The organism is Bradyrhizobium sp., from assembly GCF_016219575.1.
Taxonomy (GTDB): Bacteria; Pseudomonadota; Alphaproteobacteria; order Rhizobiales; family Xanthobacteraceae; genus Bradyrhizobium.
Map to the genome: position 1 here is coordinate 1 of NZ_JACRMG010000012.1, position 114449 is coordinate 114449.

Here is a 114449-nt window from a genome sequence, read left to right on the forward strand (position 1 = left end):
TGGCCCCCGCCCCCTTCGGCAATAGCACTTCCATAAAGCTCGGTTGTCCGGTCTGCTTCACTGCCATCGCGATCTCCCAAGGCCACGTCTCAGAGAATCACAATCGCCGAATTACGCAACAGGCCCCTTGTGGGAGAGGGCAGCGACGCAGGCACGTCAAACGCATTTGGGTGAGGGGTCGTCTCCACAAACACTCTGCCCGTGGATAGCGACCTCTCATCCGGCTCGCATCTTCGATGCGAGCCACCTTCTCCCACAAGGGGAGAAGGTAACGAGAGCTCAAGCCAGCACGCGCCAGCGGAAGAAGGGTGAATCCGGCGGCGGCGAAAGCTGCGGTGTCCAGCCGGTGAGTTTTTCCAGCGCGTAGGTGTCCATCACCACGCCGCGCCAGCTGCGCTCGACGCGCTCGAGCGGCGTGCGTAGTGCGGTGGTCTCGTTCCACACCGGCGATCCGTTGTCGGGCTCGCGCGCAACATAGAGGCCGGTGTGGCCCTTGATCCAGTCCATGCCGGGATCGGCAAACCCCTGGAAACGACTGCGCTCGTTGATCTGGATCACCGGCACCTGACCGTTGAAATGCCAGCGCAGCATCGCATAGGTGCGATAGTCGGTGGTCGCGATCCAGCTCGCGCCGGTCTTCTTCAACTGATCCCGCGCACGTGCGACGACCTGCTCGTAGCCGGCCTCGCCGCCGACCGGATCGGTGCGGCCGATCAGGTTCCAGGGTGCCGCCACATAATAGAGGAACACCCCGACCACGAAGGGGATGCCGGCAATGATGGCGGTGCGGATCCAGCCAAAGGTGGACTTCACCATCCACTCCGGAAATCCTTCGCGCGACAGCATCGTGGCGTTGATCGCGGTGGCGGCAAAGCCGGCGGGCCACAGGAACATCGGCCAGGTGTCGCCGACGCGCAGCGTCAGCGATTTCCAGAAGAAATAGCCGAACGGCACGATCACGGCGGTGGAGAGCAGGATGGCGACCGGCTCGCGGTTGCGAAAGCCGCGCCATGCCGTCAGCGCCACGCCCGAGATCACCACGGGCAGCAGCACGAAGCCGACAAGGCCTAGCTGCAGGCCGAAGTACTCGCCGACGGTGCGCAACGACAGCGGATGGGTGGCGACCGCGCGCACGAACTGGAAGCGGAAGGAAGCCCAGTCGTGCTGGTAGTTCCAGACCAGGACCGGCGAGAAGAGGGCGAGCGCAATCAGCGCCGCCGTCCAGGGCCAAGGGCTGCGCAGCCAGCGCCAACGCCAGTCCGGCACCAGCATGAAGGCTGCCACCGCCGGCAGCAGCATGATGGCGGTGAACTTGGAGAGCAGCGCCAGCCCAGCGAACAGCCCGGCCGCGAGCCACCAGCGCGAGTCGCCGCTTTCGTTGAGCCGCACCAGCGACCACAGCATGGCGACCGCAAACGGGATCAGCGCGGTGTCCGGCGCGACCTTGGCCATCAACAGCCCGTAATACAGCGCGGCCTCCGGCATCAGCAGCGCGAACACGACGGCGCGGAAATCGCCGACGACGCGGCGGACGATGTCGGCGAGCAAAAGCTGGGTCACCAGCATCGCCACGATGCCGGCGAAGCGGACGCCAAGCGCGGTATCGCCGAAAATGGCGGTGCCGAAGCGGATGAACCAGGCGATCATGGGCGGATGATCGAGGAAAGAGAGCGCGCTCTCCTTCGACCAGGTCCAGTAATAGGCCTCGTCCGTGCGCAGATCGAGCACGCCGGCGTAGACGATCCGCATTGCCGTCATCGCCGCGATCAGCGCAACGACGGCAAGCCATGGCCACTGCGCGGCACGCTGCGCAAGGGTGCTCAAACGATCGGGCGGGGTTGTCGTCACGGCGCTTTCTCCTCGACTCCCCGGGGGGTGTCAAGGCGCCGGAGTTGTGAAGCAGGGCTTCAATTGCCGCGCAATAGACCCTAAGATTTGCCGCATGGACGGCACGGCGGCATCTTCATCGGAGCAGATCAGGACGTTGGCACGCGGCATCGGGCTGCGGCAGGTCCGCCTCGCCAGCGGCGTCATCCTGTTTGCCTATCTGGTCAGCCATTTCCTCAACCATGCGCTCGGCAATGTCTCGCTGGAAGCGATGGCGGACGGGGTGGGCTGGCACATCGCGTTCTGGCAATTCCTTCCGGTATCGGTTCTCTTCTACGCCGCCTGCATCGTGCACGCCTCGCTCGGCATCTGGGCGCTGTACGAGCGCCGGCAATTCCGCTGGAAGACGATGGAGCTGCTGCAGCTCGCGCTCGGCCTGACTATTCCGGTGCTGGTCATCACCCACGTGCTCGGCGTGAGGCTCGCCTACACGCTGTACGGCACCGAGATCCTCTACCCGCAGGTCCTGTTTGCCTATTTCGTCTCCTGGCCGGCATGGCGCATCTGGAGCATGGTTGCCGCGATCCTGGCTGCGTGGAGCCATGGCTGCATCGGCCTGCATATGTGGCTGCGGATGAAGCCGTTCTACACGCGCGCCGCGCCGTTGCTGTTTGCCGCAGCCGTGCTGCTGCCCGCGCTCGCCATGCTCGGCGTCTACCAGGGCGGGCGCGGCGTCGCCGACAATGACAGCGTCGAATGGCGGGCCGAAAACCTGTCGCGGGACAAGGTCGGCACCAAGCAGCAGCACGACACGATCGACCTCGCGGTCGAATATTCGCTGATCATCTATCTCGGCCTGATCGGGCTCGCGCTGCTGGCGCGGGGCGCGCGCGCCCTTCACGAGCGGCGCGGCGGCATGATCAGCCTCTCCTATGGTAACGGCCGCTCGGTGCGGGTGCCGAAGGGACTGACCGTGCTCGAAGCGAGCCTGCGCAACAGCGTGCCGCATGCTTCCGTCTGCGGCGGGAGGGCGCGCTGCTCGACCTGCCGCATCCGCATCATCGGCGATTGCAGCGCCCTGCCCGAGCCGTCGCAGCGCGAGGCGTTCGTGCTGCACCGGGTCGGCACCGACGATCCCTCGATCCGTCTGGCCTGCCAGCTGCGCCCGAACGCCGATCTCTCCTTCTTCCAGCTGTTCCTGCCGCACACGGTCTCCGCCGACGGGCACGACGGCAATCCGACGCGGATCGGCCAGGAGCGCTATCTCATCAGCATGTTCGTGGACATGCGGGGTTCGACCAAGATGGCGGAGAAACGCCTGCCGTTCGACACCGTGTTCATCGTCAACCGTTTCCTCGGCGCGGTGTCGCAAGCGGTGCTGGAAAGCGGCGGCCGGCCGAACCAGTTCGTCGGCGACGGCATGCTGGCGCTGTTCGGCCTGTCGGTCAGCCGGCGCGAGGCCTGCCGCCAGGCGCTGCGGGCCGCGGCTATGATCGCCGCCAATGTCGACGAGCTGAACAAGTTCCTCAGCCACGATTTGCGCGAGCCGATCCGTTTCGGCATCGGCATCCATGGTGGCGAGGTGATCGTCGGCGACATCGGCTATCGCGATCACATGGTGTTCACCGCGCTCGGCGATCCCGTCAACGTAGCCGCCCGGCTGCAGGACATGACCAAGGCGCTTTCCTGCGAGGTCGTCCTGTCCGACGAGGTGCGCGCCACTGCCGGCCTTGCAGCGGACGCCTTGCCGCAGCAGGAAATGACGATCCGCGGCCGCAACGAACCGATGATCGTGCGCTCGGTCACGGACGCGCGGACATTGTCGGCGCTGGTCGCCGATGTCGAGGTCGTCGCGGCCTGAATTAACCATGCGCGCCGCAGCATCTGAAGATTTCTTCAGCAAGCTGGGCAAAACGTAATGCGCGTTCCTCGAACCGCGTTCTCCGAGCCTGCGACCGATCAGCAAGGGGTGAATTGAAACCCGCGCTATCGCGCAAGCCAAAGGAGCAAGACATGTTTCGCAAAGTGACCCTCGCCCTCGTTGCCGCCGCCTCGCTGGGCGTGATGGCGCTCTCCCCGACCGCGGCTTCCGCCTCGCCGCTGATCTGGAATCCGAATCCGCACTTCCATCACCATCACTGGCATCCCGGCTTCGGCATCGGCTTCATCGACGCCGGCTATGCCGGCTGCTACCGGCAGCGCCTAGTGCTGACGCCGTTCGGCTACCGCCTGCGCACCGTCAACGTCTGCGTCTACTGATCGAAACGCAGCTTTTCGGTCCGAGAGCCCCCGGCCGCCCGCGCCGCCGGGGGACTGCTGCGGATTCGACAAAAGTTTGAACTTAAATTGCCGCAAATTCCGCGAAAAGTCCGGTTTGTGCGGCATAAGCGGGCAATTTTGGCGGAAAGCGCGACACCATTTGCGCTACCAAGCCGGCCACAACCCGCGTATTCTGTGCCTTGCGGACCGGCCGGTGAGTGCGGGGACTGGGGGTTCGCTTTATTTTGTCGATTCCGCGGAGACGACGTGAATGCCTAAAGGTACGGTCAAGTGGTTCAATCCAACCAAGGGGTATGGATTTATCCAGCCAGCAACGGGCGGCAAGGACATTTTTGTTCACATTTCGGCGGTTCAAAAAGCCGGATTGACGAGCCTCAACGAAGGTCAGACGGTGGAGTACGAAGAGGTGGCCAATCGCGGCAAAACCTCGGCTGAGAACCTCAAGGTCTAGCGTCTCCACGCGCCACGGCAAGCCTTTTGGCTTGCCGTCTTCGAGCCCTATTTCGAACCGAGCAAATGCGACCGGATGATTCCATCCGGCCGCCTAATCCTCCTTAACCCATTTGGCGACGGTCATGACGTCAGGCGGCTGCAGATAGCCGCGCGTCCAGGGATCGACGACCCATTCCACCTTGGTGGCGCGATCGACCAGCACTGCGGTGTTGTGCGGCGTCTGCAGCACCAGCGCGTTGCCGCGATACTTGGGATCGCCGACGGTGTGGAACTTCAACAGCCCCCATTCCCGAAGCACCAGCAACAGGCTCGTCGTGTTGCGGGTGGTGTCCCAGCAATCGTAATTGTGCGCATCGTCGCGGAAACGGAAATCCGCCTTCGCCACGCGCCTGTTGGTGCCGAGGATCGGGCCCATGCGGCGGTCGAACCAGACCACCGCCCTCTGCGCCGCCGCGCGCTCGGCGGCGGCGCTGGCGTGGCCGGCATTGAGAATCCCGGTCAGCGCCCCGCGGTCGCCTGCGGTGAACTGAAGGATATGGCGGCGGCGGCAGACGAAGCCGTAGCAGACGGTCATCGAGGTCGCCGAGGGCGGATAGATCGAGACGCTGGAATAGAGGTCGGCGACGGCCCGGCTCATCTGGATCGGTCCGGCGAGGCCAGGCGCAGCGGATGCGGCAGTGATGATCGCCAGCGCAGCCATCCGCATTGCCGGCTGCAGTCGGCACACGCGCTTCGATCGCATGGTGTCTCTCACGGCCCCGCACTGCCCCGTTGAGAACCCGCCGCAGAATTAGCGCAGCCGGCCGTTGCTGCCAACGCGGAACCCGCTCGCGCGGCAGATTTTCCAGCCCTGGAATCTTCCCGGCTGAAAACGCGCCGGCGTCACCGCCCGGGCTGCATCGCGCCCGGACCCGTCTGTCCCGGCTGCATCATCGACATCATGCCCATGTGAGGCGCCAGCAATTCATCGGCCGACTTCTTCTGGTCGTCGGACAGGGCGCCGATCAGATTGCCCAGCGCCGCCTTGATCGCTCTGGTTCCCTCGAGCCGTGCAGCCAGCCATTTCTCCTGCAGGGCAAAGCGGTCGACCAGGCTCGGCTGCGCCGCGCCGGCCATCCCGGACACGATCGAGGAGCGCACTTCGCCGAGGCTCCTGGCGTTGGCGCGCAGCGCATCGGCAAATGCATTCCACGCGGCATTTTGCGCGTCGGTGATCTTGAGCTCGGCCCGCAGGAACGCGATCCGGCCCTCGACATGATCGATGGTGGCCATGCCCATGCCGCCACCCGCTTGCTGCATCATTCCCATCTTCTGCATCATGTCCATCATGGGCATCTTGCCGCCCATGCTTTTCATCATGCCTCCGCCACCCTTCATGCCCTGCATACCGGATGAGCCGCCCATGCCGGACTGGCCCCCGGGCTGCGCCGGTTGCTGCGCGGCCGGCGCTTCCTTCTGGCCGTGGCTATGATCATGATCGGCCGTTTGCGCGAACGACGGGGAACTCGCCGTCGCGAGAAGCAACGCTGCCAATGCCAGACGCTTCATGGGAGTCTCCTCCATCAGGGACTCCACCACATTGCCGGTTTCACCCTGGAGGGGCTTGAGACAAATCAACCGGAAATCGGGACAGGGGGTCGCAAGGCATGCCCGGCCTGGTTCCCTCCGGCATCAGCATCGACACCTATCCCACCGGCAGCGGCGCGTCGCGCTTGACCTCTTCCATCACGGCGTAGGTGCGTGTTTCCTTGACGCCCGGCAGCGCCAGCAGGCGCTCACCGAGGAATTTCCGGTAGGCCGCCATGTCGGGGAGACGGACCTTCACCAGGTAATCGAAACCGCCGGCGACCATGTGACACTCCAGCACTTCGGGTGCGTTCTGCACGGCGCGGGCAAAGCGCTCGAACACATCGGGCGTGGTCTTGTCGAGCAGCACCTCGACGAACACGAGCAGACCGAGGCCGAGGCGGTGCGGATTGAGCCGCGCGCCATACCCCTCAATGAACCCGTCCCGTTGCAGCCGCTTCAGCCGCTCGCCGATCGAAGTCGGTGACAGGCCGATGCGCTCGGCCAGCTCGACATTGGCGATACGGCCATCCCCTTGAAGAATTGAGAGGATTTTGCGGTCAATCTTGTCGATATCTGTCATTCTTCCGGTAAAATGTCCAATCTACTTCATTTCCTAAGGAAGAATGACAAAATTGTCTATATAATTCCGGCAACGCCGGCGATATCTGGAGGCATCCGCCCGGGAAACGCCATGTCAACTGAACCATCACCGCTTCCGCCCTTCAGCGCGCCCTATGCGCCCGACGATGTTGCCATCGCTTCAGACCTGCTGGGCGCCGCGAAGCTGAGTGCAACACAGGAAGCGCGGATCGACGCGACGGCGCGGCGGCTGATCGGGGCGATCCGCGCCAATGACGATGCGCTCGGCGGTGTCGAGGACATGCTGCGCGAGTTCGCGCTGTCGACCAGGGAAGGTCTCGCGCTGATGGTGCTCGCCGAAGCGCTGCTGCGCGTACCGGATGCGCGCACGGCGGACCAGTTCATCGAGGACAAGCTGGCGCAGGGTGACTTCATCCACCACGAGACCAGGTCGAGCGCGTTCCTGGTCAATGCGTCGGCTTGGGCGCTCGGTGTCTCCGCACGGGTGATCCAGCCGGGGGAAACTCCGCAAGGCACACTCGGCCGCCTGACAAAGCGGCTCGGTGCGCCCGCGGTGCGCGCGGCGACGCGGCAGGCGATGCGACTGATGGGCAGCCATTTCGTGCTCGGCGAGACCATCGAGGCGGCGCTAGAACGGGCGCGGCCGCGCACTGCGCACCCGTCGCGTTACTCCTTCGACATGCTCGGCGAAGGCGCGCGCACGGCGGAAGACGCCGCGCGCTATTTCGACGCTTATGCAAGCGCGATCGAGGCGATCGGCCGCACGGCCGGCGCAAATCCCCTGCCCGCCCGGCCGGGCATCTCCGTGAAACTCTCAGCCCTGCATCCGCGTTTCGAGGCGGTGTCGCGGGCGCGCGTGATGAACGAACTGGTGCCGCGGCTGACCGACCTTGCCCGCCGCGCCCAGTCGTTCGATCTGAACTTCACCGTCGATGCCGAGGAAGCCGACCGGCTGGAACTGTCGCTCGACGTGATTGCGGCGGCGTTTGCCGATCCCACGCTTACCGGCTGGAACGGCTTCGGGCTCGCGATCCAAGCCTATCAGAAACGCGCCGGCGACGTGATCGATTACGTCAACGAAATCGTGCACCGGCGCGACCGGCGCATGATGCTGCGGCTGGTGAAGGGCGCCTATTGGGACACCGAGATCAAGCGCGCGCAGGAGCGCGGTCTCGACGGCTATCCCGTGTTCACCCGCAAGGCGATGACCGACCTGAACTACGTCGCCTGCGCGCAGAAACTGCTCGCCTTGCGGCCGCGCATCTTCCCGCAATTCGCCACCCACAATGCGCTGACGGTCGCGACCATCCTGGAGCTTGCTGGCGATGGCGGCGATTACGAGTTCCAGCGGCTGCATGGCATGGGTGAAGCGCTCTACGCGCAATTGAGCGAGGACGGTCCCGGGATTGCCTGCCGAACCTATGCGCCGGTCGGCAGCCATCGCGATCTCCTCGCCTATCTGGTGCGGCGGCTGCTGGAGAACGGCGCCAACTCGTCCTTCGTGGCGCAGGCATCGGATCAATCCGTGCCGGTCGAAACGCTGCTGCGCCGGCCGGCTGGCCTCATCGGCGCCGCGAACCGCGCCTGCCATGCCGACATCGCGCCGCCGGCCGATCTCTATCAGCCGTTGCGCAGGAATTCGCGCGGCATCGAATTCGGCGAGCGCGCGGCGCTGGGAAGGCTGATTGCCGATATTGCGGCGGAGCGTTCGCCGAACAGGACCGTTGCCACGGCGACACCGGCGCAGGCAGACGCGGCAGTTGTCGCCGCTCGTGCGGGATTTCAGAGCTGGAGCACGACCTCCGCCTCGCGGCGCGCGGAGATGCTGGAGCGCGCCGCCGATCTTCTCGAGCAACGCAATGCACGCTTCATCGCGCTGCTGCAATCCGAGGGCGGCAAGACGCTCGACGATTGCGTTTCCGAGGTTCGCGAGGCGATCGACTTCTGCCGCTACTACGCCGCGCAGGGGCGAAAGCTGTTCGGCCATAGCGAGCCAATGCCGGGCCCGACCGGAGAGAGCAACCTGCTGCGCCTGCGCGGCCGGGGTGTTTTCGCGGCGATCTCGCCCTGGAATTTTCCGCTGGCGATCTTTCTGGGCCAGGTGACGGCGGCGCTGATGGCGGGCAATGCCGTGGTGGCGAAGCCTGCGGAACAGACGCCGCTGATCGCGGCGGAAGCCGTGAAGCTGTTGCACGAAGCCGGCGTGCCGGATTCTGCGCTGCATCTGGTGCAGGGCGACGGCAGGATTGGTGCTGTGCTGGTGGCGCATCCGGCGATTGCCGGCGTCGTCTTCACCGGCTCGACCGAGGTCGCACGCGCCATCAACCGCACGCTCGCCGCCAAGGACGGGCCGATCGTGCCGCTGATCGCGGAGACCGGCGGCATCAATGCAATGATCGTCGACGCCACCGCACTGCCCGAGCAGGTCGCCGACGACGTCGTTACCTCGGCGTTCCGCTCTGCCGGCCAGCGCTGCTCGGCGCTGCGGCTGCTGTTCGTGCAGGACGACGTCGCCGACCGCACGATCGAGATGATCGCGGGCGCCGCGCGCGAGCTGAAGCTCGGCGACCCCGCCGATCCCGCAACTCATGTCGGGCCGGTGATCGATGCGGAGGCCAGGCAGAAGCTGGATGCGCACATCGCACGCATGAAGAAGGAGGCGCGCGTGCATTTTGCCGGCGAGGCGCCGGCGGGGAACTTCGTCGCGCCGCACATCTTCGAACTGACGGATGCGAACCAACTCACCGAAGAAGTGTTCGGCCCGATCCTGCATGTGGTGCGTTACCGCGCCGAGGCGCTGGAGGGTGTGCTGCAGTCGATCGAGCGCACCGGCTACGGACTGACGCTCGGCATTCATTCACGGATCGACGACAGCGTGGACGACATCGTCGCGCGGCTGCAGGTCGGCAACATCTATGTCAATCGCAACATGATCGGCGCCGTGGTCGGCGTGCAGCCGTTCGGCGGCTTCGGCCTGTCCGGAACCGGGCCCAAGGCCGGCGGGCCGCATTACCTGGCGCGGTTTGCCACCGAACAGACGGTGACCGTCAATACGGCCGCCGCCGGCGGCAATGCCGCCTTGCTCGCAGGCGGGGAATAACAGCCGATGCACCGCTTACGCATCGCCCCATGACTCCGCCGGGCGTTGCATCATCAGCCCAAGATGGTTCAAATGGCTTCCGGGACCAGTTCGGCTGCGGTGGTATTTCGCCGCCAACAAAAGCGAAAGCGCCAGGGGAGCGACGCCACCATGGAAGAAAAGGGCATTTTCGAGGGGCTGAAGGTGCTGGACTGCGCGAGTTTCATCGCAGCTCCTGCGGCCGCGACCGTGCTGTCGGATTTCGGCGCCGACGTCATCAAGATCGAGCCGCCCGGCGCGGGCGATCCCTATCGCAATCTTCCCAATCTGCCGGGCTATCCCCACAGCGAGCATAATTTTGCGTGGCTGCTGGAGGCGCGCAACAAGAAGAGCATCGCGCTCGACCTCAGCAGGCCCGAGGGTCAGGCGGTGCTGCACAAGCTCGCCGCCGAAGCCGACGTCTTCATCACCAACATGCCGCCGCAGGTGCGCCAGAAGCTCGGCATCACCTACGATCACCTGGCGCCGACCAACGAGCGGCTGATCTATGCTTCCTTCACCGGCTATGGCGAGAAGGGCGAGGAAGCCAACAAGCCGGGCTTCGACAGCAACGCCTATTGGGCGCGCTCCGGCCTGATGGACCTCGTGCGCGCCGACGAGCATACGACGCCAGCGCGCTCGGTCGCCGGCATGGGCGACCATCCCTGCGCCATGGCGTTCTATGGTGCGATCGTCACCGCGCTGTACAAGCGCGAGCGCACCGGCAAGGGCTCGCATGTCTCGTCCAACCTGATGGCCAACGGCGTGTGGGCGGCCTCCGTGCTGGCGCAGGCCAAGCTCGTCGGCGCAAAATTCCTGCCGCGGCGGACGCGCGAGAACGCGCTCAACGCGGTGACCAACCACTACCAGTGTCAGGACGGCCGCTGGCTGATCCTGTCGCTGCTCAACGAGGACCGGCAGTGGCCGACGCTCGCCAAGTGCCTCGGCCGCGAGGACCTCATCGGCGATCCGCGCTTTACCCACAAGAAGGACCGTCACGCCAATTCGCTGGAGCTGGTGAAGATCTTCGACGCGGTGTTCGCGACAAAGCCGCTCGCGGAATGGCGCAAGATTCTCGACGGCAACGGCCTGGTGTTCGGCGTGGTCGGCATCCTCGACGACATCCCCAACGACAAGCAGATGATCGAGAACGAGGTGCTGGTGCCGTTCGAGAACGACACCATGCTGACCATCAGCAGCCCGATCTGGGTCGACGGCAGCAAGAAGGTGCAGCCGCGCAAGCCGCCCGGGATCGGCGAGCACAGCGACGAGATCCTGCGCAACGCCGGCTATGACGAGGCTGCGATCAGGAAGCTCAGGGCTTCCGGTACCGTGGCCTGAGCGCATTGCCGCCTGAAGAATGACGCCGTCAGCGGTGCGTCCAGGCCCAGCCGAGGCCGACGACGATCGCGGCGATCACGAGGGCAAGGAAGATCGCCCAACCGCTGATGCGGACGGCGCTGATGGCCTTGCGGTGCACTTCGTTCTGCGCGATCTCGCGGTTGCGGGCCTTCTCCTCGAGGTCGGGAGTGCTCATCGGCTGGTTCCCTGCTGTCGTTGCCGGCCGCAGTCTAGCATCAAACCATGATGCCGACCGCAATGCAGCTAAGGCGCGATGAGATTGGGATGAATCGTCATCGCGCTTTAGGTTGTTGTTTGAGCATGATCTTTTCGGAAAACCGCTTCACACTTTTCCGGATCATGCTTTAGCGCGCCCCGACGAAGCACATGCCCATCCGCGCCGTGCCCGTGACCTGGCAGGCAAGCCCCTTTGCACAGGTCCAGCCACGGAAACTCGCGTCATTGGCGCTGTTGCCACGCATCAGCCGGTAACAATGCGCACCCCAGCCGTCGCTGTATTCGGTGCCGGCAAGCCCCGTCGTTCCGCGCAATTGCGGCCGGCTGGCAAAACCCCTGGAATAGTCCGGCAACTTGCCGTCCCGCAGCGCGGCAAGGATATCGCGGCGGCGGACCTGGTCGCCGAAGAAATGCGGCGAGGCCGGCACCACGGTCGTATTGGACGGCCTTGCCGCCATCCAGTCGACACCCGGAAAATGGAAGCCGCCGATGCCGCGGGTCTGGTGGCATCCGGCACAGGTGATGTCGTTGAGCCGCCGCTGGAAGCCGCCGAAGGAACGGATGTTCTGCAAGGGCCTTCCGTCGCTCGCGGCTTTCTTCAGCGCGGCGACAACATCGCCTTCGCTGAAGACGGCATTGCTTCCCTCACCTTCGCTGAGGCCGAACTCCGGCAGCAGGCTGGACGGCACGAACCCGACCGGTGTCGGCGCGATGGCGGCGCTGGCGAGGAATTTCTCAGGAATCAGAATGGTGCCGCGATCGAGCTCGGCGAAGTGGACGGGATCGAGCAGCCACGCCTTGAACTCGCGCGCCAGCGCTGGGTCCGCCAGAAGCCGCGCACGGTCGATCTGGTTCTCCATCGGCGCCTCCCTGAAGACGCGCGCCTGCGCATCGTGGCGGAACACCTTCAGGAGATAGTCGGTGCGGAAATCCCGTCTTGGCGATTTCGGAGCATGCGCGATCTGCAGATTGATTTCGATGCGGTCGATATTCTCCGGCATCACGAGGTCGAGCGGGCCATCCCTGGCCTGCAACTTCGCGGCGAGGTCGCGGCCGGTCTGGGGAAGGTCCGATGTCGCGAGCCAGCGCTGCGCGATGGCGGCGCAGGTGACCGGCCGGCCGTCGCGGTCCACCGCCGTTTCACCCTTGGCGCGGAGCACGATGTTGAGGGTCATCGGCAAGCGCGATGAGGTTTCGCCGCCTGCCGGGCCGGTTCGCGTGAGACGGTAGATCAGCCGGATTTCGCCGCAGCTCGACGGCGCAACGAAAGCGCGGTCCATGCGGTTGACGATACCGGCCAGCACGAAGCGCGTCTCGGCGGCGGAGAGCAGCGCGCGGTCGAACAGCTGGAAGGCAAAGGCCTCGCCGACGCCGATGCTTTCTCCGGGAAGTTCGGCGTTGTGGCGCGCGATATAGCGCTCGAACTCGGCATCGATGGCGGCCCTGACGGAAGCCATCGCGGGCATCGCGAAGAGCTGCGCATTGTCGAGCGGGGCATCGGCCGCGCGGGCCGGCTGCAGGATACGGCCGAGGCCGAACCTGCCGCGATCGAGGTCGCGCAAGGCCAGCGGGTCGGTGATGGCGGTTCCGCGCTCCAGCGGCTTGTCCGGCGCCGCGCGAAGCGGCAGGGCGCAGCACGGCAGGCAAAGCAGGACAACGATCAGCCGCAGCGGGAAAACCATGCCTCCACTAACACCGCGAGTTGGAAGCTATTCAAGCCAAAAGAACGTCATCGCCATGGCCGGGCTTCTCCCGGCCATCCACGTCTTTCTTGTCTCCAAAACGTGGATGCCCGGGACAAGCCCGGGCATGACGCATCTCCTGTGGAGTGGATCAGCGCGAGACGATCAGGCCCTTGCTGGTGACGACCACCCAGCGGCCGTCCTGCTTGCGGATGGCATCGACACGGCCGACGCCGGGAATGGAATCGCCGGTGAAAATCTCGAAGACGCCGCGGCGGCCCTCGATCAGCGCGCTGTCACGGCCGACATCGCGCAGCACCCAGCCTTCCACCGTCGGCAGCCTGGCGACCTCGGTCTTGGCGCTCGTGCCGGACGCGGGAGGCGGCGCGGCGGCGCCAGAAGCGGGCGGCGCAATCGATCCCGTGACATCCTTCGGCACGGTCGACACTGCTGGCGCGGCGGCCATTTGCGCCGGCGCCGCAGCTGCAGAGGTGGTAGCCGCGGCTTGCGCGGCGCGCAGCTTGCCAACCTCCTCGGAAAGCCTCGCGAGCCTGGTGGCGGGCTCGAGTTGCGCCTTCTCGACCTTCTCGATGCGGTCGCTGGTCTTGTTGAACTGGGTCACGCCGAGCCTGGCGGTCTGCTCGACGCTGGCCTTGAGCGCGAGGATGTCGGAATCGATGCGGGCAACCGCCGCTTCGAGCCCCACGTTGCGGGCGGAGGCAGTTTCGGTGGCGTTGCCCTGGCCGAGGCCGGAAGTGGCCAGCGCGCCGCCGATCGCACCTGCAATGGCAGCCAGCGCAACCACCGCCGCCATCGCCGAGACGCGGCGCCCGCGCGCTGCTTCGGTCGCCGGTTGGGAATCGCCGGTCCACATGCGCTCGCCCGGCGACATGATCAGAACCTTACCGGCGCGCGGTGCTTCCGCCTTTTCGGCCTTCACCCCGATCTCCGGCGCTGCGGCCTTGGGCGTTTCTTTCGGCGCTTCCACCTTTGGCGCGTCCGGCTTGGGAGAAGTCGGCTCCTGGTCGGGCGCAATGGTCGGGGACTCCACCAAGACCGGCTCAGGGCCGAGGCCGGTCGTGGCGTCGGATGCGGCACTCACAGAACCGGTTTCTGCACCGGTCGGCTGGGGCTGTTGTTCGCTCACGGTAAAAGTCTCCAGAATGAATTGACCATTTGGTAACTTTCAGTGGTTTCCAATTCCTTACCGGCCGGGGCCGTTACCGAAATTTAAGGAACTCATCCGGGGCGGATTTGGGCCGGCAAGATGGGGGGACGGTGGCAAAGCCGTGGGCCCGGCCTATGCTGCTCTGCGGCAAAGCTCGCAGCTGCGTCATTTGCGCGCTTCCGTTTCGGGACTAACATGCCGCCCCGGGAGCCCCCCAGCCAAACTCGCGAGGGCGGCATGGCGATCGAGAAATGCATCAACGAGTTTGACGTCGGTCACGTCATCTTCGAGGAGGGATCGACCGGGCGCGAACTTTACGTCGTGCTCGACGGCCAGGTCGAGATCGCCAAGGTGAACGGGCCGGACAAGACCGTGATCGTCGCCCTCGGCAAGGGCGAGTTCTTCGGCGAGATGGCGGTCATCGACGGCTCGTCGCGCTCGGCCACGGCGATTGCCGCCGCACCGAAAACGCGCGTGATGCGGATCAACCACGCCCGCTTCGTCTACCTCGTCAGCCAGCAACCTGCCTTTGCGCTGATGATCATGGATGCGCTGTCCAAGCGGCTGCGCGCCTCCAACGAGCGCACCTATCGGGCGGCAGCCAATTCATGAGCGACCGCAAGCCCTCACCGTTCAAGATACTGCTCGACAGCGAGGCCGCCACCCTGATCCAGGCGGCGGAAGACGTTTACCAGATCCGCTTCAAGAACCGCGCGGCGAATGCCTATCTGGTGCGCGGCAGCAAGCGGACCATCATGATCGACGTCGGGCTGTCGACCAACTATCCGCATCTGCTTACCTGCCTCAACCATGTCGGCGTCACGCCCGACAGGATAGACATGGTGGTGCTGAGCCACGAACATCTCGACCATATCGGCGCGGCCTGGCATTTCCATGGCCGCACCTATGTCGCCGCGCATCGCCTCGCCGCCAACAAGATCATGCTGCGCGACGATTTCTCGATGTTGCGAAAGATGTTCGCCGAGCCGAACGTGCCGATCAATATCGACATCTGGCTCGAGGAAGGCAATCTGATCGATCTCGGCAATTTCCGTCTCAACGTGATGTACACGCCGGGCCACACCTCCGCCTGCATCACGCTGTTCGAACCGGACAAAGGCCTGTTGTTTGCCTCCGACACGCTGATGCCCGGCGGCGTGATGGGTGGCGTGTTCGGCTCGGGCTCGATCGCCGACTACATCCAGTCGCTGCAGCGGATCAAGGGGCTGAACTCGAGGATCTTGCTCTCCGGCCATGGCAGGCTGTCCGACACGCCGCAGGAAGACGTGCGCATCGCGATCCAGCGCTCGCATGCGCTGCTGGAAGACACCGCGCAACTGTTCGATGCGCTGGACGCGCGGTCGAATTTCGATCCGATCATGCAATCGGTGCGCGACCTCAACAAGCTCGACGACTGATCCCCTCACCGTTTGACAAATGCGGCGGCGGCCTGTTCAAGGGCAGCCACAACAAGCCTGCGACAACAAACGGGGAGAGCGACAGCATGAAATTCTACGACTCGGTCGGACCGAATCCACGCATCGTCCGCATGTTCATGGCGGAAAAGGGCATCGAGATGCCCAAGCAGACCGTCGACCTGCGCAAGGGCGAAAACCGCGAGGCGGAACACCTCAAGCGCAATCCGCACGGGCAGATGCCGACACTGGAGCTCGATGACGGCAGCTATCTCTCCGAGATCACCGCAATCTGCGAATATCTGGAGGAGAAGAATCCGTCGCCGCCGATGATCGGCTCGACGCCGGAGGAGCGCGCCGAATGCCGGATGTGGACGCGCCGCGTCGATCTCAACATCTGCGAGATGCTTGGCAACGGCTTTCGCTATGGCGAGGGGCTGAAATTCTTCGAGAAGCGGATTCCGGTCGCGCCGGAAGCCTCGCCCGGCCTGAAGATGGTGGCGCAAGACCGCCTGAAATGGCTCGACGGCCAGATGGCGGACGGCCGCGAATATATCTGCGGCAAGCGCTTCACGCTGGCCGACATCCATCTCTATGGCTGGCTCGATTTCGGCGGCCAGGTCGGCCAGCCGCTCGACCGCTCCAACACGCACATCGCAGCCTGGTTCGACCGCATCGCGCAGCGGCCCTCGGCGAAGGCGTAATCCTTATGCAGTCGTTCCGGGATGGTCCGAAGGACCAGACCCGGAACCTCGAGATTCCGGGTTCGATGCTTCGCATCGCCCCGGAATGACCGGATCAATTCCGCTTCTTTCCCCTGGCAAACTGTTTCGTCAGATAATCCGCCAGCACCTCGACACGCGCGGGGCGCGGGCCGCCGGGCGGCGTCACCAGATGCACCGCGCCTTCCGGCTGCTTCCAGCCTTTCAGGATCACCTCGGCCTTGCCCGAACGAATGGCGTCGCCGACGATGAACTCCGGCAGGTCGGCGATGCCGAGGCCGGCAAGCAGCGCGGGCATCACGGCCTCGCCGTTGTTGACGCGCAATTGTCCGGCGGGACGCACGCTCGCCTGCTCGCCGGCCGCATTGGTGTAGTGCCAGACGCCGGGCGTCGATAGGTAGGCGTAACCGAAGCATTTGTGGTCGGCGAGGTGCATCGGATGCGTCGGCCGGCCGTGGCGCTTCAGATAGGACGGCGCCGCGACGGTGTAACGCGGCATGGCGCAGAGCCGCCGCGCGATCAGCGAGGAATCCGGCAGCCGCGCAATGCGCACACCGGCATCGAAGCCCTCGCCGATCAGATCGACGGTGGCATCGCCGAGATGAAGATCGATCGACACTTCCGGATACTGCGCCAGGAATTCCGGCAGCAGCGGCGCGACGGTCTTCACGCCGAAGGTCATGGGTACCGCGAGCCGCACCAGGCCGCGCGGCGTCGCCGATTGCGCCAGCGCCTCGTTTTCCGCCGCTTCGCCATCGGCGAGCAGGCGCGCCGCGCGCTCGGCGAGTTTTTGCCCGGCATCGGTCAGTGCCAGCCGGCGCGAAGTGCGGTTGAACAGGCGCGCGCCGAGCCGCTCCTCCAGCCGGCTCACCGCCTTCGACACGGTCGCCTTGGACAGCGCCAGCTCGCCGGAGGCCGCAGCAAAGGAGCGCAATTCCACGACTTTGGCGAAGATCGCCAGCGCCTCGAAGTCCGGCAGCCTTGCCATGCCAATGCCCTCGATTTTGGAAACAATGTGTTTCGATAGTTTCTATTTATATATCACGGAAGAGAACATATCCAACAACCATCAAACTCCACATGCCCAGGAGAACAATCCGATGATCCAACTGAGACCCTTTGCAAAGCTCGGCGGCGCCGATCATGGCTGGCTGAAGGCCAAGCATCACTTCTCGTTCGCGAGCTACTTCGACCCCGCCAATATGGGTCACGGCTCCTTGCGGGTCTGGAACGACGACGAGATCGCGCCGAACACCGGCTTTCCCGCGCATCCCCATGCCAACATGGAAATCATCACCTATGTGCGCGAGGGCGCGATCACCCACCAGGACAGCCTTGGCAACAAGGGGCGCACCGAGGCGGGCGACGTGCAGGTGATGAGCGCCGGCAGCGGCATCCGCCATTCGGAGTACAATCTGGAGCCGGGCAAGACGACGATCTTCCAGATCTGGATCGAGCCCAGCACGCATGGCGGCCAGCCGACCTGGGGCGCCAAGCCATTCCCGAAGGCGAACCGCTCCGGCAAGCTCGTGACCATCGCGAGCGGCTTTGCCGGCGACAAGGACGCGCTTCCGATCCGGGCCGACGCGCGGGTGCTCGCCACCACGCTGAAGGCCGGCGAGAGCGCCGAGTATGCGCCGGAGAAGTCACGCCATCTTTATCTGGTGCCGGCCGTCGGCGCCGTCGAGGTGAACGGCGTGCGGGTCAACGCCCGCGATGGCGCGGCGATCAGCGACGAGGCGAGGCTGCAGATCACCGCGCTGGAAGATTCCGAGCTGGTGCTGGTCGACGCGGCCTGAGCGTTGCACGGCAAATGCAACAGGGGCGGCATTCCCAAACGAGAATGCCGCCCCAACTGACGTCGGCGCACACGTTGTTCGCAACGGCTATGCAGCCTGAAGCAGCGCCCGTTCCTTGAGCCGGTCGTGGGCGATCTGGATCGGATCGCGAATGTCGACGAGGCGGGACGTTGCCAGGCGGATCAAGCCCCGCAACTCGTCAAAGCCTCCTTCATAGGAATGAATCGGAGCGAGCGGCGACATGATGCGATGCTCGCCATATCGCTGCAGATATTCGCCGACATTGTCCCAGCGGACCATCCCGCCGGAATAGAGATAGGATTCGACCGCCAAGCCTTCAGCGTAGATCACCTCGTGCGTATCGAGCTCAACGTGGAAGTATTCGAGCGTATCCGAGGCCAGCGCCGCCTCGTCGAACCGGATCGACCTTCCGTTGACGAGATGCCTGACAGGGATCAGCACGCCATCGATGAACAGCGAATGATCCTGCGAGACGAGAACGTCACGATGCGGCGTACAATCGTCGATGGCGAAGCGGGACACGCGAACGGGCAACACGCGGGGATGCCAGGCTGCGGCAGGATTCCGCTTGAGGGTCTGGCAGCCGATCCACTTGACCGGCCTCGGACCGTTTGCCGTGATGACTTCAGCGCCGACGGCAAGACGCTCGACGGCTACCTCTCCGCGGGTCGTCATGATCTGCGTTCCACGCGTGAAGCAGCGCACGCCCGAAGAACCCGAACCGTACCCGGACGCCGATCCATAGCTTCCGGATCCATATCCGGAGCCTGATCCAGAACCGGCAGACCCCGTCCCGTATCCCGAGCCCGAGCCGACAGAACCCGATCCAGAACCGGCAGAGCCGGCCCCATATCCCGAGCCCAAGCCAGCAGAGCCCGATCCGGTCCCGGAGCCCGACCCGTATTTGCCGGAGCCGGAGCCCGAGCCGTTCGCCGATCCCGACCCGGAGCCGGCGGAACCTGATCCGCTCGCAGATCCCGATCCCTGGCCGGGAGCCCCCGACCCGCTCCCCGAGCCCGATCGGTGCCCGGAGCCTCTCGCCTGCCCTGCACCGGAGCCGGATCCAGACCCTTGTCCTGATCCGGCACCGCGCCCGTGCCCGATGTCTCCGAACTCACGCTGCCGGTGTGAGTGATAAGGCCAGTGATGCCGCTCATGGATGCCGGCTGCCCCATCCCGGGTACCGAGCAGCGACAGTGCGGAAGATCCCACTGATATCATCGAGAGCTTTCTCGCCGCAGCTGCAGCGATGCCGATGAAGTGCCGGCGGGAAGGGCTCGAGGGTGGAACTGCACTCATGAGCTAATCTCCGTTTGTGGCAGCGTAACCAATCCGTAACCACAAGAAAACGCACAATGGGCGACATGGTTAATGCATGCGTTTCGTTTTGGGACACCTATACCGGCGCCTTCAGCGCCGGCTGCCGAAGCGCGGGATTTGTCAAAACGCGATCGCCGCAATCACCGCTCCCGTGTTGCTTAACGCTTTCCATTAACGGCTTCGAATCAAAGAAGTCCACGCTTGCCGACGACGAATTGTCACCATGATTGAAACATGATTTGGTTCCGCGATACTGGCGATGCACTACGAAGAAATTTGAAGGCTAAGGCGCGGACATCGTGCACGGCAAGATTCTGCTACTGTCACAGCGCCGGATTTCCGATCTGGTCGCATTTTGCCTCGCCTACGAGTTCGAGGACACCTTTCAGGCCGTTACCGATGCCGAGCGGATAGACGCGACCGATTTCGCCTCCCTCGAGTTCTCCCGCCGGGCCTACAAGCTGATACGCCTCGCAACCGGATCGCCGCGCCTGGCTGCAGGCCTTGCGCCTCCTCCGCGGGGTAAGGCCACCCTGACCGGCGAATTCGAGCTGTTCTTCCCGGTCTTCAGCAATGCCTTCGAGCTGTATTCGCTGGCGACGATTCCGGACTGGCGTCGGCGCTGCCGCAAGGCGGCCTGCTTCATCACCGAAGTGTGGACCGACCAACTGCCGGAATATCTGCTCGAGCTGTTGTCGGAATTCGACCACGTCTTCACCGGACTGCAGCACTGCGTCGACGACGTGGCGCGTATTACCGGTCGCCCTTGCAGTTACCTCCCGCTCGCAACCGACGTCCTGCGCTTCGCGCCGGCGACGCCCGACCAGCCGCGGCCGATCGACGTCTGCAACATCGGCCGCCGCTCGCAGGTTACGCACCGCGCGTTGCTGGCGGCACTGCAACACAGGTTCTATTACTACGACACGGTGGCCGCGAGCGGCACCGACCTGAAGCAGCGGACGTTCCGCGTCGACAACGCGCAGGAGCATCGCCTGATGCTGGCGACGATCCTCAAGCATAGCCGCTACTTCATCGCCAATCGCAGCCACGTCAACAATCCCGAATTCACGGCCGGGCGCGACGAGAGCTCCGCCCGCTTCTACGAGGGTATCGCGGCCGGCACGGTCATGATCGGCGAGGCGCCGCGCACCGCGGAATTCAAACGGCAGTTCGACTGGCCGGATGCTGTGATTCACTTGCCGTTCGATTCGCCCGACGTCGGCAGCATCCTGGCGGAGTTGAACAGCAACCCGGGACGGCTGGCGACGGTCCAGGACAGGAATGTGAGGGAAGCCGCGCTCCGGCACGACTGGCTGTATCGCATCAGGACCGTGTTCGAGGTCCTCGGCCTGTCACCGACCGAAAAGATGCAGGCACGCGCCGATCAGCTTGCGCAGATCGCTCGCTAAAGCCGGCGCAAGACCGACCCACCCCTGAACCCTGCCGTGAGTTCGAACTGAGGCGAGGCCCGCTGCGGGGGTATCCAAATGGTTAACGAATTGCCGAAACATATGGTTAATGAATTCATGAGACCGTGGCGGCACGGACAGCCGGCTCACTTCATCTGACATCGACTTCCGAGGTTCAGCCTCACGGTGGAGTGCTCCGGATGCCCGACGAGTTCATGGCGCGAAGTTTTCAAGCGCGGCTCGGGTGTGTTGGTGGCAGCGGGCTGAGGTGTATTGTGACACGAAGTTTGTGGGGTAATGGTCATCGCCGGTCCAGTCCCGAAGCCATCCAGGGGCGAGCCGGACCGTCCCGGCCGACGCCGGCGCGACATCGGCCCGTGCAGCAACGGCGCGGGCCCTTTTCCGTCAGTGACGAGCGCCGTGCCGTGCCGCCTCACCATCCCGGCGAGCAATCAAATCACATGGACGGTCCGATCGGGATCGAACAGAGCCTTCGCGGCAACGGGCGAGACGTTCTTGCGCCGGCCCTGACACCACACGAGATGGAGGCCGAGCAGCACAGGCAATCCGAGATCGCTCGCATCCGCAACGAGATCATGAACATCGCGCGCGAGGTCGCCGACCTGCGGCGCCGCGAATCCGGCGACCTTGCCCGAAACGCCATGTCGGACCATGGCGGTCGTCCTGGCCGGAAACCCGCCGATCGCGAACAGCAAAAAGGTTCCGCGCTCGCAGCCCCGGTCCGCGCACCGGAATTGCACAACCAGCCGCAGGAGCAGCGGTCGTTGCCGCCGAACGGCAGGCGCCATCAGCTCGTCGAGCGGGCGCGTCGGAGTGCGCCCACCGGTAACGCCGACCCGGTAACCGGCAATGCGCCCACGCGTAAAAATCCTGCGCTGACAATCCGCGATGAGATCTTGCGATTTGCGCCGGCAAAACCAAAGCCCCTCTCCACGGAGACAACCAGCAAGCGCTGGCACGTTGGGATCAAGGCCGCGCTGCTCACGGGAGTGATGTTGGCAGGCACCGGCGTGATCACGCTGACGCTTTGGGGAGAGCTGCCGTGGCCGGCTCTCGAGCGCCAGAAGCTGATGCTCGCCGAAGCGACCTCGTCGGTGTTGACTGCAAAGGCAGTACGATTGCCACGCCCGCTGCTGGCTTCGGCCGGCGACCAGGCGATCACAACTTATCCGTTCGAGATTCCCGACACCTACGGTGTCTATGCCGTGACCGATGGACAATTGACACCGCTCGAACCTTTGTCGGTCCGCGTGCCAGATGCGCGAGTCGCCATTTCGAGTCCGATATCGAAGCCGGAGCCTGCGCCGCTCCCGAGTGGAAACCTGCAGTTCGCCGTCTATCACCGCGAACTGGCTACCAGCGTGCCGGAGAGCGCGTCAGTGCGCGTCGTCGCCAAGGTCATGCAAGCCACGACCTTCGTCGGTGGCAAACCGAAGCCGGTCCCGGTCGAGGATACCTGGGCGGTGCGCGGGGGCTCGATCGATCTGCGCATTGCGCCGGTTGCCGCCAACAAGGAGATGATCCTGATCCGGCCGGCCGATCCTGCCTTCACGCTGTCCCCGGGGCGATACGTCCTGATGTTCAGGAACCAGGCCTACGATTTCAGCGTGGCGGGAACGGTCAGCGACACCGCGCATTGCCTGGAGCGATCCGACCTCCAGGACCGGATCGTCTATTCCCAATGCCGGGAACTTCCGGCTTCCGCGAAACCCTAGCCCGACCTACGCTTTCCGACGCAGGGACGACGCACTCAGGCCGCTCGAGCCTGTCCGGCGCCGCTCCTGTGCCAGAACAGCAATCCGGCGGCGCCGCCGACCAGACAAACAAGCGTCACTGCCTGCTCCCCCGTACGAAGGCCACCTGCAATCGCGGCATAGGCCAGGAGGCCAAGACCGATCCAGAACAGCTTCTGCCACTGATAGCTGTCGTGCAATTTTGCGATCTGCCGGCGCTGGAACCAAATGTCCTTGGCCTCACGCGAAAATGGCAAGACCAGCCGCAATGCCGCGGGGACCACGCGCAGGCCGATCAGCAATACAACAAACCAGGCAAGCGAAATCCAGATCTGTTCCCCGCCGGATAGCGCACGGATGACCGGGGGTATGCAGAAGCCGAGCACCGCGCGGGAAATAGCGCTCCACGGTCCGCTGTCAAGCCTGACAAGAAACTGCTCGAGAATTTTCATGGGTATGCCTGCATCTAGGATCGAAAATTGGCCGGCGTTCGGCCTGAGCGCAAATCGCGCACCACGGAGAAAACGAGATGGAGAGGTGCGGTTACCCTGAAGAGGCCGACGGCAACAGCAAGATAGGCCACAAGGCATACCGTTCCGGAAGCGAAGATCCGCATCAACTGGGAGACGTCGGCGAGAAACTGCAGTTGAACCAGGAAGCCGGCGCCGACCGCGACCAGACCTGCAATCGTTTGCGGACCGACGGCCTGCAGGACATCCCGGCTTCGAATGCCGATCGGGTGGCCTGAATAGGCCAGAGCCGGCACGAACAGGCCGAACATCGCGATCGCGTAGGCGGCGGCAACACCGGTTACGCCGAACGGCAATCCGATCATAAGCGCCAAGAGCTGGACGATCGCGCTGTAGACGCCCCAGCGCATCCAGCGATCGGCGCGTCCGATCGCCACGTGAAGCCAGCCGAGCGTACGCTCGATGCTGTGGGGGATTCCCCTCACCGCAAAAATGCACAGCAAGGGACCAGCGGCCGCCCATTTCTGCCCGAGCAACAGCACCACAAAATCCTGACCGATAACCGCGAGAATCGCAAAGGCCGGCACGGAGAAGAAACTCAGCGTCGAGAGCGCGGTTTCCCAGGCCCGCTTCAGTCCGTCTACATCATTCCTGAGCTTGCTCAGGCTCGATACCGCAATGTTGTGGAGTGGCTCGGTGAGAATGCTGAGCACATTGCCATAGATCATAAAGGCATTCTGGAAGTAGCCGAGCGGGCCCGCTCCCTGAAAATAGCCGATCGCGATCCGATCAGCCGACCTCACGAGATAGTCTGTCATGGTGAAACCGGTGACGCCCAGTCCGAAGCCGGCCAGTTCCTTCGAATCCGGAGACAGCCGCGGCCGCCCGGGTACCCACCGGCAGCTCATCCAGACGGCGACGGTAGTCCAGCTCGTGGTCACGATCGGCTTCGCGACGAGGGACCAATACCCCCAGCCTCCAAGCGCAAGCGCCACGCTGACAATACTGCCGACCAGGTTCGCGGAGATATCGATCATTGCAATACGTTGAAACTGCATGGCGCGGCGCATCAGCGCCGAATGCTGCGTCGACATGCCGGTCAGGACGAACGTGATCGACAGCGCCAGCGCGATGCTGGTCAGCGACGGCTCGCCAAAGGAACGCGCGATTGCCTCGCTGCTGCCGATGAGCAGCAACGTCAGAACCAGGCTGATGGCGACATTCAGCCAGAACATCGTGCTGATCTCTGCCTGCGTAATTTGCGTCTTCTGCGTCGACGCATCGGCGGTGCCGAGATCGATCAGCATGGGCGCGAAGCCGACCAGCGCGAGCACCATGGCCACAAGGCCGAAGTCGTGCGGGCTAAGAAGGCGCGCAAGCAGGATAGTCGAGGCCAGCTGGACGAAGATGTTGACGCCGCGCGCAGCGATGAAGATCACGCCACTATGCAGTGACGCCCGGCCAAGGCCGGCAACGGCCTTGTTCTCCGCAAAATAATGCTCGGCGCCACGCTTCGAAGACACGAGGGTCTTTCCTTATGAATGGTCGCAGCCCGCTTCAGCCTGCTCGCCGGGAACCCGTTCCAGCCAGATTTCGCGCCAATACGGCGGGATCGCGCGCGGGCAAAACCTTCGGCAGTACGCATAGCGCGAGCCGCAGACGACGTCCTTGAGAATAATGGCGTCAGTCTTGAACCGAAGCATTTTGCCGTCCCGCTCATCGATGATCTGCTTGACGCGACACTCGACTTCGTACTCGCGTTCAGTAAACGGAACCATCTCGGAATCGAAGTAAAGACCGCGATTCCGGTAGTTGGAATCCAGCGTCTTCAGTATCTCGGCATGGGACTTGACGCGAACGCGCTCTCCCTCCTGCACGTCGAGCGTCGCCCGCGGCGTCGCCACGTCCTTGGGCACGCCGAACGGCCGCAACGGATACGGACTTCCCCCGATCACGCGCTGGAAGGTATCGTAGATCCAGCGCATGGGCGTTCCTATGCCGATCCCGGCCTCAGAGACAGTCCGCCACGCCGTGTAAAGAAGACCGACCGCCAGCCGCGCAAGGCTCACGTTTCCCGACGTGTAGTCCTCCAGGTATTGACGCAAGTCCCACGAGCTCTGCGGCTGCGTCGCGAACTTGATCTGGGTATTTTGGCACACATAGCGCGGCTCGGTCTCACCGGGCGGCGGCGCGATCCGGATGCTGGAATGCAGCACATCCTCCGTGCATCCGCCGCTGCCGGAGCGCACGCTGCGTGACGGTTCCGCGGCGGCCGTTACGGGCTCGATCCGCTTGAGCCAGGCTTCCTTCCAGAAGATCAGGCAAGCCGCCTGGCATCCGTCATGCGCTGCGCCATTGCAGCGGATATTGGACAGATGCACGGTGTTCGCCATCTTGCGGCCGCCGATTCCGATCGCGGGATCGCAGGTCTTGTGTGCCCGCTTGCCCACCATGATCCTTGCGCCGCAATACTTCAGCATCTCCGGCATGAAGGGCAGTTCATCAAGCCGCCCGTTTTCGTCGAGCGTGGCCAGGATTTCCTCGCGCGAACGCACCTGCACCCACTCGCCGGCGCGAAGACCGAGAGCCTCTTGATCCTTTGCTGCGGGCCGCGTCCGAAAGAGATTCAAGCCAAGTTCGAGCGGCATCGTTTTTGGGGAAAGAGCCTGCCGGGTCATATCAATGCCACCTTGCGTGCGAAGAAGGCTTCGGCGTAACGCTCCGGCGCACGGCATTCCATGCCCCTGATGCGAGCCAGCCCGCGAAACGTCTCGTCGTCGAACCACTGCTTTGAGCGCTGGCTGCCAAAATGAGCCATCAGGAGCTCGATCTTGCGCTCCAATGCGGCAACCGATACCGGCACATAGACATTCGGCTGGCCGATGTCGCCGTCCCATTTTGGAATTTCATATTCCAGGATCTGATGGTCGCGGAACGTGTTCCACGTCAGCTGGCAGACCTGGCGATGATCCTGGTGCGCATCGTCGCGCCGATGCGTCAGGATCAGGTCAGGGTCGATCCGCCCTTTCAGCGATTCGAACCACTGCTTGACCGCTTCGCCCTGCTCCGGAAAAAACCCATCGCGAAACGACTTGATCTCGATCTCCGCACTTGCAGCCTTGGCCAGAAAATCCATGGCGGACTTGCGGGCCTCGTCGTCGCGCACGCCGCCGCCGCTCAACACGCACCAATGCACGTCGAGCCTGACACCGCGCTCCATGAGGCCGAGCAGCGTAGCGCCTGCGCCGATTTCGATATCGTCCGAATGCGCACCCAGGCAGAGCACCGACAGACGGTCGCCCGGCCTCGCAAGTTGCAGCGCTCTCATCACGCGGCCTTGGCTGCCCGCGGCGATTGCACACGCCAGGGCATCTCACCCCGCTCCACCATGTCTTCCAGCAGCTGCCGGTCGCGCAACGTGTCCATCGCGCGCCAGAAACCTTCGTATCGGTAGGCCATGAGGTGGCCGCCCTCGATCAGACGACTGAATGGCTCAAGCACGAGCTCCTCGCCTTCCTTGATGAAGTCGAAGATCTCCTTGCGGAAGATGAAGAAGCCGCCATTGATCCAGATATCGGATTCCTGGCTGGAGCGGATCCGCCGGACCGATCCTTCCCCGTCGAACTCGGCGAGATGGAAACTGATCGGCGGATGGATGGCGATGAAGCAGGCGATCTTGCCGCTCTGCTTGAAGCGCTCGATCATCTCCGGCAGCGGCGCGTCAGTCAGCCCGTCGCTGTAATTGGCGAGGAAGATCTCCTCGTCCTCGACGAGATGTTTCACCGCCATCAGGCGCTCGCCGATATTACGCCACGTCCCGGTATCCACCAGCGAGACGCGCCAGTCCGGCGGCCGATGGCCAAGAATCTCGACCTTCTTGCCGAAATCAGAGATGACGCAGTCGCTGTTCGCTGTCTGCCGGTAGTTCAGGAAGTAATCCTTGATGACATTGGCCTTGTAACCAAGGCAGAGGATGAAGTCGTCATGGCCGTATTGGCTGTAGTACTGCATGACGTGACAAAGGATCGGCTGATGGCCGATCGGCACCATCGGTTTCGGAATGCTTTCCGAATATTCCCGAATTCGGGTTCCAAGCCCGCCGCAAAACAGAACGACTTTCATTTGCGTACACTCGTTTGGGCAGATTGCAACTGCGTCGAAACAGCCTGGCCGCCTGTCAAAAACAGCCAGCTCTCTCGGCCAGCATTGACCCAATAGATCGCACTGAATTCCACGAACGTCCATGGTTACGATCCGCATCGATCGAGTCAGTTCGGGTATACGGTAAATATTTACGATACGCTTTTAGCTAAATCGCGATGCGTTTGCGTTAATCACGGCGCGGTGATCGTTACCTTAAGCATACCGAAAATGCTTCATTGTAGCCGAGGCAAGGTCCTCGCTATACAGCACGCTGATCGCGGGAAGCGTGCGTTGAAAGTCAAACCCGGCCGGCGGACCGTTCCCCAGGATGGCCCGCAATGCTGTGATGGACTTGAAGTCATGCAATCAGTTCCGCTTAACACGTACGATCGTGGAGTTGCGTTGTGATTTTCACCGAAACCAAGCTCAAGGGCGCATTCATCATCGATCTCGAACGCCGCGAAGACTCGCGAGGCTTCTTTGCCCGGGCCTTCTGCCAGAACGAGTTCAAGGCGCATGGATTGAAACCCACCATCGCCCAGGCCAATCTCGCGTCCAATATCAGGAAGGGCACGCTGCGCGGCATGCACTTCCAGTACCCGCCGGCAGCCGAGACCAAGCTCGTTCGCTGCACGCGCGGCGCGATCCTCGACATCATCGTCGATCTGCGCCCCGAGAGCCCCACTTATCTGCAGCATGTGGCGGTGGAGTTGAACGAGGATAACCAGCGCGCTCTCTACGTTCCGGAGCGCTTCGCCCACGGCTATCAGGCGCTGCTCGACAAGACGGATACAAGCTATCAGGTTGGCGAGTTCTATACGCCGGAAGCGGAAGGCGGCCTGATGTACAACGATCCGCGCCTCAGGCTTACCTGGCCGCTGCCCGTCTCCGTGATTTCGGAGAAGGACCAGAAATTCTCCTTGCTCGACCAGATCGAGCCCGAACTGAAGCGCAGGATGGGCGTCGCCGTCGCCCAATATGCCTGATTGAACAAGATGCCCGGCAGCTGTTGCCGCCCCTCCCGATCGGAAGGACACGAGCGATGATATTGGTCGATACTGCTCTCAAAGAACGCGCCGAAAAGGGAAAGCCCATTCGGGTTGCGATCGTCGGCGCCGGCTTCATGTCCCAAGGCCTGACCAACCAGATTATGCACAGCACGCCCGGGATGCGTGTCGTCGGCGTTTCCAATCGCAACCCAAAGCGCGCGCTCGACGTACTTCGCTACGCCGGCTGCCAGGACGTTGTCATGGCTGGAACGCAGCGGCAGCTAAACGATGCCATCCTCGCGAACCGGCCGGTCGCGACCGATGATGCCTTGCTGCTGGCCCGCTCCGGGCTTGTCGATGTGGTGGTGGAGGCAACAGGCTCTGTCGAATTTGGCGCCCATGTCGTGCTGGAGGCATTCAAGCACGGCAAGGACGTTGTCCTGATGAACGCCGAGATCGATGCAACGATCGGTCCCATCCTTCAAGTCTACGCCAGGAAGTATGGTGTCATCATGTCGGCCTGCGACGGCGACGAGCCCGGCGTCCAGATGAACCTCTATCGCTGGGTCAAGGGGCTCGGGCTCATTCCCCGGGTTATCGGGAACGTCAAGGGCCTGCAGGATCCCTATCGCAACCCGACCACCCAAAAGGCCTTTGCGGAACGCTGGCAGCAGAACCCGGCCATGGTCACAAGCTTCGCCGATGGCACCAAGATCAGCTGCGAGCAGGCGATCGTCGCCAACGCCACGGGCTTCAAGGTCCGGTCGCGCGGCATGTCGCGGGGGCTCGAGTATCGCGGCGATATCATGCAGATCGGCAAGCTCTATGACATCGACGAGGTGCGTGAGCTCGGCGGCATCATCGACTATGTCGTGGGCACCCCGCTGACCAAGGTTTACGTGCTCGCCGAGCACCCGGATCCCAAGCAGCAGCACTATCTCAACCTCTACAAGATGGGCGAAGGGCCGCTTTACTCTTTCTTTGTTCCCTACCATCTCGTGCACTTCGAGGTGCCGAGTGCGATCGCCCGCGTGGCCTTGTTCCGCGATCCACTTGCGCCGCCGATCGCCGGCCCGGTGGTCGAGGTTTGCGCCGTCGCCAAGCGGGATCTGAAGGTTGGCGAGGTGCTCGACGATTACGGCATGTACATGACGTACGGCGAGGCTGCGAATGTTGATGAGATGAGTTCGCAGCAATATCTGCCCGAGGGCCTGGTCGAGGGCTGCAAGCTCAAGCGCGACGTAAGGAAGGACGCAGTGCTGACTTACCGCGACGTCGAGCTGCCGCCGGGCCGCCTGGCCGATCGCCTTCGCGCCGAGCAGTACAAGCACTTCCGCTCAGAGCGCTGGCTCGAAGAGATGATCAGCGTGCCTGCCTAGTCTGGCTGGCTGGGTATGGGACGAAAAAAGCGGAAACCGACAGGTTTCCGCTTTTAATTTGCCAGACCGGCGCCTTGGTGCGCTTACGCCTCGGCGAGCGCGCGATGACGCAGGTCATCGCCCAGGATCCCTTCAGAGAGGAGCTTGTTGATGTGCCCGATGCGCTGATATCGCGGCCCCTCGAACTCCTCCAGCGTCACGCCTGAGGCACGGTAGGCCTTGTAAAGCTGCTCGGCACCCTTCCTGGCATCCCATTGCGGCTTGAACGCCGGCAGCCGGCTGCGGATCTTCTCGAAGCTCACGCGATAGGAACGGGTATCCGGGCCCGCGCCTTCGGCGAGCTCGACCACGCATCCGGGAACGACCTCGGCAACGATCCTGGCGAGATCCCTGATCTGGTAGTTGTGGGCCGTCTGGCCGACGTTGAAGGCTTCGTTGAACACCGCGTCCACCGGCGCCTCAAGCGCCGCAATGAACGCCCGCGAAATATCCTCAATGTGGACAATAGGACGCCACGGGGTCCCGTCGGACTTCAGGTGGATCTTCCCGGTCGTCACAGCCCAAGCCACGAGGTTGTTCAGGACGATGTCGAACCGCAGTCGCGGCGACACGCCATACGCGGTCGCGGGCCGCAGATAGACCGGGCAGAAGCCGTCGCCGGCAATTCGCGCAATGCTTCGCTCCGAATTGACCTTGGACTCGCCATAAGCCGTCACCGGATTGAGCGCACCGGTCTCGTCGATCATGCCCTCTCCGGCCTTGCCGTAATTGCTGCACGAGGAAGCGAACAGGAAGCGCTTGACGCCCGCTTTCTTGGCGAGCTCCGCGATGCGCACGCTGGCGCGATGGTTGATATCGTCGGTCAGGCCGGCGCGGAGATTGCCGAGCGGATCGTTGGAGAGGGCGGCAAGATGGATGACCGCATCGATGCCCTTCAGATCGGCAAGCTGGACGTCGCGGGTATCCTTCAGGATGCTCGGAACGTCGGTGATAACGCCCCCCTGCGCGAACGTGCAGCGCTCGTACAGATCGCTGTCGAGGCCAATCACCTCGTGCCCCGCCTTGAGCAGCATCGGCGTCATGACCGAGCCGATGTAGCCGAGATGTCCAGTCAGCAAAACACGCATTGTTCAACACCCTGTTGGTTTGGTCTCGATTTTGAATACCAGTTTACAGGATGTTCCACCGGCGATTCACGCCTTCGATGAAACCGTAGTTAACCGGACCTCGAATCCGGAGCACCGTAACGGCCGATATTAGGGTTACGATCGAATCGCGCAGCGCCGGACGGCAGCTAACAGGCGCAACGGCGGACCTGGCTTGGCGCGTTACCCGATCGTTACTGTACCGTTGCCGGCACGCGGCGCGAAGCCGAGATGCCTCTCATCAGCGCCCGCGGAATTCGTCGAATGGTGTGCTGAACCCTGTAATGCGCCGTCGAGCGCGTAACATCGAAGCGGTTCGCCAGCTCCCCTCCGAATGCGACCATGAAGCGGTATCTGGCGTCGTTTGCAATGCCGCCGTCGAAATCGAACCAGCGGCCCAGCGAATGGGCGAGCTCAATGCCGGCCCACAGCAAAAGGCTGACCGCGCCGGGATGGGCAACATGCCTGTCGCGGGTCGAGAGGAAATAGTGGACGTACTTGTCGTCCCAGATGAAGAACACCTTGGCATGCGCGACGCCGTTGGAATCGACCGCTGCCAGGATCCTGCACTGCCCGCGGGCGCTGGCTGCCGCAAAGGCTGGAGTCAGCAGGGAGAGATCGAAATAGGATTCCGCACCGTCGAGATTTGCCCCATAGAACCTGGCGAACCGGCTCGCATCGCCGATTTCGCGGATCGTCAGCCGCTCGCGGGCACGACGGATGATGTTCTTGGTCTTGTCGCGCAAACCCGCCCACAACACGTCGATGGGCTGGCTCTTGCAATCCAGCAGGAACGTCGGATGCACCCTGACATCGTAGCCCGCTGCCAGAAACGGCGCGAGATCGCCAAAGCCGACGTCGAGCGTCATTTCGACATGATCGTGGCCGTCAATCTGCTTGAGCAGCTCGGCGATGATCGAATGAGTGGAACGGATTCGTGCCTCGGTCTTGCCGGGTTGCGGCGCCACGATCGGTCCGAGAAAGCGCGTGATCTGCGGCATCTCGCAGATCCTGGCATTGCCTTCGCTGCGTTCGACGAAACGCAGTGAACCCGCTACCCGACCACCACGATGACACGTCACCTCGCGCCACCGCCCAGGCGCAAGTGCATCAAGCCACCAGTCTTCGTGGAAGATGGATTTCCGCATCAGATCGCGCACCGTCCCGGTTCACCAGCGTGAAGCAGAGAAATCTCGACGCGCCCATGCCGCGTTCTGGCGAACGGGTCGACCGCGGCGAGGCTGCAGCGGCGGTCTTGCAGACGACCCGCACAGCCGCCGAACAAGACGGACTTTCCCCAAGCTTCCATTGATGGGCCCCAGGCAATTTCGTGTTGTTGTCTTGTCGAACGCGAGCTCCTTCATAGCTCGCTCATATTCCGCTGTTCACGCGACGCATCGACGCAAGCCGCACTCTTGGGTGTGCAAAGTGCCCTTAACAACTACTTTACTTCGTTAGGATTAACGACGCCGACTTGATTGATCGGGAACTGAAATGAGCGCGTGAGGCGTTCGGGGTTCACGGTTGGGTAAACGGAGTTCCCGCGTCGTAGCGCGCCTTGGCCGGTAGCGTGTGCAGCGTGGTTGTGCCTGCCGGATCGACCCACGGCCACGCATAGCCGCGTCCGGCATCGAAGAATGCAGGCTTGCTCGTCAGATACAAGGAATCCGGCAACGTGCGGCTCGCAATCGACGGATCCCACTTCACAGTCATGGTGAGATAGTCGAAGTTGCCATGCCGAAGCGTGGTTGCGGATACTTTGGCATCGGTCGGATAGGGTGTGACCGCATCCCATCCCAGCATCCAGACGGCCGGCTTGCCGTCGGCGAAGCTTCCCTCGTAAACCCAGCCATCCATCTTTCCGTCCGCGCCAAGCACGTTTCCGACGAAGGACATCCAGTAGGAATAGGCCATGAGGCCGGCGCACCGCTGCGGTCCATTGCGCGCTTGTACGGCGTCGTCGATTCGACCACCCGCCTGGTTGTCGAACGGGCTGCGGATGCCCCGCAGCTGATTGCGGAAGAAGGTGAGATATATGCTGTTGCCGTGGGTATTGTCGCTGTCGGCGTTGTGGCCGTAGTTGCCTTCGAAGAGAACGTGATGCGGCCCCACCATGTGGCTGGCATTGAGCCCGGTTTCGATCCAGTAACCCTGGGTGTTGATGTAACTCATGTCCATGTAGTTGTAGCCAACCACCGAGCCGGCGCCCGCGGATCGCACTGCCATCACCTTGTTGGCGCGGACTGCGATGCCGTTCTCGATGAGAACTTCGGACGATCCGGCCGACAGGCTCATGGCATAGCCGCCGCCGCCAGGCTGCGCCCATGCAGCGTCGTGCACATAGAATTCGCGGAGTTCGATGCGGAAGGAAGCATGGATCGCAAAGCCTTCACCGTGCCACACCGTGCTCTCGACGTTTCTCGCCCACGACTTAGCCGCCCAGTTGAAGCGGAGATTGCCGGCGTCGCCGCCGGTCAGCGTCAGGTCCTCGACGCCGGCATTCATCACATGGGACTGCGCGTAGCGGGACAACTGCGCGGCGTTACCGGTGCGGTATGTGATATGGATCGGCGTCGTGAATGTGACGGTGGAGCCGAAAACAGAGGCAACTTCCTTGATCTCCGCCGTCGGCCTGTCCAGTCTCGAGAACCAGGAGCCGGCGCTGCGCGGCGTAGTCGAAAGCGCCTCAGGCGCAAAATCGTCGACGAACTGGACGGCGGGATCGTGCTTCTGCCACACCACGCGCCAGTCAGCGGAAGCCCAGATCTTTCCGCGCCCCTGCGGATCCTTCTGCCATGCGGCCCCCGAGGACTCGTCGAGCAGGACGACCTGGCCCGGCGCAAAGCCGGCAGTGTCCGCCACCCTGACGGAGTATTCGCCCTTCACCGCATCCGCGGCCAGCGCGACGGAGCCGATCGTATTTGTGCTGTCGCCGGTTGATGAAAACAGCGAAGCACCCACAACGACGAGCGGAGAGGGCTTGGCGCTGACGGCAGACTGGAACGGCTTGGCGCCGTTGGTCTTGGCGATGATGGTCCGGCCCGGCCCAGCGCCGCGCAGCGTGATCCCCTTGTTGACGCGCAGATAATGGCCATCATTGATGATGAAGGTGCCGGCCGAGAGCTGTACCACCTGACCTGTCGGGCAAGCGTTGATGGCGGCCTGAATCCTAGCGGTATCATCCGTCGTTCCGCCGTTCGGGTTCAACGCGGAGCAAACAGTCTGGTGGGCCGGGATACCGCCGGCTCCCATCATTCCCGGCTGCCATCTGGTCGAACGGTCCTGCGGCAGGAAGCTGCTTGAGTCGATTGCCGCTGCAGGCGGGACGGCATCCTTCCCGGCTGCGGCAACGAGGCCGGGACCGCACACGGCTGCGATCACGGCTGCAATCGCAGCGGTGAAGCCATGGACGAAGAACGGACGCGGCGTGACTGTCGCGTTCACGTGGCGGGCTCCCATACGCATGACAAGCCGGGCCATATCCGGCCGCTGTCAGGTAAGCCTGATATGACATTGCTGCATGTGCATCCACAGCGGAAGCTCGGCTTAACATTAACTTGCGAAGCCGCCTGATGTGGCACGCCCGGCATGATACCTGCTGAACACGCCTAGTCGCGCCGGAGAACCAGGCCACCATGACCCAGAAGAGGACAGCAAAGTCTAAACTGGCGCACAGGCCGTGCAAGTGATGTCCATTTATGAAACATGAACCCAATTTTGCGTTGACCGATTCTCCGACGGTCGCGGATGGCGAACTTCCCGCTGCGGGAAAATCACGACGCTATTTGCTCGTTTCGCCCTGCCGGGACGAGGCGAAGTACCTCCGTCGCACGCTCGATAGCGTGGCGCTGCAATCGGTGCCGCCGATGCTCTGGGTGGTCGTGGACGACGGATCGACCGACGAGACGGCGGCGATCCTAGAGGAATATTCCAGGCGCCTGCCCTACCTGCGCGTGATAAGGCGCGACGACCGGGGCGGCCGACAGGTCGGGCCCGGCGTCATCGAAGCCTTCTATGCCGGCCTGAATGAAGTGCACCTCGAGGACTTCGACTACCTGTGCAAGCTCGACATGGATCTCGACCTGCCGATCCGCTACTTTGAGGTCCTGATGGAGCGGATGGAAAGCAATCCCCGGATCGGGACCACGTCCGGGAAGCCGTGGTTCGTGCATCCGAAGACCGGAGCGCTGGTGCCCGAAATCTGCGGCGACGAAATGTCCGTGGGCATGACCAAGTTCTACCGGGTCGCCTGCTTCAGGGAAATCGGCGGCTTCGTGCGCCAGGTGATGTGGGACGGCATTGATTGCCACAGGGCCCGCATGCTGGGCTGGATCGCCGAGAGTGTCGATCTTGAACCCATTCGCTTCGTGCATCTTCGTCCGCAGGGCGCCAGCCACAAGGGCATCTGGACCGGCAGACTTCGCGCCGGGTTCGGCCAGTACTTCATGGGCACCTCGCCGCTCTACTACCTGGCTGTGGCGATCTCCCGCCTCCCAGCGCACCCGGCGCTGATCGGTAGCGTTGCGATGTTGTGGGGCTACCTGCGAAGCTGGCTCAAGGGCCTGCCGCGCTACGACGATCGGGAATTCAGGCGCTTCCTGCGTTCCTACCAGCATGCCTGCCTGCGCCTCGGCAAGCAGGCCGCCACCGCGCGCTTCGAAGATCAGCAGGCGCCTCTCTGGCATGAGCGCCATCCGGGACACGACAAGGACGCCACGAGAAGCGGGCGGCGCGCCGAGCTGCTCGGCCTCCAGTTCGACACCGTGACCATCGACGAGGCTGTGGCGCGATGCCTCAAGCTGTGCAAGGAGCCGGATTCCAATACTGTCATCACCGCAAACTCCTCGCATCTCTGCATGATGCGCCACGATCCGGAGCTGGCATCGGCCTGCCGGGCGGGCCGCCTCATCCTGGCCGACGGCATGTCGGTGGTCTGGGCCCTTCGGGCCTCGGGCCAGCCGGTGCCGGAGCGCGTGGCCGGCGTGGACCTGATGGCGCATCTGTTGTCGGCGGCCGGTGAACACGGGTTGCGGGTTTATTTCCTCGGCGCAAGGCACGAGGTGGTTTCGACGCTGGTCCAGCGTTGCCTGGTGCAACATCCCGGCATCGAGATCGCCGGCTTCCGTGACGGCTATTTCGGACCGAACGACCATTCGCGCGTCATCGAGGAAATCCACGCCAGCAAGGCTCACATGCTGTTCGTCGGCATGCCCACACCGTTCAAGGAGACGTGGGTCGAGCGCCATCGCGAGCAGCTCAGGGTACCGGTGATCGTCGGGGTGGGCGGCAGCTTCGATGTGCTGGCCGGCTTCATCAAGCGCGCCCCGCATTGGGTGCAGATGGCGGGCATGGAGTGGTTCTGGCGGCTCATGATGGAGCCGCGCAAGCTGTGGAAGCGCTACCTTACCAACAACAGCGAATTCAGCTGGCTCGCCGGCCTTGAAGTCATCGCGCGTCGCCTGGGGCGGCCGCCGATCGGGCAAAGCTGGAAGCGACGCGGGGAGACGCCATGACCGGCAAGCGCAACATTCTGGTTTTCATGGGCACGCGGCCCGAGGCCGTGAAGCTGGCTCCCGTAGTGGCCGCATTGCGCGACGCAAGTGACTTTCGCTGCACTGTCGTGGCAACCGGCCAGCACAAGGAGATGTTTCGACAGGTCGCCGACACATTTGGCTTCGCTGTCGACGCCGACCTCGACGTAATGCGTCCGAACCAGACGCTTGCAGGACTGACCGCGAGGCTCCTCGACGGCATCGACGGGTGGCTGGAAACGGCGAAGCCCGACATGGCGCTGGTGCAGGGCGACACGACCACCGTGCTCGCTGCCTCGCTGGCCTGCTTCTACCGGCGTATCCCGATCGGCCACGTCGAGGCGGGCTTGCGCACCGGCAACATCCGGTCGCCATTTCCCGAGGAAGCAAACCGCAAGCTGGCCACCCCTCTGGTGGCGCTTCACTTCGCGCCGACCGAAGCTGCGCGCACGGCATTGCTCCGCGAGGGCGTTGCCGACGAGACGATTTCGGTCACCGGAAACACCGTGATCGACGCCCTGCGCATCGAGGTCGCACGCCAGGTCGACGATTCCGTTCTTCGTGCTGGGATCGACGGCGATCTCGGTAAATTACTGGGCGCCGACTGGGCACAATGGCCCACCGTCCTGATCACCGGCCACCGCCGCGAAAATTTCGGCGAAGGTGTCGAGCAGATCTGCCAGGCGATTGCGACACTGGTCGCAAGATTCCCCGACCATCGCTTTGTCTACCCGGTTCACCTCAATCCCAACGTATTGACGCACGTCAACCGACTGCTCGGCGGGCTACCGAATGTCCGGCTCATCGCGCCGCAGAACTACCGCAACTTCGTCGCCCTGATGGCGCGTTGCCGGCTGGTGCTGACCGACTCGGGCGGCGTCCAGGAAGAAGCGCCCTCGCTCGGCAAGCCGGTCCTCGTCATGCGCGACACCACCGAGCGCCCCGAGGGCGTCGCGGCGGGCACTGCGCTTTTGACCGGACCCAATGCTCCCGCCATCGTGGAACATGCGGCCCGGCTGCTCGCCGACGAAGCCGCCTATCGGTCGATGGCGACCGCCAAAAACCCCTATGGCGACGGCTACGCCGCCGAGCGCATCGTGCAGCGGATCCGCAGCTACTTCTCGACGGATGCAGTCGCCACTCCCGCCTCGCCTGCGCTACAGCCTGAACTGAAAGAGTTGGCCAGGATCTCGAGCTGACGCGCTTGCGTCGGCCGGACGAACTTCAGCTTGACGCCGGCGGCATCCGGCGCGTCAGCGAAACACGCGGTTGCGGTGACACCAGCGGATGAAGACATACACCGACCAGACGCGCGACCAATAGAAGCCGGCCCCCCCGTCGAGATAAGTTTGCCAAAGCCGTCCGACGGCTCCCGGATCGAGACCGCAAGGCGCGATCGCCTGCGGGTCGCGCATGGTCTGGTCCATGACCCCCCTGAGGCCCTGTCGAATCCACCGGTCGAACGGCAGCACGAAGCCGCTCTTCGGACGATCGAATAGCGCCGGATCGAGGCCGCGCAGGCCGATCCGCCGCAGCATGGCCTTGCGGCCGAGCGGCTGATAGCGCGCCTCATCCGGCAGGCGATCGAGGGCCTCGAACAGAACGTGGTCGACCAGCGGCACCCGCTGCTCCAGCGAGGCGGCCATGCTGGCCACGTCATTGTCGCGCAGCAGCCGCTCGCCGAGGAATAACCTCTGCTCCAAGACGCTGATTGCCGACAACGGCGTGCGGCCGCTTGTCTCGGCGGTGAGACGCTGGCGCATGGTGGCAGGCAGGCCATCGGCCAGCACGTCGACATAACCGGGCGCCAGCAGTTCACGCTGCCAGCCGGGGAGAAAGAGCGCGCTCGCCAGTTGATAGAGCGCCACGAGATCATCGCCGCGACGTACCATGTCGGGAAGCTTGGCCCAGCGCGTCTGTGGCGGCACCGCCTGACCGGAATTCCGCAGCGGCCAGGTCGCCAATGTCGCCGCGGCCACTTGCAGGCCACGCGGCACGAAGCCGGCGCGGCCGAGCCAGCGCTGCAGGACCGGCAGGTCCCGGAAAGTCGGATAGCCTCCGAACAGTTCGTCGCCGCCGGTGCCCGAGAGCGCAACGGTAAATCCCGCGTCGCGAATCGCGCGTGACATGAAGTAGGCGTTGAGTCCGTCAAACGTCGGCTGGTCGAGACTGTCGAGCGCCGTCTCCAGATTTGCAACGAACTGTGGCTCCGTCAGCACCACTTCGTGATGCTGGGTGCCGATCGCTGCGGAGATTTGCCGCGCAATCGGTCCCTCGTTGAGCTCCTGTTCTTCAAAGGCAAGGGTGAAGGTGTGGATCGGCCCCTGAGCCGCGCGCTGGGCAAGATTGGCCATCGCGGACGAGTCAATACCGCCGGACAGGAACACTGCGAGAGGCACATCGCTGGCGAGATGAAGCCGGAGTCCTTCCTCGAGGAGGGCGGCGAGCTCATTCTCGTTCATGCCGGGATCCGGCGCGCTGGCGGGGATACGCCAGAAATCCTCGTTGCGGATTTCCTCGCCGGCATCGTCGAACTCGACGAGCCGCCCCGGCCACAGCAGTTCGACACCCCTGACGGCCGTCGTGGGACCAACGACGAAGCCATTCCAGGCGCAGCTGGCGGCGGCCTGCGGATCAAGCTGCGGTGTGCCCAGCAAGCCGGAAGCCAACAACGCCCGGAGTTCCGAGGCGAAGGCCACGGACCAACCCTTATCCGGATCGGACGAGCGCGCCACATAGAGCGGCTTGATGCCCAGATGATCTCGCGCCAGCAGGAGGCGGCGCTGCTTCTGATCCCAACATGCGAAGGCAAACATGCCGCGGAGCCAGCTCATCGCCTTCGGCCCGTGCAGGCCGAGCCCGCGCAACATCACTGCGGTGTCACCGCTCGACTGGAACTGCTGTCCTTCGCCTTCCAGACGCCGCCGCAGGTCGAGATAGTTGTAGATCTCGCCGTTGAAGGTGATGACGTGCCCGGTGACCGGATCGATCATCGGCTGGACGCCGGCCGGCGACAGGTCGAGGATCGCAAGCCGGCGGTGCGCCAGAAGCGCACCCCATCCGCGAGCGTCCGGCGCAGAGCACCAGATCCCGTCGGCATCCGGACCACGATGGACCATGGCATCGTTCATCCGCTGCAACGCCGCGCGGTTGGTCTCGTCAATTTTTCCGATGATCCCGGCTATGCCACACATCAAATCGTTCGCTTCTGATGGAAGATCAGGCTTTTACGCACGTCGTAAACATCAGATCAAGAAACTTACCTTGAGGAGGCCCTCGATGAATAGCAGGCGATCCAAGCCTGAGCTCAAGGCAATTCTGTTAACACTAACCTCAAACGCTACACTCCTAGGCGGCCTGGTGCGATAAGTAGTTCAGCAGCCTATTTTATTGTGGGCGCTTCGAGGATTTCGAATGCTGGATCGGACGAACCTCAGTCGAATCGACCTTGCAGCCGCGCCAGGCCGGATCATGAATGCAGTACGCCTGAATATTCTTTGCGTGTCCCATATGCCAGCGAGCCCTCCTCGATTTGGTGCTCAAGCGCGGATACACGGGCTCATGACTCAGTTGGCGCAGCGACACGATCTGACGGTTGTCGCGCTCGTCGATGATGAATTCGATCTCGAAGAATGCCGACACGCCATGCAGGCCTATTGCCGTGAGGTTGTACTGATCCCGAATCCGTACGGTCGCGACGGTCTAGCCAAGCGAATGCTTCAAATCCGATCGATTGCATCGAGCCGCAGCTTTGAACGTCTTCGTGTGACGGTGCCGCTGTTTCAATGCGCGCTCGACAACGTCTTGCGCAGCAGGCGGTTTGATATCATAAACCTGGAGTTCCCATATCTTGGCCATTATCATCTGCGTCAGTCGCCGCCCGGCACCAAACCACCTCCCGTGATCATCGATTCGCACGAGATCGCCTATGATCTCGCTCGACAATTCGCGCGTACCCGCGGGGGATTTGCCCGTCGCGCGTACGCAGAAATCAACTGGCGCAAACTCAAACGCGAAGAGTTGGAAAGCTACGGTAACGCCAACGGCGTCTATCTTTGTAGCGCCGACGACGAACAACGTTTGCTAGACCAGCTGCCCGAACAACAAACCATGGTTATTCCGAATGCGGCTGACGTCGATTTTTTCCAACCCCGTCCTACCGATCCGACACCCGACGGCCGCACACTCGTTTACTTCGGATTGCTCTCCACGACTCCCAATGTCGACGGCGTAGTCCACTTCATTCAAACGATTTGGCCCAAGATTGCGGCGGCTCAGCCTCAGGCGCGTTTCAAGATCATCGGCAAGGCGCCGCCTCCGTCGCTGCTTGCGCTGGCGGGGCCTCGAATTGAATTTGCGGGCTTTGTAGACGATTTGCGACCGCACCTTGCAGAGGCGGCCGTCGTTGTTGTACCTCTTCGGCTCGGCGGCGGCACGCGACTGAAGATTGTCGAGGCTATGGCAATGGGCAAAGCCATCGTCTCCACAACTCTGGGCGCCGAGGGTATTGGCGCGGAGCCGGGTCGTGACATATTGATTGAAGATGAGCCGACAGGCTTTGCAAGGGCGGCCGTCAGCCTGCTCGCCGATCCGGCACTTGCATCGCGCATCGGTCAGTCGGCGCGTCGACAAGCCGTCGAGCGTTATGCCTGGAGTGAGGCTGCTCGCGGGTTGGAAGCCTTCTACCGCTGCGCGTTGGAGAAGCATCGATGAAGGTTGCGCTCATTGGTGCTGGCCAGATCGCCCGGCAGCACCTCGCATGTCTTAAGAGCCTGCCCGACATCGAAATAGCAGGCATCAGTGACCTGTCACCCGCTGCAGCGGAGGCAGCCGCCGAGCGCTATGGGGTCAGCGCCTGGTTCACCGATCACCGGGCCATGCTCGAAAAAATCCGACCCGACGTCGTTCACATCACCACGCCACCGACCTCTCACTTCCGCCTAGCTCGGGACTCTATCGACGCTGCTGCCCATGTCTTGGTGGAGAAGCCGATCACCTCGACCCTGGAAGAACTGGAGATACTGAAAGGGCAAGCCCAGCGGGGCGGCCGCCACCTCATCGAAGACTACAACTACGTTTTCAACCAGGCACCACAGCGCATCCTAGAAATGATCGAAACCGGCGAATTTGGCAAGGTCACACATATCGAAGTCCTGATCTGTCTGGACATTTTCGGGCCGGATGGCTTTGCCGATCCGAACGTTTCGCACCCCGCCCTCGATCTTGCGGGAGGCGCCATAGCGGATTTTCTGCCGCATCTCGCCTCGCTCGCACATCGCTTTGTTGGTGCCCATCGCACGGCACATTCGATCTGGACCAAGCGCAGGAATTCAATCCTGCCCTACGACGAGTTCCACGCCGTAATCGACGCCGAACGTGGTACGGCTTCCATCGGCTTCAGCTCCAATTCCCAGCCAGACGGCTTCTGGTTGCGTGTCTATGGTGAGCGAATGCAGGCGACCGCCAACCTGTTCGAGACGCGCCTGACTCTTGACGGCCCCCGGAACGTACCCAAGCCGCTTCGTTCGTTCTTCAATGGTCTGGACGAAGGAAGAACAATTCGTCGCGCAGCGTTTGCAACGCTGCTCCGCAAATTCAAGGGGCCCGGAGCTTATGAGGGCCTCTGGGAGCTACTGCGTCGGACTTACCGCGCGCTTGGCGATGGATCTGCTTTACCGGTTACAGTGAATGACATTCTGGAGGTCAACCAGATGATCGAAGCGCTCAAACCGAAGGAGCCAAAGTGATGAAGGCTCTTGTTACGGGCGCCAACGGCTTCCTCGGCCGACGGGTTGTTCTTGCCTTGCTGGCGAGAGGATTCGAAGTGCGTGCGATGGTCCGGCCAGCAACGCGGCTGGATCAACTCGATTGGCCGGCATCCGTAGAAATCTTCAGGGCCGACCTGCGTACATCGCTCGACCTGAAACGAGCCTTTGAAGGAGTCGACGTGCTGCTACACTTGGCTGCAGTCGTCTCCGGCGGTGAAGACGCTCAGTTTTCCGGAACTGTCGTTGGAACAGAGCGGCTGCTCGACGCCATGGCAGCAACCCGATGCCGCCGTCTTGTATTGTGCAGCAGCTTCTCCGTTTACGACTACGGCGCTACTCATCGCATCCTCGACGAGAACTCGCCGCTCCATCAGCTACCCGATATCTACGCACGGGACGGCTATACGATTTCAAAGTGGTGGCAAGAGCGGGTCACCCGTCGCCACGCCGCCAAGCACGGCTGGGATCTCACCGTCTTGCGCCCGGGATTCATTTGGGGTCCCGACCACAGCTACCTGGCCGCCCTGGGCCAGCAGTTCGGTCGGCACCATCTCGTGATCGGTCCGATGACGCGAATTCCCATGACTCACGTGGAGAACTGCGCAGACGTTTTCGCGATTGCTGCGACAAGCGACAAGGCACGAGGCCAGACGCTGAATGTCATTGACGGGCAAGGTGAGCGAATTTGGTCATACCTGTCAGATCATATGCGCGGCTCCGGCGCGCCTGGTTGGCGGCTCCCGATTCCATATCGGCTTGCAATCTCTATCGTACGGTTGGCCTATCTTACGGGCTTCCGGAACGCCACCAAGGTACCCAGCATCCTCATTCCAAACCGACTTGAGTCACGCCTCAAACCCCTTCGATTCGAAAATCGAAAGTTGAGAGAAACGTTGAATTGGTCTCCCCCCCTCGATTATGCCAAGTGCGTTGAGCGAACCTACCGGCCGGCGCAGCGGCCGGAAGTGCCGGTCGAGCCCGCGCCATTGCCGGCGTGAACAGCCGCTTCTTTCAGCCTGCCTCGCGCTTCGGATTCGTCGCTGTCGGAGCAAGCTTGGCCACCGGCCCGATTCCTCGCGGAAGCGATCTTTCATAGATTAACTAACGAGCAGTCGATTGGCTTTGCGTTCACCCAGCTCACGCCAGACTGAGCGAACCCGCGCATCAGGACGCGTTGCTTCTAGAGGCCACGTAAAGCCGTTTCAACCGGAGAAAGCGCTTCTCGAAGTATTCGTAGCTGACATAGGCAATCGCCAGCGAGATGGCCGCACCCAGCGTGGCCTGCAGCGCGACTGCGGCGCCATGCGAGCCGAGCCAGCGCGCCAGTTCGAACTCGGTCTGGTTAACCGTGAGATAATACGAAATGAAGTGATGATACACGTACAGCCCGTAGCTGTAGGTCCCGAGAAACATCAGCCAACGGCTGCTGAAGAACCGCGCGATAGACGATCGCTGAGGCGCCACCAGCACCCATACCAGCAGGCAGCCGAGCAGCACCTGGATCACGGATGCACGCACCGGCAGTACAAGCTCCATGCTCTCGCGCGACACCAGACGCGTCCAGGCGAAGGTGACGACGAGCAGCGCAGCGGCAACCGCAGCCACCCAGGGCAGGGCCCGCACCAGCCGGTCCAGACCTCCCGGTTGCCGCGCGGCCACGGCAAGGAAAGCGCCGAGCGCAAGGCCATCGAGACGGAACGGCGTCAGGACATAGGTAGTCCACCAGCTAAGGCCCATCAGCGATCCGGTCAGACGCGCGGCCATGGCGGCAAGCGCGACCGAAAGACACACGGCGATGAGCAGACGCGGCCGGCGCGCCATCAGATACACCGCTACCGGCCAGAAGAAGTAGAAGTGCTCCTCGATGCACAGCGACCAGAGGTGCTCCAGATAGGAGAACGACCAATCGCCCTGGATCGCGATGTAGACATTGACGGAGTAGAGCCATGCCCACCACTGACGATCCACCAGATAGTCGAGCGTCGGTCCGCGCAGGATGGGGATCAAGGGTGCAACAACGAAGACGAGCGCCAGAACGCCGTAGTAGAGCGGAAAGATCCGCAGCACACGGCGCATGTAGAAGTTCCGGAAGTAGTGCCGCTCGTCGCGGGCGTCATAGAGTATTCCGGTGATGAGAAAGCCGGACAGGATGAAGAACAATTCAACGCCGTAGGACCCGTAATTGGTGACGGCGACGATGGCGCGCTCCATCGCATTGGTCGGCTGCATGTTGCCGACAAAGTGGAGCACCAGGACCATCGAAATCGCAAGACCGCGGACCCCGTCCAGCACGGGAAGGTGGCCCTGCAGGTCAAGCCGCGCGCCAGCGTTCGACGAAATGTCCGAAGTCGCCTTCGGTTCCGTCTTGGCTGATGGAGTCACAAACGCGTGTACGAACATTTGATTCAGGTCATCGGCATCGGCGCACGCATCACCAATCGCATCCAGCGCGCATACTGTATCGATTACCTGCGCCCTTGAGCAGGGCAGTGTCGAGCGATTCCGCGAGCGCAAGTTGCGAGCCTGAAATTAGGGTTAAACGAGCGGCACGGCACATCCGGCATTAACTATTCCCGTGCTAGCAACGCCTTTCAAGAGCGGCGGCTGCTAGAATGCCACAATGCCCAGAGCTGTGACGCACCCTCCCGGAATGGATGCAGCGCGATCGTCCACCCGGACGATCGACAAGTTTGCACTGATTCCGATCCTGGCGTGCGTGTACGCGACGATCGCATTTCCACTCATCATCGCGTCTTGTTCCCCCACCGATGCGGCGTGTCTGCTGGAGGCCCGCCCGGAGAGCAAAATCTTCTGGCCGGCGCTGGCATTGATTTCGACCATCTGGGCTGCGCAACACTATTCGCGCCTCAGCTTTCCTCCCCTCATCGTCTGCCTGCTCGCCTATCTCGCGTTCGCCGGAATGAGCGTCCTGTGGGCCTTCAAGCCGGAAACTTCCTTCATCCGGTTTGCGCAGCAGGCCATGATCGTGATCTCCATCGTCGTGCCCGCAATGCTTGCGGCGCGAAACGCGGATCTGGTCCGAGGCCTCTTTCTTTGCTTCGCTCTCGCTGCGGTTCTCAATCTCATCTTCGTGTTCGTCAAACCCCCGATTGACGTCAAGTTCGCGACGTGGGGTTACCCCGGTTATTTTTCGGGCAAGAATTACCTGGGTGAATTCGCGGTCGTTGCGCTGCTGCTTTCGATTGGCGAAGCATTCCATCCGGGCAAACGGCGCTTGTTTGGCATTCTGACAGCCCTCATCTCCATCGCACTGCTTGTCCTCAGCAACTCGAAGACGTCAATGGGACTTGTGCTTCTGGCGCCAGGTCTGGCCGGCGTCACCCTGCTTGTCAGAAAGTATACGCGGCTTTCTCCGGCGATCATCTTGCTGTCGATCCCGGTCGGCTGGTTCGTTCTCTCGAGCGTAACGGGCGTCACCATCTATCGACTGTCGAATATCCTGTACGGCGACCCGACGTTTACCGGCCGATCCATCATCTGGGAATTCGTCAAGTCCGAGATCGATCACCGGCCATTGCTCGGATGGGGTTACCAGTCGTTCTGGCTCGTGGGTCCGGACGCACCCAGCATTGTCAACGCGCCGGGCTGGGTGAAGGACATGCCGAACGCTCACAACGGCTATCTCGATACGATGGTGGAGTTGGGATATGCCGGCTATGCGCTGCTGCTCGCCTTCATCATCGCAACGCTCCACGCCATCGGACGCCTCGCCGACCGCTCGCCGGCGCGGGCATGGCTGGTGCTTTCGATACTGGTCCACATCATCATCACCAACGGCCTCGAAAGCCTGTGGATGCGCGGCTTCGAAATGCTGTGGGTGCTGTTCGTGATCCTTGCGGCGGAAACGGCGCGTTATTGGAAGTCATCGGTACCGGCCAGGGCCGCGCGGGGATCGCGATCAGGCATTCCTTCGCCCGCCCCGCGAAGGCCAACGGCTGCCGCTGTTCGACTGCATCCTGCCCATGCCGCGAGGCTTGCCCGCGCCGCCTTTTCGACGCCTCCAGCCGCACCCACAATCCCCGACGGAACGACACCGACCGCCAAGGGCTAACAGCGGTTCGGTTCGCGGCATCGTTGAATGACGAGCACGGCTCATGGTGGATTCGAGGATTAATGAAGACTGTCGGCGAGGCTCAGGTTAATTAATGCACATTAACCATCGGTACCGATCGAAAAGAATTTGAAGACAAACAGAGATATATTCCCGGCGGCCGGGATCGGCATCGACAGATGCATCAGCGCGGCCGCCAGCCGGATCGGCGACCGCCCTTCAGACGATTGACGCGTGCTTGAGTAGATAGAACCCACAATGGACGCCAGAGCAGACGATCTTCCGCCTGTGACCGAATATCCTGACGGGACGTATTCCGCGGGATCGGGGACCCGTCCGCCGATCGGCGTCGCGGACATTCTGGAATCCCTGCGCAGGGGATGGCGCTTTCCGCTATACGGTCTCTTGATCGGTCTGGCGCTGGCGGCTGTCGCCTTCGTGTACATCCCGACGCCGTACAAGAGTTCCGCCCGCATTCTGGTTGACCGGAGCGTGAACCGGTACTTGCAGACTACCAAGATTGCCGAACAGCCGACCTTCGATGAAGGTGAAATCGGTAGCCAGGTCTATGTCCTTTCGTCCGACAGTGTCGTCATTCCTGTTGTCCGGGCGCTGGGTCTTGCCCATGACAAGGAATTCGTCGGCCTGCCCAAGATGGGCGGTGCGCGGATATCGGATTATTTCGGCGACCTGAAAAGACTTGTCCTGAAATCATTCGGCGCGGACTCGGGCGAAGCGGCCGACCCCGAGTCGGCTCTTGAGCGCGCTGCCGCGGAAGCCGTCGTCAAGCGCCTGACCATCACGCGCGAAGACGTTGCCAATGTCATCAACGTGGCTTTCGAAGCGGACGACAAGTTCAAGGCGGCCAGGATAGCCAATGCGATCGCGGACACCTACATCGCGACGTCCATGGATGCAAAACTGCAGTCGACCAGGGTCGCAAGCCATTGGCTTCAGGAACGGCTGGTCGAACTGAAGAAGCAAGTCGCCGATGCCGACAAGGCGCTGGAAGAGTTCAGGACGGCAAACAACCTCAAGACCGGCGCCGGCGGGCAGAATGCGGAATCGCGCGCGAATCTGAACGCCCAGCTCACCAATGCCCAGATTGCGACCGCGGAAGCCAAGAGCCGCCTCGATCGCATCCGACAACGAAGCGGCGAAGAAATCACGACGTTGATGGGCACTGATGCGCTGAACAACCACGCCAAGGGCGGTCTGACTTCGCCGGGTGAGCTCTTTTCCCTCACCAACAACGAACTGATAAGACTCCGCTCCCAATACCGGGAACTCTCGGTGAAGGCAGGTGACATCGAGGCCCAGGTAGGCGAGCAACATCCCGTTGCCGTTAAGCTCCGCCGTCGCGCCGACGGTGTGCGTGCTGCGATCGTGGCCGAGGAACAGCGTATCGCTGATTCCTATGCCAACGAGTATCAGGTAGCCAAGGCAAAAGAGGACGAACTCGCCGCCAGCGCTGCGAGACTGTTCGGCGGGTCGGACGCGACCAATGAGTTGCGGGAGCTCGAGAGCACGGCAGAAACGCTGCGCAACCTCTACAACAACACGCTGCAGAAGTTCAAAGAGACCAACACCATCGAGACCGGCAGCATTCCGGTCCAGAGCGCCCGGGTCATCTCGCGCGCCGCGCCGCCGCTCGCCAAGAATTCCAAGAAGGCGCTGGCCGTGATGGGAGGCAGTCTGTTCCTCTGCCTCTTTCTAGGCGTCGGCGCCGCGATCGGGCGCGAATGGATCGCAGACGTGCTGCGGACGCCCAAGGCGGTCGAGCAGGCCACCGGCAAGAAATGCGTGGTCCTGCCGATGATCGAGGCCAAGTCGGGACCGATTGAGGAGTATGTGCTCGATGCGCCCTACTCCCGCTCCACCGAGGCACTGCGTGGTATCAAGGCGCTGATCGATGCAAACCGCATCATTCACGGGGCCAAGGTCATCGGCGTGGTCTCCTCGGTTCCCAGGGAAGGAAAGACCACGATCGGGGCCAATCTGGCATCGCTCATGGTCGCCGCCACGGGGGCCCGCACGCTGCTCATCGACAGCGATTTCCATGTCAGGAAGCTCTCCGCCGTCATGGCCCCCGACGCACGCGAAGGGCTGCTGGAGGCAATGCAGAATCCCGTGCGGCTGCCCTGGCTCGTCTCCAGGCGGCAACGCTCGGGGGTCCATGTACTGCCGTGCGTTTCCCCGACGCGCATTCCAAATTCAGCGGAGCTGCTGGGGGCGCCCGAGATGGCGCAACTGCTGGCTGCCGCGCGCAAGTCCTATGACTGCATCATCATCGAGATCGCTCCGGTCATGTCGGTCGTGGACGTGAAGATGATCGAGCGCCTTGTCGACCAGTTCGTTTTCGTGGTCGAGTGGGGTGCGACGAAGCGGCAAGTCGTCCTCGACGCGCTTTCCGACGCGGAGATCATTCGCGACCGCATCGCCGGTGTCGTTCTCAACAAGGCGGATCCGGTGGCGCTCAGGCATGTCGAGGCCTTCAACGGCATCCAACCCGGCGACTACTATCGGGACTAGGTATTGGCCCGGCGCATGCCGGCCCACCTGCCGGTGGCTTGGGTCGGCAGCTGACGAATGCTTTCCCGCAAAGCCGTCAATCGTGCCGATCCGGCAGGTTCAAGGCACCCGTTCCGCGGTGCCGCTGCGCTTCCCGGCCGCGCCGAAAAAGCCAATCTTTGCACGGCATTAACCCTCCCTTAAGCATAACCGATCAATAATTTTCTTGGTTAGTTTCTAGTTAGTCATCCGGAGCCAGACTCTCGTGGCAAATGGCCAGCACTTTTGCGACGGGCGAAAGGCAATTCCGGTCGCCAGCGGAGCACGATTGGCGTGTCTGCCGGCGGATTTGCGCGGTTGGCTGCGCGTTCTTGCCCGGACCGCCGTTCTCTCGGCCCTCGTCGCCCACAGCGGCTGCTCCACGCTTCCGACTTCGGGACCGACCAACGCGCTGGCGCGCGCAGAGCAGCTCGACCCGGCGACCCTGCCCTATGCCATGGTCAAGGTCACGACCGACGTCGAAGCGGTACTCGAGCGCAACTCGGTCAGGTTGGGCCGGGCCTTCGTCGACCGGCGGGGCCCCAGCGAAATCCGCTTCGGCATCGGCGACACTGTCAGCGTGACCGTGTTCGAAGCCGCCGCGGGCGGCCTGTTCATCCCCGCCGACGCCGGCGTGCGCCCGGGCAACTATGTCACGCTTCCGAACCAGCAGGTCGACACGCAAGGCAACATCACGGTCCCTTATGCGGGCGCGATCAAGGCGCAAGGGCGCACCGCCGTACAGGTGCAGGCGGCCATTGTCAGCGCTCTCAAGAACCGCGCGCTCGAGCCGCAGGCCGTTGTCGCCCTCGTCGATCAGCGCGCTTCGTCCATCAGCGTGCTTGGCGAAGTGGGCACGCCGTCCCGCTTCCCGGTCAGCGCGAGCGGAGAGCGCTTGCTCGACGCGATCTCACGCGCAGGAGGGCCGAGGAATCCCGGATACGACACCTGGGTGATGCTCGAGCGCGAGGGGCGGCAGGCGGCGGCACCTTTTGCTGCGATTCTCGAACAGCCTGCGAACAACATCTTCGTCCGGCCCCAGGATACGATCTACGTGTTCACACAGCCGCAGACTTTCGTGGCCTTCGGCGCTTCGGGTCAGCAGGGGCAATTCCCGTTCGGTGCCTGGCGGCTTTCGATCGCCGAGGCGCTGGGGAAAGCCGGCGGCCTCAACGACAATCTCGCGGATCCCGCCTCCGTCTACCTCTATCGCGGCGAACGCCGCGAAGTCGCAGAGCAACTCGGGGTAGACTGCGGGCGATTCAACGGCCCGCTGGTTCCGATCATCTACAATCTGAATCTGCGCGATCCCGCGGGTTATTTCCTCGCGACTAAGTTCGAGATGCGGAACAAGGACGTCATCTTCACGTCGAACTCGACTTCGGTCGAGGCAAGCAAGCTAATGGTCTATCTGCGACTGATCACCGCCACCGTCAATGATCCGCTGATGGCCGCCGTCAACGCCTACACGGTGAAAGGTCTTGCCACGGGCACGTCCAGCGCGACGGTCGTCAATACGACCACCACCGTGAAGTAGCGCCAAGGCTGCCAACGCGCACCGGCCTGGCCCGGGACGGGGCCGGGAATAGTGCGAGGATTACTCCTGCTCCGCCAGGGAGCGAAGCGAGGCTTCGGCGGACTTCCGCCGCCTTGCGCTCTTCCCCTTCGCAGCGGCGAGCGCTTCAAGGTCCGTGCTGCGACGAAAGCGTCGAACAGGCGCCCTTCCGACGCTTTCATAGACAAAGCCGTGCTCGGCCATGTCCTCGGGAGAAAAGACGTTGCGCAGGTCGATCACGACCGGCTGCGCCATGGCTTGCCTCAGCCGTTCGAGATCGAGCCCCCGGTACTCGGCCCATTCCGTCACGATCACCAGGGCGTCGACGCCCTTCACGCAGGCATAGGCGTCGCCGGCATATTCGATATCCGGCAGTTCCTTGTGCGCCTGTTCCATGCCGACCGGATCGTGCGCGCGCACCTTCGCGCCCATGTCGAGCAAGCCGGTTACCAGCGGGATCGAGGGTGCCTCGCGCATGTCGTCGGTATCGGGCTTGAAGGTGAGCCCGAGCACGGCGACCGTCTTGCCGCGCAGATCGCCGGCAGCGGTGGCGACCTTGCGCGCCATCGCCCGCTTGCGGTTGTCGTTGACGCCCAGCACGGCCTCGACGATGCGCAGCTGCACATCGTGGTCCTGCGCGATCTTGACCAGCGCACGGGTGTCCTTCGGGAAACACGAGCCACCGAAGCCGGGACCGGCGTGAAGAAACTTGGAGCCGATCCTGTTATCCAGGCCGATGCCACGCGCGACCTCCTGCACGTCGGCGCCGACCTTCTCCGACAGGTCTGCGATCTCGTTGATGAAGGTGATCTTGGTAGCGAGGAAGGCGTTGGCTGCGTATTTGATCAGTTCCGCGGTGCGCCGCGCCGTGAACATGATCGGCGCCTTGTTCAGCGACAGCGGACGGTAGATGTCGCTGAGCGCCTTGCGTGCACGCTCATCCGAGGTGCCCACCACGATGCGATCGGGAAACTTGAAATCGCGGATCGCGGCGCCCTCGCGCAAGAATTCCGGATTGGAGGCGACGACGAAATCGGCCTTCGGGTTCACCTCGCGGATGCGCCGTTCGACCTCGTCGCCGGTGCCGACCGGAACAGTCGACTTGGTGACGACCACGGTGAAGCCTTCCAGCGCCTCCGCGATCTCGCGCGCGGCGGCGTAGACGTAGCTGAGGTCGGCATGGCCGTCACCGCGCCGCGACGGGGTGCCGACCGCGATGAACACGGCATCGGCTTCGGCGACCGATGCCTTCAGATCGGTGGTGAAGGTGAGGCGTTCTGCCTTCACATTGGATGCCACCAGCGCATCGAGTCCCGGCTCGAAGATCGGGATCTCGCCGCGGCGAAGTGCGGCGATCTTGCTTTCGTCCTTGTCCACGCAGGTGACCTGGTGGCCGAAATCGGCAAAGCAGGCGCCGGAGACCAGCCCCACATAGCCTGTACCAACCATGGCAAGTCGCATGAAACAGCCTGTTTTCTTGGTTAATGACAGATCGGTTGCGTCAGCTGAATGATGTCGCCGCAAGCAAAGGCGCACGATCACAGATTTTGAAGCGACACCCTACCAAATCTGCAGGGACCAGGCAGCCCACCACACATGCCCGGCTCTCCCAACTCGTGATTAGGGTTGACGGCCGATTTCGCTGCAGTTGCGTTCTGCGGCTTTATCGCCGCCGGTCACGCATGCGCGCTCGCCGCTTGTCCCTGCGAAGGGACACGCTAGCATCGCCAACCATCGCAACAAGCGCATTCAGCTCACGCCGTCAGCGGCAAGGGTGAAGCAGATCGGCCTCGATACGGGGCAAGAAAAGCAAACACCGGGACGCGCGATCTGTTTCGGCGACAAATCGGGAGAGGTTCAGGATGCTGTTCCAGTGCAAAGTATGCGGCCCGGCCACCGATCACGGCAGCGCACCGGCGCGCAGCGGCAAGGCAAAGCCGTGGCGCACCATCGACATCCATTGCCACTGCATGGTGCCCGAAGCCAATGCGATGGTGCACAAGGCCACCGGCATTCCCGGCGGCGGCGAGACGCCGAATGCCAATGCCCATGTCAACGCACTGACCAGGAGCATCCAGCCGCAGCGCGGCAAGATCGATTTTCCCAGACTGACCGACCTGCCGACGCGGCTCGCCGAGATGGACCGGCTCGGCATCGACGTCCAGGTGATCTCGCCCTATCCCGGCCACTTCGTCTATGCGGCGCCACCCGAAGTCGCCCGCGACAGCTGCCACATCGTCAACAACCACATCGCCGAAATGGCTGCCAGGCATCCCGATCGCCTGATGGGCATGGGCACTGTACCGTTGCAGGAGCCCGGCATGGCGGTGGCCGAGCTCGATCGCACCGTGAAGGAGCTCGGCTTCCGCGGCGTCGAGCTCTGCACCAATGTGCGCGGCGTCGACCTGACCCGCGCGGGGCTGGAAAAATTCTTCGCGCGGGTCGAGGAGCTGGGCCTCCTGATCTTCCTGCATCCGTTCGGCACCAGCCTGGTCGGTCGCATGGAAGATCATTACTTCCCCAACACCATCGGCCATCCCCTGGATTCGGCGCTGTGCGTCGGGCAATTGATCTTCGACGGCTATCTCGAGCGCTTCCCCGGACTCAAGATCTGCATCGCCCACGGCGGCGGTTACCTGCCCGCCTATTGGGGCCGCTTCGACCATGCCTTTGCCCATCGCGAGGATTGCCGCGTCAACATCAGGAAGCCCCCGTCGGAATATTTGAAGAGGCTCTATTTCGACACCGTCGTGTTCGACGAGCGCGAGCTGAAGCATCTGATCGAAATCTGGGGTGCCGATCACATCATGCTCGGCACTGATTATCCCTTCGACATGGCAGAGCCAGACCCGGTCGGACTTCTCGACAAGGTGAAGGGCGTGAGCCGCGAACAGATGGCGCTGGTCGCGGGCGGCAATGCCGAGCGGTTGCTCGGCCTGAAGGCGTCTGCCCAGGCTTGAGGCACGGTTCATCGTTGGCGAGCGAAGCGCGGACCGCTATTCTTTGGCGTCAGGAGGATGTTCCATGCACCCGGCGGCAAAGCTGCAGTTCGAACGCGTCGTTGACGAATACGCCAAATGGCGCGCGATCGCGGAAAAGGAGCGGCCGCCTGCGCCGGCATGGTGGTGGGGCCCCGCGCTCGACGTCAGGGAGTTTGCCGCGGCGTTGCCACCCTCATCGTGCCGGCGGCTGGGATTGCCTTCCGGCGCGACCTACGCAGACGCCGCAGAAATGCTGCTCGGCCCGCTGGCCGGCCAGACCTCGGTGCCCTGGCCCCATGATTTCTCGCGCAAGGTGATTTCCACGGATTCGGACGTGCGCGACCTGCACCCGCAGCCGTCAGACGACAGCGCTTTTCAGGCCTGACAGATCGGGATCCTCGTCCGGCTGCAGCGGCGGCGACGCCAGTTCGACGGACGCTCGCAGCAGCTCGGCAAGATCACGCGCCGGCACGGGCCTGCTGACAATGAAGCCCTGCATCTCGTCGCAGCCGTGATCGCGCAGGAAAGTCTGCTGTTCGACGGTCTCGACGCCTTCGGCCACCACCGTCATGCCGAGCGCCTTGCCCATGCTGATGATGGCCTGCGCAATCGCCTGGTCCTCGGGGTCCTCGGCGAGGTCGCGCACGAAGGAACGGTCGATCTTGATGGTATCGATCGGGAACTGCTTCATCAGCGACATCGAGGAATGCCCGGTGCCGAAATCGTCGATCGCAATCCGGATGCCGCGGCTCTGGATCGCATCGAGCACGCGGACGGCACGCGACACGTTGCGCATCACCATGCTCTCGGTAACCTCGAGCTGCAGCAGCACCGGCGACATGCCGCTCGCCACCAGGGCCTCGTCGACGTCCTGCAGCAGATGCGGATCGGCGAACTGGCGCGGCGACAGGTTGACCGCCATCGACACCGGCTGCAGGCCGCGGCGCTGCCAGGCCATGTTCTGCGCGCAGGCTTCCTTCAGCACCCAGCGTCCGATCGGCACGATCAGCCCGGTCTCCTCCGCCAGCGGAATGAACTGCATCGGCGACACCATGCCGAAATCGGGATGCTGCCAGCGCAGCAAAGCCTCGACGCCGGTGATCTGGCCGGTCAGCATGTCCACCTTGGGCTGGTAATGCAGCGAGAACTGGTCGCGCTCCAGCGCGCGGCGCAACGCCGTCTCCAGCGTCAGGCGCTCGATCGACTGCACCTTGACGTCGCGACTGAAGAAGCGGAAGCCGTTCTTGCCGTCCTCCTTGGCGAGGTACATCGCCATGTCGGCGTTCTTGGTAAGGGTCTGCGCGTCGATGCCGTCGGACGGATAGAGTGCAATGCCGATCGAGGCGGTGGTATGGCACTCGTGGCCGATCAGTTGCACCGGCTGACTCAGCGCAGAAAGAAGCTCGCCGGAGATCCTTTCGATATCGTCGCGCTCCCCGGCCTCCTCGAGGATGACGACGAATTCGTCGCCGCCGAGCCGCGCCACCACGTCGCTGGCGCGCAGGGCGCCGCGCAGGCGGTGAGCCACTTCCACCAGCAGCATGTCGCCGGCCTCATGGCCGAGCGAATCGTTGATCACCTTGAAGCGATCGAGGTCGATGAACAGCACCGAGAATTTCCGAGCGTGGCGCTGCGCGGTTTCGATGGTGTGGCGCAGCAGGCCGTTGAACATCTCGCGGTTGGGCAGCCCGGTGAGGCTGTCATGCGATGCCAGATATTCGATGCGCTCGTCCGCCCGGCGCTTCTCTTCGGCGCGGCCGAAATTTTCCAGCGCGAAGGAAATATTGGCGGTCAGCCGCTGCAGCAACTCGACGAATTCCGGCGTGAACGTGTTCTTCTCCGTCGAGACGAACAGCATGACGCCGACGACATTTCCGGCGGTGAACAGGGGAAAAGAGGCGCCGGATTGCGCGCCCTGGAGGCGCGCGGCCGTCTGAAAGATCGGTGCATTGCGCTCCGCCAGATAGTCATTGGCAATGCAGGCCTTGCCCGCGCGGAAGGCCCGGCCCGAGAGACCGCGCCCCTCGGGCTTTGCCGGATCGGTCGAAATCCGCATCTGCCGCGCCTTGTCCGAGGTGGGGCCTCCCGCGGCAACGACCTCGAAGAAGTCACTGTCCGGCCTCGTCAGCGCGATGGAAGCCGAGGTAAACCTGCCGCCTTGCGCGGCGGCCTCGCAAACGAACTGGAACAACTGCGCAGGCGATTTCGCGCGCACGATCGCCTCGTTGGTATCGCTCAGCGCCCCGAGCATGCGGGCCAGCCGCTCCTTCTGCTCTTCGGTGCGGGCCTTCTCGTCAGCACGGTCGAAGTTCTTCAGCGCGAATGACACGTTGTTGGTCATGCGCTCCAGTAGTTCGACAAATTCCGGCGTGAAAGTATCTTTCTCCGACGAAGCAAACAGCATCACACCGATAACGCGCCCGCTGACGACCAGCGGGAAGGATGCGCCGGATTTCGAGCCGTCCTGGAGAGCGCGGGTACGGAAAACCTGGGTCGCGGGATTTGCGAGGTAATCGTTGGAGATGCAGGGCTTGCCGGAGCGGAAAGCGGTGCCTGACAGGCCACGCCCCTCGGGATGCGCCGCGCTGATTGAAATCCGCACCAAGCGGGCGTTTTCGGTCCTGGAACCGGCGGCGGCCACGATCTCCATGAAATCGCTGTCCGGCCGCGCCAACGCGATGCTGGTCGTGGTGAACTTGCCGCCCTGGGCGGCGGCTTCGCACACCAGCTCGAACAGCTCGGTGCGGGATCTCGCGCGCACCAGCGCCTCGTTGGTCGCACTCAGCGCCGAGAGCATGCGGGCCAGCCGCTCCTTCTGCGCTTCGGTGCGCGCCTTTTCGTCGGCGCGGTCGAAACTGGCGAGCGCGAAGGAGACGTTGTCGGCGAGCCGCTGCAGCAATTCGGCGAACTCGGAGGTGAAGGTGTCCAACTCGGCGGAGATGAACAGCATGACACCGACCGGCTGCCCTTCGATCATGAGCGGAAACGCTGCACCGGATCTTGCACCGTCGCTCTGGATGACCTGCTGGAAGGCAAGGCCACGCGGATCGTTGATGAAGTCGTTGGACACGCTGGCCTTGCGCGTGCGGAACGCAGTCCCGCACACGCCCCTGCCCTCCGCATGCGCCTCGCTGGTCGAAACCTTCAACCGCCGCGCGTTATGGGCTGTCGGCCCTGCCGACGCTGCCATCGCGAAATGATCGCTGTCCGCCTGCGACAGCAGGATACTCACGGAGTTGAAGCGGCCGCTCTGCGCCACCGCCTCGCAGACGAGTTCGTACATCTCCGCGCGCGACTTGGCGCGCATGATGGCTTCGTTGGTCGCGCTCAGCGCCGCATACATGCGGGTAAGGCTCTGCTTCTGCTCGTCCGAGCGCGCCTTCTCGGCGGTGCGCTCGAAATTGTCGAGCGCGAAGGAGACGTTCTCCGCAATCTTCGAGAACAACGCGACGATTTCCTCGTCTTTCGCCCAGGACCGGCCGACGAAGAACATCAATACGCCGATGCTTTGGCCGCCCTTGATTACGGGAACGGCTACGCAGGCCGTGACGCCGGCTTCGCGCTGGGCATCCTTCCACGCACCGCTGTTGGCCGGGATATCGGGATTGGTGGCGGACTTCCGGGTCCGGAACGCCTGCCCGGCAACGCCCTGGCCGTAAGGGCTATCCGGGTCGGTCGAGAATTTCGTGCGGGTGATGAGATGGGCTGCTTCGCCGGTGCCGGCGACCGGCCTGAGCCAGCTCGAACCAGGCTCCGCCAGGAGCGCCACCGTGGCGAGCGACTTGCCGCTGTGAACCGCCGCGTCGCATACGCGCTGATAGAGCTCCAGCTCGGTCTTGGCGCGGAGGATCGCTTCATTGGTCGCGCTGATGGCGCCGAACATCCGCGCCAGCCGCCGCATCGCACGCTCGCCTTGCATGCGGGAGGCTTCATGGTCGAAATTGTCGAGCGCGAACGAGATGTTCTTCGACATCCGCTCCAGCAGCGCCACGACTTCCTCGCTAAGCGAGCCGACCTCGCGCTTGGTCACGAGGAATACGCCGACGCACTTGCCGTTACAGGTCAGCGGCATGGCGGCGGCGGCGCCGATATGGCCGTCGGCAACGCCCTTGCGCCAGGCGAGAGAGCGCGCGTCGTTCAGGTAGTCATTGCTGACACATACCTTACCGTCACGAAAGGCCTGCCCGCCGACTCCGGCGCCTTCCGGCGTGCCGGCGTCGGCCGAAATCTGGATGCTGCGCAGCCGCGCTGAATCCTCGCCAAGGCCGGCGACGAAGCGCAACAGGTTGGTGCCCGGCTCATGCAGGAAGATGGCCGTGGCCAAGAAGTCTCCGCTCGAGAAGGCCGCTTCACAGACCTTCGCGTAGAGCTCTTCCGGCGATTTCGCGTACAGGATCGCTTCGTTCGTGGCATTCAATGCCGCAAGCGTCCGCGCGGTATCCGACTCCAACACCCGTTTCCCTCAGTCAACACACTGACCCAGCGGGATTTAATGCGTGCAGGATGCCTAAATGCTCGTTAGGAGCGTTCCGAAGTTGCGGATCAGAGTAAATGTCAGGCGAACACGGCGGGCGCGAAAACCAATTGGTTACCTTAATTCCGGCCCGGACGCCGGAGCCGTCAGGCCGCCGGCCCGATACAGGGGCAGCAATGCGCCCGCTGCAATGCACCCAAGAATCTGGCCAGGGGCGATTGCTAAGGCGGTAACGCTTTGAGACCATGGGCGCCTCACCACAAGCAAGACCCGCCACCATCGCGGGCCGCCGCCCGAGGAAACCCCGATGCCGACCGTCCAGGCCGACCGTCTCGCGCGCATCGGCGCGGCGCTGCTGAGGGGCGCGGGCGCCTCCGGGGAGGAGGCCGATGCGGTCGCCATCGGCTGCGTCAACGCCAACCTCGCCGGCCATGACTCGCACGGGGTGATCGCGATCCCGACCTATATCGACCGCGTCAGGGCCGGGCATATCGTGCCGGGCGCGAAATGGACCATCGTGCAGGAATCGCCGACCACGACCGTCATTGACGGCCATTGGGGCTTTGGCTTCCACGTCAACGCCAAGGCCATGGAGCTGACGATCGCCAAGGCGAAGACGGCCAATGTCGCCGCCTGCACCGTGTTCCGGCAGAGCCATGTCGGCCGGCTCGCCGCCTATCCCCTGATGGCGATGCGCGAGGGGATGATCGGGATTGCCACCGCCGATTCCGGCCGTTCACCAAAGCACGTCGCACCGTTCGGCGGCCGCGAAGCACGGCTCGGCACCAATCCGATTTCGATCGCGGTGCCTTCCGATCTCGACGCGCCGTTCTACCTGGATATGGCAACCTCGGCGGTTGCCGCCGGCAAGATCCAGCTGGCCGTCGCGCGCGGCGAACAAATCCCGACCGGCTGGATCATCGATGCCGAGGGGCGCCACACCACCGATCCCACACAATACCGCAAGGGTGGCGCGCTGCTGCCGCTCGGCGGCACCGAGGGCTACAAAGGCAGCGGGCTTGCCGCCATGGTCGAGGTGCTGTGCGGGCTGCTGACGGGCCTCGGCTTCGGCGTGGAGCCGACCGGCCGGCACAATGACGGCGTGTTCATGGCGGTGTTCAATGTCGCCGCCTTCCGGCCGCTGCAGGATTTCAAGAAGGAAGTCGCCGAGTTCGCGCGATATCTGAAATCGACGCCGCCGTCGGAAGGCTCGAACGGCGTGTTCTATCCCGGTGAGGTCGAATATCTGCGCGAGCAGAAGCGAAGGCGCGACGGCATCGAGATCGAGGATGCGACGTGGGAAAAACTGCGCGCGCTGGCCGGCGAATACGGGATCGCCGGCGAACTCGGACTTGCGTGAGAAGGAGAACAGCATGACACGGCAAATGGCGCTGGTTGGTTTCCTTCAGGCGCAAAACTGCACCAACCTGCCGAGCTCATGGCGACATCCGGAGTCGCGCGACGATTCGATGTCGGCCGACTACTACCGGGAGATTGCGCGCATCCTGGAAGCCGGCAAGTTCCACATGGCTTTCTTCGACGACCGCCTCGCGATGCCGGATCGCTATGGCAACGACCACGCCCACACCGTGGAATACGGCATCCGCTGCGTGAAGATGGACCCGCTGGTCGTGTTGACCTGCATGGGCATGGCCACCGAAAAGCTCGGGCTCGGCGCCACCGCCTCGACCACCTATTTCGAGCCGTTCGACGTGGCGCGGCGTTTCCAGACCCTCGACCTCATGACGGCCGGACGCGCGGCATGGAACGTGGTCACCTCGCTGAACGACGGCGAAGCGCACAACATGGGCAAGGACGCCCATCTCGAGCACGATTTCCGTTACGACCGCGCCGACGAGTTCATGGAAGTGGTGCTCGGCCATTGGGACGCCTGGGAAGACGGCGCTGTCATCATGGACAAGAAGAGCGGGCGCTTCGCCGATCCCTCGAAGGTGAAGCGGCTCGATCACAAGGGACAATTCTTCAAGTCGCGGGGACCGTTCACCGTGCCGCGCTCGCAACAGGGACATCCCGTCGTCATCCAGGCCGGCGCCTCCGGCCGCGGCCAACGCTTTGCAGGGCGATGGGGCGAGATGATCTTTACCGCCGCGCGCAACCTTGCCGGCGCCAAGGAAGGCTATGCCGCCGTCAGGAACGAGGCCGTCAAGGCGGGGCGCGATCCCGACCAGATGTATCTCTGCAACCTGACCACGCCGGTGGTCGGCGCGACCAGGGCGGAAGCGGAAGACAAGATGGCGCTGATCAACAAGCTGCCGCTGCAGATCGACGCGCTGTCGCTGTTGGCGGAGGCACTGAACTACGACTTTGCCTCGAAGGGCCTCGACGAGCCGCTGACGACCGAGGAACTGAAGAGCATGCAGGGCATTTTGGGCATCCGCGACGGCGTGCTGAAAACCTCGGGCAAGAGCAATCCGAGCGCACGCGATTTTGTCACCTTCTCCGGCCGAGGCCAGGTCCACGATGCCATCGTCGGCGGACCCACGGAGGTCGCCGACGCACTGGAGGAAATGTTCGTCGAGCGCGGCTGCGACGGTTTTGTCATCGCGGCAACCATCGTGCCGGGCTCCTACGCCGATTTCGTCAAGCATGTAGTGCCGGAACTGCAGCGCCGCGGGCTGTTCCACAAGGACTATGCCGGCAAGACGCTGCGGGAAAATCTCGGCCTGAAACGCCCGGCCGTCGGCGCCTGGAAGGGCGGACGGCAGGCCGCTGCAGAATAGGGAAGCAGGAACATGCGCTGGCTGAAGTTCACCGCCGCAGGAAGGACCTCCTGGGGCATTGTCGAGGGCGACAAGGTATTCGCCGTCAACGGCGATCCCTTCGGCGAATGGCAGAAGACGGCGCAGTCGCTTGCACTGAAGGACGTCAAGATCGAGCTGCCGCTGGTCCCGCGCACCTTCTATTGCGTTGGATTAAACTACCTCAAGCACCTGAAGGAAGCCGCCGACAAGGCCGGCACCGTCCCCAACGTGCCCGACCGGCCCGAGATCGGCTACCGCGCGCAGAATGCGCTGATCGCGCATGACGAGGACGTGGTGATTCCGTCCTTTGCCACCGACAAGATCCACTACGAGGGCGAGCTCGTCGTGGTGATCGGCAGGAAGGCCAAACATCTCACCGAGGCGAACGCGATGGATTGCGTGTTCGGCTACACCATCGGCAATGACGTTTCCGAGCGCAGCTGGCAGAAGGCCGATCGCGGGCTGTGGCGCAGCAAGAACGCCGACACGTTCAAGCCGATGGGGCCGTGGATCGAGACCGACGTCGATCTCGACCGGATGGAAACGGCCATCCGCGTCAACGGCAGGGAAACCGGCCGCTTCCGCACCAACGACATGATCTTCGGCATCGTGCCGTTCCTGGTCGAGCTGACGAAATATTTCACGCTGTGGCCGGGCGACGTGATCTGGATGGGCACCGACGGCGCCTCGCCCGACCTCAAGCACGGCGACGTGGTCGAGATCGACATCACCGGCATCGGAACCTTGCGCAACCGGTTCGTGCGGGAAGGCCAGTAATGGCTCGCCATTCGGCTGCGCATTATTTCCTCGAAGGCCTGGTCGATCTCGGCGTCGAGTACATCTTCGCCAATCTCGGCACCGACCATGTGTCGCTGATCGAGGAGATGGCGCGCTGGGACAGGCAAGGCCGCAAGCATCCCGAAGTCATCCTCTGCCCGCATGAAGTCGTGGCGGTGCACATGGCTGGCGGCTATGCGCTCGCTACAGGCCGCGCGCAGGCGGTGCTGGTGCATGTCGACGCCGGCACCGCGAATGCCTGCATGGCGATCCAGAACCTGTTCCGCTATCGCCTGCCGGTTCTGCTGTTTGCCGGCCGCGCGCCGCATACACTGCATGGTGAGCTCACGGGATCACGCGACAGCTATGTGCACTTCGTGCAGGACCCTTTCGACATCGCCAGCATCGTGCGCCCTTACGTGAAGTGGGAATATTCCCTGCCCTCGGGCGTGGTGGTGAAAGAGGCACTAGCGCGCGCCAGCGCCTTTGCCCACAGCGATCCGCCGGGCCCGGTCTATATGATGCTGCCGCGTGAGACTCTGGCGGAGGAATGGGACGAAGCTGCGATGCCGCCCTACCCGCCGGCGCGTTACGGCAGCGTGCACGCCGGCGGCATCGAGCCGGCGCGGGTCGAGGCCATTGCCGATGCGCTGATGCGCGCCGAAAATCCGATCGCGTTCGCGGCCTATCTCGGACGCAAGCCGCAAGCGGTTGCCGCGCTCGATCGACTGGCGCGCGTCTGCGGCATCCGCGTCGGCGAATTCAGCTCCATCGATCTCAATATCCCCCAGGACTCGCCCTGCTTTTCCGGCTCCGATCCGCAGGTCCTGCTCGAAGGCGCCGATCTCGGTCTGCTACTCGACACCGACGTTCCCTTTGTGCCACAGTCCGCCAAGAATGCCTCTGCGCTCAAATGGATTCAGATCGACCTCGATCCGCTGAAGGCGGATTTTCCGATGTGGGGATTTGCCACCGACATCCGCGTGCAAGGCGACAGCAGCGTCATCCTGCAGCAGATATGCGACGCGGTCGAAGCCCGCGCGGACGAGAAATATCGCCGCCTTGTCGCCGACCGCATCGCGAGCTGGGAAGGCGCCAGGGCTGCGGCGGCGCAGAAGCGCGCCGCCACCAGCGCCAACAGGGGCATTTCGGGCGCGCTTAATCCCGCCTTCGTGCTGGCCACGCTGAGCGGCAAGATTTCGCAGGACGACGTCGTGCTCAACGAGGCCATCCGCAACGGGCCGGTGCTGCAGGAGCACGTCAGGCGCACCAAGCCACAAAGCTATATCGGGCTTGCCGGCGGTGGGCTCGGTTTCAGTGGCGGCATGGCGCTGGGTCAGAAACTTGCGCGGCCGGACCGCCGCATCGTGCAGGTGATCGGCGATGGGGGCTTTCATTTCTCTTCGCCCGACAGCGTCTATGCGGTGGCGCAGCAGTACCAGATCCCTATCTTCACACTGGTGCTCGACAATGGCGGCTGGCAGGCGGTGAAATCGGCCACGCAGCGCGTCTACCCCAAGGGCGCCGCGGCCGAGACCGATCAATTCCAGTCGCGGCTGACCTCCGGACGTCAGGGCGAGCGACGAAATTTTTCGGAAGTGGCCAAGGCGTTCGGCGCTCATGGCGAATGCGTTACCGAGCCGGACGAACTTTCAGCGGCCATCGACCGCTGCCTCGCAGCGGTCGATGACGGCAAGGCCGCGGTGCTGCACGTTCACGTGACGCGGTTGTGAGACAGCAAACCGGGGGAGTCCGATGAAGCCTTTCGCTCAACACCTCCTGATCGGCGCGGTAGCCGCCCTCCTCACCACGACAACCGCCGGGGCGCAGGAGTATCCAACCAGGCCGATCCGCCTCATCGTCGGCTTTGCGGCCGGCGGCGGCAATGACATCATCGCGCGGGTGTTCGGACAAAAGCTGTCCGAGAGCCTCGGCCAGCCAGTGATCGTCGAGAACAAGCCGGGCGGCGGCGCCATCGTCGCGACCGACTATGTCGCCAAGTCGGCGCCTGACGGCTACACGCTGCTGTTGAGCGCGAGCGGCATCTCGATCAACCCGGCCCTCTACGACAAGCTACCCTATGACGCCGTCAACGATTTCTTCGCGGTCTCGCAGATCGCCTCGTTTCCTTTGATCATGATCGTCAGCGCGAGTTCACCGATCAAGTCGGTGGCCGAGTTTGTGGCATACGCGAAGGCCAATCCAGACAAAACCAACTATGGAAGCTCGTCGGCGTCTTTCCAGCTGGTCACTGAGCTGTTCAAGCAGAAGACCGGAGCGCCGATGCAGGTTATTTCCTACAAGAGCGCAAACGAGTCGGTGCTGGCGGTAATTTCCGGCCAGATCACCACGACCATTGCCGACGCCGGTCCCGTGGTTCAGCAGATCAAGAGCGGCACCGCGCGCGCGCTGGCAGTCGCCACGGCCAAGAGGATCGACGACCTTCCCGATGTGCCCACGCTGAAGGAAGCCGGCGCCGATGTCGAGGCGGTGTTGTGGAATGGCATTTTGGTGCCAAAAGGTACGCCGCCGGCGATCGTCAAGAAATTGGAAGGCGAATTCATGCGGATCGCAAAGCTGCCCGATGTGATCGCGCGGCTAAAACCGCTCGGCATCGAGACTATCGGCAGTTCAAGCGAGGATTTCGCGAAAGTCGTCAGCTCCGAAATCGCGCGGTGGGGCGCGGTAGCCAAGGCCGCCAACTTCAAGATTCAGCAGTAGCGCTGGTCTAATCCACCTTGATCCCGGCGTCCTGGATCAGCTTGCGCCAGCGCTCCTCTTCACCGCTGAAATAACGGGCGAATTCTTCCGGCGGCGCCGGGGCCATTACCAGCCCTTCGTTTGTCGCGATCTTCCTGAAGGCATCCGACACAAAGGCCTTGCCTGCCGCACGGTTCAGCCGGTCAATCACCTCGGGCGGGGTCTTGCCCGGTGCAAACAGACCGTACCAGTTCTCCAGCACATAGCCGCCAACGCCGGCCTCGGCGACCGTCGGCAATCGTGGAAATGCGGGCGAGCGTTCCGCCGAGGTCACCGCCAGCGCGCGCAACTGCCCGCCCTCGATCAACGCCGCCGCACTCGATACCGTCGTGAACATCACCTGGATCTGTCCGCCGAGCAGGTCGGTGATCGCTGGCGCCGACCCCTTGTAGGGCACCGCCGTCATGCTAACTCCCGCAAGGCTCTTGAACAGCTCACCGCCAAGATGCGCGGAGGTGCCGGTGCCGTAGGTGCCGAACGACAGCTTTCCGGGTTCGGCCTTCGCGGCTGCGATCAGATCGGCGATCGATTTGAGCGGCGATTTCGGATGGACCACCACGATGTTGAAGGCGCGCGCCACCAGCGCAACCGGAGCAAGGTCGCGCCGCACGTCGTAGGGCAATTTTGCCACCAGGCTCGAATTGACCGCGCTCGCAAACGTCCCCATCAGCAGGGTATGGCCGTCGGGCTCGCTGACCACGACCGCCTGCGTGCCGACGATGGTGCCGGCGCCCGCCTTGTTCTCGACGATGACGTTGCCGCCGAGATCCTTTGCCATCTCCTGCGCCAGTATCCGTGCGATCGCGTCGGTTCCACCGCCCGGCGCCTGCGGCACCACGATCTTGATGATGCGCTCGGGGAATGCGGCATGGGCAGCACCGCAAGCCGACATCAAGGCGAAGATCGCGCCGAAAATTGCGGCGCATGCTTGCGACGCGCTGAAACTGCGCGAAATCATCGGCTTCCGTCCCTTTTCCCGTTCTTCAGGCAAGACCATATTGCAGGGATGGATCGCGATCCAGTAAGCAGCTTGTGTTCGCGTTGTGCGTATCTCACATCTTGCAAGTGACAGCAGAGACCGGGAATATGCCGGGAAAAGCAAGAGGAGAAACACCATGAAGCCTCGGATGAACTACTATCAGGCCGCTCCCGAAACCATCAAGGCGCTGCTTGCGGTCGAGGACGTGATCAAGGGCTCCGGCCTCGAATTGTCCCTGATCGAGCTGGTCAAGACCCGCGCTTCCCAGATCAACGGTTGCGCCTTCTGCATCAACATGCATACCGCAGATGCCCGCAAGAACGGCGAGACGGAGCAGCGACTCTATCTGCTGAACGCCTGGCGCGAGTCGCCGCTTTATACGGACCGCGAGCGCGCCGCGCTGGCCTGGACCGAGGCTTTGACCTTGATTGCAGACACGCATGCCCCCGACGAAGACTATGATGCGATGCGCGCCCAGTTCTCGGAAGCCGAGGCTGTCAATCTCACCATGCTGATCGGCGCCATCAATGCCTGGAATCGGGTGGCGATCGGCTTCCGGGCGGTTCACCCGGTGGCAAAGAAGGCGGCGGCCTAAACCGCCGTCGCCCTGGCGAAGTCGACATAGATCTCGCGCAGCCGGTCCGTCATCGGGCCGGGCTTGCCGTTGCCGACCTTCTTGCCGTCGATGGAGACGACGGCCTGCACGAACACGGTGGCGCTGGTGATGAAGGCTTCCTTGGCCGCCAGCGCCTCTTCCACCGAGAAGGCGCGTTCCTCGATGCGGAGCTGACGCTCCTCGGCGAGCTTCACCACCGCCTTGCGGGTGCAGCCGGGCAGGATCTCGCTGCCGTTCTGCCGGGTCACGATCACGTCGTCCTGGGTCAGGATGAAGCAGGAGGACGAGCCGCCCTCGGTTACCTTGCCGTCCTCGACCATCCAGGCTTCGCCGGCATTGGCTTCGGCAGCAGCCTGCTTGGCCAGCACCTGCGCCAGCAGCGCCACGCTCTTGATGTCGCGCCGCGCCCAGCGGATGTCCGGCACGGTGATGACGCCGATGCCGGTCTTGGCCGAGGGCGCGTTGACGATGTCCTTCACCGAGGTGAACATGATCAGCGTCGGCTTGACGCCCTTGGGGAAGGCAAAGTCGCGGCCGGAGTCAGCGCCGCGCGTCACCTCCAGATAGACCATGCCGTTGACGAGGTTGTTGCGCTTGACGAGTTCCTTCTGGATCTCCTGGATGCGATCGATACTATCCGGCAAAGCCAACGAGATTTCGCCGACCGACCGCTCCAGCCTCGCCAGATGCGAGGCATTGTCGATCAGCTTGCCATCGAGCACGGCGGCGACCTCGTAGATGCCGTCCGCAAACAGGAAGCCGCGATCGAGAATCGAGACCTTGGCCTCCGAGAGCGGCACGAAGGCGCCATTGACGTAAGCGATCGGTTCCAAGTCGGGTCTCCTGTCGGGAATCTGGGGAATTGCCGGACAATATAGTCCAATCGTTAAGCCTTGTTCCACCCCGGCGTCATCGGATGCGCGAATTGCTCCGATTGCCCTCGCGGCAGTGATCCCTCAATGCTGCAGGATTTTCGAGAGGAATTTCTGCGCCCGGTCGCTGCGCGGCTTGCCGAAGAAATCCTCCTTCAGCGCGTCCTCGACGATCTCGCCGCGGTCCATGAAGATGACGCGGTGGGCGACCTTGCTGGCAAAGCCCATTTCATGGGTTACCACCATCATGGTCATGCCCTCGCGGGCGAGATCTACCATGACGTCCAGCACCTCGCTGATCATCTCGGGATCGAGCGCCGAGGTCGGCTCGTCGAACAGCATCGCGATCGGATCCATGGCGAGCGCGCGTGCGATCGCGACGCGCTGCTGCTGGCCGCCGGAAAGCTCGGCCGGATATTTGTCGGCATGCTCGGTGAGCCCGACCCGCTCCAGCAGCTTCTTGCCCTTGGCGAGGGCTTCGTCGTGCGACCGGCCCAGCACCTTCTCCTGCGCGAGGCAGAGATTCTCGTTGATGCGCAGATGCGGAAACAGCTCGAAATGCTGGAACACCATGCCGACCCGCGAGCGCAGCTTCGGCAGGTCGGTTTTGGGATCGTTGACCTTGATGCCGTCGAGGATGATCTCGCCGCCCTGGATCGGCTCCAGCGCATTGACGCATTTGATCAGCGTGGATTTGCCGGAGCCCGAGGGACCGCAGACCACGACTACCTCGCCCTTGGCGACGCTGGTGGTGCAGTCCTTCAGCGCCTGGAAATTCGGCCCGTACCACTTGTCGACGTGACGAAGTTCGATCATTGCGCCTCACCCGATCATGATGCGGGATCGCATCATGATCTCATCTTCCTGCTTGAGCATGATCTCTCCGAAAAACCGGTCTCCACTTTTCCGGATCATGCTCATCGGACAATGGAGATGCGCGCCTGCAGGCGCCGGACGCCCCAGGAAGCGATGCAGGATATCGTGAAGTAGACGACGGCGGCGAACAGGTACATTTCGACCAGACGGCCGTCGCGCTGCGCGACCTTGCTCGCCGCACCCAGGAAATCGGTGATCGAGAGCACGTAGACCAGCGAGGTGTCCTGGAACAGCACGATGGTCTGCGTCAACAGCACCGGCAACATGTTGCGGAACGCCTGCGGCAGCACGACGTAGCGCATGGTCTGGCTATAGGTCATGCCCAGCGCGTTGGCGGCGGCGGGCTGCCCCTTCGAGATCGACTGGATGCCGGCGCGCATGATCTCGGAGAAATACGCCGCCTCGAACATGATGAAGGTGATGAGCGAGGACGAGAACGCGCCGACCTTGATCGGGCGCGAGGCGCCGGTCAGCCATTGCCCGATATAGGGCACGAGGAAATAGAACCAGAAGATGACCAGCACCAGCGGCAGCGAGCGCATGAAGTCTACGTAGAGCCCGGCGATGCGGCCGAGCAGCCCGTAGCCGGAGAGCCGCATCAGCGCGATCAACGTGCCGAACACCAGGCCGCCGAACGCCGACAGCGCCGTCAGCGTCAGCGTGAACGTCATTCCCTCGTAGAACAGATAACCGAGCGAGCGGCGGATGACGTCGAAATCGAGCGTGGAAAACATCGCGCTATTTCCCCGAGATATAGCCGGGGATCGCGACCCGGCGTTCGAGGAAGCGCATGCCCGTAACGACGACGATGTTGATCAGCAGATAGATGACCGTCGCTGCCGTGAACGCCTCGAACACCTGGAAGGAGAATTCCTGCATCGAGCGCGCCTGGCCGGTCAGCTCGATCAGGCCGATGGTGATGGCGACCGCCGTATTCTTGATCGTGTTGAGGAATTCCGACGTCAGCGGCGGCAGAATAATGCGGAAAGCGAGCGGCAGCAGTACATAGCGATAAGTCTGCCCCGTGGTCAGCCCGAGCGCGGTCGCGGCCTGCTTCTGCCCGCGCGGCAGCGAGGCGATGCCGGCACCGAGCTGCACGGCGACGCGCGCCGACATGAAAAGGCCGACGCCGATCGCCGCTGTCCAGAACGGCGCATTGGGCAACTGCTTCAGCCAGAGCCCGGCCGCGCGCGGCAACAGCTCCGGCAGCACGAAGAACCACAGAAACAGCTGCACCAGCAGCGGCATGTTGCGGAAGAATTCGACGTAGAGGAAGCCGATCCATTGCGCCGTCTTCGAGGGCAGCGTCCGCAGCACACCCACGATCGAACCGCAGACCAGCGCGATGATCCAGGCGAGCAGCGCCGTCCGGATGGTCAGCCACAGTCCCGACAGCAGCATGTCGAGATAAGTGCCGGTCCCCATCGGGTTCGGCTCGAAGAAGATGCCCCAGTTCCAGTTGTAGTTCACGAATCCCCCGCACCGCGGCGCATCTCACGTCGAGCGAACGTCCACGCAAATGTCCGGCCATTTCCATGCGATGGCCGGACAGGCAGCACTCTCAGTTCGTCATCCTGAGGAGCGGCGCGTGCGCCGCGTCTCGAAGGATGAAGGTCCCGCATCCGGGCCTCATGGTTCTCCCGGCGATGCAATGCATCGTCCGGAGACGCCCGCTGCGCGGGCTCCTCACCATGAGGGTCTTCCATTTACTTGTACGAATCCGGGTCCGGCGAATCCGACGGCTTGGCGAACTCATTCTTCAGCTCGGGGCTGATCGGCGTGGCGAGGTTCAGTCCCTTCGGCGGAATCTTCTGGGTGAACCACTTGTCGTAGATCTTCTGGCCTTCGCCGCCGGTGTAGACCGCGGCAGTGGCGGCATCGACGACCTTCTTGAAGGCCGCATCATCCTTGCGCAGCATGATGCCGTAAGGCTCTGGCTTGGAGAATGCATCCTTGGAGATGACATAGTCGCCCGGCGCCTTCGAGCCCGCGACAAGGCTCGACAGCAGGATGTCATCCATCACGAAGGCGACCGCGCGATCGGTCTCCACCATCAGGAAGGCCTCGGCATGGTCCTTGGCCGGAATGATGTTGATGTTGAGGTTGCGCGCGGCATTCGCCTCGGTGAGCTGCTTGATGTTGGTGGTGCCGGCGGTGGAGACCACCGACTTGCCCTTGAGGTCGTCGATCTTCTCGATCTTGCTCGCCTTCTTCGAAACGTAGCGGCTCGCGGTCAGGAAGTGGGTGTTGGTGAACCAGACCTGCTTCTGGCGCTCGGCATTGTTGGTGGTCGAGCCGCATTCGAGGTCGATGGTGCCGTTGGCCATCAGCGGAATCCGCGTCGCCGAGGTCACCGGGTTGAGCTTGACCTCGAGCTTGTCGAGCTTCAGCTCCTTCTTCACGGCATCGACGATCTTCATGCAGATGTCCATGGCGTAGCCGATCGGCTTCTGGTTGTCGTCGAGATAGGAGAAGGGGATCGAGGAGTCGCGGTGACCGAGCGTGATCGTGCCGGTCTCCTTGATGTTCTTCAGGGTGCCGGTGAGCTCCTGCGCATTGGCTGTGCCGGCACCGACGGCGGCGGCGAGCGCGAGGCCAATGATGTAGCTGCGTTTCATACGTGTACTCCTTGCTTGCTGGATAGCGTTGACGTCTTGACGATTTCGCCGAGGACCGGCGCGATGTAGCGGCGAAACTGTTTCGGGTTCTCGCTCATCGGAAAATGGCCGAGCTCTTCCATGATGGTGACACGGGCGCCGGAAATGGATGCTGCGGTGCGCCTGGTGTCTTCGGGCATGCAGGAGAAATCATACTCGCCGGTCAGCAGATAGAGCGGACATACTTTAGTATCGATCCCGGCGACGCGGCCGCGCAAATCGCCGTCGACCCGGTAGAAGTAGAGGTCGCCCTTGAACACGCCCGGCCCGCCCTGCTTGTAGGCCCACAGCGTCTCCAGGCGCGCCGCATCGGGGCTCTGGGGCGCAATGAGGCCGGAAACCAGCGCAGCACAGACCTCGCCGCCATGCACGTCCGGTCGGTTCAGCCAGGCGGTATCGTACCAGGGCGCCTGGAAGTCGGCGGCTTCCAGCCCAATCAGCGCGCGGAACTCGGCCGCATGGTCGATCGCGAGATTGAGCACGATCCGGCCACCGATCGAGCAGCCCATCACCACCGGCTTTTCCAGCTCCAGCGCCTTGCAGAAGGCGCGGATGGTTTCGGTGTAGCGTGCCGTCGTGAGCTGATATTCCTCGCCGCCCCAGCTCGCCGGCGGGTTCGACTTGCCATGGAACGGCATGTCGAAGGCGATGATGCGAAAGTGCTTCGCGAACTCCTCGTCGGCCAGCAGATGGCGCCACTGCCTATTGTCCGAGCCTGCGGTGTGCAGGCAGACCAGCGGAATGCCCTTGCCGTTCTCCTCGAAATAGATCCGGTACGTCTCGCCGCCGATCTCGACGTGAACGTAGCGGCCGATCATCGGCTCGATAAATCCGGTCATGCCGGCATGACCGCTCATGCCGCCGCCTTTGCGTATTGCCGCGGCAGGGCCAGTACGTCCTTGAAGTACTGCAGATTGGCCATGAAGGGATGGATATCGCCTTCGAGCACCGCCTCCCCGCGCTTGGTCAGCGCGAGCAGGTCGTGCCAGCCCGGTCGCGGCATCGGTTGCCAGTATTGCGCCCAGGCGACCGACGTCGCGCGGTAGGAAAATCGCCAGGAGCGCATCAATACCGGCGCCGGCGTCAAATCGACGATGCGGCCGGCGCGGATCGCGACATGAAACGGCTGCTCCACCGCGCCGAGCAGGCAATCGCAATCGAGGAAGCGGCCGCGCGCGATCAGCGCCTCGCTGCGTTCGAGCCAGGCGGGAATTCTGGAGAAGGCCCCTATGACAGCGGAGTCGACGACGGCGTCCGGAGCTAAACTCATACGCGTTCTGGGCCACGCTTTCGGAAGCCATGCCAAGCATTGGCAATGGCATGGAACAATTCTTCCGCTTTCGCGGCCATGATGGCCCGAAAGCCCCGCCTGCCGCAAGGCATCGGCATCCAAATTCCGTATCTCGGCATGCAAGCGCAGCCTATTTGTCGCATGGACCCTCCCCGTGCGTTACGGCAACAAGCCATTCTATCAATGCACTTTTCTTCGCTGGCGATTTCGGGAATGATCGCCGGCGAGACTAAAGACAACAGCACTCGGTCCGGCGCCAACCGGACCGCAAGGGAGAGCCAAATGTTCCAACGCAGCCGTATGAAGATCGCGCTCGCCGCCATCGGCATGCTGGTGTCGGCCGCTGCCGGCGCGCAGGACTACCCGACCAAACCGATCACCCTGATCGTGCCCTGGCCCGCCGGCGGATCGACGGACCTCACGATGCGCGCGATCGCCGAAAGCGCCTCGAAGGTGCTGGGCCAGCCGATCGCAGTCGACAACAAGGCCGGCGGCAGCGGCACGGTCGGCCCCGCCACCATGGCAGCCTCCGCGAAGCCCGACGGCTACACCATCGCGCAAATGCCGATCACGGTATTCCGCCTGCCGCTGATGCAGGAAGTCTCCTGGGATCCGTCCAAGGATTTCAGCTACATCATCCACCTCACCGGCTACACTTTCGGCGTGACGACCAGCGCGGAAGGTCCGTTCAAGAAGTGGCAGGACGTCGTCGACTTCGCCAAGGCGAACCCCGGCAAGGTCACCTATGCGACGCCGGGAGCCGGCACCTCGCTACATATCGGCATGGAGCAGATCGCGGCGATGGCAGGCATCAAGCTCACGCAGGTGCCGTTCAAGGGCGGCGCGGAGACCAATGCCGCAGTGCTCGGCCAGCACACCATGCTGCAGGCGGATTCCACGGGATGGAGGCCGCTGGTCGATGCCGGCAAGCTGCGCCTCTTGATGGTGTGGACTGGAGCCCGCTCGCCGAACTACAAGGACGTGCCGACGCTGAAGGAGCTCGGCTATCCCATGGTCTACGACTCGCCGTTCGGCATTGCCGGCCCGAAGGGGATGGACCCGAAAATCGTCGCCAAGCTGCACGACGCCTTCAAGAAGGCGCTGGATGACCCGGCTGTGATCGCGACGCTTGCCAAATACGACATGGTGCCGAATTACAAGGACACCGAGGACTACAAGAAGTTCGTCACCGAGGTGACGAACTCCGAACGCAAGGTGATCGAGACGCTCGGGCTCGCCAAGAAGAACTGACCCGTGGACGACAGCAGCAACGTCAAATTCCGCCTCAACAACTCCGAACTCTGGGGCGGACTGATCGGGCTCGGACTCGGCATCTTCGTGATCCGGTCCGGGCTGAAGCTGAAGCTCGGCACCATCAACGATCCCGGCTCGGGCTACGTGCTGTTCTACACGGGTATCCTGATGTGCGTGTTCGCGGCGACGATCATCGTTGCCGCCCTCACCGAGGGCGGGCCGACCTTCGGCTCGCGCTGGCAGAACGCACGCTGGACCAAGCCGGCAATCGTCATCGCCTGTCTCATTGTCTTCGCCTTTGCGCTCGACACATTCGGCTTCCTGCTGTCGTCGATCCCGCTGACGCTGCTGTTGATGCGGCTGATCGATCCGGTGCGCTGGGAGATCGCGATCCCGGTATCCATCATCGTACCCGCCGGCATGTGGTGGCTGCTCAAGCGTGCGCTTGGCATCCAGCTGCCCTCCGGCATGTTCGAGATCGGCTAGAGCGCGCGCATGGATACACTGATCAATGTCGCACATGGGTTCGGCGTCGCGCTGGCGCCGATCAACCTGCTGTATTGCTTCATCGGCGTGTTCATCGGCACGCTGGTCGGCGTGCTGCCCGGCATCGGGCCCATCTCGGCGATGTCGCTGCTGTTGCCCGTGACGCTGTCGGGCACGCCTGAGTCCGGCATCATCATGATGGCCGGCATCTATTACGGCTCGATGTATGGCGGCTCCACCACCTCGATCCTGGTCAACATCCCCGGCGAGGCGGCTTCCGTCGTCACCTGCATCGACGGTCACCAGATGGCCAAGCAGGGCCGCGCCGGGCCGGCGCTCGGCATTTCCGCCTTCGGCTCCTTCATCGCCGGCACCTTTGCGCTGGTCGCGCTGATGCTGGTGGCGCCGAAACTCGCCAGCGTTGCGATTGCCTTCGGCCCGGCCGAGTATTTCAGCCTGATGGTACTCGGCCTCGTGGTGCTGACCTTCCTGACGCAGGGCTCGATGGCGAAGGCGCTGCTGATGGCCTGCATCGGCGTCGTGCTCGGCCTGATCGGGCTGGACAGCATCACCGCGCAGCCGCGCATGACTTTCGGCCGCATGGAATTGATCGACGGCATCGGCCTCGTGCCGGTCGTGATGGGCCTGTTCGGCGTGGCCGAGGTGCTGCTCAACACCGAACAGGTGATCAGGCGCGACATCATCAACGCCCGGATCACCCAGCTCCTGCCCAGCAAGGAGGACTGGAAGGCCAGCGCCGGCCCGATGGGCCGCGGCACGATCCTCGGTTTCTTCCTCGGCATCCTGCCCGGCGGCGGCGCTGTGGTGGCGTCCTTTGCCTCCTATGCGCTGGAGAAGCGGCTGTCGAAAACACCCGAGCGTTTCGGCAACGGCGCCATCGAGGGCGTCGCCGGGCCGGAAGCGGCCAACAACGCGGCGGCCGGCGGCGCCTTCATTCCGCTGATGACGCTCGGCATCCCGCCCAACGTGGTGATGGCGCTCTTGCTCGGCGCCTTCGTGATTCACGGCCTGCAACCGGGGCCCCTGATGATCACCCAGAACCCGGGGCTATTCTGGGGCATCGTTGCCAGCATGTATATCGGCAATCTGATGCTGCTGGTGCTGAACCTGCCGATGATCGGCATGTGGGTGCAGCTGTTGAAACTGCCCTACAACATCCTGTTCCCCCTCATCATCCTCTTCACCATCATCGGCGTCTATTGCTCCAGCAACAACGTGTTCGACGTCCACGTCATGATCGCGTTCGGCGTGATCGGCTACTTCATGCGCAAGCTCGGCTACGAGCCCGCGCCGCTGGTGCTGGCCTTCGTGCTCGGCCCGATGCTGGAGAACAACCTGCGCAAATCGCTTATCCTCTCGCAGGGCGACCTCACGACCTTCGTGACGCGGCCGATCTCGGCCGTGTGCCTCTTGTTCGCCGTCGTGCTGCTGATCGGGCCGCTGCTGCCCGCGCTGCGCAAGAAGCGCGAGCTGGTGGCGCTGGACGAGGGAGCATGAGGCTCAGGCTCCTTATTTTGCGCATGATCTTCTCGGAAAACCGGTGCCCACTTTTCCGGATCATGCGCGCCGCGCTCCTTTCTCGCCGAGATCCCAGAACAGCCCGGCCATGATGGCGAGCGCCTCTTCCGTCACCGGCATCAGGATGTGCTCGTTCGGCGCATGCTGCGAGCAGCCGGGATAGGAATGCGGCACCCAGATCGTCGGCAGCCCCAGCCCTTCCGAGAACACGTCGTTGGGCAGCGAGCCGCCGAAATTCGGCAGGATCGCCGGCGCCTTGCCCGTCGTCCGCCGGATCGATTCCGCAGCCCAGTTGACCCACGGGCTGTCGAAATCGGTGCGCGAGGCCGCAAAGCTCTGCGCGGCAATCACCTCGACCATCGGGAAGCCGTGGGCGTGGAGATGCTTGCGCACGGCATCGACAACCTGCTCGATCCTGGTGCCAACCACGAAGCGCAGCTGCAGCACCGCATGCGCCTCGCCCGGAATGGCGTTGGCGGGGCTTGCGATATTGCCCGAGGACATCGCCAGCACCTCCAGCGTGTTCCAGGCGTAGAGGCGCTCGGCGGCGGAAAGGCCCTCCTCGCCCCAGTCCGGCGACAATTGCGGCTCGTCGGCGGTCGGCTCGACCTTCACGTCAGCCAGCACGGCGCGGATCGCGTTGGAAATGCGCGGCGGCTTCAGCGCTTCGAGCTGCATCTGGCCCTTTTCGTTAATCAGCGCGGCAATCGCGTTCGACAACACCGTCGCGGCGTTGGCGAGCACGCCGCCCCAGTTGCCGGAATGATGCCCGCCGTCGCGCAGCTTGACGTCGAGATGGATGCGCAATCCGCCGCGGCAACCGAGGAAGATGGTCGGCCGCTCCGCCGACAGCCGCGGCCCGTCGGAGGCGAGGAACAGGTCGGCCTTGAGCTCCTCCCGATGGTTTTCGCAGACCTTGCGCAGATCGGGGGAGCCGATCTCCTCCCCAGTCTCGATGATGAATTTGGCATTGAAGCCGAGCTTGCCGCCGCGCGCCGCGCGCACCATGCGCAGCGCCGACAAGTTGATGCTGTGCTGGCCCTTGTTGTCGGCGGTGCCGCGGCCATAGACGCGCTCGCCCCTGACCGTGGTGCGCCAGGGATCGAGATTGTCGCGCCACTCGCCTTCCATGCCGTCGACCACATCACCGTGACCATAAGTCAGCACGGTCGGCAATGCAGCATCCTCGCGATAGTCGGCCAGCAGATACGGCCCCCTGCCGCTCGGCGATTCGATCAGCTGCGTCGCGAACCCGAGTTCGGCAAAGGCTGGTTGCAGGTCGTCCGTGAGGTAGGCGCGCAACGCTGCACCCGAGTTCGGCTGCTGGCTCTCGGTGCGGTAACCGACCCGGCGGTCCAATATCCTGAGGAACTCGCCGGACCGAAAATGTTCTCGCGCCCGGTCGATCGCGTCGGCTCTGGTCATGCTCTTCTTTCCAATTGCAACAGGTCTTTCTCTTCAATCTAGCAGAGACGATTTGGCCTTGCTAATCCCGGTCCAAGTGCAACAATTTCCCCCATCGGCAATCGACCACGAAGCGTTGCAACAATGACAAAGCAAATCCGGCTCAACGCCTTTGCCATGAACTGCGTGGCGCACCAGTCGCCCGGACTGTGGACGCATCCGCGCGACCGCACGCTCGGATATAACCGCCTGCCCTACTGGATCGACCTGGCCCGGACGCTGGAGCGCGGCCGTTTCGACGGGCTGTTCCTCGCCGACGTGCTCGGCGTCTATGACGTCTACGGCAACAGTCCCGACGCGGCGCTGCGCCATGCGACGCAGACGCCGGCCAACGAACCCTTGATGCTGATCCCGGCGATGGCGGCGGTGACGCAACATCTCGGCTTTGGCGTCACCTCCAATCTCTCGTTCGAGCCGCCCTACCCGTTCGCGCGCAGGATGTCGACGCTCGACCACCTCACCGAGGGGCGCGTTGGGTGGAACGTCGTCACCGGTTATCTCGACAGCGCCGCGCGCGGCGCCGGCAAGGACAGGCAGACCGCACATGACGACCGCTACGACATCGCGGACGAATACATGGAGCTGGTCTACAAGCTCTGGGAAGGCAGCTGGGAGGACGGCGCCGTGCTGCGCGACCGCGCCCGCGGCATCTTTGCCGATCCAGCGAAAGTGCATCCGGTCTCGCATGAGGGGAAGAACTACCGGCTCCATGCGATCCACCTGAGCGAACCCTCGCCGCAGCGCACGCCGGTACTGTACCAGGCCGGCACCTCGCCGCGCGGCCGGCAGTTTGCCGCCCAGCATGCCGAGTGCGTGTTCATGTCGGGACCATCCGCCAAGATCATCGCGCCGCGCGTTGCCGCCATTCGCGAGCTTGCGGCAGCCGCCGGTCGCGACCCGAAGGAAATCCTGATGTTCTCCATGTTCACGGTGATCCTCGGGCGGACCGAAGCGGAAGCGAAGGCGAAATACGAGGACTACCGCCGCCACATCAGCCCCGAGGGCGCGCTGACCTTGATGTCGGGCTGGACCGGCGTCGACTTCTCGCAGATGGCGCTCGACCAAGAAGTCCGTCACGTCACCAACGACGCCGGCCGCACCGCCATGGACAACATCACCCGCGCCGATCCGGACCGGGTGTGGACCGTGCGCGAGGTGGCGCAGCATGTCGGCATCGGCGGCATCGGGCCGGTGATCGTCGGCACGCCGGAAAAAGTGGCCGACGAGATGGAGGCGTGGTTCGACGCCACCGACGTCGACGGACTCAACATGCCCTTTGCGGTGTCCCCCGGCGATTTCGAGGATATCGCCGACATGCTGGTGCCGGAGCTGACCCGCCGCGGGCGCTACAAGAAGGAATACGCGCCGGGTACGCTGCGCGAGAAGCTGTTCGGCGCAGGCCGTGCGCGGCTGAACGAGCAGCATCCGGCGGCGCGGCACCGGCCGGGCGTGGCGGCGAAGGCGGCTGAGTAGCCACTATGTCGTCCCTGCGAACGCAGCGCGACCCGGGACGACAGTGGGATCAATTCACCTCGTTGCTGACCATGACCTCGATCAGCTTGGTGCCCGGGCGGCTGAAGGCCGACGACAACACGCCCTTCAACTGGCCGGGATCGCTGACCCTGATCGCTTCCAGCCCGAGCGACTTCGCCACGCCGCAAAAATCCACCGGCGGATCGATGAAGTCCATGCCGATGTAATTGTCGTCGCCGTGGAAGGCGAGCAGGCGCTGCTTGATGATGCGATAGCCGCCATTGTTGACGATGACGAAGTTGAGCGGGAGCTTGTGGTTGGCCGCTGTCCACAGCGACTGGATCGAATACATCGAGGAGCCGTCGCCTGAGAAGCACACCACGGGACGGTCGGGATTGGCGAGGCTGACGCCGACGGAAGCCGGCAGGCCCCAGCCGATGCCGCCGGAGGCGAGCGCATGATAGCCGTAGCGGTCTCGATGCGGCCGCAGCGCCGTGATCTGGCGCGACGAGGTAAGGCCCTCATCGACGAGAATGGCATTGTCGGGCATCGCCTCGACCAGTTGCAGCGCGAGCCAGTCCGGATCGATCGGCGAGCGGTCCTTCATCTTCGATACCTGCTCGACCACAGCCTTGCGCCTTGTGGTCCAATTCTTCGACGCCAGCGCAGCGATGCCCTGTTTCGCACGGGCTTCCAGCGCCGGGCCGCCGGTGGACTTCAGCGCCGGCACCAGCGCGCGCAGCGTTTCCCTGACGTCAGCCTTCACGGCGATCTCGGCGCCGTAGTTTTTCGCGAGATCCCAGTCGACGAGGCCGACCTGCACCATCGACAAGCCATCCGGCATCGGATCGACTTCGCTGTAGACCGACATGCGCAGGGGATCGGCGCCGAGCACGATCATGAGGTCGTAAGGCGCAAGCGTCTCGCGGACCTGCTTCTGCAACCGTGTCAGCGCGCCGAGGAAGCACGGGTGCTCGGACAGGAACTGTGCGCCATAGGGCGTCGAGCATTGATAGACCGGCGCGCCCAGCGTCTCCGCAAAGCTCGCGGCCTCCTTCAGCGCGTCGCTCTTGACGATCTCGTCGCCGGTCACGATCACTGGCCGCTCGGCCTTGAGAATGCGTGCAGCCAGCGCCTGCAGCGATTCGTCGGAGGGCCGGACGCGGGTATCGACGCGGGTGGAGCGGCCGAGCTCGATGCCGGCCTCCGCGTTGAGGATGTCGCCGGGCAGCGATATGAACACGGGACCTGTGGGCGGCGTGGTGGCGATCTTCGCCGCGCGCCGCACGATGCGCGGCAGGTCCTCCAGCCGCGTCACCTCGACCGCCCATTTCACCAGCGGCTCGGCCATCTGCACCAGCGGCCCATAGAGGACCGGCTCCATCAGCCCGTGGCCCTGCTCCTGCTGGCCGGCGGTGAGGATCATCGGCGTGCCGGTAAAGGAAGCGTTGAACAGCGAGCCCATGGCGTTGCCGAGGCCGGGCGCAACATGGACGTTGCAGGCGACGAGCTTTCCGGAGGCGCGGCTGTAGCCGTCGGCGATCGCGACGACGAGACTCTCCTGCATCGCCATCACATAGGTCAGATCGGGATGATCCTTCAGCGCATGCATGATCGGCAGTTCGGTGGTGCCGGGATTGCCGAACAGATGCGTGATGCCCTCGTCCTTGAGCAGCGCCAGAAAGGCCGAGCGCCCCGTGATGCGATTCTTCATGCTTTCCCTCCCGCCCGCGGGTTCGTTGGCCTGCGGGATGCCGGCATTGTGGCCGATCGCGAGCAGAGAGATCAATGGACGGCGGTCATGGCTGCCCTGCATCCATGACCGCGGCTGTGCTATTGTGCCGCGAGCCGCTTGATTGCTAGTCGTTGCTGCGCGGCCAATCGGCCCGCTGGAGCATTTTTCCCGCGATGTCGGAACAAACGAGTTCGCAGACGCGGCCGCCGGCGCCCGACGGCCTGCCGCCCGAGCGCAGACGTTGGGCGATCCTGGCGGTCTTCACCGCGCTTGCCGTGGCCTCGCTCGATACTGCGATTGCCAATATCGCGCTGCCGGCGATCGCCGCCGACCTGCGCGTCAGCGCAGCCGACGTCGTCTGGGTCGTCAATGTCTACCAGATCGTGCTGGTGGCGACGCTGCTGCCGCTCGGCGCGCTCGGCGAGATCGTAGGACATCAGCGCATCTATCTCGCCGGGCTGGTGCTGTTCACGCTTGCATCGCTCGCCAGCGCCTGTGCGTGGTCGCTGGAAAGCCTCCTGGTGTCGCGCACGCTGCAGGGGCTGGGCGCCAGCGGAATGATGAGCGTCAACGGCGCGCTGGTCGGCTTCATCTATCCGCGCCGCCTGCTCGGCCGCGCTTTCGGCTACAACGCCCTGGTCGTCGCGACCGCGACCACGGCCGGCCCGACCGTGGCAGCCGTAATTCTCGCGCTCGGCCCATGGCCGTGGCTGTTTGCGATCAATATTCCGATCGGGATCCTCGCCATCGTCATCGGACTGAAGACGTTGCCGCAGACGCCGCGGGCGGCGCATCGCTTCGACTTCATCGGCGCGGTGCTGGCCAGCGGCAGCCTCGGCTTCTTCATCATCGGCATCAGCAGCGCGGCCCACCACGCCCATATCGGCGTGGTCGTCGTCGAGCTCGGTGCGGCGCTTCTGTCCGGCTGGCTGGCGATCCGGCGGCACGCCGATCATCCGGCGCCGATGCTGCCCATCGACCTGTTCCGGCGGCCGCTGTTTGCTCTGTCGGCGGCGACCGCGGTCTGCTCGTTCACCGTGCAAGGCCTCGCCTTCGTGTCGCTGCCGTTCTATTTCCAGACCGTGCTGCACCGCTCGCAGGTCGAGACTGGATTGTTCTTGACGCCGTGGCCGCTGGTGGTCGGCTTGATGGCGCCGATCGCCGGACGTCTGTCGGACCGGCATGCGCCCGGCCTTCTGGGCGGCATCGGGCTCGCGATCCTCGCCGCCGGCATGGTCTTGCTGGCCACGCTACCGGCTTCGCCGGGCGTTGCCGATATCGTGTGGCGCATGGTCGTGTGCGGTGCGGGTTTCGGCTTCTTCCAGGCGCCGAACCTGAAGGCGCTGATGTCGAGCGCGCCGGCCGACCGCAGCGGCAGCGCCAGCAGCATCATCGCCACCGCTCGGCTCACCGGACAGACGCTCGGCGCAGCGCTGACGGCGCTGTGCTTCGGCCTTGCCGGCACCGACGGCGCGACGGCCGCGCTGGCGGTCGGCGCCGGGTTTGCCGCGCTCGGCAGCCTGATGAGCTTTCTGCGGCTGACGGTCAGGCGCTGACAGCGTCAGATATCGCCGCGGGCAAGCTCGAAGGGATCGTCGCCGGCGCGTTTCCTTTTCTTCGAGCGCTGCCAGACCCAGCCGGGAAAACCCTTCAGCGGCACCAGCGGCGCGCCGCCATAGGCCCATTCCTGCAGCTCCTCGATCGCGTTGTGATAGAGCGGCTCGCGGCCGGTACGGCCGAGAAACAGCGCGCGGGGGATGTTGACCATGTGCGGCGAGCGGGCACGCTCGTACATCACCGGCGTGCCGCAGGTGGTGCAGAAGCTGCGGGTGGTCTTCGTCTTGGCGTCCTCGTAGCGCGCCAGTGCAGTCTTGCCCTTGACGATGCGAAAGCGCTTGCGCCAGCTGCCGACATAGGTGGCGTAGGCAGCGCCATGGGCGCGGCGGCTCGCGGCGGAATGATCATGCCAGGCCCAGCGCGCGGGCACGTCGATCTCGAAGGCGACCTTGCCGCACAGGCATTTTCCGGCGGCAGGTTTGCCGGGCGAGATGGCTTTGGGTTTTTTCTTCGGTCGTTCTTCTTCGTCGAACATGCGCGCCTCTCGTAGGGTGGGCAAAGCGAAGCGTGCCCACCTTCACGATTGCGCTGGTGAAGGTGGGCACGGCGCTGACGCGCCTTTGCCCACCCTACAACACTTGCTGCTCGTCGTGGTCGAACATTGCGCGATCTCGAATCTCACCGCCGTCGTTCCGGGATGGTCCGAAGGACCAGACCCGGAACCTCGAGATTCCGGGTTCGATGCTTCGCATCGCCCCGGAATGACAGCTCACCTCACGCCTTCGCCAACTCGTCGTGCACGGGGTAGTCGGTATAACCCGCCTCCTCGCCGCCGTAGAAGGTCTTGCGATCATATGGCGTCAGCGGATAGCCGCGCTGCAGGCGGCGCGGCAGGTCGGGGTTGGAAATGAAGATGCGGCCGAAGGCCACCGCGTCGGCATGGCCCTGTGCGATCGCATCCTCCGCGGTCTGCCCGGTGAAGCCGCCGGCAGCGATCAATTTGCCTTTCCAGATCGGGCGGAACAGCACCATGGCCGACGGCACGTTCTGCCAGTTGACCTCGGCGCGGCCGGCGCCGGAGGAACGCGGCTCGATGAAGTGCAGGTAAGCGAGCCCGAGCGGATTGAGCTGCTCGACGACGTGGCTGTAGAGCGGCATCGGCTCCGGCTCGCCGGAATCGTTGGCGATACCGTAGGGCGACAGCCGGACGCCGACACGGCCCGCGCCCCAGACGTCGACGACGGCCCGCGTGACTTCGAGCAACAGCCGCGCGCGGTTCTCGATCGATCCGCCATACCGGTCGGTGCGCTGGTTGCTGCGCGATTGCAGGAATTGTTCGAGCAGATAGCCGTTGGCGCCGTGCACCTCGACGCCGTCGAAGCCAGCGGCAAGCGCGTTCTTCGCGGCCTGGCGGAAGGCGTCGATGATCCCCGGGATCTCGGAAGTCTCCAGCGCGCGCGGCGTCTCGTAGGTCGTGACCTTGCCGTCGGTGGTCGAGGTCTTCAGCTCCTGCGAGATTGCAATCGCGGAAGGAGCGACCGGCAGCACGCCGCCCGGCTGGAAGGAGGAATGCGAGACGCGGCCGACATGCCAGAGCTGCAGGAAGATGATGCCGCCCTTGGCATGCACGGCGTCGACGACCTTGCGCCAGCCAGCGATCTGCGCCTCGGTATAGATGCCGGGCACGCCCGGGCTGCCGAAAGCCGTCGCCGACACGGGCGAGGCTTCGGCGATCAAGAGGCCGCCAGGCGTGGTGCGCTGCGCGTAATATTCCGCGTTGAGCGGCCGCGGAGCCAGCGACGGCTTTGCCGCGCGCATCCGCGTTAGCGGCGCCAGCACGAGGCGATGCTTGAGCTGATACGGCCCGATCTGGAGCGGTGAAAACAGTTTTGGAAAGTTCATGCCTGCCCTGATTGTTCTTGTTTGATGCCGGGCTATCTAGCCGGATCGCCGCGCCGGAGGCAATGCGGCGGCGCTGGCGGACAGAGCAGGCATGCGGCAGGCTACAGCGTCTCCTGCTTCTGCCCGCAATTCTTGCAGGCGAACTTGACGCGGGTTTCGCCCCTGGCGGCCTGGACGCGGTTGGGCGCACCGCATTTGCCGCATACGGCCTCGATCCGGGTATTGCCCTGCTTGACGACGACGGACTTCTTCTCCATCGCCTCGCGGATCATGCGCTCGGCTTCCTCGCGCAACGACTGTTTCGACATATAATTCGTACCCGTTCTGAAATTTGCCGGGCAGGCTATAGCACGCCCATAACAGGCTGTTGAAAAAAATCGTCAGGCCAGAGCGCCGGCGGCTCGCGACCGCCGACGCTCCTCGCACGTTCGGCCTCAGACCAGGAACACCGTCGAGCCCGTGGTCTTGCGCGCGGCGAGGTCGGTATGGGCCTTCGCCGCGTCCTTCAGCGCATAGGTCTGGTTCACCTCGATCTTGACCGCGCCGGACTTGACGACGTCGAACAGCTCGTTCGCCATCGCGACGAGGTTTTCGCGCTTGGCCGCATAGGTGAACAGCGTCGGGCGCGTGACGTAGAGCGAGCCCTTGGCGGCAAGCAGGCCGAGATTGAACGGCTCCACCGCGCCGGAGGATTGCCCGAACAGCGCGAGGACGCCGAGCGGGGCGAGGCAGTCCAGCGACTTCATGAAGGTGTCCTTGCCGACGGAGTCGTAGACCACTGGGCACTTCTTGCCGCCGGTGATCTCCTCGACCCGCTTCACGAAATCCTCTTTGCTGTAGTTGATGGTGTGGGCGCAGCCGTGGGCCTGCGCGAGTTTCGCCTTGTCGTCGCTGCCGACGGTCCCGATCACGGTGGCGCCGAGATGTTTCGCCCACTGCGACAGGATCAGGCCGACGCCGCCGGCCGCCGCGTGCAGCAGGATGGTGTCGCCGGCCTTCACGCGATAGGTCTGGCGGATCAGGTATTGCGCGGTCAGGCCCTTCAGCATCATGGCGGCGGCGGTCTTGTCGTCGATGCCATCCGGCACTTTCAGGAGGCGGTCGGCCGGAATCAGCCGCGCCTCGGAATAGGCGCCGATCGGCGAGTTGCCATAGGCGACGCGGTCGCCGGGTTTCAGGTCGGTGACGCCGGGGCCGACTTCCTCGACCACGCCGGCGCCCTCGCCGCCGAGTCCGCTCGGCAGCTGCACCGGATAGAGGCCGGAGCGGTTGTAGATGTCGATGAAATTCAGGCCGACGGCGGTATGGCGGATGCGCGCCTCGCCCGGTCCGGGCTTGCCGACCTGCACCTCTTCCCAGACCAGAACTTCGGGACCGCCGGTTTTGTGAAAGCGGATGGCGTGCGTCATGGATAACCTCCTTCGAACGGGATGACGAGAGAATGGAAATGACGGCGCGGGGAGCGGCTCAGCGCGACCGCAGAAAGGTGTGTCACTGATGTTGCCGCCGATGGCCGGCGAGCGCAAGAGCGGCCAAAGCGGTGCCGCGTCCTGCCCGATATGCGCAAAACGCAAGTACCTGGCCGGAATGGAATTTGGCCCTTCTAGTGAGCAGAACTCAATGACGCTCGCTGCCAGCGCAGCCAGATGACGGCGGCAGCGGCAGCCAGCAAGAGCAGCACGGAAAACCAGTTGAGCGGATGCCAGCCCCATTTGTCCTGCAGGAAGCCGGCCATGAAGCTCGACGTCGCGGTGGTGCTGAAGACGAGCAGGTCGTTGAGCGCCTGCGCCTTGCCGCGCTCGTTCGGGCGGTAGCACGTCGTCACCAAGGCCGTGGCGCCGACGAACAGGAAGTTCCAGCCGACGCCATTGACCGTCAACGCGATCCGGAAATTCCATTCCGCCGTGCCCGCCAGCGCCACGACGACGCCCAGCAGCATCAGCACGATGCCCGCCGACATCACCGTGGTGGTGCCGAACCGGTTGATAAGATTGCCGGTAAAGAAGGACGGCACGAACATGCCCAGCACATGCATGAAGATGACCCAGTGGGCTTCCGCATGCGGGAATCCGCAGCCGACGATGGCGAGCGGCGAGGCGCTCATGATGAAGGACATCGTGCCGAACGCCAGCATGCCGGCCATGGCCGAAGCAATGAAGCGCGGCTGGCTGGCGATCACCCACAACGGCCGCGGCGGCGCGACCGGCTCGGCGTGGCCGGCAACGACGGTCGAGGTCGCAACCGACGGGAAGGTGATGAACGACATGATCGTGAAGACGATAACGTGGAGGCCGAAAATGGCGGCATAGGTCGCCAGGTAGAGCGGCATCGCCAGATCGTGCGTCACCCGCACGAGGCTGGGGCCGATCACGGCGGCAGCGACGCCGCCGGCCGTCACCCAGGAAATCGCCCTGGCGCGGTAGTGCAGCGGCACCAGCTCCGCCGCGGCGAACCGGTACATCTGCAGGCACGCCACGGCGTAGCCGAGGATCAGGCCGCCAACGCACATCAGGAGGAAGTTGGCGGTGTAAAGGCCGGCGCACATCACGGTTGCGCCCGCCATGCCGAACAGCGAACCCACGCGGAAGCCGATGCCGCGGCCCAGCCGCTGCATCAGCAGCGCCGCCGGAAACACGAAGATCATCACGCCGATGTGCTGCATCGTTACCGGCAGGTTGGCGAGATCGGGCCGGTGATAGAAGGTAATGACGGACAGCCCGGTGGCCGCGAACATCATGGTGTTGCAGGACTGGCCGACCGCCTGGCAGCCGGCGAGAAGCAGAAGGTTGCGGTGGGCGCGCCGGTCGAGACCCGGTTCCGGATCGACCTGCGGCTTGAGACCCGATTGGGGGTTCAGTGCATCCATTATTGTTTTTGCCCAATATCCGGGAAGGCCGCGCGCGGCCGGCGCGTGACGGGACGCCGTCAGGCGTTCATCCGGCAAAATCGCCCTTCGTTCAAGGCTAGGGTGGAAGATTCCTGCCGCTATTGCCCGCATGGCAGCCATAGAATCTATGCAGCGTTGCCGGCCCCACCAGATCGCGTAAGCTTGCAGCGGCACTCAGGCCGCCGCGCCGGCTTGAATCATGCGCCGCGCGATGCGGCCGGGGGCGACAATGTCCGACGACCTGAAGTTCACGGTGCAGCGACCGCCAGCCTATGGCGAATTGACGGACATGCTGCCGGGGCTGTTCTGGGTGCGGCTGCCGATGCCGACGGCGCCCAACCACGTCAATTGCTGGCTGCTCGACAACGGGCCTGGATGGACCATGGTCGATTGCGGCCTGAACACCGACGACAGCTTCGAGATGTGGGACAAGCTGTGGCGGGGCCTGCTGCGCAGCCGTCCCCTGCAGAGCCTTGCCCTCACCCATGCGCATGCCGATCATTCCGGCCTCGCCGCCTTCTTCGTCAAGGAGATGAAGTGCAGCGTTCGCATGCCGCTGGCCGAATGGCTCAGCGGCTGGAAGATGTGGCATGAGCGCGAGGAAGGACCGGACGAGCAGTTTGCCTCCTTCCTGAAACGCAACGGCGCATCGGGGGACGATGCCGCCAGGATCATGCAAGCGCAGCGCCAGTCAAAATTTCTGGGCTCACGGCCGCCGCGCGAATTCATCCGGATCCGGGATGGCGACGTCGTCGCCATGGGCAAGCGCGAGTGGCGGGTCATCACGGCGGGCGGGCATTCGGCGGAGCACGCGCTGTTCTTTTGCGAGAGCGACAGGATCCTGATTGCAGGCGACCAGATCCTGTCGCACATGACGCCGTCGGTGATCGCGCCGCCGGCGCAGCCGGAGGCCAACCCGATGAAGGACTATCTGGATTCGCTGACGCTGCTGGAAGCGCTGCCGGCGGACACGCTGGTGCTGCCCTCGCACGGTCTGCCGTTTCACGGGCTGCATGTGCGGCTTGCCCAGCTGCGCGAGCATCATCAGGCGCGGCTCGACGACGTGATGAGCGTCGTCTCCGGCAGGACCAATGCGTTTCTGATCGCGCAGGAAATATTTCCGCGCGTGCTCTACGCCAATCCGCGTCAGGCCTTCGGCGAAGCGCTGGCCCACCTGAACATGCTCGCCTCGACCGAGCGGCTGAGGCGCGACGTCGACGGCGATGGCGCCATCGCCTTCGCGCCGGCCTGACGCCGGTCCGCAGGCGGCAACGTGCCCTCACCGACCGAACGCGATCCTCCCCATACGGCCGGCCTGCTCCACGCCAGGCCGTGGCAGGTCGCCATGGTCGGGCTGGGCACGGCTGCGACGCAGCTCGACACATCGGTGAATATCGCCTTCCCCGCCATCACGCGCGGCTTCGACCTTTCGATCGGCGATATCCAGTGGGTGGTGATCTCCTATGTGCTGACCTATGCCAGCCTGCTGCTGGCGCTCGGGCGCATCGGCGACACCGTCGGTCACGCACTGGTCTTCCGGATCGGCCTGGTCTGCAGCGCGGTGGCGCTGCTGCTCGTCGGCTGGTCGCCGAACTATGGCGCGATGCTGGCCTTTCGCTGCCTGCAAGGCGTCGGAGCGGCGCTGGTGCTGAGTTGCGGCGCGGCGCTGGTGACATCCCTCTATGGCGAGGAGCGGCGCAGCCGGGCGCTTGGCATCTACACCATGATGCTGTCACTCGGACTGATGCTGGGTCCGCTGCTCGGCGGCGCCCTCACCGCGGCCTGGGGTTGGCCGGCGGTGTTCTGGTTCCGGATTCCCATTGCCCTTGCGGCATTGTTGCTGTTGCAGGGCATGCCGGCATCGCCGGTGCGTCAGGCAGGCGACCGCTTCGATATCCTCGGAGGCATCGCGCTGGTGCTGGGCCTGGTGACGATGCTGCTGGCGCTCAACCGCATTCGCGAACTCTCCGCCGTCTGGTTCGGATTGCTGTCCGCCATGGCGTTTGCGGCCTTCATCTACCGCGAGTCGCGCGCGCCGCGTCCCATCATCGCCATTGGCCTGCTCAGGCAACCCGGCTTTGCGCTGCTCAACCTGGTCAGCGTGCTGGCCAATCTGGCGGCCTTTTCGATCTGGCTGCTGGTGCCCTATTTTCTGGCGCGCGTCCCCGGCTACACGCTGGCCGAAGGCGGCGCCATCCTGGCGACCGCCGCCGCAGGCGCCGTGCTGGCCGCGCCGGTCGGCGGCCGCCTCGCCGGGCGGTACATTTCCGCCGAACGGCTGGCGATCGCAGGCGCCGCCGCCATCGGCGCCGGCCTCCTCTGGATCGGCGCATGGACGGAGCAAACCCCGACGCTCCTGCGGATCGCGGGGCTCGCCGTGCTGGGCGCCGGCGTCGGCCTGTTCCAGCTGGCCTATTCGGACATCGTGACCGCAGCACTTCCGCCTGGGGATCGCGGCGTTGCCGGAAGCCTCGTCCTGCTGACGCGAACGCTGGGCACAGTGACCGCCGCTTCGACCGTCCTGATGGTGTTCGAGATCCTCAACACCAACCAGGGCTTCATCGAAGCCTTCCAGCGGACATTTCAGCTTGCAGCCCTGCTGGCATTCACAGCCGCGGCGCTGTTGGCGGCCTCGCCGCGGATGCGCTGAAGCCGGCTAAAGCGCGATGAGATTGGGATAACTCATCATCGCGCTTTAGGTTGTTGTTTGAGCATGATCTTTTCGGAAAACCGCTTCACACTTTTCCGGATCACGCTCTAGGACGGCTCCATCCCGAGCGACTTGCCGGTCTCCAGCCAGATCGGCAATTCGCGCTGGTACAAGGCGTTGCTTTCCTTGAAGCCGATCGCAGGCTCCAGCACAAAAGTGCTGAGGACTTCCTTCACCTTGGGATCGTTGTTGGCCGCCACGAAGAGTTCCGCCAGCCGGTCGACGATCGGCTGTGGCGTTGCCTTCGGCACAGCCCATCCCGAGAAGCCGCTCAAGGTAAAGAACTTCGATGTGGCGCCTTGCTCGGGCAGGGTCTTGACGTCGGGGATCGCGGCGACCTTCTTCGAATGCACCGCGAACAGGACGCCGAGATTGCTTCCGAGCACGGATTGCGCGGCCGTATAGCTGCCCATCGCAACGTCGAGCGTGCCTTCCGCCAGTCCCGTCCACATCGGCGCTTCGCCCCGGTAATGCACCGGCTCGATGTTGAGGCCATATTGCTTGTTGAGCTCGTTGATCGTCATGTGCGGAGCCGAGCCCGCGCTGTAGGTGCCGAAATTCACCTTGCCGCTCTTCTTCGCAAAGGCGACCAAATCGTCGAGCGACTTGACGCCGGATTTCGGGCTCGCCACCAGCAGCAGCCCGGCGCCCGGAATGATGCTGACGAGCGTCAAATCCTTGTCCATGTCGTAGCCGGGGTTCTTCATCATCACCCGGTTCATCACATAGGTGGTCGAGATCGAGCACAGGATGGTGTGGCCGTCAGGCTCGGCGCGCGCGACTTCGGCCGCCCCGATGGAGCCGGAGGCGCCCGCCTTGTTTTCGACGACGACGGTCTTGCCCACCTGCCTCGTGATGAAATCGCCGAAGGCGCGCGCGAGCAGGTCGGTTTGCCCACCTGCCGGATAGCTGCAGATCATGCGGATGTTCCGCGACGGCCAGGCGGCCTGCGCCGAGGCTCCGCGCGAGATGAAGGGCATAGCGGCGGCTGCAGTACCGGCAGCCATGAAGTGACGGCGGTCGAGTTTCTTCAATTTGGTTACCTCCCTGGATTCGTCCACGAAGGTACCGCATCGACCCGCCTCTGCCACCCGCAGGAGGCGGGACAGATTGGCGCATTCAGGCGGGCAGCGGCTGCCGGCGAAGTGGCGCTTCGCCGACAGCCGACGGTTGAATTGAAAGTCGCTGCCACATCCGCTCAGAACAATCCGGGCAGCATCATCGCCACCTTCTGCCGGTAGCGCCGGTACTCCTCGCCGAACTGCGCCACCAGATCCCGCTCCTCGAGCCAGATGCCTACGAAGATGTAGGCCGTCGTCACCGCCGCGAACAGGAGATGACCGACCGTCATGACCGGTGCCGACCAGAACGCGATGATGAAGCCGAGATAGATCGGGTGCCGGATCAGGCGGTAGAGGCCGGGTGTCTTGAACTTCATCGGCTCGGCGAGACGGCCGGCAAAGTGGGTGACCACCTGCGTCAGCCCGAACAGCTCGAAATGGCTGATCAGGAAGGTGCTGTAGAGCACGACGAGCCAGCCGAGGAAGTGAACTGCAACCGCGGCGTAAGCGAGCGCAGGCGTTTCGATCTGCCAGACCACGGCCGTGATCGGCTGCCACTGCCAGAACAGCAGGACCAGCGAGAGGCTCGCCAGCAGCACATAGGTGCTGCGTTCGAGCGCAGGCGAAGCGAAGTTCGCGAACAGCCGCTTGAAGCCCTGGCGAGCCATGCCGCTGTGCTGGACGGCAAACAGCGACATCAGCGCGAGATTGACGACCAGGGCGCGCAGGGGCGAGGCAGCCACGCCGCTGTCGATCGTCTTCGGCACGATCAATTGCGAGACGAAGCCGATGGCGTAGAGGAAGGTGACGAAGAAGACGAGATAGGCGAGCACGCCGTAGCCGAGCACGAAGCTGCGCGCGGCCAGCGAGCCGCGGGTTTGATCCGGCTGATGGACCGGCCCGCTTTGCATGGTGATGGACATGTCCGGTTCTCCTGATAGGGGGTGACGGGTGGAGGGCTGCCGGCGACGGGGACTTCGCCGGCAGCTCGCAGTTGCGTCAGACCGAGGCAGGTCCGGCGCAGACGTGGTTCGCTTGGCAAGACCTGCCGAGGCGATCCACGGGGGTGGGCTGTTACTCGGTGTCCTTGACGGAGACGCCGCCGCCGCTGGTGCTGGGAGCCGGCTTGGGGTCCTTTCGGTGATCGCGGACTTCGGGCGCGTTGGCGCGGTGATCGCGAACGACCGGCTTGGTGCGATGGTCGCGAGTAGCGGTAGCGGCCGAGGCCGACGCCAGCGACATCATCGAGACGGCGACGAGGCCGAGCGCGAATGCGGCAATTCTGGACTTGGAGATGTGGTTCATGATCTTCCTCTGGGTTTGGGTGTGTCAGGGACGTGAGTACTCAGTCGGCAAGCGCTGTCGGCGCTCGCCGGCGGAGTTGGTTGTGGCGCGGCGCACGCTGCGCCGGCCGAATTACCTAAGGGGACTGCCGCGCGCGATGATCGCGCGGGCGGCTTGCCGTTCCCGGCTCGCCAGCATGCGGGCAACCGACCGGTTGACGAACCGGCGGAAGCGCAGGAGGAGAGCCTTGAAGAAGCGGTGGGTTGGGTTCAGCGCGGGCGCTTCGAACAAAGTAGACATGGTCATTTCTCGTCGTGAATCGGTTCGTTAGTGAAACGGCTCCCGTGCTGAGGCACCGGCCACCCCGGGCGGGAGCCCGGGACGACTGAGCAAGAGGCCGCGAACTAGTATGAGGACGCGCAGTTGTCGTACTGCCTGTTGCAGGTTCGGTTGATGCACGCGGTCCAGTCGCCCTTGGCTCCGGCGGCCCCGGCGCAACGCTGGTTGCAGAGTCTGTACTTCTGAATACAGCTCATTTTGGCAGCATCGGCGGTTTCAGCGAAACTCAGCAATGAGCCCGCTGCAAGGGCCGCGACCACGAGGAAGGATTTCCAGTAAGGCTTGTTCATGTGTTGCTCCTAATCGTTTGGTCGATTGTCGTGATTGGTGGTAGCGAATTGGCAGTTGCCGGAAGGTGAGACGACGCCCGCGCCGAAGTTGCTATTCCGCAGCGGCAGTCCGGGGTGCGGGATCGTCACGCACGACGACGGTGGTGGCGACCTTGTAGAACTCCTCGCCGGGCATGCCGACGCGGCGGGCGTGCTCGCGGATCGATTCGCCATCGCGCGCCTCGTAGATGCAGAAGGTGCCGATGCGGCCGTCGGCCTCGTGCACCACATAGCTGCGGATCCAGCGGACGCGATCGGACATCTGCTCGTTGCCGATCTTCGCGGACTTGGCTCCCGCGGCTTCCAGTTCGTTCAGGTTTGCCCAGGCGCTCGGACGGCGGATGACGTAGAGTTCCATTAGAAATCTCCTCAGGGGTTGTTAACCAATGGCCGCGAATGACCGCCGGCCGTGAGGAGCTATAGGGGCAGGTAGCGCTGACCGTCCTTACCGCGGCCTGATCTTTTCCTGATCCCTGGCTGAACCTTTTCGCTGCCGCCCGGACTCAGGGATATGATCCTCAGGTTTGGACCCTTCGAGCTCGACGAAGCGGGCCGCGTTGTCATGTGCGCGCGGCAAGAGGTCCCATTGCAACCCCGCGTCTTCGATCTCCTGGTCTATCTCGTTCACAACCGCGAGCGGGTCGTCTCCAAGGACGAGCTGCTGGAAGCTGTCTGGCCTCACGTCACCGTGACCGACAACTCGCTGCAGCGGGCCGTGAGTGCGTTGCGCGCCGTGCTGCGCAAGGGCGGCATGGAGGACGCCATCCGGAATGTGCCGGGCAAGGGATATCGCTTCTGCCTCGACGACGAGACTGGGCAACAGGCGCAGGCGGCTCAGCCGGCCGTCGATGACGAGCAGGACGTGCGGGCGCGCGCAAGGCAAGCTGCTGCCGCGCAGGCGTGGGCGGAAGCCGTAGCGCAGTTTGAAAAAGCCGATGCCGCCGGTTCGCTCAGCGGCGAGGACCTGCATCTATGGGCTCTCGCCCTTCAATGCACCGGCAAGACCGATGCCGCCCTGCCCGTTCTGGTCCGCGCCGTCGCCGCGCATACCAAGGCAGGCGATGTGCCTCTGGCGGTGACCGATGCGGTCACGCTGTCGGGCCTGCATTTCGAGCGCGGTCAGGCGGCGATGGCAAAGGGATGGCTGGCCCGCGCAGAGGATTGGGCAGCCGAAACCAATGACCCTGCGACGACGGCACTGATCTTCTGGATGAAGTCCAAGGTAGCGGCGTTCGACGGCGAGCCGGAACAGGCACTCTCGTTTGCCGATGCCGCCTACTCCGCGGTCCGGCACAAGGGCGCCGTCAATATCGAAGCGCTGAGCCTGGTTTACCGCGGCTTCTATCGCCTGTGCCTGGGCGACACACGCGCGGGCCTCGCCGATCAGGATCATGCCGCGACACTGGCGCTGTCCAGCAACGATCTCGATCCCGTCATGGGCGGCATCCTCTACTGCAACATCCTGTGGGCATCGCGGATGTTCGGCGACTGGGCGCGGGCCAACCAGTGGACGCTGGGCTATCAGAAATTCTGCTCGGAAAGCGGCATGGAACTGACCGGCTCGTGCCAGCTGCATCGCTCGGAGGTGCTCGGCGTCAGGGGCTCGCTCAACGAGGCCTTGTCTCGCATCCAGGACTCGCTGGCGCGGCTCACCAGCGAGGCACCGTGGTCGATCGGCGACGCCAACCGCGTGCTCGGCGACATCCTGTCCGCCATCGGCGACGATGACGCCGCGCTCGAAGCCTATGACAGGGCGTATTCGTTCGGGTGGGATCCCGAGCCCGGCCGCGCCATGCTGCTGCTGGAACGGGGCGAAGCGGAAGCCGCCTATGCCAGCCTCGAGCGCAGCCTGATCGGCAAGAGCTGGTGGACGCTGCAGCGGCGGGGAATATTGTTCGCGCATCTGGCACTCGTTGCGGCGCATACGGGCCGGCACGACCAGGCGCTGGACCTGATCGACGAGCTTTCGGGAAGTCCGGATCGCTGGCCGATGCCCTCGATCCGTGCCCTGGCGAGCGAAGCGCAGTCGGTGCTCGCGCTGGCGCGCGGCGATCGGGAAGCTGCGATGCAGCACCTGCATCTTGCGCGGCAGCTCTGGTCGAGCATCGAAGGAAAGGTGCAGGCCGTGCGGCTCAGGCTGCGGATCGCGCGGCTGCAGCTGGAACGCGATGACATTCGCGGTGCACTGGCCGAAGTGCACGCCGCCCAGCTCATTGCAGACGAGCTGGGCTCGCGCAAGCTGCAGGCCGATTGCGCCGCGCTGCAAGGCGACATCGATGCGCGCAAGGTCGGGCGCGCCGTTGCCCAAGCCCGCAGTTAAGCCCGCAGCTGAGTCCGCACACGAGCCCGCGGCTGATCCTGCCCGTCAGGCGCCAACGTAGGGAAGGCTGGCGACGAGAACCGCCAGCAGAACCGCATTGCACAGCATGCCGGTCCAATGCAGCCGGCGCAGCCGCCGCACGGCGCAGGCATCGCCGGAATCCCTCGCGCTCAGCTGGGCATCCATCTTGCCCATGAACCAGCGGCGTCCGAGAATCGCCGACGCAGCAACCACGCCAATTCCGACGGCGAAAAACGGCCGGCCAGCGGCTGCGAAGGCCAGCGTCCCGATGACGCCGGCAACGCCCAGCATCACAAACTGGATGTTGAACATGCCGCGCAGCAACTGGGTGACCTGCGGGATGTCGAGCTTCACAAAAAGAAAAGCAGGCGAGGCCAGGAAGAAATAGCCCATCGAGAAAAGCAGGATGACGGTGGCGGCCAAGGCGAAGGCATTCGATGTCATGCGATCATCCCTTCCCCGCCGGGCAGCGGCACGCCGGCGGCAGCTGATGATAGTACACCGGGGCTCCCGCACTATTCGGCTTTGGTCGGAAGCACCACTCCCTACACCGCCTGCGCCACCCGCTCGCGGGCCAGCGGCAGCACCTCGCGGGCAAAGATGCCGGCGGAATGCAGCACTTCCTCTTGCGTCAGATCGCCGAAGGAGAACTGGCTGATGAAATAATTCGCGCCGGCTTCATTGGCCATGCGGCTGACCTGCTCGCCGATGGTGCCGGGCGAGCCGACGATGCCGCCGCCGTGCTTCACCACGGTCTCGAAATCCTCGGGAATGCGGGCATAGCGCGGCTGGGTGCCGTGGATGTTCCAGAGCTTCATGAAGCTCTTGAAGAAGGCCGGCCAGGCGCGGCGGCCAAGGTTCATGGCTTCATGATCGGTGTCGGCGCAGACGACGAAGCGGTTGATGCCGAGCAGCGGCAATTGTTCGGGTGCGTTGCCGGCGGCAACCCATTCGGCGCGGTAGCGGTCGGCGATCTCGCGCACGCGCGGAATCGGCCCGCCGCAGACGATGTTGATGCGGTTCTGCGCCGGCCAAGCCGCGCCTTCCGGCACCGGCACGGCATACCACAGCGGCGGATGCGGCAATTGCACCGGCTTCAGGTCGATCGGGACGTTGTTGTACGTGTAATGCTTGCCGGCGAAATTGACCTCGTCCTTCGTCAGTGCCTGCATCATGACGGTGTAGGCCTCGACATACATCGCCTGTGCGCTTTCTGAATCGACGCCGAAATAATCGAGCTCGTGCGGCGAGGCGCCGCGGCCGATGCCCACCTCGACGCGCCCGCCGCTAAGGTGATCCAGCATGCAGACTTCCTCGGCAAGCCGCAGCGGGTGATGCGCGGGCAGCACATAGACCAGCGCGCCGAGCCGGATGCGGCGCGTGCGCTGCGTGATCGCGGACAGGAAGATGCTCGGCGACGGCGCTAGATTGAGCGGCGTCGAGTGATGCTCGCTCATGTGATACGTGCGGAAGCCGGCGCGGTCGTAGAACTCGATCAGCGCGAGCCGCTTCTCGTATTGCTCCGACAGCGGATACGGGCCGCGGTCGTTCTGATCGAAGATGCCGAACTGCATCCCTACTCCGCCGCCTGCGCGATCCGTTGGCCGATCTCGCTTTCGATGCGCGCGCATTCGGCGCGATAGCGGGCGACATTGGCTTCCTTGATGTGGCCGTAACCGCGCACCACTTCCGGCATCTTCGCCAGCGCCACCAGCCGCGGCAGGTCGAGCTTGCCGTCAAGATGGCGGAAGATCATCGCGGAATATTCGCCCGGCAGTGCGCGCTCCATCCTGCGTTCCGCAGTGTAACCGAAAATATCGAGCGCGCTGCCGCGGAAACCCTTCAGCTTCGCGAGCACGCCGAAGGCCTTGAACACCCACGGACCGAATTCGCGCTTCTGCAAGTGGCCAGTGACCTTGTCGCGGCGGGCGAGCAGCGGCGGCGCCAGCAGCACCTTCAGGGAAGGATCGCCGTCGAACTGCGCCTGCAGGGCCTTGGCGAATTCGCCGTCGCTATAGAGGCGGGCGACTTCGTATTCGTCCTTGTAGGCCATCAGCTTGAACAGGCCCTTTGCAAAGGCTTCCGTCAGCTCCGTCGAGCCGGGCGCGGCCTTGGCTTCGGCGGCGCGCACGCGCTCGACCTCGGCGAGGTAGCGCTTCGAATAGGCTTCGTCCTGGTAGTCGGCAAGGAATTTGGCGCGGAAGGCGATGGTCTCGTCCAGCGTCTTCTTCGCGGGCATCGCCGCGCTCGACTTGAATCGGGCGGCCGAGACCACGCGCGGCAGGTCGTGGGCGGCGAGCCGGCCCCAGGCAAAGGCCAGGCGATTCATCTCGATCGCAGCGCCGTTGAGCTCGATCGCCTTCTGGATCGCCTCCAGCGACAGCGGGATGGCACCGCGCTGGAATGCGAAGCCGAGCATGAAGGCGTTGGTGGCGATGCTGTCGCCCATCAGCGCCGTGGCGAGCCCGGTGGCGTCGAGGATGTCGAGATGGTCGGCCGTGATGGCACCATTGAGCGCATCGCGCATCGCGCCCATCTCGAAATCGATGTCGGGATTGATCACGAAGCTCGCGGTCGGCAACAGGTCGGCATTGACGACGGCGCGGGTGACGCCGCGGTCGGCACTGTTCAGCGCCGTGGCCGAGGTCGCGACCACGATGTCGCAGCCGAGGATGAGGTTGGCATTGCCCGGCGCGATGCGGACGCTGGAGAGATCGTCGGCATGGGGCGCAATGCGGACGTGGCTCATGACCGCGCCGTTCTTCTGCGACAGGCCGGTGAAGTCGAGCGTCGAGCAGGCCTTGCCGTCGACATGGGCGGCCATGCCGAGCAGCGCGCCGATGGTGATGACGCCGGTGCCGCCGATGCCGGTGACCAGGATGTTGAAGGGACCATCAAGCGCGGGCGTCGCGGGCTGCGGCAGGTCGGCGAACAGCGCCGACGGATCGGCGGCGGTGCGATCGGCCTTGCGCAGCTTGCCACCATGCACGGTGACGAAGCTCGGGCAAAAACCCTCGACGCAGGAAAAATCCTTGTTGCAGTTGGACTGGTCGATGCGGCGCTTGCGGCCGAGCTCGGTTTCCAGCGGCTGCACCGAGACGCAGTTCGACACCTGCGAGCAGTCGCCGCAGCCTTCGCAGACGCGCTCGTTGATGAAGACGCGCTTCGGCGGATCGGGATAGAGCCCGCGCTTGCGGCGACGGCGCTTTTCCGCCGCGCAGGTCTGGTCGTAGATCAGCACCGTGAGGCCGGCGACGTCGCGCAACTCTCTTTGCACGGCGTCCAGTTCGCGGCGGTGATGCACGGTCGCCAGCGGCGGGAAGTAGTTGCTCGGGTATTTCTCGGGATCGTCGGTGACGATGGCGAGGCGCTTGGTGCCTTCGGCCGCCACCTGATGGGCGATCTGCGAAACGTTGAAGCCGCCCTCGGCGGGCTGGCCGCCGGTCATCGCGACCGCGTCGTTGTAGAGGATCTTGTAGGTGATGTTGACGCCGGCCGCGGCCGCGGCGCGTAGCGCCAGCAGGCCGGAATGGGTGTAGGTGCCGTCGCCGAGATTCTGGAAGACGTGCTTCTCGTTGGTGAACGGCGCCTGGCCGATCCAGGCGACACCCTCGGCACCCATATGCGAGATGGTCGTGGTGCGGCGGGCGGGGATATACAGCGCCATGCCGTGACAGCCGATGCCGGCCATGGCGCGGCTGCCCTCCGGAATTTTCGTCGAGGTGTTGTGCGGGCAGCCCGAGCAGAAATACGGCGTGCGCTGCAGTTTTGCGGCGCCGATGCCGTCGGCCGGGCGATCGAAGGCCTCCAGCTTGGCGAGGCGCTGCTCCAGTGCGGGGCTGCGATGGCCGACCTTGCGCAGGCGCGCCACCACGGCGGCCGCCACCATGGTCGGCGTCAGTTCGCCCTCGCTCGGCAACAGCACCGCGCCGCTCTCGTCGCGCTTGCCGACCACCGACGGACGCTTTGAGGCGTCCATATTGTAGAGAATGCGGATCAGCTGGTCCTCGATGAAGCCGCGCTTCTCCTCGACCACGAGCACGTCCTGCAGGCCCTCGGCGAAGGCGAGCGCGCCGCGCGCTTCCAGCGGCCAGGTCAGCGCGACCTTGTAGATGCGCAGGCCCAGCGCCTGCGCCTCGGCATCCGTGATGCCGAGATCGGCGAGCGCCTGGCGCAGATCGAGATAGGCCTTGCCGGTCGCCATGATGCCGAGCCGCGCCGGCTTCGAATCCAGCTCGATGCGATCGAAACGGTTGGCGCGGGCAAACGCCGCGACCGCCTCCATCTTCGGGCCATGCAGCCGCTTCTCTGCCTCCAGCGGCGGATCGGGCCATCGGATCGAGAGGCCGCCCGGCGGCATCTCGAAATCGTCGGGCGTGATGATCTTGATGCGATCGATGTCAGAGATGATCGAGGCGGAGCTTTCGACCGTCTCCGAAATCGCCTTGAAGCCGACCCAGCAGCCGGAGTAGCGCGACAGCGCAAAGCCCAAAATGCCGAGATCGAGATAGTCCTGCAGCGTCGCCGGATTGACCACCGGCATCAGGGCTGCGGCAAACACCTGCTCGCTCTGATGCGCCAGGGTCGAGGACTGGCAGCCATGGTCGTCGCCGGCGAGCGCAATGACGCCACCGTTGATCGAGGAGCCGGCGGAGTTGGCGTGCTTGAGCGCATCGAGCGAGCGGTCGACGCCCGGCCCCTTGCCGTACCAGATGCCGAACACGCCATCGACCTTGGCGCCGGGGAACATGCCGACCTGCTGGCTGCCCCACACCGCGGTGGCGGCGAGATCCTCGTTCAGGCCGGGGACGAAGGCGATGTCATGCTGCTGCAGGAACGACTTGGCGCGCCACAGGGCGTGGTCGTACATGCCGAGCGGCGAGCCGCGATAGCCGGAGATGAAGCCCGCGGTGTTGAGACCCGCCGCGCGATCGCGCTCCCTTTGCAGCATCGGCAGCCGGACCAGGGCCTGCGTGCCCGACAGAAAGATCCGCTTCGCATCCAGCCGGTACTTGTCGTCCAGCCCAACTTCCAGCAATGCCATGATGAACCTTGCCCGCGCTCCCTGCGGTCCGTGCTCGTTTCGGACCTGATTTTGCTTGGCCGGCAGCATGCACCGGTTTTGCCATGCATGCACAGCCCCCTATATGCCGCGCCGCGGCATAACACCTTTGCATTTTGCTTGATTCCGCGCCGAAACTTGCCGCAGGAACTGGTCACGACACGGTTTTGAGGGAGACGCGGATGACGAAAGCCTTCGACAGCGAAATCGCCGAGAGCAATGGCGTGCTCACCGGACCGTGGCGGCAGCCGAAACAGATGCTGCATGCGCAGACCTACGATTCGCACGCCTCGATCCATGACGATGCGACCGCACAGAAGCTCGGCTTCCAGGGCGGTACCATCGAGGGCCCGACCCATTTCAGCCAGTTCGCGCCGCTCTGCGAGCGCATCTGGGGCAAACAATGGTTCGAGACCGGCTGTCTTTCGGCGCACTACCGCAATCCCGTGTTCGAGGGCGAGGAGGTGCAGGCGAGCATCGAGATGCCGAAGCCCGGTCGAAGCGTCTGCGCGATCGGCATGACGCGGAAGGACGGCACGGAGATTCTGCGCGGCACCGCCTCCGTCGGACGCGACGTGACGGAGACCGCGCTGACGCAGCGGCTGAAGGAATTGAAGCCGCTGGCCGATCCCGTGATCCTGCGCGACATCAAGGTCGGCATGAAGACCGCGCGGCAGAGCGTGAAGATGGATCTCGACCAGCACATGGGCGATCTCTACCCGTTCTCGCTGGCCGACAAGCTCAAGGTCATCACCGAGCCCTCGCCTTATTATTCGGGCGACGACAATCCCTGGGGCCGGCCGATCGTGCCGATGGAGATGCTGAGCGTGCTGTTCCAGTATCGCGCGCGCGAGGATCGCCTGCCGGTGCGCGGCCCCGCGGTCGGCCTGTTCGCCGACCAGGAGATCCGCCTGCTGCGCGGCCCGCTGTTCGTAGGCCAGAGCTACACGTCCGAGCGCGAGGTGGTTGCCTTGAGCGGCAGCCGGCGCACGGAGAGCATGTGGGTACGCACCACCGTGTTCGGCGGCGACAATGCGCCGGTGGCGACGATGCTGCTCAACGGCGCCAGCATCAAGCAGTCCTATGCGCCGTATGAGAAGGAATACGCCGAGCTTTATTCGTAAGCCTGTGCTTCCCCCATGAGACAGTGCTAGGCTCGCGATACTGGGTCTCATGGCAGGGAGGAAGTGATGGCGGATAGCAAGAAGAATCGCGGCGGCACGGACCGCGCGCTGATCGCGATCGGCGAGAAATACGAGGTCGCCTACTGGTCGAAGAAGCTGAAGGTGACGCCGGCGAAGCTGAAATACGCCGTCAAGAAGGTCGGCCATTCCGCCAGGAAGGTGGGGGCCTACATCCAGGAGCAGAAGCACAAGGCCGCCGACAAGTCGCGCATTGCGGTCAGCCAGCCCTACGAGGTCCGCTACTGGTCGAAGAAGTTCAAGATCACGCCGGCCAAGCTGAAAGCCGCCGTGGCCGCCGCCGGACATTCCTCGAAGAAGGTCGAGGCCTATCTGAAGCACCAGAAGGCGGCCAAGAAGGGGGCGAAGAAGAGAAAGAAGGCGGCGTGAGGGGCTGCGTCTGCCCCTGACCGTCCGTCTTCGCTGTCATTTCATTCGAGCTACGCCGGACACGCTTCGCCCTTGGTTCAGGGGCGGCGGTGCCACGCGTAGCTTCAAGGGAGGAAAGTGGCTTGCCGAGCCGAAGCGCGCGGACAAAGCCCGCCTTCGCCCGATTGGGCTTCGGCGCGGCATCCTTCGTAGGCTGCGCGCGCGAAGGATGGTGGGCACGACAGGGATCGAACCTGTGACCCCTACCATGTCAAGGTAGTGCTCTCCCGCTGAGCTACGTGCCCTACTAGAAAAAAGGTGGTTGGGTCGGGGTCCGTATAGCGGCTGCGGACCGGGGCCGCAAGGACAGTCAGCCCCTAAATTTCATAGCGTTTTCAAGCGAAGCGGGCACCGTTTCGCGTTCGGAAAACGCGCTAAGACCGGAAATCAGGCCGCCAGCATCTTGTTCACTTCGCTGACCAATTCGCGAAGATGGACCGGTTTGGCCAGAACCTTGGCGTTCTTGGGGGCTTCCGAATCCGAGTTCAGGGCCACCGCCGCAAAGCCGGTGATGAACATGATCTTGATATCGGGGTCGAGCTCGGCGGCACGGCGGGCGAGCTCAATGCCGTCCATCTCCGGCATGACGATGTCCGTCAGCAGCATCTCGAACGGCTCCTCGCGCAGCCGCTGATAGGCCGACATGCCGTTGTCGTGGGGCGACACCTCGAAACCGGCGTTTTCCAGCGCCTTGACGAGGAAGCGGCGCATGTCGTTGTCGTCTTCGGCGAGGAGAATTTTGTGCATGGGTTTCGGTCGTCTAGTCCGGGTCACTGGATCACTCCACTCACTAAGCCCTGCAGACAGTAAATTTCGGGTGAAAGACCATCGGCCGAGGCCAGCCGGCAGGTGGCGATCTTACTGCATCAGGAGCGGGGCGGAAGGCAATCGAGACGGGCCTGAAGGGCTGCAAAGAAGTGTTCCAGGGTAAACGGGCTTTTTTCCTTGGCAGAAGCCTGCGATTTCCGACAATATCGCCTCACAAAGCACGCGATTTTCTGGCAGAAATGAGCCTGCGGGAAGAATCTCGCTCGACAGGGACGGCGCCCGGCGAATGACCCAGTTTGATGGCGAGTTGTCGCCACCGTTCGAAATCGTGGAGCCCGCGAGCTGGCGGGCGCCGATCATCTTCAACTCCCCCCATTCTGGCTCGGTCTATCCGGAGGAATTCCTTAACGCCTCGCGGATCGATCTCGCCGCGCTGCGCCGCTCCGAGGATTCGTTCATGGACGAATTGATCGGCCACCTGAGCGAACGCGGCTTCCCGGTGGTGACGGTGAATTTCCCGCGCTCCTATGTCGACGTGAACCGCGAGCCCTACGAGCTCGATCCCAGGATGTTCGCCGGACGGCTGCCGAGCTTTGCCAATACGCGCTCGATGCGGGTGGCCGGCGGGCTCGGCACCATCCCGCGCGTGGTCGGCGACGGCCAGGAGATCTATCGCGAGCGGCTGTCGGTCGACGACGCGCTCGGCCGCATCGAGGCGCTGTACAAGCCGTACCACCGTGCGCTGCGGCGGCTGATCAACAAGGCGCACCAGACTTTCGGCACGGTCATTCTGGTGGACTGCCATTCCATGCCGTCGGTCGGCGTGTCGCGCGACGAGCCGCGGCGGCCGGACGTCGTGATCGGCGACCGCTACGGCACGAGTTGCGCAGCCGTGCTGCCGGAGCTGGTGGAGGATACGCTCGCCGGTCTCGGCTATTCGATCGGCCGCAACAAGCCCTATGCCGGCGGCTTCATCACCGAGCATTACGGCAATCCCGCCAGCGGCCTGCACACGGTGCAGCTCGAGCTCAACCGCGCCGTCTATATGGACGAGCGCCGCAGGGAGCGCGGCCCGCGCTTTGCGCAGGTGGCGGCCGATTTCGCCGCCATTGCCGACCGGCTGGCGGAAATGCCGCTCGGCGATCTCGGGCCGTTCCAGGCCGCGGCCGAATAGTCCGCGCACATTGCGCGGACATTGCGCACAAATTGTCCTCAAAGCTTCGGACAATCTTTCAGGACGGGAACAGGGCGTCGTTAACGGTCTGATGTCGTTTGCCGGCCGCCTGCCCCTCATACCGGGAACTATGGAGCATTTTAGGGTTACCCTTCAGGACCTCTTCAAGTCTGGAACGCACTTTCCCCTGCGCGGAACCTGGAGCCGCGTACGCAAACCAGAAACCCTGGAGGTCAAGTTGAAAAAGGTCTTCTCAAAGTTCTTGTCCGACGAGTCGGGGGCAACCGCCATCGAGTACGGCCTGATCGCAGCCGGCATCGCGCTTGCCATCATCGCCGTGGTGAACGGCCTTGGTACGAACCTCAACGAGAAGTTCACGTCGATCAACACGTCGCTGAAGTAATCGACATCGGCGGGGCGTTCGCCGCTTCGCCTTCCACCCGGATACTGGAGCGGGATGACGATTCCTCAAATCGTCATCTCGCTTCATTTTCTTGAGCATGGTCTCGCGGAAGACCGCCGCCCTCGGCGCGCCTGCGCGGCCCTTCGGGTCCGAACGGGTTCCCGACAAGAAAAAAGGGCCGCTTGAATGAACAAGCGGCCCAAGTCTAGGGAGGAAACGCCCAAGGAGGGCAGCGATAGCGCGAGGCGCTACCGCACCGCAACAATATGCGACCGCGCTGCACAAAAGGCAAGAGGTTTCGATTAATTTCCTGCGCAATCCCGGCCGGAATGACTCTTATGCAACAGGTTGGTTAAATCTGAATTAGTTACATTATTTCAATATGTTACAAGACTCTCCCGGCAAAACCACGGAGTTGCCGAATGGCCACCATTGGCACAAATCTCAACTTCGTGATGGACGCGCCCACCTGAAAATGCAGGCCAAGCGAAGGCGATTCGAAAGAAGAACGCGCGTCGGGACTGGGAATAACCTCGCGCGACCCGTGCGCGGGCCGTCCGTTTGAGCTAGGGGAATGGCGGACACGCCTCCCCCTTACCGCCTGCCATCCCAAGGACTGCCGTGACGGTCATCGATTTCAAAGCCTTTATCGGCCGGCTTGCGACCTCGTCCGGCGAGACGATCCTGCCGTTCTTCCGCACCTCGCTGTCGATCGACAACAAGAGCGTGGCCCAGGATTTCGACCCCGTCACCGAAGCCGACCGCGCTGCGGAGGCCGTCATGCGGCGGCTGATCAAGGCCAACTTCCCCCAGCACGGCATCGTCGGCGAAGAGTTCGGCAATGAGCGCGAGGACGCCGAATATGTCTGGGTGCTCGACCCCATCGACGGCACGAAATCCTTCATCGCGGGCTTCCCGATCTGGGGCACGCTGATCGCGCTGCTGCACAAGGGCACGCCGGTCTACGGCATGATGCACCAGCCCTATATCGGCGAGCGCTTCTCCGGCGACAACGGCTCGGCTCATTATGCGGGGCCGACCGGCGAGCGCAAACTGACGGTGCGGCGCTGCGCCTCGTTGAAGGAGGCAACCTCCTACACCACCAGCCCGCTGTTGATGAACGCGGCCGACCGCGCCCAGTTCGCCAAGGTCGAGGCGGCGGTGAAGCTGACGCGCTATGGCGGCGACTGCTATTCCTACTGCATGCTGGCGGCCGGCCATCTCGACCTCGTGGTCGAGACCGAGCTGAAACCCTACGATATCGCCGCCCTGATCCCGATCATCACCGGGGCCGGCGGCATCGTCACCACCTGGGACGGCAAGCCGGCGCAGAACGGCGGCCGCATCATCGCCGCCGGCGACCCGCGGGTGCATGAAGCCGCGATGAAGATACTCAACAGTTGAGCGCGAACCGTCAGGGAGAGCTTCGGTGGGGATCATTGGCAGGCTGCTGACGGGACTGACGCTCTTGCTCCTGCCGGCGCTGGCCGCGGCACAGGAGTTCCCGGCCAAGCCGATCAAGCTGATCGTGCCGTTCCCGGCCGGTGGGCCCAACGACATCATCGCCCGCATCGTCGGCCAGCGCATGTCGGAACTGATGAAGCAGCCCGTGGTGATCGACAATCGCGGCGGCCAGGGCGGCGCGCTCGGCACCGATGCGGTCGCCAAGGCCGCTCCCGACGGCTACACCATCGGCATCGTCAATTGCGGGGCCCTTGCGATCAACCAGACCATGGAGAAGGTGCCGTACGAGACCTTGAAGGATCTCGCGCCAGTCACCCTGGTCGTCACCGTGCCGGAAATGCTCGTGGTCGCCGGCAACGTGCCGGCGAAGAACATGAGCGAGCTGGTGGCGCTTGCGAAGGCGCAGCCCGGCAAGCTCAATTTTGCCTCCACCGGTCCCGGCAGCCTGCCGCATCTTGCCGGCGAGTTGCTCAAGCTCACCGCAGGAATTGACGTCGTCCACGTGCCCTACCGGGGCGCTGCACCCGCCATCACCGATCTGCTCGGCCAGCAGGTGCAGATGACGTTCCTCGATCTGCCGGCCATCCTGCCGCACATCAGGAGCGGCGCGCTGAAGCCGATCGCGCTGGGCACCACGGCGCGCGCGCCGACCGCGCCCGACGTGCCGACGACGGTAGAATTAGGCATGCCGCAGCTGCGCATCGAGAACTGGTACGGCATGATCGCACCGGCCGCCACGCCGCCGGCGATCATCGAGGCGCTGAACAGGATCACCATCACCGCGCTTGCCGATCCCGCCGTGAAGGAGAAGCTCGCCGAGCAGGGCCTGACCACCGTCGGCAACTCGCCGCAGCAATTCCGCGACTACATCGCAGCCGAAACGGCGAAGTGGGCGAAGGTGATCAAGGACGCCGGCATCCAGACGACGAAGTGAACTGGAGCATTTTCTGTTCGGATGGAATCAGAACAGAAGCTCTAGATTCTTGACTTGACGCGTTTTCTTCACGCGAACCGGTATCCACATCGCTTGAAAACGCTCTAGCGCGCCGATTTGCGCAAATGCTCGACCAGCTGCTGCGCCGGCCTCGCGAGCGCCTTGAAGCTGCGGGCGCAGATCACGAGCCGCCGGTCGGCCCAGGAATCCCTGATCCTGACCACAGCGATCTTCATCGAGCGCGCGCAGCGGCGCGCGGCGACCTCCGGCATCACGGCAACCCCGATGCCGCCTGCCACCATCTGGCCGATGGCGTCGAAGTTGTTCAGCCGCGCGCGGAAGCGCAGCCGCGCGCCGAGCCTTGCGGCATGACCGCTGACGTGGGCATGCAGCGCGCTCGAGGTGATGAGGCCCACGAAGTCGCGGGTCACCACCTCGCGGAAATCGACATGGCGGCGGCTTGCGAGTTCGTCCCTCTGCGGCACCACCAGCACCAGGCGGTCCTCGCTGAAGGGGATGCGCTCGATGCCCTCGGGCAGTGCATGCTCGGCGGCAAGGCCGAGATCGGCGGCGCCGGAGGCAATGGCGCGCGCGATCTCGCCGCTCTCGCGCTCCTCGACGTCGATGGAGATGCGCGGATGCCCGGCGAGAAAGGCAGCGAGCGCCCTGGGCAGGTATTCCGAGATGCCCGACGTATTGGCGAGCAAATGCACGCTGGCGCGCGCGCCGCTGGCGAATCCGGCTAGCTCGCCGCGCAACGCATCGACATTGTGCAGGACGATGCGGGCGTGGTCGAGCAGGCTCTCGCCGGCCGAGGTCAGCTCCACGCCGCGGCGGCCGCGCTTGAGCAGCGCGACCCCGAGCGCCGCCTCCAGCCCCTTGATCCGCTCGCTGGCGGAGGCCAGCGCCAGATGCACGCGCGAAGCGCCGCCGGTGATGCTGCGGGTCTCGGCTACCGCGACGAAAAGCTGGAGATCGACCAGATCGAAACGCATGGCAAACTCCTCGTCCCTCATGGTGAGGAGCGCCACTTGGCGCGTCTCGAACCATGAGGCCACAACGGGCCCACATCCTTCGAGACGCGGCCTGACGGCCGCTCCCCGGGATGAAGGACAGCCTACGGCATGGCCGAAGGCACTCTCCGTAAGGTCCAGATTGTGCCCGATGGCACGATGGGTCAATGTGCCGCTCATGCACGACCCGCTTCTCATTCTGATCGCCGCCGCGTTCCTGCTCGCCGGATTCGTCAAGGGCGTGATCGGGCTCGGCCTGCCGACGGTGTCGATGGGGTTGCTCGCGGTGACGATGCCGCCGGGCCAGGCGATCGCGATCGTCATCGTGCCGGCGATTGTCACCAATATCTGGCAGACCTTCGGCGGACCCTACCTGCGCGACATCATGCGCCGGCTGTGGCCGCTGATGATCGGCACCGTCATCGGCATCTGGCTGAATGCGGGGCTGTTGACCGGACCCTATGCACCCTGGGGCACGGTAACCCTCGGCGCGCTGCTCGTGATCTATGCCGTCATGGGGCTGAGCAGGCTGCAGTTCAAGGTCGCCAGCCGCAACGAGAAGTGGATCGGCGGCATTGTCGGCCTCGTCACCGGCGTGGTGTCGGCCGAAACCGGCGTGCAGGTGATCCCATCCATGCCGTACATGCAGGCGATCGGCATGGAAAAGGACGAGCTGGTGCAGGCGCTAGGCGTGTTCTTCACGGTCGCCACGGTAGCTCTCGCGTTCAACATCACCGCGTCGGGGCTGCTGACCGCGGCGACTGCGCTGCCCGGCGCCGTCGCAATGGCGGCGTCCTTTGCCGGCATGTTCATCGGACAGGCGGTGCGCTCGCGGATGCATCCGGAGGAATTCCGCCGCTGGTTCCTGATCGCGCTGATCCTGCTCGGTCTCTATATCGCCAGCAATGCGCTTATCAGGATTCACGCCTAGATGCGTTATCTGGCCTCCAGCATTGCCACGCGGATGCCGAGATAGACGAACAGCCCGCCGAGCGCCCGGTTGATCCAGGCAATCGTGCCTTCCGACCGGCGGATGCGCGTGGCGGCCCTGGCGGCGAAGGCCGCGATGCCCAGGCACCACAGCGTGCCGTTGAAGATGAAGACGGCGCCGAGCAGCAGGAAGGCCAGCGTCTTGTGCGCCGAAGCGCCGTCCACGAATTGCGGCAGGAAGGCGAGGAAGAACAATGCGACCTTGGGATTGAGCACGTTGGTCAGCGCGCCCTGCCAGAATACGGCTGAGAGCGACGTGGCACCGGCCTCGACCGTGACGTCGGCCAGGGGGCGCGAGCGCGACAGCAGCATCTGCACCCCCACGAAGAGTAGATACGCCGCGCCGGCGAGTTTCAGGAGCGCAAAAGCCGTCGAGGAAGCCATCAACAGGGCCGACAACCCGATCGCGGCGCCCAGCACATGCACAAGGCAGCCGCAGCTGATGCCGATGGCGGCCGCCCCCCCGCCGCGCCATCCGAGCTGGATGCTGCGGCCGATGATGTAGGCGGTGTCCGGCCCCGGCGTGATGTTGAGCAGCAGTCCGGAAAGGACGAAGAGCCATGGTTCGTGAATGCCGAGCATGATCGCCTGTTCGCGCTTCGGACCGCCTCCGATCCGCCCCTTTCGGGGTTCCATGACAGTGGGATGACCATGGCCGGCCCGCACGCTTGCATGGGGTTTGCATGGGCGTAGGGTCGGTATCCTCTTCCGTCAGCGACAAGGTGTCTATAAGGAATTCGGCAACCGGAATGGGTGATGATTCCAGCACATCTCGAGCTTGAGGAACAATGATGCAGAGACGCCTGGCTGCCATCGTCTGCGCAGACGTCGCCGGCTACTCACGCATGATGGGGGCTGACGAGGCGGGGACGCATGCCGCGTTCAAGGCCCATCGCAGCGCAATCTACCCGATGATCCTCAATCACGGCGGCCGGACGGTCAAGAATACCGGCGACGGCTTCATGCTGGAGTTTCCGAGCGTGGTGGGCGCGATCGAAGCCGCGATCGGGATGCAGCGGCTGATGGCGGAGCGCAACGCTCAACTCCCGGCCGAGCGGGTCATGCGCTTCCGCATGGGCGTCCACATGGGCGACGTGATCGCCGACGAGGACGAAGTATTCGGGGACGATGTCAACATCGCCGTCCGCCTGGAATCAGTCTCCGCTCCCGGCGGCGTTGCAGTGTCGTCCAAGGCCTATCTTGAAGCCGGCAAGCACCTTTCCACGGCCCTGGTCAATGCCGGCAGCCACCAGCTGAAGAACATCGGCGAGTTGCTCAATGTCTGGACCTGGGAGCCCGGCAGCATCGAGGGGCCGGCTTACGACTCCAGGGCCGCACTGCCGGCCCAATACCGGACCGCCATCGTCGGCGTGCTGCCTTTCGCCAATCTCGCCGACAGCACCGACGAGTATTTCGCCGACGGCCTGACCGAAGACCTGATTCATGCGCTGTCGCTGCAGTCGTTCTACCGGGTGCTCAGTCGAAGCGCGACCTTCGCCTTCAAGGGCCAGAACCTGAGCGCGCGCCTGATCGCGCGGGAAATCGACGCAACCTATCTGATCCAGGGCTCGGTGCGGCGCGCCGGGAACAAGCTGCGCGTCACAGCCGAGCTGATTGCGCCCGAGAATGGCGCGCAGTTGTGGGCCAGCCGCTACGACCGCGACATGGGCGACCTGTTCGCGCTGCAGGACGAGCTGACCACGAGCCTTTCCGCCGCACTGGCGCCGGAAATCTTTCGCGCAGAGGCCTCGGCCCCGGCGCGCTCGGCCTCGACCGACCTCACCGCGTGGGACCGTTTTCTGCGCGGGCTGTCGCATTACTACAAGCAGACCAAGCCCGATTTCGAGGCTTCGATCGCCTTCTTCAGGGAGGCGATTGCGCTCGACCCGTCGCTGGCGATCGCGCGCGCCTATCTCGGCACGATCATGATCCAAGGCATCCAGTACGGATGGATCAACAGCACCAGCGAGCTGTGGGCGGAGGCGATCGAGCTTGCGGAAAGCAGCGTCAGGCTCGATCCGCGGTCGTCGTTTGCCTATTCGATCCTCGCGTTCGTACATGCCATGACCGGCAATCACGACGCGGCAATGGAGGCCGGCAGACGGGCGGTTGAGCTCAACCCCTACGACATGGGCGCGCGCGGCGTTTTCGGATGCTGCCATCTGGCCATCGGCGAGCACCGCCGGGCCATTGACCTGTTTTCGACCGCCGTGCAGCGCGGCAACAGCGACCCCCGCTATCAATGGGCCGCCCTGCTCGCATTCAGCCACTACCTGCTCGGACAATACGACGCGTCGCTGTCCTGGGTACGCGAGGCGCTCTATCTCAATCCCAACCACCTTCAGGTGCTCGCGGTGAGGACGGCAGCCCTTGCCCAACTCGGCAGAAACGAGGAAGCCGCCAGGGCGACGCAAACCCTGCTCGTCAACTATCCGAGCCTCACCGTCGAAAAGCATCTGCGGAACTTCCACTGGAAGCAGCTCGCCGATATCGCACATTATCGCGACGGGCTGCTGAAGGCCGGCGTGCCGTCGACCAAGCTGACGCTCGTCGACACGGGCACGAAGCGCACGGCGTGCTGAAGACGCCTGCCCTGCTTGCGGATACACACAGGCGGCGGCCGTGCATTGGTTGACAGCAGGCCTGATTTAGCCAAAATTTCCGCGCATCCAGAAGTAGTATTCGGCTCGCGGCATCGCGTCGCAGCAATCCTTTGCTTTGTCATCGAATCGTTTTTCAGTAGTCACGGCTGTTGGGGGATCAGGATCATGCAAGATCGCACCGGAACGGATTCGAACGCGCCTGGCCAGCCGATCGCCGTGTCGCCAGACAATCCCTGCCCGTTCCTGCGCGCCGTCGTCGCGGAGGGCTATGTCGGCGGCCACAACGTGCCGCTGGGCACGCTGGCCCAGACCGTGCAGGCCGCAAGCGGCAAGACAGGCTTTGCAAGAGTGAAGGCCGGCATCGAGACCCGGCTGGTCGCGCTGGTCGCCAACGGGCTCAATCCTTTCCGCCTCATCAGGAGCTGGTGGTCCGGCGCCACGCTCGACGAGCTGCGCAACGGCCCGCTCGACAAGCACGGCGTCGGCTCGCGCATCCTCGACGCCAACGCCCATGTCCACGAGGACGAGATCGAACGCCTCGCTTCCTTCGGCACGGATCGGCCGGATCCGATCGGCGGCGGCATGGAGCGCGGCCTCAACGCCGGCGAAATCGTCACCTACATGAACGCGAATTTCGAGCGCGCCAAGGGTCACCGGCGCGCCATCGACCGCAAGCTGATGGACGGCGAGTGGCCGGTGCTGCTGGATATCATGGGCAAGGGCGAAGGCACGGAGCGCTATCTCAGCGTGGCCGAGGTTCGCACGCTCTTCACCGAGCGGCGCCTGCCGGAGCGGATCAATGCGCGCCTGTCGGCGCATCCGGTGCGCAAGGGCGGAATAGTGGGCAAACTGGTCAAGGTCGCGGCTGCCATCGTTGCGCTGCTGGCGGCTTTCATCGTCGTGTTCGCCGAATTTCCCGAACTGATCCGGCCGATCCCGGTGCTCGGGCAGCTCGAGCCGCCGGCCCTGCCCAAGCGCCAGCCGCTCAAGGCGGCTTACTGGCTTGACCAGAACTGGTCGACCGAGGACCGGTTCTGGTTCCACCACGCAAGCCAGGGCACGGCGACGTTCCCGGTGCCCTATTCCTGGTTCATGGCGCTGGAGCAACCCGGCCTTCGCCTGTGGGGCCGCCCCGGCATGCTCGCCGACAGCGCCTATCTCGAACGGATGGGTTTCCTGCCGAGCCCGAAGACGGTGCGCGCCGATGAGGCAACCTTGCGCCGCTACGGATTTGCGAAGACCGGCGCGAAGACCGATCCCGCGCCGGCCGAGGTGGCCGGCCTGAAGCCACTGCCTGCCGACAACATCGATGGACTGCCGGTCGGCTTCGCGCGCATGACCGGCGTCGTCGATCCCGGCACCGGCGCCCCCGATTCGGACAAGATTGGGCTGACCTGCGCGGCCTGTCATACCGGCAGCATCCACTACAAGGGCGTCAGCGTCCGCTTCGACGGCGGTGCCTCGATGCTGGAACTTCGCAAGCTGGAAGCTGCGACCTTCCTCTCGATCTTCTACACACTCTACACCCCCGGCCGTTTCAATCGCTTCGCCACGCGCGTGCTCGGCCCCGACGCGTCCAAGGCGGACCGAACGCAGTTGAAGAAGCAGCTGTCGGGCATCAAGGACTTCCTGTTCAAGCAGGAGCAGATTCACCAGAAGACGACCAAGGCGAAGAACCAGAAGGACACCGACGAGGGATATGGCCGGCTCGATGCGCTGAACCGCATCGGCAACCAGGTCTTCTATACCGACCTCGTCATGGGCGGTCTTTCCGGAGTCGAAAACAACATCTACGCCAACGACGCTCCCGTCAGTTACCCGCCGATATGGACGGTGCCGTGGCTGTGGTGGGCGCAGTACGACGCCTCGATCGAGCAGCCCCTGATCCGCAATGCCGGCGAGGCACTCGGCGTCTCCGCGCTCGTCAACCTTTCGCCGGAGCATGCGCCGGCCAGGCTCTTCAGCTCGTCTGTCGCGCTGGAGAACCTCGTGCGCGTCGAGGCGATGCTGCGCGGCACCGATCCGTTCGGCCGCGATCCGAAGAGCTTTGCGGGACTGAAGTCGCCGCCATGGCCTTCGCATCTGTTCCCCGACGACGACGCCTGGAAGATCAAGCCCGATCGCGTCGCCAAGGGGCGCAAGCTGTACGCCGACATCTGCGCCGAGTGCCATCTCGGCCCGGTCGACGACGGGGATTTCGACACGCAATATCCCGACAAGAGCTTCTGGACTTCGAAGCGCTGGAGCCAGGATCCCAAGGGCGGCTGGGTGCTGGACGAGGTGCAGAAGAGCGTGAAGGGCATGGGCACCGACCCTGCGCAGGGCAACGTGCTGCGCGAACGGATGGTCCAGGTTCCCGGCTTCCTCAACCTGCAGCCTGCCGAGGATCTCGGCGTGCGATGGAAGTGCAAGGGGCTGCCGGCCTATTCCTCAACGGATATGCCGTTCGCCATTGCGCTCATGATCGTGGTCGACAAGGTCAGCCAGAAATGGCTGGCGGATCACGACGTCACCGACCCCAGGCGATTGTCCGAGGTCTGGGGCGAGCGCAGCAATTGCCCCAATCCGAACCAGCTGAAGGAGGCGATCTATCGCGCCCGGCCGCTGAACGGCGTGTGGGCGACAGCGCCCTATCTGCACAACGGCTCGGTGCCGTCGCTGTACTGGATGCTGACGCCGCAGTCCGAACGCCCGACCAAGTTCTGCATGGGCGCGCGCGAATTCGATCCCCGCGACGTCGGCTTCCGCGTCGAGGGCAACGAGACCTCGTGCAAGGCCGGCCAGACCATCTTCTCCATGACGGGATCGGACGGCAAGGAGATCAAGGGCAACAGCGTGCGCGGTCATTCGCTGGAGGCTGCCGCGGATGCCGACAAGAAAACCTATCCGGACGGCGTGATCGGCCGGAAGCTGACCGAGGACGAGCGCTACGACCTGATCGAGTATCTCAAGAAGCGGTAGCCGTCCGCTACTTCGCAGGGCTTGCCCGATCGACCTGCGCGTTCGTTCGGCTTTCCGGCGCGCTGCGGTCGAGGGTCACGTTTGCCAGAAGCGCCACCAGTTCGGCCTGACGGGTGCATCCGGTCTTTTGCAGAACCGCCCGCAATTGCGATCGGACAGTCGAGAGGGCGACGCTACCGTCCGATGCGATCTCGTCCAGCGTCTGGCCGGCTGCAAGACCCCGCGCCACGCGCGCCTCGGACAAGGTCAGGTCGAACAGCGACCGCATCAGTTCCGCGGGCGGCGCCGCCGGTGCCGTCACCGGGGTCGCAATCAGCAGAACGTAGCTGCCCGCGAAAATATCGTGGGCCGACCGGCGGATCGGAATGGTGTGAACGACCAGGACCGCACGGCCGTCGGCATCGCGCAGCGGAAACGAGCGCACCGCCTGGTCCGGGTCGCCGTCGAGCGCGGCAAGGCCGGCCCATAACAGCTCGTTGGCGCGGCCATCCGCCAGCGCGACGCGGTTGCGGGCGCGCCATTGCACATGGTCGCCAAGCCCTTCGATCAGATGATTGGCCTCGATCACCGTACCGTTCTGGCTGAGCAGCAACGCCGGCAGCCCCATCGAGGTCAGTGCTTCCTTGGCGCCGGTGGCGCGTTGCAGCCCCAGTCGTGCCGTCACCAATGCGCTGCGCGCGAGGTGCGGGCGAAGCTCGTTGAGGCGGTCGATGCGCTCCCTCTCGATCGGACCGCGGCTGTACTCGCGCTCGACGCTGAAGACGACACGATCGCCGGTCGGCATCTTCAACCCGGTGCCCGCCGACCAGCCGAGGCCGCGCGGGCGGAAGAAATCGCGATAGATCGGATTGTGATCGAGCTGATCCGCCGTCCAGAAATCATGCTCCGCAAAGAACCCAGGCTGCGACTGGCCGAACAGGCATACCCGGCGATCGCAGCGCGCAAACCATCCGTCCTCGACATAGGCGCGGAAGATATCGCTGAGATTTGCCGAGGCAGTCCAGTTCAGCACCCTGTCGCGGGCCGAGAACAGCAGGCCGCCGCGCGAATCCGCCAGCTCGGCCAGTTCGTCGAGCACGGCGGGCCAGAGATCCGGCAACGCGGAGCATTCATAGATGCGGTCGATCAGGTCGGGCTTCACTCAGGCACCCCTCATCACTTGAACAGCGGCGTGCCCGGCACGAAGGCATCGAATGCCGCCCAGAACTGCGCGCGGTAGCGATCCTGCTCCTGCAGGATCTCGTGCTTGGAGCCGGCGATGACGAGATGCGAGCCGGCGCGCAGATGGTAGGCGAATTCCTCGATCGCCGAGGTCGACACGATGGTGTCGTTGCTTGCCGCCAGCATCAGGATCGGCTGGCGGATATCGGAAGGATAACTCATGCCGCGAAACGCGTGCATTGCCGTGAAGGCGGCATCGGCCCAGGCAATGGTGGGCGAGGCAAGCCCGAGCGTCGGGTCTTCCTCGATGATCGCGGCGTTGCGGGCATAGCGCACGGGATCGCTGGTCAGGGGATTGTTGACGAAGGATTCCGCGCCGGTGAGCTGGTCGCTGCCGCCGGGCACGTAACGCCCGCCCTGCCCGGCCCAGCGCATGGTCTTCACCAGCATGCGCACCGGCAGCGAGGTCGCCCTGCCCGGCAGGTCGATCATCGGCGCCGACAGCACCATGCGGTCGAACCAGCGCTTGCCCGCGTGCGCAATCCGCAGCATCACCGCACCGCCCATGGAATGGGCCAGCGCG

96 protein-coding genes and 1 tRNA gene (1 of these 97 running past the window's edge) are annotated in these 114449 nt (G+C 64.0%); 46 read left to right on the forward strand and 51 right to left on the reverse strand.

What is annotated here, in order from left to right:
- Nucleotides 1–279: 279 nt before the first annotated feature.
- Complete coding sequence (locus HZB49_RS12205) at nt 280–1758, reverse strand: glycosyltransferase family 39 protein (RefSeq protein ID WP_291611781.1); 1479 nt, start codon at nt 1756–1758, stop codon at nt 280–282.
- 184 nt (nt 1759–1942) lie between these two features.
- Between HZB49_RS12205 and HZB49_RS12210 the strand changes: the two genes are divergently transcribed.
- The 3 genes from HZB49_RS12210 (at nt 1943) to HZB49_RS12220 (ending at nt 4558) form a co-directional block, all read left to right on the forward strand.
- Nucleotides 1943–3688: an adenylate/guanylate cyclase domain-containing protein gene (locus tag HZB49_RS12210; protein ID WP_291611586.1), complete on the forward strand. Its 1746-nt coding sequence runs from the start codon at nt 1943–1945 to the stop codon at nt 3686–3688.
- A gap of 152 nt (nt 3689–3840) precedes the next feature.
- Nucleotides 3841–4086: a hypothetical protein gene (locus tag HZB49_RS12215; protein WP_291611588.1), complete on the forward strand. Its 246-nt coding sequence runs from the start codon at nt 3841–3843 to the stop codon at nt 4084–4086.
- A gap of 271 nt (nt 4087–4357) precedes the next feature.
- The gene (locus HZB49_RS12220; RefSeq protein WP_291611590.1) at nt 4358–4558 is read left to right on the forward strand and encodes a cold-shock protein; all 201 of its coding nucleotides are present in this window, start codon (nt 4358–4360) and stop codon (nt 4556–4558) included.
- Between the two features lie 93 nt (nt 4559–4651).
- Here the strand turns inward: HZB49_RS12220 and HZB49_RS12225 are convergent, their stop codons facing one another.
- The 3 genes from HZB49_RS12225 to HZB49_RS12235 form a co-directional block, all read right to left on the reverse strand.
- Nucleotides 4652–5302, reverse strand: coding sequence for a hypothetical protein (locus HZB49_RS12225; protein ID WP_291611592.1), 651 nt, complete (start codon nt 5300–5302; stop codon nt 4652–4654).
- Between the two features lie 140 nt (nt 5303–5442).
- Nucleotides 5443–6108 carry a Spy/CpxP family protein refolding chaperone gene (locus HZB49_RS12230; protein WP_291611594.1) on the reverse strand — a complete coding sequence of 222 codons (666 nt, stop codon included), beginning with the start codon at nt 6106–6108 and terminating at the stop codon, nt 5443–5445.
- A gap of 136 nt (nt 6109–6244) precedes the next feature.
- On the reverse strand, nt 6245–6709 hold the full coding sequence (locus HZB49_RS12235; RefSeq protein ID WP_291611596.1) for an Lrp/AsnC ligand binding domain-containing protein: 465 nt from the start codon (nt 6707–6709) through the stop codon (nt 6245–6247).
- Between the two features lie 111 nt (nt 6710–6820).
- Between HZB49_RS12235 and putA the strand changes: the two genes are divergently transcribed.
- Nucleotides 6821–9829, forward strand: coding sequence for a bifunctional proline dehydrogenase/L-glutamate gamma-semialdehyde dehydrogenase PutA (gene putA / locus HZB49_RS12240; RefSeq protein WP_291611598.1), 3009 nt, complete (start codon nt 6821–6823; stop codon nt 9827–9829).
- A 150-nt stretch (nt 9830–9979) separates the two neighbouring features.
- Complete coding sequence (locus HZB49_RS12245; protein WP_291611600.1) at nt 9980–11188, forward strand: CoA transferase; 1209 nt, start codon at nt 9980–9982, stop codon at nt 11186–11188.
- 28 nt (nt 11189–11216) lie between these two features.
- Here HZB49_RS12245 and HZB49_RS12250 read toward each other — a convergent pair whose 3' ends face one another.
- The 3 genes from HZB49_RS12250 to HZB49_RS12260 form a co-directional block, all read right to left on the reverse strand.
- On the reverse strand, nt 11217–11384 hold the full coding sequence (locus HZB49_RS12250; RefSeq protein ID WP_291611601.1) for a hypothetical protein: 168 nt from the start codon (nt 11382–11384) through the stop codon (nt 11217–11219).
- 169 nt (nt 11385–11553) lie between these two features.
- Nucleotides 11554–13107, reverse strand: a complete 1554-nt coding sequence (locus tag HZB49_RS12255; RefSeq protein ID WP_291611603.1) for a hypothetical protein — start codon at nt 13105–13107, stop codon at nt 11554–11556.
- Between the two features lie 151 nt (nt 13108–13258).
- Complete coding sequence (locus HZB49_RS12260; protein ID WP_291611605.1) at nt 13259–14254, reverse strand: hypothetical protein; 996 nt, start codon at nt 14252–14254, stop codon at nt 13259–13261.
- A gap of 258 nt (nt 14255–14512) precedes the next feature.
- Here HZB49_RS12260 and HZB49_RS12265 point away from each other — a divergent pair, with 258 nt between their 5' ends.
- The 3 genes from HZB49_RS12265 to HZB49_RS12275 all read left to right on the forward strand — a co-directional run bounded on the left by HZB49_RS12265 (nt 14513) and on the right by HZB49_RS12275 (nt 16394).
- A complete protein-coding gene (locus HZB49_RS12265; RefSeq protein ID WP_291611607.1) occupies nt 14513–14887 on the forward strand; it encodes a cyclic nucleotide-binding domain-containing protein in 375 nt (124 codons plus the stop codon).
- The gene (locus HZB49_RS12270) at nt 14884–15693 is read left to right on the forward strand and encodes an MBL fold metallo-hydrolase (protein ID WP_291611609.1); all 810 of its coding nucleotides are present in this window, start codon (nt 14884–14886) and stop codon (nt 15691–15693) included. Before HZB49_RS12265 ends, HZB49_RS12270 begins: the two co-directional genes overlap by 4 nt.
- Before the next feature lie 86 nt (nt 15694–15779).
- Nucleotides 15780–16394 carry a glutathione S-transferase family protein gene (locus HZB49_RS12275; RefSeq protein WP_291611611.1) on the forward strand — a complete coding sequence of 205 codons (615 nt, stop codon included), beginning with the start codon at nt 15780–15782 and terminating at the stop codon, nt 16392–16394.
- Between the two features lie 94 nt (nt 16395–16488).
- On the opposite strand, the gene HZB49_RS12280 is transcribed toward HZB49_RS12275, so the two are convergent.
- Nucleotides 16489–17400, reverse strand: coding sequence for a LysR family transcriptional regulator (locus tag HZB49_RS12280; protein ID WP_291611612.1), 912 nt, complete (start codon nt 17398–17400; stop codon nt 16489–16491).
- 112 nt (nt 17401–17512) lie between these two features.
- Between HZB49_RS12280 and HZB49_RS12285 the strand changes: the two genes are divergently transcribed.
- The gene (locus tag HZB49_RS12285; protein ID WP_291611614.1) at nt 17513–18211 is read left to right on the forward strand and encodes a pirin family protein; all 699 of its coding nucleotides are present in this window, start codon (nt 17513–17515) and stop codon (nt 18209–18211) included.
- Between the two features lie 87 nt (nt 18212–18298).
- Here HZB49_RS12285 and HZB49_RS12290 read toward each other — a convergent pair whose 3' ends face one another.
- Nucleotides 18299–19531, reverse strand: a complete 1233-nt coding sequence (locus HZB49_RS12290) for a Hint domain-containing protein (RefSeq protein ID WP_365857625.1) — start codon at nt 19529–19531, stop codon at nt 18299–18301.
- 320 nt (nt 19532–19851) lie between these two features.
- On the opposite strand from HZB49_RS12290, the gene HZB49_RS12295 reads away from it, so the two are divergent.
- Nucleotides 19852–20961 (forward strand): glycosyltransferase, encoded by a 1110-nt coding sequence (locus HZB49_RS12295; protein WP_291611616.1) that lies wholly within the window; start codon nt 19852–19854, stop codon nt 20959–20961.
- Between the two features lie 461 nt (nt 20962–21422).
- The gene (locus HZB49_RS12300; RefSeq protein WP_291611618.1) at nt 21423–22697 is read left to right on the forward strand and encodes a hypothetical protein; all 1275 of its coding nucleotides are present in this window, start codon (nt 21423–21425) and stop codon (nt 22695–22697) included.
- 35 nt (nt 22698–22732) lie between these two features.
- Here the strand turns inward: HZB49_RS12300 and HZB49_RS12305 are convergent, their stop codons facing one another.
- From HZB49_RS12305 to HZB49_RS12325, 5 genes are all read right to left on the reverse strand, one after another.
- On the reverse strand, nt 22733–23167 hold the full coding sequence (locus HZB49_RS12305) for a hypothetical protein (RefSeq protein WP_291611620.1): 435 nt from the start codon (nt 23165–23167) through the stop codon (nt 22733–22735).
- A gap of 14 nt (nt 23168–23181) precedes the next feature.
- Nucleotides 23182–24624 carry a lipopolysaccharide biosynthesis protein gene (locus HZB49_RS12310; protein ID WP_291611622.1) on the reverse strand — a complete coding sequence of 481 codons (1443 nt, stop codon included), beginning with the start codon at nt 24622–24624 and terminating at the stop codon, nt 23182–23184.
- 96 nt (nt 24625–24720) lie between these two features.
- Complete coding sequence (locus HZB49_RS12315; RefSeq protein ID WP_291611623.1) at nt 24721–25863, reverse strand: hypothetical protein; 1143 nt, start codon at nt 25861–25863, stop codon at nt 24721–24723.
- On the reverse strand, nt 25860–26513 hold the full coding sequence (locus HZB49_RS12320) for a PIG-L deacetylase family protein (protein ID WP_291611625.1): 654 nt from the start codon (nt 26511–26513) through the stop codon (nt 25860–25862). Before HZB49_RS12320 ends, HZB49_RS12315 begins: the two co-directional genes overlap by 4 nt.
- On the reverse strand, nt 26513–27307 hold the full coding sequence (locus HZB49_RS12325) for a glucose-1-phosphate cytidylyltransferase (RefSeq protein WP_291611627.1): 795 nt from the start codon (nt 27305–27307) through the stop codon (nt 26513–26515). Before HZB49_RS12325 ends, HZB49_RS12320 begins: the two co-directional genes overlap by 1 nt.
- Nucleotides 27308–27732: 425 nt before the next feature.
- Here HZB49_RS12325 and rfbC point away from each other — a divergent pair, with 425 nt between their 5' ends.
- Both rfbC and HZB49_RS12335 read left to right on the forward strand, forming a co-directional pair.
- A complete protein-coding gene (gene rfbC / locus HZB49_RS12330; RefSeq protein WP_291611629.1) occupies nt 27733–28314 on the forward strand; it encodes a dTDP-4-dehydrorhamnose 3,5-epimerase in 582 nt (193 codons plus the stop codon).
- Between the two features lie 56 nt (nt 28315–28370).
- The gene (locus tag HZB49_RS12335) at nt 28371–29696 is read left to right on the forward strand and encodes a Gfo/Idh/MocA family oxidoreductase (RefSeq protein WP_291611631.1); all 1326 of its coding nucleotides are present in this window, start codon (nt 28371–28373) and stop codon (nt 29694–29696) included.
- 83 nt (nt 29697–29779) lie between these two features.
- Here HZB49_RS12335 and HZB49_RS12340 read toward each other — a convergent pair whose 3' ends face one another.
- The 3 genes from HZB49_RS12340 to HZB49_RS12350 all read right to left on the reverse strand — a co-directional run bounded on the left by HZB49_RS12340 (nt 29780) and on the right by HZB49_RS12350 (nt 34285).
- On the reverse strand, nt 29780–30823 hold the full coding sequence (locus HZB49_RS12340) for an NAD(P)-dependent oxidoreductase (RefSeq protein ID WP_291611633.1): 1044 nt from the start codon (nt 30821–30823) through the stop codon (nt 29780–29782).
- A gap of 212 nt (nt 30824–31035) precedes the next feature.
- The gene (locus HZB49_RS12345) at nt 31036–31842 is read right to left on the reverse strand and encodes a GNAT family N-acetyltransferase (RefSeq protein ID WP_291611635.1); all 807 of its coding nucleotides are present in this window, start codon (nt 31840–31842) and stop codon (nt 31036–31038) included.
- Between the two features lie 517 nt (nt 31843–32359).
- Entirely contained in the window at nt 32360–34285 is a 1926-nt protein-coding gene (locus HZB49_RS12350; RefSeq protein ID WP_291611637.1) for a glycosyl hydrolase family 28-related protein, read from the reverse strand.
- A 341-nt stretch (nt 34286–34626) separates the two neighbouring features.
- Between HZB49_RS12350 and HZB49_RS12355 the strand changes: the two genes are divergently transcribed.
- Complete coding sequence (locus tag HZB49_RS12355; protein ID WP_291611639.1) at nt 34627–36354, forward strand: WecB/TagA/CpsF family glycosyltransferase; 1728 nt, start codon at nt 34627–34629, stop codon at nt 36352–36354.
- Nucleotides 36351–37571 (forward strand): UDP-N-acetylglucosamine 2-epimerase (non-hydrolyzing), encoded by a 1221-nt coding sequence (wecB, locus tag HZB49_RS12360; protein WP_291611641.1) that lies wholly within the window; start codon nt 36351–36353, stop codon nt 37569–37571. Before HZB49_RS12355 ends, wecB begins: the two co-directional genes overlap by 4 nt.
- Before the next feature lie 54 nt (nt 37572–37625).
- Here wecB and asnB read toward each other — a convergent pair whose 3' ends face one another.
- Nucleotides 37626–39566, reverse strand: a complete 1941-nt coding sequence (gene asnB, locus HZB49_RS12365; RefSeq protein WP_291611643.1) for an asparagine synthase (glutamine-hydrolyzing) — start codon at nt 39564–39566, stop codon at nt 37626–37628.
- A gap of 220 nt (nt 39567–39786) precedes the next feature.
- Between asnB and HZB49_RS12370 the strand changes: the two genes are divergently transcribed.
- From HZB49_RS12370 to HZB49_RS12380, 3 genes are read left to right on the forward strand one after another with little or no spacing between them, the layout of a single operon-like run.
- Complete coding sequence (locus tag HZB49_RS12370; RefSeq protein ID WP_291611645.1) at nt 39787–41085, forward strand: glycosyltransferase family 4 protein; 1299 nt, start codon at nt 39787–39789, stop codon at nt 41083–41085.
- A complete protein-coding gene (locus tag HZB49_RS12375; RefSeq protein WP_291611646.1) occupies nt 41082–42119 on the forward strand; it encodes a Gfo/Idh/MocA family oxidoreductase in 1038 nt (345 codons plus the stop codon). Before HZB49_RS12370 ends, HZB49_RS12375 begins: the two co-directional genes overlap by 4 nt.
- The gene (locus HZB49_RS12380; RefSeq protein WP_291611648.1) at nt 42119–43138 is read left to right on the forward strand and encodes an NAD(P)-dependent oxidoreductase; all 1020 of its coding nucleotides are present in this window, start codon (nt 42119–42121) and stop codon (nt 43136–43138) included. Before HZB49_RS12375 ends, HZB49_RS12380 begins: the two co-directional genes overlap by 1 nt.
- 166 nt (nt 43139–43304) lie before the next feature.
- Here the strand turns inward: HZB49_RS12380 and HZB49_RS12385 are convergent, their stop codons facing one another.
- Nucleotides 43305–44540: an acyltransferase gene (locus HZB49_RS12385; RefSeq protein WP_291611650.1), complete on the reverse strand. Its 1236-nt coding sequence runs from the start codon at nt 44538–44540 to the stop codon at nt 43305–43307.
- Between the two features lie 220 nt (nt 44541–44760).
- On the opposite strand from HZB49_RS12385, the gene HZB49_RS12390 reads away from it, so the two are divergent.
- From HZB49_RS12390 to HZB49_RS12400, 3 genes are all read left to right on the forward strand, one after another.
- Nucleotides 44761–46212 carry an O-antigen ligase family protein gene (locus HZB49_RS12390; protein WP_291611652.1) on the forward strand — a complete coding sequence of 484 codons (1452 nt, stop codon included), beginning with the start codon at nt 44761–44763 and terminating at the stop codon, nt 46210–46212.
- A 258-nt stretch (nt 46213–46470) separates the two neighbouring features.
- Nucleotides 46471–48744 (forward strand): hypothetical protein, encoded by a 2274-nt coding sequence (locus HZB49_RS12395; protein WP_291611654.1) that lies wholly within the window; start codon nt 46471–46473, stop codon nt 48742–48744.
- Between the two features lie 328 nt (nt 48745–49072).
- Entirely contained in the window at nt 49073–50299 is a 1227-nt protein-coding gene (locus HZB49_RS12400) for a polysaccharide biosynthesis/export family protein (RefSeq protein WP_291611656.1), read from the forward strand.
- 60 nt (nt 50300–50359) lie between these two features.
- Here HZB49_RS12400 and HZB49_RS12405 read toward each other — a convergent pair whose 3' ends face one another.
- Nucleotides 50360–51778 carry a UDP-glucose/GDP-mannose dehydrogenase family protein gene (locus tag HZB49_RS12405; RefSeq protein ID WP_291611658.1) on the reverse strand — a complete coding sequence of 473 codons (1419 nt, stop codon included), beginning with the start codon at nt 51776–51778 and terminating at the stop codon, nt 50360–50362.
- A 401-nt stretch (nt 51779–52179) separates the two neighbouring features.
- Here HZB49_RS12405 and HZB49_RS12410 point away from each other — a divergent pair, with 401 nt between their 5' ends.
- Together HZB49_RS12410 and HZB49_RS12415 are read left to right on the forward strand one after the other, a co-directional pair.
- Nucleotides 52180–53277, forward strand: a complete 1098-nt coding sequence (locus tag HZB49_RS12410; RefSeq protein ID WP_291611660.1) for an amidohydrolase family protein — start codon at nt 52180–52182, stop codon at nt 53275–53277.
- A gap of 64 nt (nt 53278–53341) precedes the next feature.
- Complete coding sequence (locus HZB49_RS12415; RefSeq protein ID WP_291611662.1) at nt 53342–53683, forward strand: hypothetical protein; 342 nt, start codon at nt 53342–53344, stop codon at nt 53681–53683.
- On the opposite strand, the gene HZB49_RS12420 is transcribed toward HZB49_RS12415, so the two are convergent.
- Nucleotides 53657–57748: a GAF domain-containing protein gene (locus HZB49_RS12420; RefSeq protein WP_291611664.1), complete on the reverse strand. Its 4092-nt coding sequence runs from the start codon at nt 57746–57748 to the stop codon at nt 53657–53659. The genes HZB49_RS12415 and HZB49_RS12420 overlap by 27 nt on opposite strands.
- A 331-nt stretch (nt 57749–58079) precedes the next feature.
- On the opposite strand from HZB49_RS12420, the gene HZB49_RS12425 reads away from it, so the two are divergent.
- Genes HZB49_RS12425 through HZB49_RS12445 form a run of 5 tightly spaced genes read left to right on the forward strand, consistent with a single transcriptional unit; the run spans nt 58080 to nt 64032 of the window.
- Nucleotides 58080–59132 (forward strand): Ldh family oxidoreductase, encoded by a 1053-nt coding sequence (locus HZB49_RS12425; RefSeq protein WP_291611666.1) that lies wholly within the window; start codon nt 58080–58082, stop codon nt 59130–59132.
- Between the two features lie 13 nt (nt 59133–59145).
- Nucleotides 59146–60513, forward strand: coding sequence for an LLM class flavin-dependent oxidoreductase (locus HZB49_RS12430; RefSeq protein WP_291611668.1), 1368 nt, complete (start codon nt 59146–59148; stop codon nt 60511–60513).
- 12 nt (nt 60514–60525) lie between these two features.
- The gene (locus tag HZB49_RS12435; protein WP_291611670.1) at nt 60526–61311 is read left to right on the forward strand and encodes a fumarylacetoacetate hydrolase family protein; all 786 of its coding nucleotides are present in this window, start codon (nt 60526–60528) and stop codon (nt 61309–61311) included.
- Entirely contained in the window at nt 61311–63044 is a 1734-nt protein-coding gene (locus HZB49_RS12440) for a thiamine pyrophosphate-requiring protein (protein WP_291611672.1), read from the forward strand. The genes HZB49_RS12435 and HZB49_RS12440 overlap by 1 nt, the downstream gene beginning before the upstream one ends.
- A gap of 22 nt (nt 63045–63066) precedes the next feature.
- Nucleotides 63067–64032 carry a tripartite tricarboxylate transporter substrate binding protein gene (locus HZB49_RS12445; RefSeq protein WP_291611674.1) on the forward strand — a complete coding sequence of 322 codons (966 nt, stop codon included), beginning with the start codon at nt 63067–63069 and terminating at the stop codon, nt 64030–64032.
- Between the two features lie 7 nt (nt 64033–64039).
- Here the strand turns inward: HZB49_RS12445 and HZB49_RS12450 are convergent, their stop codons facing one another.
- On the reverse strand, nt 64040–65029 hold the full coding sequence (locus HZB49_RS12450) for a tripartite tricarboxylate transporter substrate binding protein (protein WP_291611676.1): 990 nt from the start codon (nt 65027–65029) through the stop codon (nt 64040–64042).
- 157 nt (nt 65030–65186) lie between these two features.
- Between HZB49_RS12450 and HZB49_RS12455 the strand changes: the two genes are divergently transcribed.
- Nucleotides 65187–65645 carry a carboxymuconolactone decarboxylase family protein gene (locus HZB49_RS12455; protein WP_291611678.1) on the forward strand — a complete coding sequence of 153 codons (459 nt, stop codon included), beginning with the start codon at nt 65187–65189 and terminating at the stop codon, nt 65643–65645.
- On the opposite strand, the gene HZB49_RS12460 is transcribed toward HZB49_RS12455, so the two are convergent.
- The 7 genes from HZB49_RS12460 to HZB49_RS12490 form a co-directional block, all read right to left on the reverse strand.
- Nucleotides 65642–66499: a D-amino-acid transaminase gene (locus HZB49_RS12460; RefSeq protein ID WP_291611680.1), complete on the reverse strand. Its 858-nt coding sequence runs from the start codon at nt 66497–66499 to the stop codon at nt 65642–65644. The genes HZB49_RS12455 and HZB49_RS12460 overlap by 4 nt on opposite strands.
- 123 nt (nt 66500–66622) lie before the next feature.
- On the reverse strand, nt 66623–67354 hold the full coding sequence (locus HZB49_RS12465; protein WP_291611682.1) for an amino acid ABC transporter ATP-binding protein: 732 nt from the start codon (nt 67352–67354) through the stop codon (nt 66623–66625).
- Nucleotides 67355–67455: 101 nt separating this feature from the next.
- A complete protein-coding gene (locus HZB49_RS12470) occupies nt 67456–68148 on the reverse strand; it encodes an ABC transporter permease subunit (RefSeq protein ID WP_291611684.1) in 693 nt (230 codons plus the stop codon).
- Between the two features lie 4 nt (nt 68149–68152).
- Nucleotides 68153–68884: an amino acid ABC transporter permease gene (locus HZB49_RS12475; RefSeq protein WP_291611686.1), complete on the reverse strand. Its 732-nt coding sequence runs from the start codon at nt 68882–68884 to the stop codon at nt 68153–68155.
- 236 nt (nt 68885–69120) lie between these two features.
- Nucleotides 69121–70032 carry an amino acid ABC transporter substrate-binding protein gene (locus HZB49_RS12480; protein ID WP_291611688.1) on the reverse strand — a complete coding sequence of 304 codons (912 nt, stop codon included), beginning with the start codon at nt 70030–70032 and terminating at the stop codon, nt 69121–69123.
- Nucleotides 70029–70928 carry an alpha/beta hydrolase gene (locus HZB49_RS12485; RefSeq protein WP_291611690.1) on the reverse strand — a complete coding sequence of 300 codons (900 nt, stop codon included), beginning with the start codon at nt 70926–70928 and terminating at the stop codon, nt 70029–70031. The genes HZB49_RS12480 and HZB49_RS12485 overlap by 4 nt, the downstream gene beginning before the upstream one ends.
- Nucleotides 70925–71341, reverse strand: coding sequence for a hypothetical protein (locus HZB49_RS12490; RefSeq protein ID WP_291611692.1), 417 nt, complete (start codon nt 71339–71341; stop codon nt 70925–70927). The genes HZB49_RS12485 and HZB49_RS12490 overlap by 4 nt, the downstream gene beginning before the upstream one ends.
- Before the next feature lie 303 nt (nt 71342–71644).
- On the opposite strand from HZB49_RS12490, the gene HZB49_RS12495 reads away from it, so the two are divergent.
- Genes HZB49_RS12495 through HZB49_RS12505 form a run of 3 tightly spaced genes read left to right on the forward strand, consistent with a single transcriptional unit; the run spans nt 71645 to nt 74620 of the window.
- Nucleotides 71645–72613: a tripartite tricarboxylate transporter substrate binding protein gene (locus HZB49_RS12495; RefSeq protein ID WP_291611694.1), complete on the forward strand. Its 969-nt coding sequence runs from the start codon at nt 71645–71647 to the stop codon at nt 72611–72613.
- A gap of 3 nt (nt 72614–72616) precedes the next feature.
- Complete coding sequence (locus HZB49_RS12500) at nt 72617–73102, forward strand: tripartite tricarboxylate transporter TctB family protein (RefSeq protein WP_291611696.1); 486 nt, start codon at nt 72617–72619, stop codon at nt 73100–73102.
- A 9-nt stretch (nt 73103–73111) separates the two neighbouring features.
- Nucleotides 73112–74620, forward strand: a complete 1509-nt coding sequence (locus HZB49_RS12505) for a tripartite tricarboxylate transporter permease (RefSeq protein ID WP_291611697.1) — start codon at nt 73112–73114, stop codon at nt 74618–74620.
- A gap of 60 nt (nt 74621–74680) precedes the next feature.
- On the opposite strand, the gene HZB49_RS12510 is transcribed toward HZB49_RS12505, so the two are convergent.
- Complete coding sequence (locus tag HZB49_RS12510) at nt 74681–76066, reverse strand: M20 family metallopeptidase (protein WP_291611699.1); 1386 nt, start codon at nt 76064–76066, stop codon at nt 74681–74683.
- Nucleotides 76067–76189: 123 nt separating this feature from the next.
- Between HZB49_RS12510 and HZB49_RS12515 the strand changes: the two genes are divergently transcribed.
- Entirely contained in the window at nt 76190–77578 is a 1389-nt protein-coding gene (locus tag HZB49_RS12515) for an LLM class flavin-dependent oxidoreductase (RefSeq protein ID WP_291611701.1), read from the forward strand.
- 49 nt (nt 77579–77627) lie between these two features.
- Here HZB49_RS12515 and HZB49_RS12520 read toward each other — a convergent pair whose 3' ends face one another.
- Nucleotides 77628–79292 (reverse strand): thiamine pyrophosphate-dependent enzyme, encoded by a 1665-nt coding sequence (locus HZB49_RS12520; protein ID WP_291611703.1) that lies wholly within the window; start codon nt 79290–79292, stop codon nt 77628–77630.
- A 194-nt stretch (nt 79293–79486) separates the two neighbouring features.
- On the opposite strand from HZB49_RS12520, the gene HZB49_RS12525 reads away from it, so the two are divergent.
- The gene (locus HZB49_RS12525) at nt 79487–80869 is read left to right on the forward strand and encodes an MFS transporter (protein ID WP_291611704.1); all 1383 of its coding nucleotides are present in this window, start codon (nt 79487–79489) and stop codon (nt 80867–80869) included.
- Between the two features lie 5 nt (nt 80870–80874).
- On the opposite strand, the gene HZB49_RS12530 is transcribed toward HZB49_RS12525, so the two are convergent.
- The 5 genes from HZB49_RS12530 to HZB49_RS12550 all read right to left on the reverse strand — a co-directional run bounded on the left by HZB49_RS12530 (nt 80875) and on the right by HZB49_RS12550 (nt 85638).
- Nucleotides 80875–81405, reverse strand: a complete 531-nt coding sequence (locus HZB49_RS12530; RefSeq protein ID WP_291611706.1) for a GFA family protein — start codon at nt 81403–81405, stop codon at nt 80875–80877.
- Between the two features lie 239 nt (nt 81406–81644).
- Entirely contained in the window at nt 81645–82772 is a 1128-nt protein-coding gene (locus HZB49_RS12535) for an alkene reductase (RefSeq protein ID WP_291611708.1), read from the reverse strand.
- 101 nt (nt 82773–82873) lie between these two features.
- Nucleotides 82874–83080: a hypothetical protein gene (locus HZB49_RS12540; protein ID WP_291611709.1), complete on the reverse strand. Its 207-nt coding sequence runs from the start codon at nt 83078–83080 to the stop codon at nt 82874–82876.
- A 126-nt stretch (nt 83081–83206) separates the two neighbouring features.
- Nucleotides 83207–84181 (reverse strand): quinone oxidoreductase, encoded by a 975-nt coding sequence (locus HZB49_RS12545; RefSeq protein WP_291611711.1) that lies wholly within the window; start codon nt 84179–84181, stop codon nt 83207–83209.
- Nucleotides 84182–84375: 194 nt separating this feature from the next.
- Nucleotides 84376–85638: an MFS transporter gene (locus tag HZB49_RS12550; RefSeq protein ID WP_291611713.1), complete on the reverse strand. Its 1263-nt coding sequence runs from the start codon at nt 85636–85638 to the stop codon at nt 84376–84378.
- Between the two features lie 250 nt (nt 85639–85888).
- Between HZB49_RS12550 and HZB49_RS12555 the strand changes: the two genes are divergently transcribed.
- Together HZB49_RS12555 and HZB49_RS12560 are read left to right on the forward strand one after the other, a co-directional pair.
- Nucleotides 85889–86911 carry an MBL fold metallo-hydrolase gene (locus HZB49_RS12555; protein ID WP_291611715.1) on the forward strand — a complete coding sequence of 341 codons (1023 nt, stop codon included), beginning with the start codon at nt 85889–85891 and terminating at the stop codon, nt 86909–86911.
- A 21-nt stretch (nt 86912–86932) separates the two neighbouring features.
- A complete protein-coding gene (locus HZB49_RS12560; RefSeq protein ID WP_291611717.1) occupies nt 86933–88309 on the forward strand; it encodes an MFS transporter in 1377 nt (458 codons plus the stop codon).
- Nucleotides 88310–88416: 107 nt separating this feature from the next.
- Here the strand turns inward: HZB49_RS12560 and HZB49_RS12565 are convergent, their stop codons facing one another.
- The 6 genes from HZB49_RS12565 to HZB49_RS12590 all read right to left on the reverse strand — a co-directional run bounded on the left by HZB49_RS12565 (nt 88417) and on the right by HZB49_RS12590 (nt 91740).
- Entirely contained in the window at nt 88417–89376 is a 960-nt protein-coding gene (locus HZB49_RS12565; protein ID WP_291611785.1) for a tripartite tricarboxylate transporter substrate binding protein, read from the reverse strand.
- 191 nt (nt 89377–89567) lie between these two features.
- The gene (gene mddA / locus HZB49_RS12570; RefSeq protein ID WP_291611719.1) at nt 89568–90353 is read right to left on the reverse strand and encodes a methanethiol S-methyltransferase; all 786 of its coding nucleotides are present in this window, start codon (nt 90351–90353) and stop codon (nt 89568–89570) included.
- Nucleotides 90354–90504: 151 nt separating this feature from the next.
- Nucleotides 90505–90735 carry a hypothetical protein gene (locus HZB49_RS12575; RefSeq protein ID WP_291611721.1) on the reverse strand — a complete coding sequence of 77 codons (231 nt, stop codon included), beginning with the start codon at nt 90733–90735 and terminating at the stop codon, nt 90505–90507.
- Nucleotides 90736–90846: 111 nt separating this feature from the next.
- Nucleotides 90847–91014 carry a hypothetical protein gene (locus tag HZB49_RS12580; protein ID WP_291611724.1) on the reverse strand — a complete coding sequence of 56 codons (168 nt, stop codon included), beginning with the start codon at nt 91012–91014 and terminating at the stop codon, nt 90847–90849.
- Between the two features lie 104 nt (nt 91015–91118).
- Nucleotides 91119–91343: a hypothetical protein gene (locus HZB49_RS12585; protein WP_291611726.1), complete on the reverse strand. Its 225-nt coding sequence runs from the start codon at nt 91341–91343 to the stop codon at nt 91119–91121.
- 91 nt (nt 91344–91434) lie between these two features.
- Nucleotides 91435–91740, reverse strand: a complete 306-nt coding sequence (locus HZB49_RS12590; RefSeq protein WP_291611728.1) for a nickel-binding protein — start codon at nt 91738–91740, stop codon at nt 91435–91437.
- A 228-nt stretch (nt 91741–91968) separates the two neighbouring features.
- On the opposite strand from HZB49_RS12590, the gene HZB49_RS12595 reads away from it, so the two are divergent.
- A complete protein-coding gene (locus HZB49_RS12595) occupies nt 91969–93702 on the forward strand; it encodes a winged helix-turn-helix domain-containing protein (RefSeq protein WP_291611730.1) in 1734 nt (577 codons plus the stop codon).
- A 45-nt stretch (nt 93703–93747) separates the two neighbouring features.
- Here HZB49_RS12595 and HZB49_RS12600 read toward each other — a convergent pair whose 3' ends face one another.
- The 3 genes from HZB49_RS12600 to HZB49_RS12610 all read right to left on the reverse strand — a co-directional run bounded on the left by HZB49_RS12600 (nt 93748) and on the right by HZB49_RS12610 (nt 98767).
- Nucleotides 93748–94167 carry a hypothetical protein gene (locus tag HZB49_RS12600; RefSeq protein WP_291611732.1) on the reverse strand — a complete coding sequence of 140 codons (420 nt, stop codon included), beginning with the start codon at nt 94165–94167 and terminating at the stop codon, nt 93748–93750.
- A gap of 101 nt (nt 94168–94268) precedes the next feature.
- Complete coding sequence (locus HZB49_RS12605; protein WP_291611734.1) at nt 94269–95297, reverse strand: LLM class flavin-dependent oxidoreductase; 1029 nt, start codon at nt 95295–95297, stop codon at nt 94269–94271.
- A 2-nt stretch (nt 95298–95299) separates the two neighbouring features.
- Nucleotides 95300–98767: an indolepyruvate ferredoxin oxidoreductase family protein gene (locus HZB49_RS12610; RefSeq protein ID WP_291611736.1), complete on the reverse strand. Its 3468-nt coding sequence runs from the start codon at nt 98765–98767 to the stop codon at nt 95300–95302.
- Between the two features lie 200 nt (nt 98768–98967).
- Here HZB49_RS12610 and HZB49_RS12615 point away from each other — a divergent pair, with 200 nt between their 5' ends.
- On the forward strand, nt 98968–99909 hold the full coding sequence (locus HZB49_RS12615; RefSeq protein ID WP_291611738.1) for a hypothetical protein: 942 nt from the start codon (nt 98968–98970) through the stop codon (nt 99907–99909).
- 66 nt (nt 99910–99975) lie between these two features.
- Nucleotides 99976–100356, forward strand: coding sequence for a DUF3606 domain-containing protein (locus HZB49_RS12620; RefSeq protein WP_291611740.1), 381 nt, complete (start codon nt 99976–99978; stop codon nt 100354–100356).
- Nucleotides 100357–100565: 209 nt separating this feature from the next.
- Here HZB49_RS12620 and HZB49_RS12625 read toward each other — a convergent pair.
- A tRNA-Val gene (locus tag HZB49_RS12625) sits at nt 100566–100640 on the reverse strand.
- Nucleotides 100641–100782: 142 nt separating this feature from the next.
- Nucleotides 100783–101142 (reverse strand): cell cycle two-component system response regulator CpdR, encoded by a 360-nt coding sequence (cpdR, locus tag HZB49_RS12630; protein WP_291611742.1) that lies wholly within the window; start codon nt 101140–101142, stop codon nt 100783–100785.
- Between the two features lie 307 nt (nt 101143–101449).
- Between cpdR and HZB49_RS12635 the strand changes: the two genes are divergently transcribed.
- The 4 genes from HZB49_RS12635 (at nt 101450) to HZB49_RS12650 (ending at nt 105138) form a co-directional block, all read left to right on the forward strand.
- The gene (locus tag HZB49_RS12635) at nt 101450–102337 is read left to right on the forward strand and encodes an N-formylglutamate amidohydrolase (protein ID WP_291611743.1); all 888 of its coding nucleotides are present in this window, start codon (nt 101450–101452) and stop codon (nt 102335–102337) included.
- 238 nt (nt 102338–102575) lie between these two features.
- Nucleotides 102576–102740 carry a Flp family type IVb pilin gene (locus HZB49_RS12640; RefSeq protein ID WP_291611745.1) on the forward strand — a complete coding sequence of 55 codons (165 nt, stop codon included), beginning with the start codon at nt 102576–102578 and terminating at the stop codon, nt 102738–102740.
- Between the two features lie 621 nt (nt 102741–103361).
- A complete protein-coding gene (gene hisN / locus HZB49_RS12645) occupies nt 103362–104144 on the forward strand; it encodes a histidinol-phosphatase (RefSeq protein ID WP_291611747.1) in 783 nt (260 codons plus the stop codon).
- A 25-nt stretch (nt 104145–104169) separates the two neighbouring features.
- Entirely contained in the window at nt 104170–105138 is a 969-nt protein-coding gene (locus HZB49_RS12650) for a tripartite tricarboxylate transporter substrate binding protein (RefSeq protein WP_291611749.1), read from the forward strand.
- A 104-nt stretch (nt 105139–105242) separates the two neighbouring features.
- On the opposite strand, the gene HZB49_RS12655 is transcribed toward HZB49_RS12650, so the two are convergent.
- Nucleotides 105243–106133, reverse strand: a complete 891-nt coding sequence (locus tag HZB49_RS12655; RefSeq protein WP_291611751.1) for a LysR substrate-binding domain-containing protein — start codon at nt 106131–106133, stop codon at nt 105243–105245.
- A 196-nt stretch (nt 106134–106329) separates the two neighbouring features.
- Here HZB49_RS12655 and HZB49_RS12660 point away from each other — a divergent pair, with 196 nt between their 5' ends.
- Nucleotides 106330–107082 (forward strand): sulfite exporter TauE/SafE family protein, encoded by a 753-nt coding sequence (locus tag HZB49_RS12660; protein WP_291611753.1) that lies wholly within the window; start codon nt 106330–106332, stop codon nt 107080–107082.
- Between the two features lie 5 nt (nt 107083–107087).
- Here HZB49_RS12660 and HZB49_RS12665 read toward each other — a convergent pair whose 3' ends face one another.
- On the reverse strand, nt 107088–107723 hold the full coding sequence (locus HZB49_RS12665; protein WP_291611787.1) for a LysE family translocator: 636 nt from the start codon (nt 107721–107723) through the stop codon (nt 107088–107090).
- A gap of 209 nt (nt 107724–107932) precedes the next feature.
- On the opposite strand from HZB49_RS12665, the gene HZB49_RS12670 reads away from it, so the two are divergent.
- Together HZB49_RS12670 and HZB49_RS12675 are read left to right on the forward strand one after the other, a co-directional pair.
- On the forward strand, nt 107933–109723 hold the full coding sequence (locus HZB49_RS12670) for a tetratricopeptide repeat protein (protein WP_291611788.1): 1791 nt from the start codon (nt 107933–107935) through the stop codon (nt 109721–109723).
- A gap of 186 nt (nt 109724–109909) precedes the next feature.
- Complete coding sequence (locus tag HZB49_RS12675) at nt 109910–112705, forward strand: di-heme-cytochrome C peroxidase (protein WP_291611756.1); 2796 nt, start codon at nt 109910–109912, stop codon at nt 112703–112705.
- 7 nt (nt 112706–112712) lie between these two features.
- Here the strand turns inward: HZB49_RS12675 and HZB49_RS12680 are convergent, their stop codons facing one another.
- The gene (locus tag HZB49_RS12680; protein WP_291611758.1) at nt 112713–113846 is read right to left on the reverse strand and encodes a helix-turn-helix transcriptional regulator; all 1134 of its coding nucleotides are present in this window, start codon (nt 113844–113846) and stop codon (nt 112713–112715) included.
- Nucleotides 113847–113860: 14 nt separating this feature from the next.
- On the reverse strand, nt 113861–114449 hold the 3' portion of the coding sequence (locus HZB49_RS12685; RefSeq protein WP_291611760.1) for an alpha/beta hydrolase. The gene runs 359 nt beyond the window's last position; 589 of the gene's 948 nt are visible here — the last part of the coding sequence; its start codon lies off the right edge, out of view; the stop codon is at nt 113861–113863.

What these genes read in the sequence shown, in the direction of transcription:
- HZB49_RS12205 (WP_291611781.1), bottom strand. Translation starts at nt 1,758, where the DNA reads ATGACGGCAATGCGGATCGTCTACGCCGGCGTGCTCGATCTGCGCACG.
- HZB49_RS12210 (WP_291611586.1), top strand. Translation starts at nt 1,943, where the DNA reads ATGGACGGCACGGCGGCATCTTCATCGGAGCAGATCAGGACGTTGGCA.
- HZB49_RS12215 (WP_291611588.1), top strand. Translation starts at nt 3,841, where the DNA reads ATGTTTCGCAAAGTGACCCTCGCCCTCGTTGCCGCCGCCTCGCTGGGC.
- HZB49_RS12220 (WP_291611590.1), top strand. Translation starts at nt 4,358, where the DNA reads ATGCCTAAAGGTACGGTCAAGTGGTTCAATCCAACCAAGGGGTATGGA.
- HZB49_RS12225 (WP_291611592.1), bottom strand. Translation starts at nt 5,302, where the DNA reads ATGCGATCGAAGCGCGTGTGCCGACTGCAGCCGGCAATGCGGATGGCT.
- HZB49_RS12230 (WP_291611594.1), bottom strand. Translation starts at nt 6,108, where the DNA reads ATGAAGCGTCTGGCATTGGCAGCGTTGCTTCTCGCGACGGCGAGTTCC.
- HZB49_RS12235 (WP_291611596.1), bottom strand. Translation starts at nt 6,709, where the DNA reads ATGACAGATATCGACAAGATTGACCGCAAAATCCTCTCAATTCTTCAA.
- putA (WP_291611598.1), top strand. Translation starts at nt 6,821, where the DNA reads ATGTCAACTGAACCATCACCGCTTCCGCCCTTCAGCGCGCCCTATGCG.
- HZB49_RS12245 (WP_291611600.1), top strand. Translation starts at nt 9,980, where the DNA reads ATGGAAGAAAAGGGCATTTTCGAGGGGCTGAAGGTGCTGGACTGCGCG.
- HZB49_RS12250 (WP_291611601.1), bottom strand. Translation starts at nt 11,384, where the DNA reads ATGAGCACTCCCGACCTCGAGGAGAAGGCCCGCAACCGCGAGATCGCG.
- HZB49_RS12255 (WP_291611603.1), bottom strand. Translation starts at nt 13,107, where the DNA reads ATGGTTTTCCCGCTGCGGCTGATCGTTGTCCTGCTTTGCCTGCCGTGC.
- HZB49_RS12265 (WP_291611607.1), top strand. Translation starts at nt 14,513, where the DNA reads ATGGCGATCGAGAAATGCATCAACGAGTTTGACGTCGGTCACGTCATC.
- HZB49_RS12270 (WP_291611609.1), top strand. Translation starts at nt 14,884, where the DNA reads ATGAGCGACCGCAAGCCCTCACCGTTCAAGATACTGCTCGACAGCGAG.
- HZB49_RS12275 (WP_291611611.1), top strand. Translation starts at nt 15,780, where the DNA reads ATGAAATTCTACGACTCGGTCGGACCGAATCCACGCATCGTCCGCATG.
- HZB49_RS12280 (WP_291611612.1), bottom strand. Translation starts at nt 17,400, where the DNA reads ATGGCAAGGCTGCCGGACTTCGAGGCGCTGGCGATCTTCGCCAAAGTC.
- HZB49_RS12285 (WP_291611614.1), top strand. Translation starts at nt 17,513, where the DNA reads ATGATCCAACTGAGACCCTTTGCAAAGCTCGGCGGCGCCGATCATGGC.
- HZB49_RS12290 (WP_365857625.1), bottom strand. Translation starts at nt 19,531, where the DNA reads ATGAGTGCAGTTCCACCCTCGAGCCCTTCCCGCCGGCACTTCATCGGC.
- HZB49_RS12300 (WP_291611618.1), top strand. Translation starts at nt 21,423, where the DNA reads ATGGACGGTCCGATCGGGATCGAACAGAGCCTTCGCGGCAACGGGCGA.
- HZB49_RS12305 (WP_291611620.1), bottom strand. Translation starts at nt 23,167, where the DNA reads ATGAAAATTCTCGAGCAGTTTCTTGTCAGGCTTGACAGCGGACCGTGG.
- HZB49_RS12315 (WP_291611623.1), bottom strand. Translation starts at nt 25,863, where the DNA reads ATGACCCGGCAGGCTCTTTCCCCAAAAACGATGCCGCTCGAACTTGGC.
- HZB49_RS12320 (WP_291611625.1), bottom strand. Translation starts at nt 26,513, where the DNA reads ATGAGAGCGCTGCAACTTGCGAGGCCGGGCGACCGTCTGTCGGTGCTC.
- HZB49_RS12325 (WP_291611627.1), bottom strand. Translation starts at nt 27,307, where the DNA reads ATGAAAGTCGTTCTGTTTTGCGGCGGGCTTGGAACCCGAATTCGGGAA.
- HZB49_RS12335 (WP_291611631.1), top strand. Translation starts at nt 28,371, where the DNA reads ATGATATTGGTCGATACTGCTCTCAAAGAACGCGCCGAAAAGGGAAAG.
- HZB49_RS12340 (WP_291611633.1), bottom strand. Translation starts at nt 30,823, where the DNA reads ATGCGTGTTTTGCTGACTGGACATCTCGGCTACATCGGCTCGGTCATG.
- HZB49_RS12345 (WP_291611635.1), bottom strand. Translation starts at nt 31,842, where the DNA reads ATGCCGCAGATCACGCGCTTTCTCGGACCGATCGTGGCGCCGCAACCC.
- wecB (WP_291611641.1), top strand. Translation starts at nt 36,351, where the DNA reads ATGACCGGCAAGCGCAACATTCTGGTTTTCATGGGCACGCGGCCCGAG.
- asnB (WP_291611643.1), bottom strand. Translation starts at nt 39,566, where the DNA reads ATGTGTGGCATAGCCGGGATCATCGGAAAAATTGACGAGACCAACCGC.
- HZB49_RS12370 (WP_291611645.1), top strand. Translation starts at nt 39,787, where the DNA reads ATGCTGGATCGGACGAACCTCAGTCGAATCGACCTTGCAGCCGCGCCA.
- HZB49_RS12375 (WP_291611646.1), top strand. Translation starts at nt 41,082, where the DNA reads ATGAAGGTTGCGCTCATTGGTGCTGGCCAGATCGCCCGGCAGCACCTC.
- HZB49_RS12380 (WP_291611648.1), top strand. Translation starts at nt 42,119, where the DNA reads ATGAAGGCTCTTGTTACGGGCGCCAACGGCTTCCTCGGCCGACGGGTT.
- HZB49_RS12385 (WP_291611650.1), bottom strand. Translation starts at nt 44,540, where the DNA reads ATGTTCGTACACGCGTTTGTGACTCCATCAGCCAAGACGGAACCGAAG.
- HZB49_RS12390 (WP_291611652.1), top strand. Translation starts at nt 44,761, where the DNA reads ATGCCCAGAGCTGTGACGCACCCTCCCGGAATGGATGCAGCGCGATCG.
- HZB49_RS12395 (WP_291611654.1), top strand. Translation starts at nt 46,471, where the DNA reads ATGGACGCCAGAGCAGACGATCTTCCGCCTGTGACCGAATATCCTGAC.
- HZB49_RS12405 (WP_291611658.1), bottom strand. Translation starts at nt 51,778, where the DNA reads ATGCGACTTGCCATGGTTGGTACAGGCTATGTGGGGCTGGTCTCCGGC.
- HZB49_RS12410 (WP_291611660.1), top strand. Translation starts at nt 52,180, where the DNA reads ATGCTGTTCCAGTGCAAAGTATGCGGCCCGGCCACCGATCACGGCAGC.
- HZB49_RS12415 (WP_291611662.1), top strand. Translation starts at nt 53,342, where the DNA reads ATGCACCCGGCGGCAAAGCTGCAGTTCGAACGCGTCGTTGACGAATAC.
- HZB49_RS12425 (WP_291611666.1), top strand. Translation starts at nt 58,080, where the DNA reads ATGCCGACCGTCCAGGCCGACCGTCTCGCGCGCATCGGCGCGGCGCTG.
- HZB49_RS12430 (WP_291611668.1), top strand. Translation starts at nt 59,146, where the DNA reads ATGACACGGCAAATGGCGCTGGTTGGTTTCCTTCAGGCGCAAAACTGC.
- HZB49_RS12435 (WP_291611670.1), top strand. Translation starts at nt 60,526, where the DNA reads ATGCGCTGGCTGAAGTTCACCGCCGCAGGAAGGACCTCCTGGGGCATT.
- HZB49_RS12440 (WP_291611672.1), top strand. Translation starts at nt 61,311, where the DNA reads ATGGCTCGCCATTCGGCTGCGCATTATTTCCTCGAAGGCCTGGTCGAT.
- HZB49_RS12445 (WP_291611674.1), top strand. Translation starts at nt 63,067, where the DNA reads ATGAAGCCTTTCGCTCAACACCTCCTGATCGGCGCGGTAGCCGCCCTC.
- HZB49_RS12450 (WP_291611676.1), bottom strand. Translation starts at nt 65,029, where the DNA reads ATGATTTCGCGCAGTTTCAGCGCGTCGCAAGCATGCGCCGCAATTTTC.
- HZB49_RS12455 (WP_291611678.1), top strand. Translation starts at nt 65,187, where the DNA reads ATGAAGCCTCGGATGAACTACTATCAGGCCGCTCCCGAAACCATCAAG.
- HZB49_RS12465 (WP_291611682.1), bottom strand. Translation starts at nt 67,354, where the DNA reads ATGATCGAACTTCGTCACGTCGACAAGTGGTACGGGCCGAATTTCCAG.
- HZB49_RS12470 (WP_291611684.1), bottom strand. Translation starts at nt 68,148, where the DNA reads ATGTTTTCCACGCTCGATTTCGACGTCATCCGCCGCTCGCTCGGTTAT.
- HZB49_RS12480 (WP_291611688.1), bottom strand. Translation starts at nt 70,032, where the DNA reads ATGAAACGCAGCTACATCATTGGCCTCGCGCTCGCCGCCGCCGTCGGT.
- HZB49_RS12485 (WP_291611690.1), bottom strand. Translation starts at nt 70,928, where the DNA reads ATGAGCGGTCATGCCGGCATGACCGGATTTATCGAGCCGATGATCGGC.
- HZB49_RS12490 (WP_291611692.1), bottom strand. Translation starts at nt 71,341, where the DNA reads ATGAGTTTAGCTCCGGACGCCGTCGTCGACTCCGCTGTCATAGGGGCC.
- HZB49_RS12495 (WP_291611694.1), top strand. Translation starts at nt 71,645, where the DNA reads ATGTTCCAACGCAGCCGTATGAAGATCGCGCTCGCCGCCATCGGCATG.
- HZB49_RS12505 (WP_291611697.1), top strand. Translation starts at nt 73,112, where the DNA reads ATGGATACACTGATCAATGTCGCACATGGGTTCGGCGTCGCGCTGGCG.
- HZB49_RS12510 (WP_291611699.1), bottom strand. Translation starts at nt 76,066, where the DNA reads ATGACCAGAGCCGACGCGATCGACCGGGCGCGAGAACATTTTCGGTCC.
- HZB49_RS12515 (WP_291611701.1), top strand. Translation starts at nt 76,190, where the DNA reads ATGACAAAGCAAATCCGGCTCAACGCCTTTGCCATGAACTGCGTGGCG.
- HZB49_RS12520 (WP_291611703.1), bottom strand. Translation starts at nt 79,292, where the DNA reads ATGAAGAATCGCATCACGGGGCGCTCGGCCTTTCTGGCGCTGCTCAAG.
- HZB49_RS12525 (WP_291611704.1), top strand. Translation starts at nt 79,487, where the DNA reads ATGTCGGAACAAACGAGTTCGCAGACGCGGCCGCCGGCGCCCGACGGC.
- HZB49_RS12530 (WP_291611706.1), bottom strand. Translation starts at nt 81,405, where the DNA reads ATGTTCGACGAAGAAGAACGACCGAAGAAAAAACCCAAAGCCATCTCG.
- HZB49_RS12535 (WP_291611708.1), bottom strand. Translation starts at nt 82,772, where the DNA reads ATGAACTTTCCAAAACTGTTTTCACCGCTCCAGATCGGGCCGTATCAG.
- HZB49_RS12540 (WP_291611709.1), bottom strand. Translation starts at nt 83,080, where the DNA reads ATGTCGAAACAGTCGTTGCGCGAGGAAGCCGAGCGCATGATCCGCGAG.
- HZB49_RS12545 (WP_291611711.1), bottom strand. Translation starts at nt 84,181, where the DNA reads ATGACGCACGCCATCCGCTTTCACAAAACCGGCGGTCCCGAAGTTCTG.
- HZB49_RS12550 (WP_291611713.1), bottom strand. Translation starts at nt 85,638, where the DNA reads ATGGATGCACTGAACCCCCAATCGGGTCTCAAGCCGCAGGTCGATCCG.
- HZB49_RS12555 (WP_291611715.1), top strand. Translation starts at nt 85,889, where the DNA reads ATGTCCGACGACCTGAAGTTCACGGTGCAGCGACCGCCAGCCTATGGC.
- HZB49_RS12565 (WP_291611785.1), bottom strand. Translation starts at nt 89,376, where the DNA reads ATGGCTGCCGGTACTGCAGCCGCCGCTATGCCCTTCATCTCGCGCGGA.
- mddA (WP_291611719.1), bottom strand. Translation starts at nt 90,353, where the DNA reads ATGTCCATCACCATGCAAAGCGGGCCGGTCCATCAGCCGGATCAAACC.
- HZB49_RS12575 (WP_291611721.1), bottom strand. Translation starts at nt 90,735, where the DNA reads ATGAACCACATCTCCAAGTCCAGAATTGCCGCATTCGCGCTCGGCCTC.
- HZB49_RS12580 (WP_291611724.1), bottom strand. Translation starts at nt 91,014, where the DNA reads ATGTCTACTTTGTTCGAAGCGCCCGCGCTGAACCCAACCCACCGCTTC.
- HZB49_RS12585 (WP_291611726.1), bottom strand. Translation starts at nt 91,343, where the DNA reads ATGAACAAGCCTTACTGGAAATCCTTCCTCGTGGTCGCGGCCCTTGCA.
- HZB49_RS12590 (WP_291611728.1), bottom strand. Translation starts at nt 91,740, where the DNA reads ATGGAACTCTACGTCATCCGCCGTCCGAGCGCCTGGGCAAACCTGAAC.
- HZB49_RS12600 (WP_291611732.1), bottom strand. Translation starts at nt 94,167, where the DNA reads ATGACATCGAATGCCTTCGCCTTGGCCGCCACCGTCATCCTGCTTTTC.
- HZB49_RS12605 (WP_291611734.1), bottom strand. Translation starts at nt 95,297, where the DNA reads ATGCAGTTCGGCATCTTCGATCAGAACGACCGCGGCCCGTATCCGCTG.
- HZB49_RS12610 (WP_291611736.1), bottom strand. Translation starts at nt 98,767, where the DNA reads ATGGCATTGCTGGAAGTTGGGCTGGACGACAAGTACCGGCTGGATGCG.
- HZB49_RS12615 (WP_291611738.1), top strand. Translation starts at nt 98,968, where the DNA reads ATGACGAAAGCCTTCGACAGCGAAATCGCCGAGAGCAATGGCGTGCTC.
- HZB49_RS12620 (WP_291611740.1), top strand. Translation starts at nt 99,976, where the DNA reads ATGGCGGATAGCAAGAAGAATCGCGGCGGCACGGACCGCGCGCTGATC.
- cpdR (WP_291611742.1), bottom strand. Translation starts at nt 101,142, where the DNA reads ATGCACAAAATTCTCCTCGCCGAAGACGACAACGACATGCGCCGCTTC.
- HZB49_RS12635 (WP_291611743.1), top strand. Translation starts at nt 101,450, where the DNA reads ATGACCCAGTTTGATGGCGAGTTGTCGCCACCGTTCGAAATCGTGGAG.
- HZB49_RS12655 (WP_291611751.1), bottom strand. Translation starts at nt 106,133, where the DNA reads ATGCGTTTCGATCTGGTCGATCTCCAGCTTTTCGTCGCGGTAGCCGAG.
- HZB49_RS12660 (WP_291611753.1), top strand. Translation starts at nt 106,330, where the DNA reads ATGCACGACCCGCTTCTCATTCTGATCGCCGCCGCGTTCCTGCTCGCC.
- HZB49_RS12665 (WP_291611787.1), bottom strand. Translation starts at nt 107,723, where the DNA reads ATGCTCGGCATTCACGAACCATGGCTCTTCGTCCTTTCCGGACTGCTG.
- HZB49_RS12670 (WP_291611788.1), top strand. Translation starts at nt 107,933, where the DNA reads ATGCAGAGACGCCTGGCTGCCATCGTCTGCGCAGACGTCGCCGGCTAC.
- HZB49_RS12675 (WP_291611756.1), top strand. Translation starts at nt 109,910, where the DNA reads ATGCAAGATCGCACCGGAACGGATTCGAACGCGCCTGGCCAGCCGATC.